Annotated in this window: 110 protein-coding genes, 17 tRNA genes, 1 pseudogene, 1 riboswitch and 1 other annotated feature; of the genes and pseudogenes, 95 read left to right on the top strand and 33 right to left on the bottom strand. The window is 46.3% G+C overall.

Annotated features, from left to right (window positions below):
- Positions 1-84: 84 nt before the first annotated feature.
- The 17 genes from TCA2_RS20560 (at position 85) to TCA2_RS20640 (ending at position 1,597) form a co-directional block, all read left to right on the top strand.
- Positions 85-160 (top strand) — tRNA-Asn (locus tag TCA2_RS20560).
- 1 nt (position 161) lies between these two features.
- Positions 162-253 (top strand) — tRNA-Ser (locus tag TCA2_RS20565).
- Between the two features lie 17 nt (positions 254-270).
- Positions 271-342: transfer RNA gene (locus tag TCA2_RS20570), tRNA-Glu, on the top strand.
- A gap of 23 nt (positions 343-365) precedes the next feature.
- Positions 366-438: transfer RNA gene (locus TCA2_RS20575), tRNA-Val, on the top strand.
- A 10-nt stretch (positions 439-448) separates the two neighbouring features.
- Positions 449-522: transfer RNA gene (locus TCA2_RS20580), tRNA-Met, on the top strand.
- Positions 523-533: 11 nt separating this feature from the next.
- A tRNA-Asp gene (locus TCA2_RS20585) sits at positions 534-610 on the top strand.
- A 23-nt stretch (positions 611-633) separates the two neighbouring features.
- A tRNA-Phe gene (locus TCA2_RS20590) sits at positions 634-709 on the top strand.
- A gap of 13 nt (positions 710-722) precedes the next feature.
- Positions 723-798 (top strand) — tRNA-Thr (locus TCA2_RS20595).
- 11 nt (positions 799-809) lie between these two features.
- A tRNA-Tyr gene (locus TCA2_RS20600) sits at positions 810-895 on the top strand.
- Positions 896-902: 7 nt separating this feature from the next.
- A tRNA-Trp gene (locus tag TCA2_RS20605) sits at positions 903-976 on the top strand.
- Between the two features lie 20 nt (positions 977-996).
- Positions 997-1,072, top strand: a tRNA-His gene (locus TCA2_RS20610).
- Positions 1,073-1,084: 12 nt separating this feature from the next.
- A tRNA-Gln gene (locus TCA2_RS20615) sits at positions 1,085-1,159 on the top strand.
- Positions 1,160-1,166: 7 nt separating this feature from the next.
- Positions 1,167-1,241: transfer RNA gene (locus tag TCA2_RS20620), tRNA-Gly, on the top strand.
- 6 nt (positions 1,242-1,247) lie between these two features.
- Positions 1,248-1,321: transfer RNA gene (locus TCA2_RS20625), tRNA-Cys, on the top strand.
- An 8-nt stretch (positions 1,322-1,329) separates the two neighbouring features.
- Positions 1,330-1,415, top strand: a tRNA-Leu gene (locus TCA2_RS20630).
- Positions 1,416-1,429: 14 nt separating this feature from the next.
- Positions 1,430-1,503 (top strand) — tRNA-Arg (locus TCA2_RS20635).
- A 14-nt stretch (positions 1,504-1,517) separates the two neighbouring features.
- Positions 1,518-1,597: transfer RNA gene (locus TCA2_RS20640), tRNA-Leu, on the top strand.
- A 187-nt stretch (positions 1,598-1,784) separates the two neighbouring features.
- Here TCA2_RS20640 and TCA2_RS20645 read toward each other — a convergent pair.
- Positions 1,785-4,079, bottom strand: a complete 2,295-nt coding sequence (locus TCA2_RS20645) for a helix-turn-helix domain-containing protein (RefSeq protein ID WP_047913500.1) — start codon at positions 4,077-4,079, stop codon at positions 1,785-1,787.
- An 85-nt stretch (positions 4,080-4,164) separates the two neighbouring features.
- On the opposite strand from TCA2_RS20645, the gene TCA2_RS20650 reads away from it, so the two are divergent.
- From TCA2_RS20650 to TCA2_RS20700, 11 genes are all read left to right on the top strand, one after another.
- Positions 4,165-5,685, top strand: coding sequence for an extracellular solute-binding protein (locus tag TCA2_RS20650; RefSeq protein WP_238546467.1), 1,521 nt, complete (start codon positions 4,165-4,167; stop codon positions 5,683-5,685).
- 223 nt (positions 5,686-5,908) lie between these two features.
- Entirely contained in the window at positions 5,909-7,447 is a 1,539-nt protein-coding gene (locus TCA2_RS20655; RefSeq protein ID WP_047913501.1) for an extracellular solute-binding protein, read from the top strand.
- Positions 7,448-7,559: 112 nt separating this feature from the next.
- Complete coding sequence (locus TCA2_RS20660; RefSeq protein ID WP_047913502.1) at positions 7,560-8,507, top strand: sugar ABC transporter permease; 948 nt, start codon at positions 7,560-7,562, stop codon at positions 8,505-8,507.
- 22 nt (positions 8,508-8,529) lie between these two features.
- Complete coding sequence (locus tag TCA2_RS20665; RefSeq protein WP_047913503.1) at positions 8,530-9,405, top strand: carbohydrate ABC transporter permease; 876 nt, start codon at positions 8,530-8,532, stop codon at positions 9,403-9,405.
- A 284-nt stretch (positions 9,406-9,689) separates the two neighbouring features.
- Positions 9,690-10,013: a hypothetical protein gene (locus TCA2_RS20670; RefSeq protein WP_047913504.1), complete on the top strand. Its 324-nt coding sequence runs from the start codon at positions 9,690-9,692 to the stop codon at positions 10,011-10,013.
- A 37-nt stretch (positions 10,014-10,050) separates the two neighbouring features.
- The gene (locus TCA2_RS20675) at positions 10,051-10,722 is read left to right on the top strand and encodes a PspA/IM30 family protein (protein WP_047913505.1); all 672 of its coding nucleotides are present in this window, start codon (positions 10,051-10,053) and stop codon (positions 10,720-10,722) included.
- A gap of 4 nt (positions 10,723-10,726) precedes the next feature.
- Positions 10,727-11,185, top strand: a complete 459-nt coding sequence (locus TCA2_RS20680; RefSeq protein WP_047913506.1) for a PspC domain-containing protein — start codon at positions 10,727-10,729, stop codon at positions 11,183-11,185.
- A 1-nt stretch (position 11,186) separates the two neighbouring features.
- Positions 11,187-11,882: a PspA/IM30 family protein gene (locus tag TCA2_RS20685; RefSeq protein WP_047913507.1), complete on the top strand. Its 696-nt coding sequence runs from the start codon at positions 11,187-11,189 to the stop codon at positions 11,880-11,882.
- A gap of 201 nt (positions 11,883-12,083) precedes the next feature.
- Complete coding sequence (gene liaF / locus TCA2_RS20690; protein WP_047913508.1) at positions 12,084-12,731, top strand: cell wall-active antibiotics response protein LiaF; 648 nt, start codon at positions 12,084-12,086, stop codon at positions 12,729-12,731.
- A gap of 26 nt (positions 12,732-12,757) precedes the next feature.
- Positions 12,758-13,810, top strand: a complete 1,053-nt coding sequence (locus tag TCA2_RS20695; RefSeq protein ID WP_047913509.1) for a sensor histidine kinase — start codon at positions 12,758-12,760, stop codon at positions 13,808-13,810.
- A gap of 19 nt (positions 13,811-13,829) precedes the next feature.
- Positions 13,830-14,474, top strand: coding sequence for a response regulator transcription factor (locus TCA2_RS20700; RefSeq protein ID WP_047913634.1), 645 nt, complete (start codon positions 13,830-13,832; stop codon positions 14,472-14,474).
- Between the two features lie 106 nt (positions 14,475-14,580).
- Here TCA2_RS20700 and TCA2_RS20705 read toward each other — a convergent pair whose 3' ends face one another.
- Entirely contained in the window at positions 14,581-14,913 is a 333-nt protein-coding gene (locus TCA2_RS20705; RefSeq protein ID WP_047913510.1) for a hypothetical protein, read from the bottom strand.
- A 307-nt stretch (positions 14,914-15,220) separates the two neighbouring features.
- Between TCA2_RS20705 and zwf (TCA2_RS20710) the strand changes: the two genes are divergently transcribed.
- Complete coding sequence (gene zwf, locus TCA2_RS20710; RefSeq protein ID WP_047913511.1) at positions 15,221-16,783, top strand: glucose-6-phosphate dehydrogenase; 1,563 nt, start codon at positions 15,221-15,223, stop codon at positions 16,781-16,783.
- Positions 16,784-17,039: 256 nt separating this feature from the next.
- Positions 17,040-18,620 (top strand): peptide chain release factor 3, encoded by a 1,581-nt coding sequence (locus TCA2_RS20715; protein ID WP_047913512.1) that lies wholly within the window; start codon positions 17,040-17,042, stop codon positions 18,618-18,620.
- A 105-nt stretch (positions 18,621-18,725) separates the two neighbouring features.
- On the opposite strand, the gene sspI is transcribed toward TCA2_RS20715, so the two are convergent.
- Positions 18,726-18,959 (bottom strand): small acid-soluble spore protein SspI, encoded by a 234-nt coding sequence (gene sspI / locus TCA2_RS20720; protein ID WP_047913513.1) that lies wholly within the window; start codon positions 18,957-18,959, stop codon positions 18,726-18,728.
- 231 nt (positions 18,960-19,190) lie between these two features.
- Between sspI and TCA2_RS20725 the strand changes: the two genes are divergently transcribed.
- From TCA2_RS20725 to TCA2_RS20745, 5 genes are all read left to right on the top strand, one after another.
- Positions 19,191-19,853, top strand: coding sequence for a TrkA family potassium uptake protein (locus TCA2_RS20725; protein ID WP_047913514.1), 663 nt, complete (start codon positions 19,191-19,193; stop codon positions 19,851-19,853).
- Positions 19,854-19,870: 17 nt separating this feature from the next.
- A complete protein-coding gene (locus tag TCA2_RS20730) occupies positions 19,871-20,665 on the top strand; it encodes an RNA methyltransferase (protein WP_047913515.1) in 795 nt (264 codons plus the stop codon).
- 97 nt (positions 20,666-20,762) lie between these two features.
- Positions 20,763-21,278 carry an NUDIX hydrolase gene (locus TCA2_RS20735; RefSeq protein WP_047913516.1) on the top strand — a complete coding sequence of 172 codons (516 nt, stop codon included), beginning with the start codon at positions 20,763-20,765 and terminating at the stop codon, positions 21,276-21,278.
- A gap of 250 nt (positions 21,279-21,528) precedes the next feature.
- Entirely contained in the window at positions 21,529-22,413 is an 885-nt protein-coding gene (locus TCA2_RS20740) for a DUF1002 domain-containing protein (protein ID WP_338000035.1), read from the top strand.
- A gap of 195 nt (positions 22,414-22,608) precedes the next feature.
- Positions 22,609-23,535: a hypothetical protein gene (locus TCA2_RS20745; protein ID WP_047913517.1), complete on the top strand. Its 927-nt coding sequence runs from the start codon at positions 22,609-22,611 to the stop codon at positions 23,533-23,535.
- A 172-nt stretch (positions 23,536-23,707) separates the two neighbouring features.
- Here TCA2_RS20745 and TCA2_RS20750 read toward each other — a convergent pair whose 3' ends face one another.
- Entirely contained in the window at positions 23,708-24,034 is a 327-nt protein-coding gene (locus TCA2_RS20750; protein ID WP_047913518.1) for a helix-turn-helix domain-containing protein, read from the bottom strand.
- A gap of 366 nt (positions 24,035-24,400) precedes the next feature.
- On the opposite strand from TCA2_RS20750, the gene zwf (TCA2_RS20755) reads away from it, so the two are divergent.
- The 3 genes from zwf (TCA2_RS20755) to yunB all read left to right on the top strand — a co-directional run bounded on the left by zwf (TCA2_RS20755) (position 24,401) and on the right by yunB (position 27,901).
- Positions 24,401-25,855 carry a glucose-6-phosphate dehydrogenase gene (gene zwf / locus TCA2_RS20755; protein WP_047913519.1) on the top strand — a complete coding sequence of 485 codons (1,455 nt, stop codon included), beginning with the start codon at positions 24,401-24,403 and terminating at the stop codon, positions 25,853-25,855.
- 92 nt (positions 25,856-25,947) lie between these two features.
- Positions 25,948-26,841 (top strand): phosphogluconate dehydrogenase (NAD(+)-dependent, decarboxylating), encoded by an 894-nt coding sequence (gene gnd / locus TCA2_RS20760; protein WP_047913520.1) that lies wholly within the window; start codon positions 25,948-25,950, stop codon positions 26,839-26,841.
- 214 nt (positions 26,842-27,055) lie between these two features.
- On the top strand, positions 27,056-27,901 hold the full coding sequence (gene yunB / locus TCA2_RS20765) for a sporulation protein YunB (protein WP_047913521.1): 846 nt from the start codon (positions 27,056-27,058) through the stop codon (positions 27,899-27,901).
- A 101-nt stretch (positions 27,902-28,002) separates the two neighbouring features.
- Here the strand turns inward: yunB and TCA2_RS20770 are convergent, their stop codons facing one another.
- The gene (locus TCA2_RS20770) at positions 28,003-29,058 is read right to left on the bottom strand and encodes a M23 family metallopeptidase (RefSeq protein WP_238546468.1); all 1,056 of its coding nucleotides are present in this window, start codon (positions 29,056-29,058) and stop codon (positions 28,003-28,005) included.
- Positions 29,059-29,255: 197 nt separating this feature from the next.
- Here TCA2_RS20770 and lipA point away from each other — a divergent pair, with 197 nt between their 5' ends.
- Both lipA and TCA2_RS20780 read left to right on the top strand, forming a co-directional pair.
- Positions 29,256-30,143 carry a lipoyl synthase gene (gene lipA / locus TCA2_RS20775; protein ID WP_047913522.1) on the top strand — a complete coding sequence of 296 codons (888 nt, stop codon included), beginning with the start codon at positions 29,256-29,258 and terminating at the stop codon, positions 30,141-30,143.
- Positions 30,144-30,197: 54 nt separating this feature from the next.
- Positions 30,198-30,659 (top strand): YutD family protein, encoded by a 462-nt coding sequence (locus tag TCA2_RS20780; RefSeq protein WP_047913523.1) that lies wholly within the window; start codon positions 30,198-30,200, stop codon positions 30,657-30,659.
- A 16-nt stretch (positions 30,660-30,675) separates the two neighbouring features.
- Here the strand turns inward: TCA2_RS20780 and TCA2_RS20785 are convergent, their stop codons facing one another.
- The gene (locus TCA2_RS20785; RefSeq protein WP_047913524.1) at positions 30,676-31,479 is read right to left on the bottom strand and encodes an NAD kinase; all 804 of its coding nucleotides are present in this window, start codon (positions 31,477-31,479) and stop codon (positions 30,676-30,678) included.
- Positions 31,480-31,564: 85 nt separating this feature from the next.
- Complete coding sequence (ylbJ, locus tag TCA2_RS20790) at positions 31,565-32,803, bottom strand: sporulation integral membrane protein YlbJ (RefSeq protein ID WP_047913525.1); 1,239 nt, start codon at positions 32,801-32,803, stop codon at positions 31,565-31,567.
- A gap of 504 nt (positions 32,804-33,307) precedes the next feature.
- Between ylbJ and TCA2_RS20795 the strand changes: the two genes are divergently transcribed.
- On the top strand, positions 33,308-33,691 hold the full coding sequence (locus TCA2_RS20795) for a globin (protein WP_047913526.1): 384 nt from the start codon (positions 33,308-33,310) through the stop codon (positions 33,689-33,691).
- Positions 33,692-33,785: 94 nt separating this feature from the next.
- Here the strand turns inward: TCA2_RS20795 and TCA2_RS20800 are convergent, their stop codons facing one another.
- Positions 33,786-34,019, bottom strand: coding sequence for a hypothetical protein (locus tag TCA2_RS20800; protein WP_047913527.1), 234 nt, complete (start codon positions 34,017-34,019; stop codon positions 33,786-33,788).
- Positions 34,016-34,213, bottom strand: a complete 198-nt coding sequence (locus TCA2_RS20805) for a YycC family protein (protein WP_047913528.1) — start codon at positions 34,211-34,213, stop codon at positions 34,016-34,018. The genes TCA2_RS20800 and TCA2_RS20805 overlap by 4 nt, the downstream gene beginning before the upstream one ends.
- A 144-nt stretch (positions 34,214-34,357) precedes the next feature.
- On the opposite strand from TCA2_RS20805, the gene TCA2_RS20810 reads away from it, so the two are divergent.
- Positions 34,358-36,157: a M3 family oligoendopeptidase gene (locus tag TCA2_RS20810; protein WP_047913529.1), complete on the top strand. Its 1,800-nt coding sequence runs from the start codon at positions 34,358-34,360 to the stop codon at positions 36,155-36,157.
- 274 nt (positions 36,158-36,431) lie between these two features.
- A complete protein-coding gene (locus tag TCA2_RS20815) occupies positions 36,432-36,827 on the top strand; it encodes a hypothetical protein (RefSeq protein WP_047913530.1) in 396 nt (131 codons plus the stop codon).
- A 189-nt stretch (positions 36,828-37,016) separates the two neighbouring features.
- Here TCA2_RS20815 and TCA2_RS20820 read toward each other — a convergent pair whose 3' ends face one another.
- Positions 37,017-37,232, bottom strand: coding sequence for an alpha/beta-type small acid-soluble spore protein (locus TCA2_RS20820; protein ID WP_047913531.1), 216 nt, complete (start codon positions 37,230-37,232; stop codon positions 37,017-37,019).
- 203 nt (positions 37,233-37,435) lie between these two features.
- Complete coding sequence (locus tag TCA2_RS20825) at positions 37,436-38,413, bottom strand: aldose 1-epimerase (protein WP_047913532.1); 978 nt, start codon at positions 38,411-38,413, stop codon at positions 37,436-37,438.
- 236 nt (positions 38,414-38,649) lie between these two features.
- Positions 38,650-38,879, top strand: a binding site (T-box leader).
- A gap of 69 nt (positions 38,880-38,948) precedes the next feature.
- Here TCA2_RS20825 and trpS point away from each other — a divergent pair.
- Complete coding sequence (gene trpS, locus TCA2_RS20830) at positions 38,949-39,929, top strand: tryptophan--tRNA ligase (RefSeq protein ID WP_047913533.1); 981 nt, start codon at positions 38,949-38,951, stop codon at positions 39,927-39,929.
- Between the two features lie 36 nt (positions 39,930-39,965).
- On the opposite strand, the gene TCA2_RS27340 is transcribed toward trpS, so the two are convergent.
- Positions 39,966-40,136: a hypothetical protein gene (locus TCA2_RS27340; RefSeq protein WP_193746103.1), complete on the bottom strand. Its 171-nt coding sequence runs from the start codon at positions 40,134-40,136 to the stop codon at positions 39,966-39,968.
- Positions 40,137-40,267: 131 nt separating this feature from the next.
- Between TCA2_RS27340 and TCA2_RS20835 the strand changes: the two genes are divergently transcribed.
- Positions 40,268-40,483, top strand: a complete 216-nt coding sequence (locus TCA2_RS20835; protein WP_047913534.1) for an alpha/beta-type small acid-soluble spore protein — start codon at positions 40,268-40,270, stop codon at positions 40,481-40,483.
- Positions 40,484-40,639: 156 nt separating this feature from the next.
- On the opposite strand, the gene TCA2_RS20840 is transcribed toward TCA2_RS20835, so the two are convergent.
- Positions 40,640-41,626, bottom strand: a complete 987-nt coding sequence (locus tag TCA2_RS20840) for a metal-dependent hydrolase (protein ID WP_047913535.1) — start codon at positions 41,624-41,626, stop codon at positions 40,640-40,642.
- 266 nt (positions 41,627-41,892) lie between these two features.
- Between TCA2_RS20840 and cyoE the strand changes: the two genes are divergently transcribed.
- Positions 41,893-42,825, top strand: coding sequence for a heme o synthase (gene cyoE, locus TCA2_RS20845; protein WP_047913536.1), 933 nt, complete (start codon positions 41,893-41,895; stop codon positions 42,823-42,825).
- Between the two features lie 177 nt (positions 42,826-43,002).
- Positions 43,003-43,620, top strand: a complete 618-nt coding sequence (locus TCA2_RS20850; protein WP_047913537.1) for an SCO family protein — start codon at positions 43,003-43,005, stop codon at positions 43,618-43,620.
- A 12-nt stretch (positions 43,621-43,632) separates the two neighbouring features.
- Here TCA2_RS20850 and TCA2_RS20855 read toward each other — a convergent pair whose 3' ends face one another.
- Together TCA2_RS20855 and TCA2_RS20860 are read right to left on the bottom strand one after the other, a co-directional pair.
- Positions 43,633-43,974: a toprim domain-containing protein gene (locus tag TCA2_RS20855; RefSeq protein ID WP_047913538.1), complete on the bottom strand. Its 342-nt coding sequence runs from the start codon at positions 43,972-43,974 to the stop codon at positions 43,633-43,635.
- A gap of 141 nt (positions 43,975-44,115) precedes the next feature.
- Positions 44,116-45,282, bottom strand: coding sequence for an MFS transporter (locus TCA2_RS20860; protein WP_047913539.1), 1,167 nt, complete (start codon positions 45,280-45,282; stop codon positions 44,116-44,118).
- A 251-nt stretch (positions 45,283-45,533) separates the two neighbouring features.
- Between TCA2_RS20860 and TCA2_RS20865 the strand changes: the two genes are divergently transcribed.
- The 11 genes from TCA2_RS20865 (at position 45,534) to TCA2_RS20915 (ending at position 60,238) form a co-directional block, all read left to right on the top strand.
- Complete coding sequence (locus tag TCA2_RS20865) at positions 45,534-45,968, top strand: hypothetical protein (RefSeq protein ID WP_047913540.1); 435 nt, start codon at positions 45,534-45,536, stop codon at positions 45,966-45,968.
- Between the two features lie 42 nt (positions 45,969-46,010).
- Positions 46,011-47,150: a transglutaminase domain-containing protein gene (locus TCA2_RS20870; RefSeq protein WP_047913541.1), complete on the top strand. Its 1,140-nt coding sequence runs from the start codon at positions 46,011-46,013 to the stop codon at positions 47,148-47,150.
- 48 nt (positions 47,151-47,198) lie between these two features.
- Positions 47,199-49,256: a penicillin-binding protein 2 gene (locus TCA2_RS20875; protein ID WP_047913542.1), complete on the top strand. Its 2,058-nt coding sequence runs from the start codon at positions 47,199-47,201 to the stop codon at positions 49,254-49,256.
- Between the two features lie 157 nt (positions 49,257-49,413).
- A complete protein-coding gene (locus TCA2_RS20880) occupies positions 49,414-51,450 on the top strand; it encodes a penicillin-binding protein 2 (RefSeq protein WP_047913543.1) in 2,037 nt (678 codons plus the stop codon).
- A 139-nt stretch (positions 51,451-51,589) separates the two neighbouring features.
- Positions 51,590-53,635, top strand: coding sequence for a penicillin-binding protein 2 (locus TCA2_RS20885; RefSeq protein ID WP_047913544.1), 2,046 nt, complete (start codon positions 51,590-51,592; stop codon positions 53,633-53,635).
- A 246-nt stretch (positions 53,636-53,881) separates the two neighbouring features.
- The gene (locus TCA2_RS20890) at positions 53,882-54,853 is read left to right on the top strand and encodes a metal ABC transporter solute-binding protein, Zn/Mn family (protein ID WP_081872709.1); all 972 of its coding nucleotides are present in this window, start codon (positions 53,882-53,884) and stop codon (positions 54,851-54,853) included.
- 54 nt (positions 54,854-54,907) lie between these two features.
- The gene (locus tag TCA2_RS20895) at positions 54,908-55,708 is read left to right on the top strand and encodes a metal ABC transporter ATP-binding protein (protein WP_047913546.1); all 801 of its coding nucleotides are present in this window, start codon (positions 54,908-54,910) and stop codon (positions 55,706-55,708) included.
- Positions 55,709-55,713: 5 nt separating this feature from the next.
- Positions 55,714-56,646 (top strand): metal ABC transporter permease, encoded by a 933-nt coding sequence (locus TCA2_RS20900; protein WP_047913547.1) that lies wholly within the window; start codon positions 55,714-55,716, stop codon positions 56,644-56,646.
- 17 nt (positions 56,647-56,663) lie between these two features.
- Positions 56,664-57,554, top strand: a complete 891-nt coding sequence (locus TCA2_RS20905) for a metal ABC transporter permease (RefSeq protein ID WP_047913548.1) — start codon at positions 56,664-56,666, stop codon at positions 57,552-57,554.
- A gap of 245 nt (positions 57,555-57,799) precedes the next feature.
- Positions 57,800-58,570: a Cof-type HAD-IIB family hydrolase gene (locus tag TCA2_RS20910; protein ID WP_274520945.1), complete on the top strand. Its 771-nt coding sequence runs from the start codon at positions 57,800-57,802 to the stop codon at positions 58,568-58,570.
- A 36-nt stretch (positions 58,571-58,606) separates the two neighbouring features.
- Complete coding sequence (locus tag TCA2_RS20915; RefSeq protein ID WP_047913549.1) at positions 58,607-60,238, top strand: polysaccharide biosynthesis protein; 1,632 nt, start codon at positions 58,607-58,609, stop codon at positions 60,236-60,238.
- A 78-nt stretch (positions 60,239-60,316) separates the two neighbouring features.
- Here TCA2_RS20915 and TCA2_RS20920 read toward each other — a convergent pair whose 3' ends face one another.
- Positions 60,317-61,666, bottom strand: a complete 1,350-nt coding sequence (locus tag TCA2_RS20920) for a DUF2515 family protein (RefSeq protein ID WP_238546469.1) — start codon at positions 61,664-61,666, stop codon at positions 60,317-60,319.
- Between the two features lie 73 nt (positions 61,667-61,739).
- On the opposite strand from TCA2_RS20920, the gene TCA2_RS20925 reads away from it, so the two are divergent.
- From TCA2_RS20925 to TCA2_RS20955, 7 genes are all read left to right on the top strand, one after another.
- Positions 61,740-62,084 (top strand): thioredoxin family protein, encoded by a 345-nt coding sequence (locus tag TCA2_RS20925; protein ID WP_047913551.1) that lies wholly within the window; start codon positions 61,740-61,742, stop codon positions 62,082-62,084.
- Positions 62,085-62,379: 295 nt separating this feature from the next.
- Positions 62,380-63,273: a heme A synthase gene (locus TCA2_RS20930; RefSeq protein WP_370510378.1), complete on the top strand. Its 894-nt coding sequence runs from the start codon at positions 62,380-62,382 to the stop codon at positions 63,271-63,273.
- Between the two features lie 363 nt (positions 63,274-63,636).
- On the top strand, positions 63,637-64,380 hold the full coding sequence (locus TCA2_RS20935) for a Cthe_2314 family HEPN domain-containing protein (protein WP_047913553.1): 744 nt from the start codon (positions 63,637-63,639) through the stop codon (positions 64,378-64,380).
- Between the two features lie 126 nt (positions 64,381-64,506).
- A riboswitch (SAM riboswitch) is annotated at positions 64,507-64,651 on the top strand.
- A gap of 182 nt (positions 64,652-64,833) precedes the next feature.
- Positions 64,834-65,850, top strand: coding sequence for a methionine ABC transporter ATP-binding protein (locus TCA2_RS20940; RefSeq protein ID WP_047913554.1), 1,017 nt, complete (start codon positions 64,834-64,836; stop codon positions 65,848-65,850).
- Positions 65,847-66,515, top strand: a complete 669-nt coding sequence (locus tag TCA2_RS20945; RefSeq protein ID WP_047913555.1) for a methionine ABC transporter permease — start codon at positions 65,847-65,849, stop codon at positions 66,513-66,515. Before TCA2_RS20940 ends, TCA2_RS20945 begins: the two co-directional genes overlap by 4 nt.
- A 108-nt stretch (positions 66,516-66,623) precedes the next feature.
- A complete protein-coding gene (locus TCA2_RS20950) occupies positions 66,624-67,460 on the top strand; it encodes a MetQ/NlpA family ABC transporter substrate-binding protein (RefSeq protein ID WP_047913556.1) in 837 nt (278 codons plus the stop codon).
- Between the two features lie 150 nt (positions 67,461-67,610).
- Positions 67,611-68,387, top strand: a complete 777-nt coding sequence (locus tag TCA2_RS20955) for an SDR family oxidoreductase (protein WP_047913557.1) — start codon at positions 67,611-67,613, stop codon at positions 68,385-68,387.
- Positions 68,388-68,480: 93 nt separating this feature from the next.
- Here TCA2_RS20955 and TCA2_RS20960 read toward each other — a convergent pair whose 3' ends face one another.
- Positions 68,481-68,729 carry a NifU family protein gene (locus TCA2_RS20960; protein WP_047913558.1) on the bottom strand — a complete coding sequence of 83 codons (249 nt, stop codon included), beginning with the start codon at positions 68,727-68,729 and terminating at the stop codon, positions 68,481-68,483.
- Between the two features lie 81 nt (positions 68,730-68,810).
- On the opposite strand from TCA2_RS20960, the gene TCA2_RS20965 reads away from it, so the two are divergent.
- Positions 68,811-69,062, top strand: a complete 252-nt coding sequence (locus tag TCA2_RS20965; protein WP_081872711.1) for a YuzB family protein — start codon at positions 68,811-68,813, stop codon at positions 69,060-69,062.
- A gap of 20 nt (positions 69,063-69,082) precedes the next feature.
- Here the strand turns inward: TCA2_RS20965 and TCA2_RS20970 are convergent, their stop codons facing one another.
- Positions 69,083-70,144 carry an NAD(P)/FAD-dependent oxidoreductase gene (locus tag TCA2_RS20970; RefSeq protein WP_047913559.1) on the bottom strand — a complete coding sequence of 354 codons (1,062 nt, stop codon included), beginning with the start codon at positions 70,142-70,144 and terminating at the stop codon, positions 69,083-69,085.
- Positions 70,145-70,362: 218 nt separating this feature from the next.
- On the bottom strand, positions 70,363-71,469 hold the full coding sequence (gene mqnE, locus TCA2_RS20975; protein ID WP_047913560.1) for an aminofutalosine synthase MqnE: 1,107 nt from the start codon (positions 71,467-71,469) through the stop codon (positions 70,363-70,365).
- A gap of 350 nt (positions 71,470-71,819) precedes the next feature.
- Between mqnE and TCA2_RS20980 the strand changes: the two genes are divergently transcribed.
- Complete coding sequence (locus TCA2_RS20980) at positions 71,820-72,179, top strand: iron-sulfur cluster assembly accessory protein (protein WP_047913561.1); 360 nt, start codon at positions 71,820-71,822, stop codon at positions 72,177-72,179.
- A gap of 437 nt (positions 72,180-72,616) precedes the next feature.
- On the opposite strand, the pseudogene TCA2_RS20990 reads toward TCA2_RS20980, so the two are convergent.
- Positions 72,617-72,805: pseudogene (locus TCA2_RS20990) on the bottom strand (SAM-dependent methyltransferase); the annotation flags it as partial.
- Positions 72,806-72,898: 93 nt separating this feature from the next.
- Between TCA2_RS20990 and TCA2_RS20995 the strand changes: the two are divergent.
- On the top strand, positions 72,899-73,744 hold the full coding sequence (locus TCA2_RS20995; protein WP_047913563.1) for a hypothetical protein: 846 nt from the start codon (positions 72,899-72,901) through the stop codon (positions 73,742-73,744).
- A gap of 160 nt (positions 73,745-73,904) precedes the next feature.
- On the top strand, positions 73,905-74,291 hold the full coding sequence (locus TCA2_RS21000) for a VOC family protein (protein WP_047913564.1): 387 nt from the start codon (positions 73,905-73,907) through the stop codon (positions 74,289-74,291).
- Positions 74,292-74,409: 118 nt separating this feature from the next.
- On the opposite strand, the gene TCA2_RS21005 is transcribed toward TCA2_RS21000, so the two are convergent.
- Positions 74,410-74,637 (bottom strand): hypothetical protein, encoded by a 228-nt coding sequence (locus tag TCA2_RS21005; protein WP_047913565.1) that lies wholly within the window; start codon positions 74,635-74,637, stop codon positions 74,410-74,412.
- 287 nt (positions 74,638-74,924) lie between these two features.
- Here TCA2_RS21005 and ppk1 point away from each other — a divergent pair, with 287 nt between their 5' ends.
- Entirely contained in the window at positions 74,925-77,021 is a 2,097-nt protein-coding gene (ppk1, locus tag TCA2_RS21010) for a polyphosphate kinase 1 (protein WP_152557823.1), read from the top strand.
- On the opposite strand, the gene TCA2_RS21015 is transcribed toward ppk1, so the two are convergent.
- Positions 76,981-78,504 carry a Ppx/GppA phosphatase family protein gene (locus tag TCA2_RS21015; protein ID WP_047913567.1) on the bottom strand — a complete coding sequence of 508 codons (1,524 nt, stop codon included), beginning with the start codon at positions 78,502-78,504 and terminating at the stop codon, positions 76,981-76,983. The genes ppk1 and TCA2_RS21015 overlap by 41 nt on opposite strands.
- A 241-nt stretch (positions 78,505-78,745) precedes the next feature.
- Entirely contained in the window at positions 78,746-78,949 is a 204-nt protein-coding gene (locus tag TCA2_RS21020) for a hypothetical protein (RefSeq protein WP_047913568.1), read from the bottom strand.
- A gap of 180 nt (positions 78,950-79,129) precedes the next feature.
- Between TCA2_RS21020 and TCA2_RS21025 the strand changes: the two genes are divergently transcribed.
- Entirely contained in the window at positions 79,130-79,789 is a 660-nt protein-coding gene (locus tag TCA2_RS21025) for a YheC/YheD family protein (RefSeq protein WP_047913569.1), read from the top strand.
- A gap of 391 nt (positions 79,790-80,180) precedes the next feature.
- A complete protein-coding gene (locus TCA2_RS21030) occupies positions 80,181-80,324 on the top strand; it encodes a sporulation histidine kinase inhibitor Sda (RefSeq protein ID WP_152557820.1) in 144 nt (47 codons plus the stop codon).
- A gap of 348 nt (positions 80,325-80,672) precedes the next feature.
- Here TCA2_RS21030 and TCA2_RS21035 read toward each other — a convergent pair whose 3' ends face one another.
- A complete protein-coding gene (locus tag TCA2_RS21035; protein ID WP_047913570.1) occupies positions 80,673-81,674 on the bottom strand; it encodes an NAD(P)/FAD-dependent oxidoreductase in 1,002 nt (333 codons plus the stop codon).
- A 578-nt stretch (positions 81,675-82,252) separates the two neighbouring features.
- Here TCA2_RS21035 and TCA2_RS21040 point away from each other — a divergent pair.
- Both TCA2_RS21040 and TCA2_RS21045 read left to right on the top strand, forming a co-directional pair.
- Complete coding sequence (locus TCA2_RS21040; protein ID WP_047913571.1) at positions 82,253-83,443, top strand: NAD(P)/FAD-dependent oxidoreductase; 1,191 nt, start codon at positions 82,253-82,255, stop codon at positions 83,441-83,443.
- Positions 83,444-83,446: 3 nt separating this feature from the next.
- Complete coding sequence (locus TCA2_RS21045; RefSeq protein ID WP_047913572.1) at positions 83,447-83,701, top strand: hypothetical protein; 255 nt, start codon at positions 83,447-83,449, stop codon at positions 83,699-83,701.
- Between the two features lie 66 nt (positions 83,702-83,767).
- On the opposite strand, the gene hemQ is transcribed toward TCA2_RS21045, so the two are convergent.
- Positions 83,768-84,511, bottom strand: a complete 744-nt coding sequence (gene hemQ / locus TCA2_RS21050) for a hydrogen peroxide-dependent heme synthase (protein ID WP_047913573.1) — start codon at positions 84,509-84,511, stop codon at positions 83,768-83,770.
- 314 nt (positions 84,512-84,825) lie between these two features.
- Between hemQ and TCA2_RS21055 the strand changes: the two genes are divergently transcribed.
- The 3 genes from TCA2_RS21055 to dnaI all read left to right on the top strand — a co-directional run bounded on the left by TCA2_RS21055 (position 84,826) and on the right by dnaI (position 87,966).
- Positions 84,826-85,155: a YuiB family protein gene (locus TCA2_RS21055; protein ID WP_370510377.1), complete on the top strand. Its 330-nt coding sequence runs from the start codon at positions 84,826-84,828 to the stop codon at positions 85,153-85,155.
- 266 nt (positions 85,156-85,421) lie between these two features.
- Positions 85,422-86,951, top strand: a complete 1,530-nt coding sequence (locus TCA2_RS21060) for a DnaD domain protein (RefSeq protein WP_047913574.1) — start codon at positions 85,422-85,424, stop codon at positions 86,949-86,951.
- A 61-nt stretch (positions 86,952-87,012) separates the two neighbouring features.
- Positions 87,013-87,966 (top strand): primosomal protein DnaI, encoded by a 954-nt coding sequence (dnaI, locus tag TCA2_RS21065; RefSeq protein WP_047913575.1) that lies wholly within the window; start codon positions 87,013-87,015, stop codon positions 87,964-87,966.
- Between the two features lie 115 nt (positions 87,967-88,081).
- Here dnaI and TCA2_RS27020 read toward each other — a convergent pair whose 3' ends face one another.
- The gene (locus TCA2_RS27020; protein ID WP_090726846.1) at positions 88,082-88,240 is read right to left on the bottom strand and encodes a YqzM family protein; all 159 of its coding nucleotides are present in this window, start codon (positions 88,238-88,240) and stop codon (positions 88,082-88,084) included.
- Between the two features lie 229 nt (positions 88,241-88,469).
- Between TCA2_RS27020 and trxA the strand changes: the two genes are divergently transcribed.
- Entirely contained in the window at positions 88,470-88,784 is a 315-nt protein-coding gene (gene trxA, locus TCA2_RS21070; protein WP_047913576.1) for a thioredoxin, read from the top strand.
- Positions 88,785-89,036: 252 nt separating this feature from the next.
- The gene (uvrC, locus tag TCA2_RS21075) at positions 89,037-91,019 is read left to right on the top strand and encodes an excinuclease ABC subunit UvrC (protein ID WP_047913577.1); all 1,983 of its coding nucleotides are present in this window, start codon (positions 89,037-89,039) and stop codon (positions 91,017-91,019) included.
- Here uvrC and TCA2_RS21080 read toward each other — a convergent pair.
- The gene (locus TCA2_RS21080; protein WP_047913578.1) at positions 90,988-92,688 is read right to left on the bottom strand and encodes a CPBP family intramembrane glutamic endopeptidase; all 1,701 of its coding nucleotides are present in this window, start codon (positions 92,686-92,688) and stop codon (positions 90,988-90,990) included. The two genes, uvrC and TCA2_RS21080, sit on opposite strands and share 32 nt — an antisense overlap.
- Positions 92,689-93,057: 369 nt before the next feature.
- On the opposite strand from TCA2_RS21080, the gene TCA2_RS21085 reads away from it, so the two are divergent.
- A complete protein-coding gene (locus TCA2_RS21085) occupies positions 93,058-94,404 on the top strand; it encodes a TrkH family potassium uptake protein (protein ID WP_047913642.1) in 1,347 nt (448 codons plus the stop codon).
- Between the two features lie 23 nt (positions 94,405-94,427).
- Complete coding sequence (locus TCA2_RS21090) at positions 94,428-95,093, top strand: TrkA family potassium uptake protein (RefSeq protein WP_047913579.1); 666 nt, start codon at positions 94,428-94,430, stop codon at positions 95,091-95,093.
- A gap of 14 nt (positions 95,094-95,107) precedes the next feature.
- Here the strand turns inward: TCA2_RS21090 and TCA2_RS21095 are convergent, their stop codons facing one another.
- Entirely contained in the window at positions 95,108-96,004 is an 897-nt protein-coding gene (locus TCA2_RS21095) for a LysR family transcriptional regulator (protein ID WP_047913580.1), read from the bottom strand.
- A 346-nt stretch (positions 96,005-96,350) separates the two neighbouring features.
- Here TCA2_RS21095 and TCA2_RS21100 point away from each other — a divergent pair, with 346 nt between their 5' ends.
- The 8 genes from TCA2_RS21100 (at position 96,351) to TCA2_RS21135 (ending at position 103,940) form a co-directional block, all read left to right on the top strand.
- Positions 96,351-97,013 carry a succinate dehydrogenase cytochrome b558 subunit gene (locus tag TCA2_RS21100; RefSeq protein ID WP_047913581.1) on the top strand — a complete coding sequence of 221 codons (663 nt, stop codon included), beginning with the start codon at positions 96,351-96,353 and terminating at the stop codon, positions 97,011-97,013.
- Between the two features lie 25 nt (positions 97,014-97,038).
- Positions 97,039-98,784, top strand: a complete 1,746-nt coding sequence (gene sdhA / locus TCA2_RS21105) for a succinate dehydrogenase flavoprotein subunit (protein ID WP_047913582.1) — start codon at positions 97,039-97,041, stop codon at positions 98,782-98,784.
- 42 nt (positions 98,785-98,826) lie between these two features.
- The gene (sdhB, locus tag TCA2_RS21110) at positions 98,827-99,600 is read left to right on the top strand and encodes a succinate dehydrogenase iron-sulfur subunit (RefSeq protein WP_047913583.1); all 774 of its coding nucleotides are present in this window, start codon (positions 98,827-98,829) and stop codon (positions 99,598-99,600) included.
- 153 nt (positions 99,601-99,753) lie between these two features.
- Positions 99,754-100,566 (top strand): aminoglycoside N(3)-acetyltransferase, encoded by an 813-nt coding sequence (locus tag TCA2_RS21115; RefSeq protein ID WP_047913584.1) that lies wholly within the window; start codon positions 99,754-99,756, stop codon positions 100,564-100,566.
- A gap of 27 nt (positions 100,567-100,593) precedes the next feature.
- A complete protein-coding gene (locus TCA2_RS21120; RefSeq protein WP_081872717.1) occupies positions 100,594-101,544 on the top strand; it encodes a metallophosphoesterase in 951 nt (316 codons plus the stop codon).
- A gap of 54 nt (positions 101,545-101,598) precedes the next feature.
- Entirely contained in the window at positions 101,599-102,366 is a 768-nt protein-coding gene (locus tag TCA2_RS21125) for a metallophosphoesterase (protein ID WP_047913585.1), read from the top strand.
- Positions 102,367-102,394: 28 nt separating this feature from the next.
- On the top strand, positions 102,395-102,952 hold the full coding sequence (locus tag TCA2_RS21130; RefSeq protein WP_047913586.1) for a GNAT family N-acetyltransferase: 558 nt from the start codon (positions 102,395-102,397) through the stop codon (positions 102,950-102,952).
- 16 nt (positions 102,953-102,968) lie between these two features.
- Entirely contained in the window at positions 102,969-103,940 is a 972-nt protein-coding gene (locus TCA2_RS21135; RefSeq protein WP_047913587.1) for a DMT family transporter, read from the top strand.
- Positions 103,941-104,148: 208 nt separating this feature from the next.
- Here the strand turns inward: TCA2_RS21135 and TCA2_RS21140 are convergent, their stop codons facing one another.
- Entirely contained in the window at positions 104,149-104,958 is an 810-nt protein-coding gene (locus TCA2_RS21140) for a histidinol-phosphatase (RefSeq protein WP_047913588.1), read from the bottom strand.
- Positions 104,959-104,977: 19 nt separating this feature from the next.
- Positions 104,978-105,880: a LysR family transcriptional regulator gene (locus TCA2_RS21145; protein WP_047913589.1), complete on the bottom strand. Its 903-nt coding sequence runs from the start codon at positions 105,878-105,880 to the stop codon at positions 104,978-104,980.
- A 259-nt stretch (positions 105,881-106,139) separates the two neighbouring features.
- Between TCA2_RS21145 and TCA2_RS21150 the strand changes: the two genes are divergently transcribed.
- From TCA2_RS21150 to TCA2_RS21180, 6 genes are all read left to right on the top strand, one after another.
- Positions 106,140-107,465 (top strand): MFS transporter, encoded by a 1,326-nt coding sequence (locus TCA2_RS21150; protein WP_047913590.1) that lies wholly within the window; start codon positions 106,140-106,142, stop codon positions 107,463-107,465.
- Positions 107,466-107,669: 204 nt separating this feature from the next.
- Positions 107,670-108,128: a chemotaxis protein CheX gene (locus tag TCA2_RS21155; protein ID WP_047913591.1), complete on the top strand. Its 459-nt coding sequence runs from the start codon at positions 107,670-107,672 to the stop codon at positions 108,126-108,128.
- Positions 108,129-108,256: 128 nt separating this feature from the next.
- Complete coding sequence (locus TCA2_RS21160) at positions 108,257-109,033, top strand: SDR family oxidoreductase (RefSeq protein WP_047913592.1); 777 nt, start codon at positions 108,257-108,259, stop codon at positions 109,031-109,033.
- A gap of 195 nt (positions 109,034-109,228) precedes the next feature.
- On the top strand, positions 109,229-110,593 hold the full coding sequence (locus tag TCA2_RS21170; protein ID WP_047913594.1) for a DEAD/DEAH box helicase: 1,365 nt from the start codon (positions 109,229-109,231) through the stop codon (positions 110,591-110,593).
- Positions 110,594-110,610: 17 nt separating this feature from the next.
- Positions 110,611-111,357: an ABC transporter ATP-binding protein gene (locus TCA2_RS21175; RefSeq protein ID WP_047913595.1), complete on the top strand. Its 747-nt coding sequence runs from the start codon at positions 110,611-110,613 to the stop codon at positions 111,355-111,357.
- A 3-nt stretch (positions 111,358-111,360) separates the two neighbouring features.
- A complete protein-coding gene (locus TCA2_RS21180; RefSeq protein WP_047913596.1) occupies positions 111,361-112,578 on the top strand; it encodes an ABC transporter permease in 1,218 nt (405 codons plus the stop codon).
- A 132-nt stretch (positions 112,579-112,710) separates the two neighbouring features.
- Here TCA2_RS21180 and TCA2_RS26770 read toward each other — a convergent pair whose 3' ends face one another.
- The 3 genes from TCA2_RS26770 to TCA2_RS21190 form a co-directional block, all read right to left on the bottom strand.
- Positions 112,711-112,836: a sporulation protein YjcZ gene (locus tag TCA2_RS26770; RefSeq protein ID WP_081872719.1), complete on the bottom strand. Its 126-nt coding sequence runs from the start codon at positions 112,834-112,836 to the stop codon at positions 112,711-112,713.
- A gap of 244 nt (positions 112,837-113,080) precedes the next feature.
- Entirely contained in the window at positions 113,081-114,379 is a 1,299-nt protein-coding gene (locus tag TCA2_RS21185; RefSeq protein WP_047913597.1) for an aminotransferase class I/II-fold pyridoxal phosphate-dependent enzyme, read from the bottom strand.
- Between the two features lie 218 nt (positions 114,380-114,597).
- On the bottom strand, positions 114,598-115,212 hold the full coding sequence (locus TCA2_RS21190) for a pyridoxamine 5'-phosphate oxidase family protein (protein ID WP_047913598.1): 615 nt from the start codon (positions 115,210-115,212) through the stop codon (positions 114,598-114,600).
- Positions 115,213-115,343: the final 131 nt, after the last annotated feature.

A 115,343-nucleotide genomic window follows, 5' to 3' on the forward strand; every position in this document is an offset into this window, starting at 1 on the left:
AAAAAATACCCCAACAATGGGGAAAGCAATAAATCGCACATTGTTTCGTATCTAGTTTTGAAAGAACAATCATATGTTCTTTATTCCCTGATAGCTCAGTTGGTAGAGCACTCGACTGTTAATCGAGTTGTCACAGGTTCGAGTCCTGTTCGGGGAGCCATGGAGAGGTGTCCGAGTTGGCCGAAGGAGCACGATTGGAAATCGTGTAGGCGCCAAAAGCGTCTCGAGGGTTCGAATCCCTCTCTCTCCGCCACTATTTTTAATAAGTAAGGCCCGTTGGTCAAGGGGTTAAGACACCTCCCTTTCACGGAGGTAACAGGGGTTCGAATCCCCTACGGGTCACTTTAATTTATTCTTTATATAATGGAGACTTAGCTCAGCTGGGAGAGCATCTGCCTTACAAGCAGAGGGTCGGGGGTTCGATCCCCTCAGTCTCCATTCTTAATATCGCGGGGTGGAGCAGCTCGGTAGCTCGTCGGGCTCATAACCCGAAGGTCGCAGGTTCAAATCCTGCCCCCGCAATTGAATTATATGGAACTGTGGTGTAGAGGCCTAACATGCCTGCCTGTCACGCAGGAGATCGCGGGTTCGAATCCCGTCAGTTCCGCCACTTAACTTATTATGATATAATATGGCTCGGTAGCTCAGTCGGTAGAGCAGAGGACTGAAAATCCTCGTGTCGGCGGTTCGATTCCGTCCCGAGCCACCATTTAACACCTTGTGCCGGTGTAGCTCAACTGGTAGAGCAACTGACTTGTAATCAGTAGGTTGGGGGTTCAAGTCCTCTCGCCGGCACCACAGTTTCATATGGAGGATTAGCGAAGTGGCCAAACGCATCAGACTGTAAATCTGCTCCCGTAAGGGTTCGGTGGTTCGAATCCATCATCCTCCACCAGTTTCATAGGGGCATAGTTTAAAGGTAGAACAGCGGTCTCCAAAACCGTTAGTGTGGGTTCAATTCCTGCTGCCCCTGCCAATTACCTTATAATTTATATGGCGGTCGTGGCGAAGGGGTTAACGCACCGGATTGTGGCTCCGGCATTCGTGGGTTCAAGTCCCATCGATCGCCCCATTTATATTTTATTGGGGATTAGCCAAGCGGTAAGGCAACGGACTTTGACTCCGTCACGCATAGGTTCGAATCCTATATCCCCAGCCATTTTTGCGCGGACGTGGCTCAGCGGTAGAGCATCGCCTTGCCAAGGCGAGGGTCGCGGGTTCGATTCCCGTCGTCCGCTCCATAATAAGGCGCCATAGCCAAGTGGTAAGGCACAGCTCTGCAAAAGCTTTATCCCCAGTTCGAATCTGGGTGGCGCCTCCATTTCTTAAGCGGGAGTGGCGGAATCGGCAGACGCACAGGACTTAAAATCCTGCGGTAGGTGACTATCGTACCAGTTCAAGTCTGGTCTTCCGCATGTTAGATCAATATGTGCCCTTAGCTCAGCTGGATAGAGCGTTTGACTACGAATCAAAAGGTCAGGAGTTCGAATCTCTTAGGGCACGCTTTAATTAAATAAGCCGGTGTGGCGGAATTGGCAGACGCGCGCGACTCAAAATCGTGAGGGAAACCGTGGGGGTTCGAGTCCCTTCACCGGCATAACTCAGCAAGGAGCATTACTAACATAGTAATGCTCCTTGCTTTTTTTGCGTTGAAATTTCATTCTATAAGCGTGTTTTCGTCTACATATCCGTGACTTTAAATCGAGTCAAATCGTTGGGTATTATACGGATAAGTTGGTAAGAAAAAAAGAGACGAGAATAGGAGGCTATATTGCCTCCTATGATTAGATTGCTTTTCTATCTTCCCGATATTGTCCAGGTGTGACGCCCTCTATTTTCCGGAAAGAGCGAATGAAGTTTTGGGAATTGTTGTACCTTAGTTTGGTAGCGATGTCCTTGATGGACATATCGGACGTTGTCAGCCATTTTTTTGCCATACTAAAACGATAGTTGGTCAAATATTCGCTAAACGAGCAGCCGGTCTCTTTACGAAACACACTGCTAAGATAATTGGCATTGTAATGAAGACGATGGGCACATTCCTCTAACGTAAGATCTGTATCATAATAATTCTGCACGAGGTCAATGATCTTCTCAGAAATATGATGATACTGAGTATTCTGGCGATTACGGAATACACCAAGAGTAGGAAGAATAAGCTTGGACCAGAACCAATTACGGATCTCATCAACAGTGTCCAGCTTCAGAATATCTTCAAAGACAGAGCGTTTCTCATGATAGATTTGATGCACACTAATTCCTGACTCTTGCATGATCAGCAGAAGATTATTAAGCAGCCGAGTAATCGGTATTTGGTATTCATGGGGAAGCAGCTCAAGATCGAAGATACCGTCAAGCAGCTGATCAAAAGTATCACGGGCCTTGCGCTCATCTGCCAGCTTGATCGCCTCTATCAGCTCATTCTCCAGCTGTGCTGGATAAGACAGGTTAACATAGTGCTTACCGTCATTTAGATCCTGATACTGGATGACGATGCCTTTACCGAGCTTGATCCGATGTCTGAGTGCCTCGAGCCCCTCACGATATGCCATAGAAATACCGTGGAACGATTCCACAGGTAAGCTAATCCCGATACTCACTGATAGATCAAGCACTTGATCAATATGGTTTTGAACATCCTCTGTTAAAGAGTAGAGATAAGCATTAAATACGGTATCATCCGTTTCTTCACCGCCAACCAGCAGAACGATGGTATGGTCGATAATGACCGGACTAAGACGCTCTTTCTGTGAGACAAGCTCTTCCAGCATATTTTGTACGGCAAACAATAACAGCTCAAGATCCTTTTTCTCATATCGGGTTTGCTCCGTAAAATCAATCTGAATGGTCAAGACAGCCATCGTGCGCCATTCGTTGATTTGTTTGCCATAACCATATTGCTCGAGCTTGTGAAGAAGCTCATTTGATTTAAACTGACCTGTGAATACTCTCGTTAGATAGAAGGTTCTAACCTGCTGAATGTGCTGATGCAGCTCCTTTTCAAGCCTAGTCTTCGACTGGAATAAGTCAGAAACTTCAGCTCCAATATGCTCAAATTCGTTACGTTCTGGTCTAAGCCCCAGCTCATTCAGTAATCTCCGGATAGGTGAATAAATGCGTCTTGATCCAAGAAAGGCCATTCCAACGGAAATAAGCAGCAAAGCCAGACACATCAGCAGTGTGTAGGTTCCAATTTGTGATGATTTTTGAGTAAGACTCTGGATGGAGGTTGCCGATAAGTAGGTCCAATCATTAAGCTCAGAACGATAATAAGATACCGCGTAATCTTGGCCCGAGAGTTCCGTTGTAAACTGCCCGGACGGCTGCTCGAGTCTGCCTTCGGCACGAAGTCCACTCTCAGCTAAGGACTTGCCAATCAGTTCCTGATTATAGTGAAACAGAATACGTTCATTGGCATCTAAGATAATAATGTCTTCCGTCGAGTCACCATCCTTTTGGATAAAGTCCTTTAGCTCACAGGAGGGGATATTGGCGATCGCAAGACCAGATTTCTCGATCCCGGTGGCCGGCAGTTTTTTGACCAGGCTGATATTGTACTGGCAGTTGGCACCGTTCGCATTCTCCTCACTATAAAACCATTTCGATGGAGTGAGAGTCCAGCCTGAATTTTCCTTCATATTCTGAAGACTCTGGATCTCATCGGCGAGGGGATAATCATCGAAACGGTAGAGACCTGAGTTTTTGATCATCCAATTTTGGTTGAAATTGATGAGTACAACATCATCGAGCTTGGTTTCAAATGACTGCATGTTTCGGACTTCAGTGCGGAGATCATTATAGGTTTTGAAATCGGTTACAAAAAGTGGGCTATAAAGAGCGTTTTTAAGCACACTGGAGCTGACTACCTGATTAAGTGTGTGGTTGACAGTCACGAGCTTTTGCTCTAAATTGGAATTAATTTGCAAAATAAGCTGCATCTTACTGCTGTTGACGTTCCGCTGTATCTCCTGAGTAGAGGTAACATAAGCGAATACACCGATGAAAATGACAGGAATCGTGCTCAGCAGGAGGACGAAGATCGTTATTTTGCTTAAAAAGCTCAAAGCGTTCCAGCGCATGGACATCACCTGTCTCGATTAGTAATTGAGGCTTCTTATTGATTATGCCTATAAATGGAAAATTCGGCAAGGGGGATGGGCTGTTATGATGATTCTTTTTAAGCGAAAAGCATGGGGGAGACGCTTAATTGCGGCCGGAGCAGGCTTATTGTCCATCATGCTCATTAGTGGCTGCAATAGTGGAGCCCTTAAGGCGGAACTGCAAGTACCAGCAGAGGAGAAGCTTCCAATATCAATGATGGTCCCGCTCCATTTTCCCCATCCGCCGAGCGATGAAATCATGGATCGAATTGAGCAGCTTACTCATACGGAGCTGGAGATCAATTGGATCACAGACGGTATATACACAGATAAGCTGAACACGGCACTCACGACCAATTCCATGAAGAAAGTTACCTTCGTGAAGCATATTGATTATCCGTTTATCAAAAATGCGATACGAACGGATGCATTCTGGGAAATCGGCTCCTATATCGAAGAATTTCCGAATCTCAGATATTTGGATTCCGGTATACTTGAGCAGACGGCGGTGGATGGACGTATTTACGGATTATACACAGAGAGACCCTCTTCAAGACAAGGCGTCATCATTCGAGAAGATTGGCTTGATCGGCTGGGGCTTGAAACACCGAAAACATTAGACCAGCTGTACGAGGTTATGAGAGCGTTTACTTTTTCTGATCCGGACGGAAATGGCATGGATGATACGATTGGATTAGCAGATCGGAACGACCTCACCTATGGGGCTTTTAAGACACTATCTTCGTATTTTGGAACACCGAATAACTGGCTGGTCAAAGGAAACACATTGATTCCTGAGTTTGAGACCCAGGCCTACCTGGACACGATGAACTTCATGAAGAAGCTCGTTAAGGAAAAGCTGATCAATCAGGATTTTGCTGTCACTAGCAAGGATGTACAGAGAGATATGATCATTACAGGCAAAGCTGGTGTATATATTGGCAGCATGACAGATGTGCAGCGTTTGTATGATGAGACTAAGGTACTGAATCCAGACGCAAGATTCACGCTTTCGAATCGAATACAGGGGCCGGCAGGATATAAAGTGTGGTCTATACCGAATTATAACGGTGTTTTTTTATTTTCGAAGAAGGCCATAGAAACAGAAGCGGAGCTGAAAAAGATCCTAGGCTTTTTTGACAGAACGATGGATGAGGATGTAGCCAATTTAATGCGCTATGGTATTGAAGGTATACACTACACGGTTCAGGATGGCAAGGTGCTGCTCGATGAAGGAACATCAATTCTGCGGGTTAACGAAGTAAATCCGTTGTACACATTAATGATTGCGGATCTCAGCAACCCTAATGTAATGCCAATTGCGAAGCAGGAAGCATTAACTGCATTAGCAGAGGAATTGAGCATGGATAATGAGAAGTTCCTGGTTCAGGACCCGACGCTCCATCTGGAGTCTGATACGTATGCCGAAAAAAATGTGGAATTGGAAACATTGATATCCGATGCAACCTATCATTACATTTTGGGAAATCTTGATCAAGAAGGCTTCGCCCGTGAAATTGATCGATGGAAGCAACTGGGCGGAGAAGATATTATACAAGAATATACTTCTGCTTATTTCAAGTGAATAGGTATAAGGAACCGTCCAATGGTGATTCGCAGGAATCAGATTGGGCGTTTTTTTATTCTTTGTGAGCGGAAATAACGCTAATAACCATGATAATCATTTGATTAGGTGTCATAAGAAATCGGGCGATATGGGCAAATGATTGTATTCGTACTCTGTTTTTCAAATGTAATGTGAAGAGGCAAGCAAGTTATCCATCAACTTAATGGAGGTCATGACAAAAATGAAAAAAAGAACATTCGCCATGCTTAGTCTTTTAACGTCATTCAGTATGGTTCTATCTGCCTGTGGAGGCGGAGGTGACAGCAGCTCAGGAACTCCCAGCGAACCAGTTGCAGCTCAAGGGGGAGAAGAAGCATCCAATCAACCGGCAGAGATTACGATTATGCTTCCTCTAAACACTGCAGAAACTCCACCGGATACGATTAAAAATGAAGTGGAGAAGCTGACAAATACGAAGCTGACGTATCAATTTTTTCCGGCCGACACTTATGAAGAGAAATTAACGACCTCCTTTGCTACAGGTTCATTACCCGATGTCACTTACCTGAAGAATCAGGCCACATTCATTCAAATGAAGGAAGCCATTCGTGACGGACAGTTTTGGGAGATTGGTCCTTACTTAAGCGAATTTGAAAATTTAAATAAACTGAAACCACTCATTCTTGAGAATACAAAGGTGGATGGAAAGCTCTATTCATTATATATCGGCCGGCCATTAGCAAGGCAGGGGCTCATCTATCGTAAAGATTGGGCAGATAAGCTGGGCATTGAAGCACCAACCAATGTGGATGAATTCTACAATATGTTGAAAGCGTTTAAAGAGCAGGATCCAGACGGAGATGGACAGGACAATACTATTGGACTGACCGACCGAAATGACCTGGTATATGGTGCATTCAAGACGGTTGCTTCCTGGTTCAAAGTTCCGAATAACTGGGGAGAGAAGGATGGACAGCTCCAGCCGGATTTCACATTCCCTGAGTATATGGAAACACTCGATTTCTTCAAGAAGCTTCATCAGGAAGGGCTGATCAATCAGGATTTTGCGGCTACGAGTAAGACGGATCAGGTTAACTTGTTCACGAGCGCCAAGGCAGGCGCTTATGTCGGTGCGATGTCGGATATTAATTCCCTTCACAAGGATCTGATCAAGAATGCGCCGGATGCGGTATTGGATGTAGAGAGCATGATTGCTGGACCTACAGGAGAAGCGTCAACCTGGGCAATTCCGGGATATAACAACGTCATTCTGTTCCCAACTTCCGCGATCAAGGATGAAGCAGAGCTGAAGCAGGTGCTGGCCTTCTTTGACAAGATGATGACTCCTGAAGTGGCCAATCTGATGTACTGGGGACAGGAGGGTGTACATTATACCGTTGAGGACGGTAAGGCCAAAGCGTCGGAGGATCAGGAAAAAACGGAACGTGAAGTCAAGGGCTACAAAGACAGTGTTATCGGGGAACCCGAAACCAATGGAATGTATGAAGGTTATCATGATCTGCCGGGCCGAATCCATGCAGAAGAGCTGACCGTGGCGAATGAGGAGATTGCCGTTCACGATCCTACGGCTGCGCTTGATTCTGAGACCTATACAACCAAAGGTGTTGAGCTGCAGACGATCATTACGGATGCAACTTACAAATATATATATGGAACCTTAGACCAAGCAGGATTTGAAGCTGCTATAGAGCAATGGAAGAAGCAAGGCGGGGAGCAGATTATTCAAGAATTTAATGAAGCGTACGCAGCCAAGAAGTAACAATAGGGACCCTGTAGTTATAAAAGTTTAAGTAATGCCAAAAACATCCGATGATGTTTCATCCAGACGTTACTAGTGCCGCCGGGCATACCGGATAGAAAGGGAGAGAGCCATGCAGGAAATCGCCGTTCCATCTGCAACAACCCGTAAAAAGGAGAGCAGGCTGCGTAAAAGAATTTGGAAAAATAAATGGATTTACGTCATGCTGCTCCCAGGTATTCTCTATTTTCTTATCTTTAAATATTTACCGATGTATGGACTTGTCATCTCATTTCAGGACTATAAGCCGTTCAAGGGGATACTCGGCAGCGAATGGGTAGGATTCGAGCACTTTGCCCGATTGTTCAATGAGCCAGATTTTCTAAACATACTCACGAATACACTCATCCTGTTCGGGTTAAATCTGCTCTTCTACTTTCCAGTGCCGATCATTCTTGCCCTTATGCTGAACGAGGTGAGGAACTCCTTCTTCAAGAAGACATTCCAAACCCTCGTGTATCTGCCGCATTTCATGTCCTGGGTTATTATCGTATCGATTGGCTATGTCATGCTGACGATGGACGGCGGGATTGTGAATGAGCTGCTCGTATTTTTTGGCTTCGAGAAAATAAATTTCTTGCTCAGCACAGAGTGGTTCAGGCCAACGTATATCATTCAGGTGATCTGGCGTGAGGCAGGCTGGGGAACAATTGTTTACCTTGCTGCCATTGCCTCTGTTGATCCTCAGCTGTACGAAGCGGCAAGAATGGACGGAGCGAATCGGCTGCGTCAAATATGGCATATCACACTTCCTGCCATTCGCAGTGTCATCATTATACTGCTCATTCTGAAGATCGGCGATGTGCTGGAGCTTGGCTTCGAGCATGTATATCTCCTGCTGAACTCCATGAACCGTGAGGTTGCCGAGATCATTGATACTTATGTCTATACAGCTGCAATGAAGCAGGGACAATTCAGCTATAGTACTGCGATCGGCTTCTTTAAATCCTTTGTTGGATTAATCCTTGTCATGGTCGCCAATAAACTAGCCAAAAAAATGGGCGAAGAGGGCGTTTACTAATCTCGTCGGGAGGAGAGAGAAAATGGTTGAAGACAGAACGCTGGGCGGTAAAATGTTCTCTATTGTGAATTTTATTCTGCTTGCCGTCATTGCACTGGTTACTGTATTGCCATTTGTGCATGTGGTCGCTGGTTCATTTACGACAAGTGCTGAAATGGCAGCCAAGAAATTTGTACTCATCCCGACAGATTGGAGTCTGGATGCCTACAAGTTTATATTTTCAACAAATACGATCTTTCGAGCGATGCTGGTATCCATTGGAGTTACCGTCATTGGCACATTGTTCAGTATGCTGATTACATCACTGATGGCATATGGACTCTCGAGACGGGATCTGGATGGACGCAAGGTTATCATGTTTATGGTCGTCTTCACGATGCTGTTCAGCGGAGGGATGATCCCTACGTTTCTCGTTGTGAAGGAGCTCGGATTAATTGATACGTATGCTGCCCTGATCTTGCCAAGCGCCATAAGTGCCTTTAATATGATCATTCTTAAAAATTTCTTTCAGAACATTCCGGAGGGCTTGGAAGAATCCGCGAAGATCGACGGATCGAATGATTTTGGAATTCTGTTCCGTATCGTGCTTCCGCTGTCCATGCCGGCCATTGCAACCATCTCACTGTTCTATGCGGTTACGTATTGGAATACCTATATGAGCGCGATCCTTTATTTAAATGAGAGTAAAATGTGGCCAATCCAAGTGTTGCTGCGTCAAATCGTTGTACTCGCAAGCGGTATGGACTACAGCTCAGAGCTGGATTCCTCCGTTCCACCGCCCGATCAGGCAGTGAAGATGGCAGTAATCGTGGTAGCGACACTGCCGATCCTGATGGTCTATCCATTCTTGCAGAAGCATTTCGCGAAAGGTGCGATGCTGGGCTCGATTAAAGGCTGAGCCAGCTGTTTGAAATTTTGGTTATCAAATGTGAGTCACTCCGCTCCTCTTCACCAGAGGAGCGGTTTTTGTATTGTAATTATGGTCACGATAATGTCTGTACTTATAAGGTCTTGGCTCATCCCCGACCAGAGTCTAGGTTAAAAAACCGTCCCCGGTCCGTTTTGAAAAGAAGTAAATTCTCCTAAAATAAAGTCATAAGGAACACGAAGTAAAAACAAGAAACAAAACACGAAGCAGATCGTAAAGAAGGAAGACAAACAAGAAGGCGGTGATAACAACATATGAGATACAGTAAAGGTAAAAGCTTAGCGATCATCCTGATCGTCGTGGGAGCCTTGATGCTATTCGGAGGGTTTCTTCCCTTCCTGGGAGCAGTAACTAGAGAAATTATGGGTTATCTGGTTCCAATCGCGATGATCGCTCTTGGATACTACGGTGTCAAGAGAGGAAACACCTTAATCGGTTATATCATTCTTGTCATTGGTGTGCTGGTTCTGATCAGCAAGCTGGCATGGTTAATCGGACCCCTCATTGCAATCGGGTTGATCGTATTTGGAATTTACATGCTGAAGGACAAGAGCAATTACAGCAGCAGACGTTACTAATTAAATTTAACAGTTGGAAAGGGAGGTCAGATCAAGAATGGGCGTATTTCGTCGAATGCGGGATATCACCGCAGCCACCATTAATGAACATCTGGAACAAAGTCAAGATCCTGTCAAGCTGATCGATCAATTTCTGATGGATACACGAAATGAGATTGGAGAGGTTGAGAAGCTTCACCAGCAATATTCAAGACATACCAGACAATTAAAGCAGCAGGTAGATGAGGCTTCAGCCATGATTGCGAAGAGAGAAGAGCAGGCTCTGCTGGCACTCAAAGCAGAGGAAGATCATCTGGCCAAGCTGGCATTGCAGGAAAAAATGCTCTACGAAGAAAAGTACAAACAGTATATCGAACTGTACGATCAAAGTAGAGATGCATTAACAGAGCTTGAGGAGCAGTTAGACCATCTCAAGACCGAATATCAAGCAGTGTACAGTAAACGCCAATATTACTATGCAAGAATGCAGACGATACAGCTGCAGCAAAGAATGAATGAACGCTCTGGCCAATATGGCGGAAGACATGTTCCGGGAATGTTCAATCGTCTCGAGGACCGGGTGTCGGATCTGGAGTATGAGGCAAGAAGTCTTCGGGATCTGCGCCGCGGCGAGCAGACAAGAGAAACCAGCCAGTATTCCGTTTCAGATCTCTTGGAAAGAGAGATGGCGAAGCTCAAGAAGAAGCTGGAGAACGGAGGAAAGGAGTAATTAGATGAGTAAATTATATCGATCAAGACGCGATAAGATGGTAACCGGGCTACTCGGCGGACTATCCGAAACACTCGGCATAGACTCCACACTAGCAAGACTGATATTCGTAGTCAGCATCTTTTTTACAGGCGGCGTAATGATCTTCCTTTATTTCATTGCTGCGCTTGTCGTACCGAAGGAATATATTCCACCTTATGACCCTTATGGTCCAGGACCTGGTCCAGGTGCAGGCGGATATTATGGAAAAGGCAATGAATATGCGAACCAAGGCCGGTTTGCTTCCTATAGAGAACCGCAGAGAGACCGATTCAGCGGTAATCGTTATCAGAGTTCTAACGCTTATGAGCCCAAAACGGATGATCTCGACTCCATGATGGGTGACATTGAGAAGAAAGCATTAAAGAAAGAAGTAGAAGAACTGCGCCAAAAACTATCGAAGTATGAGAAGGGAGATTTATAAAATGGGAGTATTTAAAAGAATTAAAGATATGACAAAAGCATCGGTGAATGAAGTTCTGGACAAAGTAGAAGATCCGATTGTAATGCTGAACCAATATATTCGTGATATGGAAGCAGAAATTCGTGAGGCAGAAGTTACTGTCGCGAAGCAAATGGCGAATGAGCGCCGGATGAAGCATCGTTTGGAAGAAGCGGAACGTCTTGGTGTACAGCGTGAATCGCAGGCTGAGGCAGCACTTGTTAACGGGCAGGAGGAAGTCGCACGCAAGCTTCTTGAAGAGAAGATCTACTATGATCAAAAGGCAGAAGAGTACAAGAACTTCCATGTGGAAGCAGAGACTCAAGCTAAAGAGCTTGTGCAGCAGCTTCATGACATGAAGGATGAGTTCTACAAAATGCGTAACAAGCGCAATGAGCTTGTATCCCGTGCACAAATGGCTAAAGCCAAAAAGCAAATGAACCAAATCAACAGCGTTCACACGATCGAAAGCGGCAATGCATCTCTTGGATTCCATCGTATGGAAGAGAAAATTATGCAGCTTGAAGCAGAAGCAGATGTCATGCGTGCTCCATACCGAAGCAGCTACACGAATAATCCGGTAGAAACGGAGAAACAATTCAAAGTAAATGAGCAGCTGGAAGCACTAAAGAGCAAGCTGAACGGCAAAGCCTCTTCTGAAGAAGCGCCTAAAGAATAAGCTATTCAAGTCAGCATGAACTTATGATAGAATCAAGCAGTGGTTTGAACTAGGTTGAATAGAGCCATACGGGAGCGATATTGTTCCGTATGGCCTTTTTTAAGACAATAGACCGGATTTAATGGCAGTAGTGCGATTCAAATTTAGCCAAATACATAATCGGCCAGTGCGGTCGAAAATTGACATGAGGGGGTGCGACAGATGAGTAACAAAAAGCAGTTTTTTGCAATACTGGCGATAGGGATCGGTCTGCTGATGCTGCTTGGGGATTTTATCAGCTTCTTTACGATTGTCGCACTTCTCTTATTGATCTATGGTTACTTCAAATTCCAATCGGGCAATGCCAAAAAAGGGCGCACATATCTGGGCGTCGGCGCAGCCATTCTCATTCTTGATAATTTGATCTTTGTTGTAGGTGTAACCCTGATTTCACTTGGGGTGTTCTATTGGAAGGGGCGTAAAGTCCAGCCGAGAGAGGGCTACATTATCAATCAAAATTTCATGTCCAATTTTGCCTGGGATGAGGAGCCTTGGATGCTTCGGAACACATCGATCTGGCATGTCATCGGTGAAGTGGATGCTGACTTATCGCTGGCCATTCCAGAGTCAAAGGAAACGGTTGTTTATTTGCAGGGAGTGATGGGAGATATTGATTTATCCATCCCAGAGGATTATGGTGTAGAAATCGAGGCCTTTATATTACTAGGCAAGCAGCAGTTCGGGAATGATCAAAAAGGTGGAGCGATGAATCGGCTTGTCTATCGGACTCCGGGCTATGAGAACAGTGAATATAAAGTGAAGTTTGTTATTTCCTATTTAATTGGCGACCTAAACGTGCGATTAACGTAATACTCAACAGGAGGGAGGACTCCCTTATGCAATCCACTAAAACAAAAAATATGGTTACGCGTAGTATGGGACAGAGCATATTGCTTGCACTGGTGCTGGGTCTGGTTACCTTTTATATATTTTACTCCTATGGATACTTGATGCCGTTTGATGAGTGGGATCATTGGTTTCAGGCTGGAGCCACCCTTGTATTACTGTTGATTGGATTTGGTGCAATTTATGGCTTCTTCCAAATGTATAGAACCAAAGTACAGCTAGAGAGACTGAGGGAAACTTTACTGCAGTGGGAGAAGGGGAGTGTGACGAGGGCCGTTCCGGAGCTTGGATATGATGAAGTCGGGCGAATTGGAGAACAGCTGGGCCGAATCAGTAAGAAGTGGGAGGAGCAGGTCACCTCGCTTCAGCGCCTCTCCACGCATAATGCTCAGCTTGCTGAACAAGCAAGAGTATCTGCCATTGTAGAGGAAAGACAGCGTCTAGCCAGAGAGCTGCATGATGCGGTGTCCCAGCAGCTGTTCGCGATATCCATGACAGCTACAGCAGTAGGACGTACACTGGAGAAGGATTTTGACAGAGCACAGCGTCAGGTGGCGTTAATCGAGGAAATGGCCTCTGTTGCCCAATCCGAGATGAGGGCATTGCTGCTGCATTTACGGCCTGTATATCTGGAGGGCAAGCATCTTGAACAAGGACTCAAGGAGCTTGTGAGAGAGCTTCAGTCCAAGGTGCCGATGGAAATTTCGCTTGAGATGGATGAAGGCATTCAGCTGGTAAAAGGGATAGAGAATCATCTATTCCGTATTATTCAGGAAGCCATGTCCAATGCCCTTCGGCATTCTAAGGCGGAAAGAATCGAGATTCGAATTCAGCGAAAGGATAAAGCCATTCGGGTCATTATCCGGGATGATGGTGAGGGCTTTGAATTGGATGACAAGAAGCAGGCTTCATACGGGTTGTCCAATATGCAGGAGCGTGTAAATGAGATTGGCGGATCGATCGTATGGATAACGGCTCCGGGCAAAGGAACCCGAATCGAAATAACAGTGCCGGTCATGGAGGAAGAAAGCGAGGGAGCATAGGATTATGGAAGATGAAAGTATGGAAGTTGCCATTAAGGTGCTGCTGGTCGATGACCATGAGATGGTGCGGATTGGGCTGGCGGCTGTGCTGGATACCGAGGATGGGATCGAGGTTGTTGGTGAAGCAGGGAGCGGAGAGGAAGGCATTCGTCTTGCTCAGGAGTACCATCCCGATGTCGTTCTGATGGATCTGGTGATGGAAGGAATGGATGGGATTGAAACGACCAAGCAGCTGTTAAAGATGCAGCCAGAATGCAAGGTTATCGTACTTACCAGCTATCTGGATGATGAGAAGATGTATCCCGTCATTGAAGCTGGAGCATTTAGCTACTTACTTAAAACTTCACGTGCTTCTGAGATTGCGGATGCGATCCGTGCTGCTGCGCGCGGTCAGTCTGTTCTGGAGTCTCAGGTAGCTTCCAAGATGATGAACCGCTTCCGTCAGCCGCAAGAGCAGGCCAAGGCGCATGAAGGCCTCACTGAACGTGAGATGGATGTTCTAAGACTGCTCGCACAAGGCAAATCGAATCAGGATATTGCGGACACACTGATTATCGGTATTAAAACGGTCAAGTTTCATGTGACGAATATTCTCGCGAAGCTGGGGGTAGATGATCGTACGCAAGCTGCGATTTATGCTTATAAGAATGGCCTGGCCGAGTGATAAGGAACAACTCTCAAATTCAAATTCATATAAACTGCGCATCACAATGTAAGGCCCCGAGACTCTGAATAGATGAGCCGGGGCCTTCTCTTACTTTATAGAAATATTAGATGAGGAAGAGCAAAGCGAGGAACGAGAGACCTAGTGCCCAATCATAGCCATAGCCGCCGTAAGGATAGAAGCCTTTAACTACGGCCTGCTTCTTTAGCTTTTTCTGTTTTTTCTTCGGCTGCTCTGCTTGTTTGCTCTCGAGTACACTCGATTTGTAAGCTCGGCAGGATCTGTATTTACTTTTGCGTTCATCAGTCAGAAAAATATGGGTTCCATTACAGCTGTGCAGTCTGCCTACGAACCGTCTGCCGTCTTTCATGACAGCACATACCATTTTACCGCAATGCTGGCCTATATTTTCCGGGGATAACGGACGTACAGGATACATAACATTCACCTCAATCGTAGATATTGTACTAGAGAGAATGAAGTTAAAGGTAGGGTTCTCCATTCTGTCTAACTTATATGTATTCTCTTAAAGTCGAACAGGTATAGACCTCTAACCAAGCCTTGTATGATAGATGAGCAATTATTTGAAATCTGGTTATAAGAATAAGAGAATACCTATACTAGTAGGAATTAAGGTCTTCTTAAGCATAGCTTCGGAAGTTCAGTTGTGCTAAAATGTCAGCAACATCCAGGAAGCTCTATAAGCAGTTCAAAAATAAAACTATCCGATAGGGAAAGAAGGAGCTATGGCGAACATTCAAAAGGTTGAAACAATGCAGGCATCGAGTGCGGTATTTTTCATTTTTGGAGCTACGGGCGATCTTGCCCGGCGCAAGCTTTTTCCTGCGATCTATAGTCTTTACCGGGAAGGTAAGCTGTCAGATCACTTCGCCGTGATCGGTCTGGCAAGACGTCAGCGTACACGTGAGGAGTTCAGAGAAGATGTGCTGTCCTCGATAAAAGAGTTTTGTCGTTATAAGCCAGGCGATGGAAAGCAAGAGGAATGGGACGAGTTTGCGCGGCATTTTGAATATAAGTCTTTAGATATTCATCAGGTCGATGGGTTTCGAGAGCTTAATGCCTTTACGGAGGAAGTGGAACATGAATTTTCCATTCCCGGCAATCGTCTCTTCTATCTGGCGCTGGCTCCCGAGCTGTTTGGAAACGTGTCTTCCCATCTTAAGGAAGGCGGGCTGCTTGAAAGTGCAGGCTGGCACAGGCTGATCATTGAGAAGCCCTTTGGCTATGACTTGGGCTCGGCAGAGCAGCTGAATGAGCAAATTCGTGAAGTGTTCCGTGAAGAAGAAATTTACCGGATCGATCATTATTTGGGCAAAGAAATGGTACAGAACATAGAGGTGATCCGTTTCGGCAATGCCTTTTTCGAGCCGTTATGGAATAACAAGCATATTTCCAATATTCAGATAACGCTGGGTGAGACCGTTGGAGTTGAAGAGCGCGGAGGATACTATGACCAGGCCGGCGCTCTTCGTGATATGGGACAAAACCATATGCTGCAAATGCTCACGATGATTGCCATGGAGCCGCCAAGCCGGCTTGTGCCCGAGGATATCCGGGATGAGAAGGTGAAGGTGCTTCGCTCTTTACGGCCATTTGTTTCAAGTGAGGATGTGAGCGCGAATGTCGTTCGTGGTCAATATACGGAAGGTGATGTGAAGGGTGTACATCTGCCCGGTTATCGCCAGGAGGATAAAGTAGATCCCGGTTCCAATACGGAAACGTATTTTGCGGCGAGGGTATTCGTCGATAACTTCCGGTGGGCCGGAGTGCCCTTCTATATCCGTACTGGTAAGCGACTGCCTGTGAAAACGACAGAGGTGGTTGTGGAGTTCAAATCCATGCCGAACAATGTGTACCTTGGCCAAAAATATAAGCTCGAGCCAAACCTCCTTGTCATCCGTGTAAATCCGATGGAGGGTATTTATATCAAGATCAATGCCAAGAAGCCAGGTACAGATTCGGAGATTGAGCCGCTTGCCATGGATTTTTGCCAGAGCTGTATGATTGGAATTAACTCCCCGGAGGCTTATGAACGGCTCATTCATGATGCCGCAGAAGGAGACTCCACCTATTTCACAAGATGGGATGAAGTTGCAACAGCCTGGTCCTTCGTAGACCGTATTGCAGCGGTATGGCAGGAACAGCCGGAGAGTCTGTCCTATTATCCTGCTGGCAGCTGGGGGCCGTCTGCAGCGGATAACCTGCTGGAGCAGGATGGACATCATTGGTGGCCGGTTAATGGACAGGATGAAGACAACGTCATCTGGATAAAGAACAATGAAGGATGAATAAACCGAGCTGGATAATTGAATTAGATTGTGATTCTTAATGATGCAAAGCAGGGACCCTTCTATAATCAGGAGGACTCTGCTTTTTTAGTGTGAGATAAAATATACAGGTAAAAATAAATAACAAATGTGGTATAATAGGAGAGTTGAGCCATTTAGATGGATAGGTTCCTTTTGCAAGATGACGACAGGAATGATTTTATATTTTGAAAAATAAAGTTTGATGAATATATGAGTATGAGAGGGATAAATGAACATGAGCAAAACCACGAATATTTTGCAGGAGGAGGTCGACAAACGCCGGACGTTTGCGATCATCTCTCACCCGGATGCCGGGAAGACGACGCTGACTGAGAAGCTGCTGTTATTTGGGGGCGCTATTCGCCTGGCAGGTACAGTAAAGGCTCGGAAGGCAAGCAAGCATGCGACAAGTGACTGGATGGAGATTGAGAAGCAGCGGGGGATCTCTGTAACGTCCTCTGTAATGCAGTTTGATTATTTGGGTCATCGTATCAATATTTTGGATACACCGGGTCACCAGGACTTCAGTGAGGATACTTATCGCACACTGACTGCCGCAGATAGTGCGGTCATGTTGATTGACGTGGCGAAGGGTGTCGAGGCACAAACGATTAAATTGTTCCAGGTATGTGCGAAGCGTGGAATACCGATCTTTACATTTATTAACAAGCTGGACCGTGAGGGACAAAGCCCGTTTGATCTAATGGAGGAGCTGGAGCGTGTTCTTGGTATTCGCTCGGTACCGATGAACTGGCCGATTGGTATGGGCCGGGAGCTCTGCGGTGTATATGACCGGATGAAAAATCAGGTGGAGCTGTTCCAAGGTGATGACCATTCCAAGATTAATGTGCAAAAAGTAGACAGCTATGAGGATCCGGTAATTCGTGAGATGGCTGGTGAATTCTTGCATGATCAATTAAAGCAGGAGCTTGAGCTTCTCGATGTAGCGGGTGATCCGTTTGATCTGGAGAAGGTGCTGAAGGGCGAGCTTACCCCTGTATTTTTCGGTAGTGCCGTCAATAATTTTGGTGTTCAGACCTTCCTGGAGAACTTCCTGGAGCTGGCGCCGAAGCCGGAACCGCGTAAGAGTACGGAAGGTGTAGTGGAGCCGACAAACGAGAAATTCAGCGGCTATGTCTTCAAGATTCAGGCGAATATGAACCCGGCACACCGCGACCGTGTCGCATTCCTGAGAATTGTATCGGGTAAATTTGAACGAGGCATGAGTGTGAAGCATGTTCGGGTAGGCAAGGAGATCAAGCTCTCTCAGCCTCAGCAGTTTCTGGCTCAGGACCGGGACATTGTACAAGAGGCCTATCCAGGCGACATTATCGGTCTGTTCGATCCGGGGATTTTCAGAATTGGAGATTCCTTAAGCCAAGGCAGTGAAGTGGTCTTTGACGAGCTTCCGACATTCTCACCGGAAATTTTCTCGAAGGTAACAGCCAAGAATGCCCTGAAGCACAAGCAGTATCAGAAGGGCATTGATCAGCTGACAGAGGAAGGTACAATTCAAGTATTCCGTACAGTGAGCTTCGATGAGACTATTCTTGGAGTTGTCGGGCAGCTTCAATTTGAAGTATTCGAGCATCGGATGAAAGCAGAATACGGTGTTGAAGTTCAGCTGCAGCGCATGTCGTATCAATTTGCACGCTGGATTATTGACGATAAGATCGATCCAAGCAAATTCCGGATTAACTCTACCCTTGTTAAAGATAAGAAGGACAATTATGTGGTCCTCTTTGAGAATGAATATGCGATGAGAACGGCAATTGAGAAGAATCCGACAGCTAAATTCCTGGAAACTGCACCGTAAGGCTTGTGCGAAATGTAGGGGCTTAGCATCACATACAAAAGAAATCCCTCCGTCCGAAAATGGGCGGGGGATTTTTTGCAGTTCAAGGCTATGGATGGATCGATTCTAGGTTAAAGGAACAGGCTTAACCTTCTTCAGATGCTCTTGCAGTACCTGAATCAGCTCATCCTGCTTTCCTTTCGGCAAATCCTTCCAGATCATTTCAAACAGGGTTCCGAGTCCCGGCAGAGCTGCTTCGGGTCCATCAACAGACCCCTCAATCATCTCTCTGATATCCTTATCCGGCTTACCATGTACCTTATGAACGATCGCTTGGCGCAAATCCAGTACGATAGACATGTGTTTGTCCCTCCAAAAGTAGTCTTTTCCTGCCTATATACTGTTCCCTGAGCAGAGCGTATAAATTCAAGTTTTCCATTCATTGTGCTATACTACTTAGGATGAATTGGTTGACAGTACTTATAATAATGAAGGGCTTGAATTCATCTCACATCTTTTATTGAGTAATGAAATGGATTCACCTATAGAATAATTTTTCTTATACCTAAGATGATATGGAGGTACCATATTATGGCCAAAAAACAATATGCCGTGATCGGTATGGGCCGCTTTGGATCGAGTGTTGCTTATGCACTTAGTGAAATGGGTTTTGACGTTCTGGCAATAGATCGGGACGAGCATAGAATACAGGACATATCCAATGTAGTGACACATGCCGTGTCCGCAGATTCAACGGATGAGGAAGCGCTTAGAGCGCTCGGGATTCGGAATTTTGATGTGGTGGTCGTTGCCATAGGTGAAGATATTCAGGCGAGCATATTAACGACACTGATCCTGAAGGATATGGGTATCCACTCTTTAATTGTGAAGGCCAAATCGGAGCTTCATGGCAAGGTATTGTCCAAGATTGGTGCAGATAAAGTCGTCTATCCGGAACGAGATATGGGAATGCGGGTTGCTCATCATCTGGCGTCGCCTAATATTTTGGATTATATTGAGCTGTCAGAGGAGTACAGTATTCTGGAAATGAAAGCTTCGTCGAACATTATTGGACAGAATTTGTTACAGCTCAACATCCGCGCTCGTTATGGCTGTAACGTCATTGCCATCCGCAAAGGAACAGAAATGAATATTTCACCAGATGCAAGTGATGAAATACAGCCTGAGGATGTGCTTATTATTGTGGGTCACAAAGATGATCTAACCAAGCTAGAGCTTGCCTATTCAAGATAAAGAAGGATTGAAGACATATGGAAATCGTTTCGGTACATAATCCGAGAGTGAAGGAATGGGCTCAGCTGCTCGATAAGAAGTATCGAACCCGGCAGAACAAATACATTATTGAAGGCATTCATTTGGTTCAAGAGGCGTTAAGCTATGATGCTGATATCGAATGTATTGCTTATGATATGGATAAAGGAATACCGGGAGAGCTGTCAGGTTATGCGGATTCGGAAGATCGTGCGGAGTGGATACCGGTGTCTGCTGCTGTCATTGAGAAGTGTACCGATATGGTGACGCCGCAGCCGGTGTTTGCCATCGTTAGAAAAGATGCGGCAGGGTTAAGTGAATTCTTAGACAAGAAGGACAGCTTGATTATTGTGCTGGATCGGCTTCAGGATCCGGGCAATGTCGGTACAATTATCCGCAGCGCAGATGCAGCTGGGGCAGACGGTGTGATCGTTGGTCGGGGGAGTGCAGATGTGTATAATCCCAAAACGATACGCTCCACGATGGGTTCATTTTTTCATCTGCCTGTCGTTGAAGCGGATCTGTCTGAAGTGCTTCCAAGAGCTAAAACAGAAGGGGTTACACTTGTCAGTACATCGCTGGCTGCCGACAGCTCCTGCTATGATTATGATTTTAGGGGAGCAAAATGGCTTGTCATTGGTAATGAAGGCAGCGGTGTCTCTGAGGAGGTAAGCCGTCTTGTGGATGATGCCATTATTATTCCAAGTCCCGGACAGGCAGAATCACTGAATGCGGCAATGGCTGCTACCATACTTATGTTCGAAGCGATGAGGCAGCGGCATTACTCCGCCTGATCGCGGACTGGTGAATTAAATAGACAAGAGACATCGAGATGGCAGCGAGACCTTTGGATCACAAAGGGGCGTTGCCATTTAATTTAGGAGAATACATATGAACTTAATAAGCCGGATTACAGATTATGACATTTTGGGTGAACGTTCAGCACTTCTGCATTCCGTGTCCCGGTATGGGGCTAGAGGGGTGCTCGTCGATGAGAATTCCAATATTGCGATGATGCATATGACCAAACGGAGGCTATACAAGCTGCCTGGCGGGGGAATCGAAGGGTCAGAGACGCCGGAAGAAGCCTTTTTGCGTGAAGTAGAGGAAGAGACAGGCTATCGGGCAAAAATTACGCATCCGCTCGGCCGCATTGAGGAACATAAGACTAGAAATCAGTTCCTGCAACTATCCTACTGCTTTATTGCCAAATCAGTTGAGGAGAACACCGTGAAGCTCACAGCCAAAGAGAAGCAGCTTGGGTTGACGGTGAACTGGATGACAATGGATGAAGCTCTTACAGCAATGGACAGATCGCTTAGGATTTGTCGGGAGTATTCGAGTAAATTTATGATCCTAAGAGATAAAACCATATTGGAGCGGGCCATTTCCGTTCTAAATATATAGTTTCAATTCTACCTTTTTAATGATTTATGAAATTGATTTGGTTAAGAAAATATTAATATTTTGTTAAAAATTGAGGTTTGAAACCATGGTATAATGCTCGCAAATCCAGTTAAAGGGGGTTAATTCAATTTCATAGCTTAAGGGAGTTATGGGATTGATACGGTTAAGAGTTTTAGTTATAGGATAATGGTTAATCCATAATATGGAACTCGTTAAATATTGGAAACGGCTATGGATGAGGAGAGACAAGATGATGAAATTGCGCAAACTGACGGCAATTCTATTAATACCTGCACTTATTTTGCTAAGTATGTATATAGCCCCCGCTGCTTCTGCGGATGCGGTAGAGGGAGATATTATTGTTATACTCGGTGAGGATTTGACTGCTGCACAGAAAGAACAGGTGCTAGCCGATCTGGATGCTCCTACAGATGCGATGACGATCCAGGTGACAAATGAAGAAGAACATAAATATCTGGGGAGTCATATGTCCAAGGCACAAATCGGAAGCAAGGCGCTCAGCTCGGCTAAAATCGTAATCGGCAAGCCTGGAAGCGGCGTGTCAGCGACCTCCAATCACATCAACTGGGTGACCAACGATATGTACCTTAATGCGATGATTACAGCAGGGGTTAAGGATGCCCATGTTAGCATTACCGCACCATTTGATGTATCCGGTACAGCTGCACTGACAGGGATTATTAAAGCATATGAAACAACGACAAATACGGAAATCCCGGAGGAGCAGAAGCAGGTTGCTAACGAGGAGATCGTAAAGACGGCACAATTATCCGATTCCATCGGTGCGGAAGAAACAACGACGCTGATGACGAACATCAAAGAAGAACTCGCCCAAAATCAGCCTGAGACGAGAGAAGAAATGCAGACGCTCATTATTAATATTGCAAACAATCTAAATATTACAATTCCCGAAGCTCAGCTGAACGGATTAGTGGATCTGTTTATGAACATGAAGGATGCGAATATTAACTGGAATGCAGTAGGGGATCAGCTGGAGCAAGCCAAACAGCAGTTCACTGATTTTATTGAGTCGGAGCAGGGACAAGGTATTCTGGCAGCGATTAAAGATTTTTTTGTAGGACTGATTGAAATTATTAAAGGCTGGTTCTCCTAATTGAATGGAATATTGTAAGAGAGCACTTCTTTCAGCGGATGGCTGCGAATCATATGCAGGCATCCGAGGAAGGGTGCGTTTTTTTATTTTGATCAAATATTATAAAACAAAGCAGCAGTTGAGCGTGTTGAATTAAATATGGGAAAGGGAAATCGACTTCTTAATAAATTTGCGCTCGAAAGGAAGATATAGGCTATGCGTAAAATGATCACCGGATGTGTTATCGCTGCTGTTCTTCTTCTCCTCACCTCTTGTTCAGATCATGCCGATAAGGAGAAGGAGTCAGAGGGAGTACATTATACGCAGCAGAACCACATTCCTGATAAGCAGCAGCAGGAGCAGCTGGAGGACTACGTCGCAACGCCTAATCAGGATACCGCTACTCAGCAGGAACTTACAGGCCAATCAAAGCCAGAGCTGCCTCATGCTCAGTTGACCAATAAGGTTGAACTGGAATATATCGAGTACGACAGAGATGTAGTGTCATATGAAGACTTAAACAAAAGACCTGAGCTTGAAGAATGGCAAACCGCTGAGGTCCTGGAATGGTATAACCGTATAGTACCCGATACACTGGAGCAGGCAGGTCAGATAGAGCTGGTGCCAACTGTCCAAATGGCCATTCAATTACCACGGAATAAGGAAGTCAAGATATTATACGCGATTACCTCTCCTGATAAGGTGTATCTGCAGCTGCGATCATCTGAAATAATAACGTACAGAACTGACGCAGAGGATATCAAGCTGCTTCTGGAGACGCTACTATTGGATGGACCTTATAAGCCCATTGAAGGTATAGAATATCGGATTCTAACTGAGGAGTATCTTGTAAATGATGATCCTGATAATCCTGAGATCAGTTTATTTTACCGGGAGTATAAAGTGTATAAGGACTATATGACAGGATCTACTCATGGGGTTAGTTTAGAACAAGTCGAAAATATGAGTGAGGCAAAAAAAGCGTTAGAAGGATTTGGCAGTCTAAAGCTTCCTCCAAATACAATCGTTAGCCCTAAAGTGCTGAAACAGTGGCAGGCAGAAGGATATTATCCTGTACAGGAATATTCAGAGGAGTCTGTGCGAGGACTGACTTATGATGATCTTCTTGAACGAGGCAAATAGCCGTTGAGTTATAGTAATGTGGATTATCGAAAGCTTGACTAGACAGCTTCAAAAGTTCGACTACAGAGCTTCAATTCAGATAAAGATAAAATGTAGATGGCATATAAAGATAACCCCCGTAACAGCTTACGGGGGTTATTGCTGCATAGATTCATCTTTATCTGAGTTAAGACTAGAGCCATTTCTTAGCCCATTGTCCGATTGAGCTCAAAGCACGTGCAAGCTCTGTCCCTTTGCGGGTAAGTGAATATTCAGTACGGACAGGTCGGTCAGCAATGACATTCCGAATGACAATGCCTTCTTCCTCGAGTTCTTTCATTCGTTCGTTCAGGACGCGCTTGCTTAAGTCCGGGATAACAGCATGTATTTCACTGAATCGCTTGGGCTCCTTCATTAAGGTGTGAACAATAGGCGCAACCCATTTCCGACCAATAATTTGATACGAACGCGAGACTTTCTCACACATCTGCATATGATTTGACGTCGATTGTTCATCCATTTTCAAGGCCCCCTTATGCACTTGATTATTAAAAGTAACTTCTATTGTACATGGAGTTATTCCAGAATGTGAAAAAACAGTTATTAGAATTATTTATAGAATACCATGGAAAGCGCTATCATAACAGAAAATTTTTATTGTTCACAGATTCGACATTTTTTGTTGACGAAAGGTGTCAGCTGGGTGTATGATAGTCACGTTAATTTAATTGGTTACAAATAATAACCAACATCGAACGGGAATTGTATTTTTTTGTAGGTAATACATGTGGTGTTGATTATGGAAATAAGTGCGAATTATCGTTGCGTAATTTTCACATGATAACTAGCGCACAATATAGAGTAGAGACACGGGAGGCATATCAGAATGGATTCAATGACTTTTGTCCTGTTCGGGGCTACTGGCGACTTAGCCAAGCGAAAAATTTACCCAGCACTATACAACCTGTATGTTGATCAAAAGATGCCATCATCATTTTCTGTTATTGGTCTAGGAAGAAGAGAAGTGTCCGATGCTGATTTCCAGGCAAGAGTTGAAGCTTCACTTCATACATTCTCTCGCCGTTCTCCTGAGGACGCGGCTAAGGTACGTGATTTTCTAGGCGCATTTCGTTATACATCGCTTAACAATACCAAGCTTGAAGATTATAAGAAACTGCTTGAAGTGGTTGAACAACGTGAGCAGGAGCTTGGCATTCCACAAAATCGGATGTTTTATTTGTCGGTTGCTCCAGAATTTTTCGAGCCTATTGCCGAGAATATCAAAGAAAGCGGGCTCGGTTCAGGCAGCGGCTGGAAACGGCTTATCATTGAGAAGCCATTCGGTCATGACTTGGTATCCGCAATACAGCTGAATGAGAAGCTAAACAGTACTTTTGCTGAGGAAGAGATTTATCGGATTGACCATTTCCTCGGTAAACCTATGGTTCAAAATCTCGAGGTACTAAGTGCAACAAACCCTGTCATGCATGCATTGTGGGGAAATCATTATATTTCGAATGTACAAATCACCGCAAGTGAAACCGTTGGAGTCGAAGAGCGGGCTGAATACTATGACCATACCGGAGCAGTAAGAGATATGTTCCAGAATCATATGCTGCAGCTGCTCATGATGATCTCACTTCACCTGCCGAAGAAATCTTCTCCTGATGAGGTTCGTGCGAAGAAGAGAAATACGGCACAGTCCTTGATTCCTCTGGAGGAAGAAGCACTCGATCAGCATATTGTAAGAGCACAATACCAAGCAGGTGATCTTCAAGGCAAACCTGTAGTTGGTTACCTGGACGAGCCTGGGATCGAGGCAACTTCCAAGAACGATACTTATTTCGCAGCAAGATTGTTCCTGGACGATCCATTCTGGACAGGGGTTCCTTTCTATGTTCGTACAGGTAAACGTCTGAGTGAAAAATCGACACGAATCGTGGTGGAGTTCAAGCAGCCGTTAAGTACAGGAACGTCGGAAGGCGAATCGGTATCTGCTAACTTGCTTACTATCGATATTGGACCGAAGGAAGGCATGCGCCTGACGCTTAATTCCAAGAGCCCGATGCATCATGATACGATTGAACCGATGGAGCTTAGCTTCAATTCCTCATATGACAACGTACCGGAAGCTTATGAGAACCTCATTTTTGATGCGCTTCGTAGTGATGCCACATTCTTCGCGCATTGGGATGAAGTAGAGCTGTCATGGAGATGGGTTGAACCGATTCTTAAAGCCTTTGCTGCAGATGAGGTACCACTTAACTATTATGCGGCGGGAACAGAAGGTCCAGCAGCAGCGGATGAACTGCTTGCACAGGACGGAAATCGCTGGCATTAATCATTGTTCTAAAACGTTATCCGGCTGAGCACAGCCGATGACATAGATTGGTTGTTGGACAAAAAACAGAGAAGATCTAGGAGGCAACATACATGAAGGTAGGACTTATTGGATTAGGAAAAATGGGATTAAACCTGGGGAAAAACTTGATTGATCATAAGCATGAAGTCGTGGCTTACGACTTAAACGCAGGTGCTGTCGGAGAAATGAAGGGATACGGTGCAGCAGGTGCTTCTTCTTACAAGGAAGTTATTGATCAGCTGGACTCTCCTCGCATTCTGTGGATCATGGTTCCACATGCTGTCGTTGATAGTGTTATCGCTGATCTTACCCCTCTGCTGGATAAAGGCGACATCGTAATCGAAGCAGGTAACTCGCACTACAAAGAATCGATTGCCCGCTATGACCAGCTTAAAGCGCACGGTGTTCATTTCATGGACGTAGGTACTTCTGGCGGTATGGAAGGCGCAAGAAACGGCGCTTGTTACATGATCGGCGGAGACGAAGAAGCATGGAGCATCGTTGAGCCTCTGTTCAAAGATACCTCTGTAGAGAACGGCTATCTGTATGCAGGTAAAGCAGGAAGTGGTCACTTCCTGAAAATGGTCCACAATGGTATCGAGTACGGTATGATGGCTTCCATCGGGGAAGGCTTCGAAGTGCTTGAGAAGAGCGACTATGATTTTGACTATGAAAAAGTAGCACGTGTATGGAACAACGGATCGGTTATCCGTTCCTGGCTGATGGAGCTTACAGAGCGTGCATTCTCCAAAGATTCGAACCTTGATGAAATTCGCGGAGTTATGCATTCTTCCGGTGAAGGTAAATGGACGGTTGAAACGGCATTTGATCTGCAAGCAGCTACACCGGTTATTGCTCTATCCCTTCTGATGCGTTACCGTTCCCTTGAGAACGACACGTTTACAGGTAAAGTCGTTGCTGCACTTCGTAATGAATTTGGCGGACATGCGGTAGAGAAGAAGTAAGACCGTAATTCCCTTCGGATAGGGATTTCCCAGAAAGGATCTCTGTTGATCCTTCATATACACGATGCACTTATTCTGAGAAGGAATTTCGCTTTTGAGCGAGGTTCCTTCTTTTTTGTTTTTTATGACCAGGCTTACAGCTTGATCTTCTTTTTTGGAGTCTGTCTGCATAAGGATAAATGGACACACCTCTCTTAAGGGAGGAATGCGAAGCATGGCATTCAAACGAGGAAGATGGCGTACACAGCGTCAAAAAACCGGGGGTCAGCGTAAAAAGTGGATTTTGATTGTACTGTTGGTGATTGTCATCGTGACCATCCAGTCTATTAGTTATGTGGAACGGAATTTGAAGCCGCCTATTATGCATCTGGCAAAAATCAGAGTGAAGCAGCTCGGGACAGAGGCCATTAACAAAGCGATTACGAGCCAAATCTCTGCCGCGGGTCCTTCGAACGAGCTGATTGATTGGAAGACGGATGCAGAGGGGAAAATCAGCGGATTCATGCTGAACTATAACGAGCATATGCGGATTACCTCAAATGCGTTGTCTGTCGTTCAGACCACTTTACAGGAGATGGAGACGATCGAGGATCACGTTCCTGTAGGGCAAGCGCTGGGCAGCCCGCTGCTATCCTCCTTCGGGCCTAAAGTGCCAATTCGGATCGAGCCGCAAGGTGCAGTTAAGGTTGACCTCAATACAAGGCAGCAAAATGCTGGTATTAATATGATACTGGTCGAGGTGTACATCCATATTGTGGCTGAGGTTGCTGTTGTCGTTCCGCTGGATATGGAACCGGAAGTGGTCGACACGGAAATTCCGATTTCTTATTTGTTAGTCGTAGGGGATGTACCGATGTATTATTACGACGGCAAGGGAAATCCAGTTGGAGAGAATGGAGCTAACGCACCAAGTATTGCAATCCCATCCCTCCCAGGCGGAACAGTGCCTAATACAGGAGTGACCACTCCAGACGCGGGCACGACTGTTCCTAGTGGAGAGGAAGAGAGTGAGCTGTACATGGAGGAGCCAGACTTTTCGCTTCCGACAGGTAATGAGTGAGTTGATCCAGTGAAAGAACTTGCAGTCATGCGAGTGATTTCTCATCCAATGAAAGAACTCGCAGAACAGAGTGGTCATCTACTCTTGATCTGCGAGTCGCTTTATTTTTTGCTGTTCTTCTTGGCTTTACGCGCCCGATACTCGTCATTTTCCCATTGTCTCAATAGCGGATAAGGGTCAAATGACCATTCAGTTAAGCCACTGTCACGATAAATACCATAGTGCAAATGAGGGGGGAATTTTCCCTGCGTACCCGGCTTGCCATATCCTGAGCTGCCCACCCATCCGATGGTTTGTCCTGGAGTGACAAGGCTGCCAACGTGAACCGATTTATCAAAGCCGGAGAGGTGTGCGTAATAGTGGTAATGATTATCCAGGTCTCTTATTCCGACACGCCAGCCTCCAAATGGGTTCCAGCCTTTGATCTCAATGACCCCATAGCATGTGCTTCGAACAGGGTATCCATGAGGCGCAAACAGGTCTGTTCCTTCATGGATTCTCCGGCCGCCCCAGCTCCGGCTCGTTCCCCAGGTGCTGCGATAGGAGTAACCATTGCCTAGCGGCAAAGGAAAAGCATGCTGAGCAAGATCCAATGTATCAAAATGCTTATAAATCTTTGCAAATTGCTGGATGCGCTGCACAGATCTCGAATTTTGATAATATTGCCACAAGGCAATACCTAGATCGTCTGAGGATAAACCATATTTGGATGTAATTCTTGCCATGCTGTAGAGGACATCATAATCATTGTTGGGATCGGCGATATTGTCACCAGTACCATCTAAGCCATATCCGCCGAATACCTCGATGGATAATGGATTTCGATCTAAAGAATCTGGATTTAAGATACCGGACCAGAGCTGAGGTTCAAAAAACACCCCGGTCAGCCGCTCTTCATGGGCGCGGTCCTTCGGATGTGCCTTCGTCATCGTACGCTCGTACTGATCAATGGCCGCCAAGTAATACCATGGAACACCGCTGACTGCACTGATTTGGTCGTACAGAATTTTGCGTTCCTTATAGATCTCTTCTTTAGCTAGAGGTTTCGTCTCTTCACTTTTTGCATACACATCGGTTACTGACGAAGCAAAGAGGGAAGCGGATATTATCAGTGTGACGCCGAGGTTCAACCATTTTTTCTTCTGAATCCGTATCAAAAAAGCCAATCCTCCTTTCTTCATATTTTTCATTGTATTTAGGTTCACACATCAGCATCGTTTTTATCCGTCTTTACAGAAAAAAGCTGGAGTTTAAGTCCTACAAATTATTTCGATTTGGAGCTTATTTCCACAAATCCATGTTATAATGTGTTCCATGCGAAAATTCCAACTTGATATAGAAAGAAGGGTCTCTTTTGGCGAATAAAGTAAAAGAACCAAAACCCGATTGGATCAAAATCAAGCTGACGACGGGAGATAATTATCAAGAGATTAAAGATATGATGCGTTCAAAGACGCTGCATACGGTATGTGAAGAAGCACGTTGTCCGAACATTTACGAATGCTGGGCTAATCGAACAGCAACTTTTATGATACTAGGAGACATTTGTACAAGAGCCTGCCGATTCTGTGCGGTTAATACAGGGCTGCCTACAGAGCTGGATTTGAAAGAGCCGGAGCGAGTAGCCGAAGCAGCAGAACAAATGAACCTGAAGCATTGTGTTGTCACCAGTGTGGCCAGAGATGATCTTGCTGACGGAGGAGCTTCCATCTTTGCAGAGACGATTCATGCCATTCGCCGAAAACTGCCTTTTTGCAGTGTAGAGGTATTAATTCCGGATTTTCTCGGAAACGAAGAGGCCTTAAAGATCGTGATGGACGCTAAGCCGGACATCCTTAATCACAACATGGAAACGGTCGAGCGCTTGTCTGACAAAGTTCGGGCAAAGGCCAAGTACAAGCGATCCCTTCAACTGCTTGAACGTGCCAAAAAAATGCAGCCTCATATTCCAACGAAGTCCAGCATTATGCTCGGCTTGGGGGAGACTTGGGAAGAAATACTGCAAACAATGGATGATTTGAGAAGCGTAGACTGTGATATTATGACGATCGGTCAGTATTTGCAGCCTTCGGACAAGCATTTGTATGTTGAAAGATACGTAACACCAGAAGAATTCTCCAGGCTCAAGGACGAAGGCCTCGCTCGTGGCTTCAGCCATGTTGAATCAGGGCCAATGGTCAGAAGTTCTTATCATGCGCATGAACAAGTTAAGTCTGCCGCGAATGCTAATAATGTAGTATGATAAGAGCAGGCCTGAACCTATGGGCGGTTTGGATAGAAAGGAAGGAAGACGGTTTTGATTCAGATTAGCGGGAAAACTTACGAAGTATTACAGGACTATCGAAATGGTTGGAATCCGGAAGCCTTTCGTGACCGGTATAGTGAAGTCCTGGAACGCTATGATTACATCATTGGGGATTGGGGCTACAATCAACTCCGGCTCAAAGGCTTCTACCGAGATAACCATCCAAAAGCGAACAAGGATACATCGATAGCGGGAATAGTTGATTATATTAACGAGTACTGCAACTTTGGGTGTGCTTATTTTGTGCTACAGAAACTTAAGGAACCTAAAGAATACAAAGAACACAAAGATAACAGCAGCAAGGAGCATAAAGAATCCAAGGCTGTGAAGGAAGCAAGAGAGTCCAAGGAAGCTGCAGAGCCTAAGGAAGCCACCGAAATTAAGGAATCCAAGAATTCTAAAGAAACCAAGGACAAAGAGAATATGGAAAAAATAAAAAGCAGCTCCTCATAAGGAGTTGCTTTTTATTTTAGTCCAAAAATGCAGTTCGAACCCGATCCCAGAACGGATATGGACGATATCGGGCAAAGCTGACCTTCTGGGTAGAAACCTGGCATTTTACAGAGATCAGATCGTCTACTGTTAAGTTCACATGGTCAATGGTCAGTAGCAGACGTTGAGATTTGCGAGAGAAGATGTCGCAATGATGATGCTTCGGTAGAACGATTGGCGAGCCTAATGTACGGTAGACCCGATTATTAATGGATGCAATCTCTGCAATCTGCATCGCTTCAATGGTCGGATGAACCATGGCGCCGCCGAGTGCTTTGTTGTACGCCGTACTTCCCGATGGGGTGGATACACAAATCCCGTCACCACGGAACATTTCAAATGTGACATCGTTAATATCGACCTGGGCAACCACGGTGCCGTCTACACCTTTTAACGTGAATTCATTAAGGGCGATCATAGAACTCACACCGGACTTGCGCCGAATCTCCAGATCAATGAGCGGATACTCGACGATACGAGGGGAACGGGCAGCATCCTTATTTCCTTCAGCCATAAGCTGTATGAGATCCTCAAGCTCGTCTGCTTTCCAATCTGCATAGAAGCCCAAATGGCCGGTATGAACGCCGACGAATGCGATATCAGGAATCCGGTCTGTGAAGGTGTGAAATGCTTGCAGCATGGTTCCATCTCCACCGATCGATATCACAATTTCCGGTGATTTGGCATCAAGAGTAAACCCATGCTCCTTGGCCAGTTTATGAAACTGCTGGGCTAAATCAATGGATAAAGAGTCTCCTCTGTCCTGAACATAATATCTCAAGATGAAAGCTCCTTTGTCATCAGTATAACTCGATGATATCCAATTTCAGGAGAGAAAACAATCAATATGCGTAAAGTTCTAGACATTACCTGAATCTTGAAGCGAGCCGCTGAAGGAGGATGCAGATCAAGGTCAGGACAAACAAGAAGAATATTATTACTAAGGTGAGTGCAATTTGATAAGGGACAGCCTGAAAGATGGCCGATGGGTATGGAAGGGAATGAAAGTGATCAGGCAACAGCATGAAGGATGATGTACTCTGATCAGGCATAACCAAGTCCCAGCAGACAAAGACAATCATCCCGGATAGCAATGCATGGACAAGTCGTGCCATCAAGAAAGGTGCATATCGTAACGGAGTTGGGTTAAGGATACTGACAACCTGCGCATGAACGGAGAGTCCTCCCCAAGATAATACACAGGCAGCAGCAGCCACTTTATACATTAAGGGTATGTCTGCAAGCGTTCCTGCATAACGAGCGCCGAGTGTAACTTCAAATAACCCGCCTACTAGGGCTTGGGAGATCTCTGGCGGCAGCCCGAGAGTCTTAAGCATCAGCTCCACTGTATGATACATGCCGGCCATCAGCCCTGCTTGAGTGAAGACCTCTAGTATAACGCAAAAAAAGACAACCAGGCCACCGACGACGGTAATTAGCTGCAAAGATGATTGTATCGCCTGCCTAAGCAATTCCCCCATCGTTCTACCGTCCTCGATACGTGCCTCATGCATTGCCTCAAAGGCAGCACGGAGTCGATGGGACTTAACATCGGATGAATCTGACTCAGCAGTCAAGTGCGAAGCTTTTTTTCCGTGAAACCGCATTAGCAAGCCTACGATCAGTCCAGCTCCATAATGTGCAATAGCCAGCATCACTGCCACGGCGGGAAGCTGAAAAAAACCGACGGATACGGCTCCGATCAGGAAGATGGGATCAGATGTTGTCGTAAAGGCAACCAGACGTTCGCCCTCATCCCGGGTAATCTGCTTCTTCTCCCACAGCTTGGCCGTCAATTTGGCTCCAATTGGATATCCTGAAGCATAGCTGATCGCAGCAACAAATCCTCCGGTACCGGGGATACGAAATACAGGTCTCATGAGTGGATGCAGGAGTGCGCCTGTAAAATGAACGATGCCAAGCCCAAGCAGCAGCTCAGAGATGACAAAGAACGGAAATAAGGAAGGAAAGAGAACGTCCCACCAGATGGAGAGACCGCGAACCCCTGCATTCCACACCGCTGTCGGATAAATCATCATGAATATGCATATAATGAGAAGGCCAAATACGATGCTTAGCGGAATAACTAGACGTTTCATGAGCATTAGTTCCTCCCGTAACTTCCGTTTCTCATCAATTGAGTCTAGTTAATATATGATCGTTATTGGACAAACAGGACAAAAAAATAAAGTAAGCGTTTCCAAATTAGCTGTAATTTAAAGTATTCTATGATAATATATATTTAATATAAGAAATAAGACTAAAGTCCTTTTTCAAATGTCGGATTTTCAACTTTTTTGAGGATGGAGTGATGTCATGATGGGAATTATAGCCGGTGTACTCGTCTGCGCTATCGTGTATGTGATGCGTGAAGCTCACACCCATCCGGGTGAAGAAGATTGGCGCAGCTATTAACTGAGGGGATGCGTCAAACAACGCTGCTAAGAGTTACTCGAGGTGTAATCTTTATAAGACAAGAGACCTATGAATGAAGAGGCTCTTGTCTTTTTTTGTCTCTAAGGCTAGGTAAATGAGGTATTGTATTTAGTTATGCGGAGTGAAATGCTAAAATAGCATCAAGCTGATTATAGAAAGAAGGCGCAATCGTTATGGATCCTAACAAAACGCTATATGAAAATCTAGGCGGAGAAAAGGGAGTTCGGGCTTTGGTCGAAGCATTTTATCCCAAGGTGCAGCAGAATGAATTGTTATCCCCTTTATTCCCTGAAGATATCCAGCCTGTTATGGAAAAGCAATATATGTTCCTAAGTCAATTCTTTGGAGGTCCGTCTCTGTATTCTGACGCTTTTGGTCATCCGATGATGAGGGCAAGGCATCTTCCTTTTCCTGTTACGGAAGAACGAGCTCAGGCCTGGCTCTCTTGTATGGCAGCAGCTCTGCAGGAGCAGGACTTGCCCGATTCTGTAAGGGAGTTTACTCTGAAACGTCTCTCAGGTCCGGCTTATCATTTCATTAATACCCCCTCACCATAAACAGGAATCAAAAAAAACGCCATCTCGGCGTTTTTTTGATGATACCAGCAGGCTTTGTGAGTACTTAGCCATATAATTGCAATGAACCCGAGCATTATTTACGAAGCGGCTGATCTGCCAGAAAATAATCCTGGTCATTATCGAGCAGTGTGACCCGATTATTGCAGCATGGGAAGACGAGAAGTTTCTTTTTGCCTTCGCGAATGTGAATCAGTTCTTTAGGTTTAAGCGGGAGCAGCACATTCTCTTGATCACAGAATGGACAGTACTGGACATAAATATCCCCCATCACGATATCATAAGGCCAGGTGTTCTCAAATGGAATCATGAAGTCGGCGAATCCTTCTCGTTGTTGGAAGAAGCCCCTGCTTGATTCTGCTCCTGCTTGGCTTCCTCTTTGGACAGCTCAGCCAGCTTCTGCATAAGAATGTGCTGAGGCATATGCATCAGCTGCTCGATGGGAATTCCTAGCTTCTTGGACAATGTGACTGCGGTATCGGCTGATATTTGTAAAGGTCTCATCAAGTTCCCTCCGGTAATAAACAATTTAATCAAAGTAGGTTGATCTAAATTCTGATATAGTATTAGTTATACACCTTGAATTAACGTACTTCAAACATGTTTTGTGTATTTTATTTTAATTTTTGAGAATGAGGTGGAGAAATAGTGAGTAACACACTTGCGCAAACCTGGAATTTGGAATCCGTTTTTAGCGGCGGCTCATCCTCAGCATCTTTTGCTGCTTATTTGAAGCAGCTGGATCAGGATATCACTGTTTTGGACAAGGCAATTAAAGAATATCAAGTGCCGAAGGCTATAGAGGATACATATGCTTTGGATTCTTTGCTTGACCAGCTTCAAGATGCAGCGGCGAGATTATATGAAGGCTCTTCATTTACCGCTTGTCTTGGAGCTCAGAATCAGGATGACAAGAAGGCCGTACAGCTAAGCGGTAAGATTGCTGCCTTATCCGCAAGACTGGCCGGAGTTCAGACGATGTTTGACAGCCTTTTTGAAAGAACGCCTGATGCCGTGTGGTCGGTATGGATGGAACGCCCTGAAATTCAGCCAATTTCGTTTGTGTTAAACGAGAGCAGATTAAAGGCCAAGGAAAAGATGTCTCCCGAATTAGAGAATCTTGCACTGGATCTTGCCGTTGATGGTTACCACGGCTGGGGAGAATTCTATGATACGATTGTAAGCAAAGTTCGGGTTCCATTTGAAGAGAATGGAGAAACCGTATATCTATCTGCTGGCCAAGCAGCTAACAAATTGCATGACCCAGACCCGAATGTGCGGGAGAAGCTGCTGCAGGACTGGGAGAAGGCGTGGAGCGATGCGGCAGATTACTGTGCGGATACGCTGAATCACCTGGCTGGATTCCGTCTCAAATTGTATGAAAGACGCGGCTGGGATTCAGTACTGAAGGAGCCTTTGAGCATCAACCGCATGTCACAGGACACACTCGATGCGATGTGGAACGTGATTACACGGGCTAAACCGACACTAGTGAAGTTTCTGGAACGCAAGGCTCAGCTCCTGGGGGTCGAGAAGCTGTCTTGGGCAGATGTGGATGCTCCGATAAGCTCCGCTACTGAGAAGATATCGTATGATGCTGCTGCTGCGAATATTGTGAATCAGTTCCGCAAATTCAGTCCAAGGATGGCAGAGTTTGCTCAGCATGCCTTTGATCATCAGTGGATAGAGGCAGAGGACAGACCAGGCAAGCGGCCAGGCGGCTTCTGTACAGGACTTCCTGTGAGCAAGGAAACCCGCATTTTTATGACTTATGCAGGAACAGCCTCCAATGTTTCCACTTTGGCTCATGAGCTGGGGCATGGGTATCATCAGCATGTGATGGACGATATGGAGATCTTGAATCAAAATTATGCCATGAACGTTGCAGAGACAGCGTCAACCTTTGCAGAACTCATCGTGTCCGATGCACTGATCAAAGAGGCGAAGGATGAAGAGGCTCAAATAGCATTGCTTGAAGAGAAGATACAGAATTCAATTGCTTTCTTCATGAATATCCATGCCCGCTTCTTGTTCGAAACGCGCTTCTACGAGAAACGGAAAGAAGGACTTCTTAGCAGCAGTGATTTGTCCGAACTCATGGAGGAAGCTCAGCGCGAAGCGTATTGTGACGCACTGGGGACGTATCACCCAACTTTTTGGGCATCCAAATTACATTTCTATATTACCGATGTGCCATTTTATAATTTTCCATATACTTTTGGATACATGTTCAGTATGGGGATTTACGCACAAGCGCAAAAAGAGGGCAGTGATTTTGCTGAGAAGTATGACGCGTTGCTGCGGGATACGGGCCGCATGACGGTAGAGGAGCTTGCTGAAAAGCATCTGGGTACAGATGTAACTAAACCTGCTTTCTGGCAAGGTGCTGCTGATCTCTGTATAGCTGATATTGAGCAATTTTTGCGTATGACACAGCATCGAGTTTAATGGAAGTTTGAAGAAGTTCAAGTTATTACTTATGAGTAGGACCTCGACAATTTATGTTGAGGTCTTTTTTTTATATTTGGATGAAAAAATTCTGAATTATATGTCGAATATTGAAGAGGGTCGACTGGATATTACCCGATTCGATAGGTATAAACGCAAAAATTAGTATATTATTCCTAATTTACTATTCATTTGTTGTATTAAGGAAAATATTGTAATATACTGAGTCACAAGCCCTATATAAAATAGGTCTAATATGCTAAGGAGGTAACATATGGTCTCACTAGATCAACTATCACTGCCTAGACAGCTGGATATGGTATTTAAGGAGCTTGATGAAGAGCTGAAAGGAATGGATTCTGGAATTGTATTTGTGCAAATACGGAATAATGTGATTGGTAAATTCGGTATTAAGCATTATCCGGTTCAGTTGCGCAGCGAGATCCATCCTGCGACCGGATTGACGGAGATGCAGCGCGTTTCTTTTCGACAGATGGCCCTGGAAACCTTGAAGCTGAAGAGACACTGGACACATGGAGAAATTACCTATGATTTTGGAGTTCGACAAGGAATGATTGTAGTAGACGCCACGCTTGAGTCCAATTACAATTTAGCAAGCTTGATGATTCGCTATCCACGAAATACATATCAAGAGAAGACTTCTGGTTAATGCAGGAAGTGTAAGAAGAATGAATAGATTAGAACCAGAAGAAACTTGAATTACAACGAAACAAAGCGGCCCTCTGGTTAGAAGACCGCTTTGTCTATCTGCCATAGATCTCTTCTTACACGAACAACACTTTTCAGTGCATAATCATGCAGAACAGCTTAGGCTAGATTTATGAGGAAAATTGCATCATTATTGACGACCAGCCAATTGCTGTTCAGCCAATTGAACAAGACGTTTTGTGATGTAACCTCCAAGAGAACCAGTCTCACGGGAAGTGTAGTTACCGTAGTAACCATCTTGTGGAATAGTTACACCAAGCTCTTGTGCAGCTTCCATCTTCAATTGTTGAAGAGCTGCAGTTGCTTGAGGAACGACAAGGTTGTTAGAAGATCTTCCATTTGCCATGTGTTGTCACCTCCTTTGTGCTTTGTGAGTTTAGTATGGTTTCAAAGAGATAAAATATACTCAAAATAGGATAAGGTAACAAGTGGAAAATTCGAGCACTCTCAACAGCAGTCACAAGAGTGATGAGGAACTAGGATTTAGATCGTTCAACAACAAAAAAGCAGCTGAAGCATATGTCAGCTGCTAGTGCGTATTCAGATCATCTATTTTGCGTGTTCAGGCTGTATTATTTCAATTGCGGTATGAAGTGAGACCGACTCTCCAGGCTCTATATGAATCAAGCCGGTAAATTCCGTATCCTTGTTCAGATTAGGGGCGTCTGGAAGCCAGGTGTAGGGCTCAATACATAAATAATCACTGGCTTCGCCTTTGGTAAACAATACCCAATGCTTAAAGGAATCCTTGCTGGCTGTATATTTAATCGTATATCCATCATTACGCTGCAGAACAGCAGTATCCTGCTCCATATTTGATCTGTAGATGGTGTCAAGATTTTGACCTGCAAGACTGATGCCTTCAGGAAGCTCTGCCTGAGCATCTAAACTGGCTAATTCACCTGTGGGTAGCTGTTCTTCATTCAGCGTATATATGCCTGTAACAGGTAAAGATATATTCCATCGTTCCGGTTCACCATCAAGCAGGAACCAGGTATGGTAGCCCATTCCAAAAGGAACAGCATGGCTGCCAAGATGAGTAATACGAAGCTGCTGTGTCAGAATGGACCCCTGTAAACGAAATGTCATCTCCAGCTTGAGCGGTACAGGAAAATGCTTCATCCACTGCTCATCTTCTTGAGTCTTGAATTCAGTTGTGACGGTGCATCCTTCTTCGTCTTCTTCAATATCACTGACGCACCACGGCTGTGTGCGGTGTAATCCATGAATATGATTGGAATGGTTGGAGTTTTGAGCGAATTGGTATTCGTGGCCCGCATACTCAAAGTGACCTCGGCAGATACGCCCTGGAGGAATCAGCATCGGAACGCCAAAATGGTAAGGTTTCTGAAGATAGAAAGCGAGATCCTGTTCATCTGGTCTTCGAACAACTTCTCGATTCTGAGCTCGATCATAGATGGATATAATATTGTTACCGAGGCGGGGCAGCAGGGTGACTTCAAGATCACGGCTGTTTAAGGTATAAGTATCATAGCCGTTCCAAAGTCCTTTGGTCACTTGTTTCATTTTATTAACTCCTTTTCCCACAAAAAATCAAAATACAACTTAAGTACAATTCGTAAGAACAAACTTAAGACTATCATATCAGATAATCAAGCCGGGCTGTGAAGAAGGATCTGTCATTTCCGAATGAAAATAATGTAATCTTTGGGAAATGGAAAGTGACGTTTGACAATCAGAGCAATAGATGCTTATGATATAGCAAAGCTCAATTGTAAGATGAAGAGCGCCAGATCATACGAATTAAAGCGATGATGAGGATAAGTAAGCTTAGCATTAGCAAGTACAGAAAGCCGGTGGTGGATGCGAACCGGTATTGCATGCTTTGTCTGAATGGCCCTCAGAGCTCCCAGGCACAACGAGAAGTATTATTCTTCTTTAGTATGCCGGACGATGGTTTCCGCGTTAAGGAACATAAAAGGCTGATGAATATCAGTGAATTAGGGTGGCACCACGGTCTCACGTCCCTTCTACGGGGATGTGGGGCCTTTTTGTATTTCTCGTGAATCATATTAGGATCTGTTTAGGAGGAAAAAAGAAAATGAAAACTGTTTTTTCTGGTATTCAACCCAGCGGTAAATTAACACTGGGTAACTACATCGGCGCCATGAAAAATTTTGTGAAACTGCAGGACGAATATCATTGTCATTTCGTTGTCGTTGACCTGCATGCGATCACGGTTGCCCAAGACCCGGCGGCATTGAGAGAGCAATCGAAGGATGTTGCAGCCCTCTATCTTGCAGCAGGTATTGATCCGAAGAAAGCAAATGTGTTCCTTCAATCTCATGTACCCCAGCATGCAGAGCTCGGATGGATGTTAACGACGCTGACTGCAATGGGTGAGCTTGAGCGGATGACGCAGTTTAAGGATAAGTCCCAAGGTAAAGAGTCAGTAGGTGCAGGGCTGTTTGTATATCCGTCACTGATGGCTGCAGATATCTTGCTGTACAATGCGGATCTGGTTCCTGTCGGTGAGGATCAGAAGCAGCATCTTGAACTGACAAGAGATCTGGCACATCGTTTTAACCACCGTTACGGTGAATTCTTCACAATTCCTGAGGTCTATACACCGAAGGTTGGCGCACGCGTCATGTCACTGGATGATGCTTCCAAGAAGATGAGCAAAAGTAATCCGAACCCAGGCAGTTACATCTCCCTCTTGGATACACCGGCAGAGATTCGTAAAAAGATCAGCCGTGCGACAACAGACTCAGATAGCGCCGTCCGGTTTGATCCGGAGAACAAACCGGAAGTCAGCAACTTAATGAGCATTTACAGCGAATGCTCAGGCCTCTCTTTACAAGATGTAGAGAAAAGATTTGAAGGACAGATGTATGGCGGCTTCAAGAAAGAATTGGCCGAAGTCGTCCTGTCTGTTATCGAACCGATGCAAGAGAGATTCCGTGAAATACGCGAATCCGATGAGCTGATGAACATTCTGAACGCTTCCGCGGAACGAGCTCGTGAGGAAGCATCCAAAACCCTTGATGAAGTCAAAAAAAGAATGGGATTCGTACTTTAACAAAAAGAGCAAAGAAGGGCTTGTGATCTCGAAAGATCAAGCTCTTCTTTTTTTAGCCTTTATAACAAAGCCCCACCCGATATTGGCAACGGACAAGACAGCGAATAGCAGCGCATACCACAAGGAATAGCTAAGAGACACGGCAGTTGCCATAAGCAGAAGCATCGAAGAGGTCGCGAACCAAGCGGACAAACCTTTACTCATCATTTTGTAAAATACCTCCAGGTTAATGTTTTTTGTGAATAAGAGAATAGCGTCAGATAGTAAGAGACATAATAATCTTGCAAGCTTGCATAGCACATAATAACAGCATGAGAAGCGAAAGGAGATTACACATTATGGCATCTCGTTCTAACAATCTGGTAGTTCCACAAGCAACAGCAGCTCTTCAACAGCTTAAAATGGAGGCAGCTCAAGAACTGGGTGTAACCATTCCAGCTGACGGCTACTATGGTAACTACACTTCCCGTGAAACGGGTTCACTCGGTGGATACATTACCAAACGTCTTGTGCAACTAGCTGAACAACAACTGTCTGGCCGCAGCGGCCAGTAACTTAGACAGTATATAATTTGAGTCATAAGCCTAGAACGGCGTAAGCCGTTTTAGGCTTTTTGTGCGTTAATCCCTTTGTGCTGATTTTGCCTGAATAAACCGCTTTCCGTCAAGAACAAAAAAACGGCCTGTTCAGGCCGTTTCATGTAGATCGTACTAAATATTTGAGCTAATGGAGAGCTTCTTCTCCATCTTATCTTCACTTAGCCAGCCGACATAAGTGCTGATCGGCTCATAATTCTTATCCATGACGACGCAGGCGACAAAAGGATATTGCTTGCGATGCCGGTATCTGACATCTCCCCAACGGACAAAGTAGCCGAAGCTCAGCTCTTCTACCTCTGCGACTGCGAAGGATGTGAAGTAGAGGAAAGCTTGGATATCAGGATGTTCTTTGGATTTAGCCACCGCCGGATGGTCTGAGGAAACGGCATGTTTTTTCCAAGTAAGCTCATCTCCGTCCAGCTTTCCGATTTCGTAGCTTCCATCCTCATGGGCTTTAACGACATGCCAGCGGTTCAAATGGATCGTTGGAATGACATAATATTTGTCGTTAGATTTGGAAGCAGGGTCCATCCGTCTGACATGAGCCTTTCTGGCGAAGTGAACCCAAGTGCGCCAAATATAATAAAATGCTAAAAATATATACAGCACAGTGAAAATTTCAGCAGGGTGGAATACCCCGAAGGCCCACAGCAGGATGGCTGCGATATGGGTACCGAATAAAACCGGATCGAAGATGTGAATGATATTCCATGAGATCCACTTCTCCGTAATCGGCCGCAGCGCTTGTGTGCCGTAGGTGTTGAAGACATCTGTGAATACATGGACGCATACGGCGATTCCGGTCCAGAGAGCGACATGCCCGATTGGAACATCCCTGAATAGAAGTGCAATGGCGGCGGTAATCAGCACAGTCCATATAGCAAGAAAAGGAAGCGAATGAGTAATGCCGCGATGGTTACGTATATAAACGGCATTGTTTTTCATACGAAGCGCCGTGTCGATATCAGGTGCTTGTGAACCAACGACGGTTCCGATCATAACGGCAAAGGCAAGCTCAGGATTAGCCGCAACTACCGGATCGACGTAGCTGAGTCCGGCAAGTCCTATGCCCATAACAAAATGTGTAGCGGTATCCATCTAAGGTATTCTCCTTTGTTATTGGTATAAACGATAGCTGTAATCCTTGTTTTTTCTAAAAATGATCTGTTCAATTAGTAGATGCCCTATTCGCACATCCTGTATTCGATGAAGTAAGATAAGCCATAAATTTAGATAAATTTGTCATATCCTATTCATATTTGCAAGATGAATGTCAAAGACTTTCTTTTTTTGTTGTGATAAAATTTAGTGCGGAGGCCATAATTCCCCTCCATATGACGCAAAGCAAGGAGGATTATAGAAGCGTGAGTAATCGATATCGAGCCTCTTCCGATACGGCAGCGCTCTCAACCCGGCAAACACCGCCGCAAGAGTCTGTCACTTGGAGAGACTTCGTTACATTGGCTAAACCCGGCATCCTCCGGAGCAATCTGATTGCCGCTTTTGGCGGATATTGGCTTGCTTCTCAATGGGACATTGACTACCTCAAAATGATAATAACCATGCTCGGAACGGTTCTCGTTATGGCTTCAGCCTGTGTGTTTAATAACTACTTTGATCGTGAGCTGGATAGAAAAATGGAACGCACACGGGATCGCGCACTTCCTACCGGGAAGCTTACTCCGCAGCTCGTGCTCGCTTATGCATTTATCCTGGGGATTGCCGGACTAGCCCTATTGTTTTCTTTTTCCGGCTGGCTGGCAGGTGTACTCGGCATATTTGGGATGTTCATATACGTTATTGTGTATACGCTGTGGCTTAAGCGCTCCTCAACATGGAGTACTTCCATGGGAGGCTTCTCCGGCGCGGTGCCGCCTGTCATCGGATATGTTGCTGTAACCGGGACAGTAGATATGGGTGCGATTCTGCTCGGTGCCCTGCTGTTTTTGTGGCAGCCGCCACATTTCTGGTCGCTTGCCATTCGCCGTTTGGATGATTACAAGAATGCCGGCTATCCGCTGCTTCCGGTAGTGAAAGGAATCCATCGTACCAAAATTCAGATGATTCCTTATTTGATTCTCCTGGTTCCTGTGCCGATATTAATGTATGTCTATGGATACACGGGTATCATCTTTATGAGCGTATCTTTACTGCTGTCACTAATATGGCTGTTCCTTGGATTTCAAGGCTTCAGGGCTAGAGACACCGATGCTTGGGCCAAGAAGATGTTTTTCTTCTCCATAAATTATTTAACCATTAGCTTTATTCTAATGATTGTCGATACCGTGCGCCAATAGGTGTACTACTAAGAAGCCCGGTATGAACAGTAATTACACTTTCAGTGAAGAATTTAATCAATGAGCATATAGGAGTCCCTGTTAGACGTACAGCTGAAAGGACTCCTTCTTTTGTAGACTCAGCTTCAATTTTATTACATCCTTTGGGGATAATGTAAGAAGGGGAGTGGGGATAAGATGTCACTGTTTAGAAAATACATATGGACTTGGATATTGCTGCTGATTGCTGCAGCGATGGCTGGTTATCTAATCTATAATGCGCTTGATCTGGGGGAAGAAGCATTTCCGGTGGCAGGGGAAGTAACGGACTTTAGTATGGAAAATGTAGATGGAAGTACTGTTTCACTTGCGGATACGGAGGGAAAGGTAAGGCTGTTTTATTTCTATTTTACAAGCTGTCCGGATGTATGTCCGGTAACGACGTTCTCTATGTCGCAAGTACAGGATTTATTGAAGGAAGACGGCACTTTTGGCAGGGACGCTTCCTTTGTCTCCATCTCATTTGATCCAGAGGTAGACACGAGAGAGAAGATCAAGGAATTCGCCGATCGCTTCAAGGCAGATTACTCAGGCTGGTATTTCTTGAGAGGAGATGCGGAACAGACGAAGCAGCTGGCGAGAGACTCTTTCAAAATTATTATTGAAGGAGACAAGGCGGATAACTTCGTCCATGCCAATTATATCGGTCTTGTGGATAAGGACAACAATCTTCGTAAGGTATATAACGCGTCAGATATGGAGGCGGCAGCTCCGGATGTCATCGCAAGAGATGTCAGAACACTGGTAAACGAATAGGATATCGTTCTGCTAGAATATCTCAGGATAAATAATAAAAGCTTCAAGGCCGGCCTTCTCGAGCTGTGCAACCAGATACTCATCAGGTGTACCTTCAACACCCGCATAACCTTTTCTTGTATATATCTGTTCTGCATCGGGAAAGGTGTCGCGCAGCATAGCCCTTATTCGTTTACCTGAACTATCATTGTCCATGAACAGATACACTTCATCATCCTGAACGCGCTTGCGAAGCGTCTCCAGCTTCTCACTGTTGAGCGTACCGAACGTGCATAGGATGGATATTTCGGGATCGAGCAGCCTGCGGAGCTTGCTGCGGTCGTTCTTACCTTCAACAATGACATGAATCGGCATCGTATGCTTCACCTCTAGTATGTTAAGTATCGAAATTCCCCGGGAAATGTTTGTTTATATTTTAGCGCAATTTTGGAATTTGATGCAAAAAAGGTCTGCCGTAAAGGCAGGCCTCTTTATGTATGGGTCACACTCGGATCGTTAAACATGCTTGGCTTCCGGATGAGACAGAGTAGATGCTTTGAACTTGTTAGGGAATGGAAGGAGAAGCAGTCCAAGCATTAATACAATAAATGCAAGGAAATATGGTGACACGTCCATACGGATTTGTCCAGCGGCGATTGGTCCGACGAAGGAGCCGAGTGAAGTGGCAATGGACTGGATCGAGAACACTCTTCCTAGCCGTACACCTTGACTGAGCTGAACAAGCATGGAAGCCAGTGCAGGAAAGATAATTCCTTTGGAAGTACCCAGAATAAACAGAATCAGCCACAACGGAATTTGGGGTGCAGCGGCCATAAGAAAGAAGCTGAACGCCATGAGCAAAACACCGCCTGCGAGCCTCATGGTTGGTGAATACCGATTGAGAAATAGCATGCTCAGTGTTGCGAGAGCACCCAGACTGATGATCGAAAATAACAGACCCGTAGATAGGATGGAGGCCGACCCGCTGCCTCTAAGCGGCAGTTCAAAGAAAAGAATGCCCTGTGCACATGCAACGACCAGCGGAAGTACGAAAAAACGCCATGAAATTGGAAAAAAGCTGCGATTTGGGCTGTCTTCTGTCTGTGCTGCTGTTGATGGGGCGTTCGCTGCACTCGTTTTTACGGCTGGCAGTGTGAAGTAAGCCATAATTCCGGTAATGATCAGCAGGATGCCGAGACTCTGGAAAGTTCCCGAGAACCCGATGCCTGCGACGATAAATGCTCCTGCAGCCGGAGAGACAACAGAAGCTAAGGTGTGAACGACACCATGCCCTGACATATATTTGCCTTGGGTGATGGGATCCGATGATAGCTGGGCAAGAAGAGTCATACAGGCTGGAGACAGAAAAGCAAGCACAAAGCCGCTGATAGCCCGGAGGGCAAGCAGCTGCCAAGGAGCATCGACTTGGGATTGCAGGAGCAGTACAATTCCGGCAGCAGTCAAGCTGAAGACGATATACCTTCGGCTTCCATGCTTATCAATCTGAGTGCCTGCAATGAGATTGCCAGGCAGGTGGGTAAGTGAGTAGATCCCCATCATCCAGCCTATAAATGTAGGAACGGCTCCAAGTGAGAGCGCAAAGGGCGTGAGTATCGGATATTGAGCATGCAAATCAAAAAAGGCGAGAAATAGAAAAAGATAGAGCCATACGGCCGTTTTCAAGCGAACTGCACCTCCTTATTTCGAGTCGAACAAGCATAAGCACACCTGATATACTTGTACGCTGGACAAACGGGTCTTATACCGTTTTTTTCCACGAGCTCTTGCTTATATGACAGGGACATCGGTAATCATGTATAATATTCGGGAGAAATGAACCAAGAGCAAGGCAAGAGTAACCTCGATGAATACACAATCTTGAATTGACCGATAAAGTGGTACAGAACTCGAGTGTTGAAAAGGTGGTCAAGTAGATGGATATTGAAATATGGAAAGAGTTTATTTCGCAAAATTGGCTTGTTATCGTGATTGCGCTGATCCTGTTGTTCGTCGTCATTAATGTGCTGAGAACTGTGCTCAAATGGGCCATCGTTGTCGTCATTGTTGCGGCACTTATCATCTATAGCGGTGTTTCATTTGATCAGATTAAAACGGTCGTCACTGATGTAGGCACCAGCACGATGGATACGCTTCGAACAGAGGCTGCGGAGCTCATGCAGAAGGAAGCGGCAAAGGCGGAGTATGTAGTGAATCCGGACGGTACTTTTACCATAACCAGTCCGAATGTCGAAGTAAACGGCAAGCAGGGTGAGGACAAGGTCAAAGTCTCTGTCCGCGGCATATCGCTCGGGGAGTGGAGTATTAACGATACGGTTCGATTGTTTATGGAAACAGCTCAGAATAGATAGCTGCATTTTAGAGTTTTATATAGGCAAGAAAGCAGGTGAATTATGATTGATGCTTGGATAGGGAGTGTGAAGGAGGGGAACCTCATTACGCTCATTCTAATGTTGATCATCCTTATATCGCTGTTGCAGGGCTTTATCCGGGGAGCCTCACGTTCGGCAGGAACCCTGGTGAACCTGATTACCGAAGGGGTGTTCACGATCGTCGGGATCGCAGGTGCTTTTCTGCTATCCTTGAAGCTGTCTCCTGCGGTACAGTCATGGCTATCGGGTTACAGCGAAGCGATGCCGAGTCGCGATTTGAACATGTGGGAGCAAATTTACTACACAGTCATTACAGCACTGGCTGATTTTCCGCTGCTGCGGTTTGCTGTGCTGTTCGTTATTAGTTACAGCATCATTCGTTTCATTCTAGGTCTGATTGGCGGATTCATTAGAGGAATCCCATCCGGTGAAGCTCGCCGCAATCCTGGCTTTCTCAGCCGTTTAATGGGGGCGTGCTTTGGTGCTGTTGTTGGAGCGGCTAGATGCGTGTTGGTTATTGCACTGCTATTCATCGTAGTGAGCCTGTATCCAAGCAGTTCCTTCAGCAATTATGTAGAGTCATCACCGATGTATCAGCAAGGAGCCAAATCCGTAATAGAACCGATATCCGGGAATCTGATTAAGGACAAGCTTCCGGTTATCAGCCAGGCGGCACAGAAGGAATTTAACGGCATGATGCAGCGCAGATATGAGGTCATTGATCGTAATATTCCTGAGGATATCGAGGGAGCTGCAGCTAAGATTGTGGAGGGGGCCGTTACAGATGAGCAGAAGGCAAGAGCGCTCTATCAATGGGTAGGAACCCGAGTTGAGTACGATTATGGTAAAGTCGAGGATTACGAGCAGCGCGGCATATGGAATGAGCAGACGCCTCAAGATACCTTCGATACGATGATGGGGGTATGCATAGACTATGCGAGGCTCTATGCGGTGATGGCTCGTTCACAGGATCTCGAGGTGAGAGTCGTTACAGGCCTTGGTTACAACGGTCAAGGGGGCTATGGGGCTCATGCCTGGAATGAAGTATACCTGAGTGAGCAGGATACTTGGGTCCCGCTTGATCCGACATGGGCAAATAGCGGCGATTGGTTCAATCCGCCTCATTTTTATGACACCCATATCAAGGATCAGACTGTCTAAATAGGCTCTCTGGTATATTTCGGAGCAGCAGGAAAGGGTAGTAGCATAATGAACAAAGAGGAGATGGCTTCGTATCTTGGTCAGCAAACAAACCATGAGAAAAGTTTTAACTTTCGCTTAAATGTGTTTTTTCTTGCGACATTTCTTATTTTTACCGTATTAATTGTAAGATTGGCCTACTTGCAGCTGGTGCAGGGACCGACAATGCAGAAGGAAGAAGCCAATATTGCAACAAAAAGCGTGTCGATCGCGCCCATTCGCGGAACTATCTTTGATTCGACAGGCGAGAACAAAATTGCGTATTCTTCATCCACTCAATCCTTATATATGAGCTTGGACAAGAACTACAGTCTTGAAGAGAACAAGGCTGAGCTGAGCAGCATCATTTCGGAGCTTAAAGCGGTTTTTGACGAATATGGCGATTCAGAAATGACTATGTCCGAGCAGGAAATTGAAGATGCGCTTGATATTACGTATCGACAAAATTACGGATATACGCCTAGGCGAATCAAAACCGGTTTGACGAACGAGGAAATTGCCTATTTCTTATCTCATAAAGAGGATTTCCCTGGTGTTGAAGTGGTAGAAGAGAACATTCGTCATTATGACAAAGACACGGTTGCCGTACAGACCGTTGGGTACATGAAGCCCTTCCGCTCCGTGATTGATCCGGAATATGGTATCGATTTTTATATTCAAGCCAAGGAAGAGGAGGACCCGGCACTCCAATATCTTGATAATGAAGAGGTCGGATATGATGGAGTGGAGCTGATGTTCCAGGAGGAGCTTCGCGGCACGAAGGGGCTTAAGACCTTCCCGGTGGACTCGCAGAATCGGATCTCGGGTGAATCGACATTGACTCCGCCTGACAAGGGCAACAATGTGTGGCTGTCGATTAACAAAGATGTGCAGATGGCAACCGAACAGGCCATAATGGATCAGCTGGAATATTTGCAGACAACTAGCAATCCTGCCGTCTATGCACCCAACGCCAAAACCGGCTTTGCCGTTGCCATGGAAGTAGATACGGGCCAGATTGTTGCGATGGCAAGCATGCCTGACTACGACTCTAATGTGTGGTCAGAGGGCAGTAAAACCCAGGAAGAAATTAATAAGATATCACCGTTCTCCTCCAATGGAGCCATTCGTGAAGTGTATCAATCGTATGGAAGCCAGGAGGAGAGCTATAAGCATCCTTCTTCTACCGTGCTGCTCGGTTCTGTTATTAAGCCGTTGTCGGTATTGATCGGATTGAATGAAGGGCTGTTTACAACCTCGACGATCTATAACGATACCGGAGCAGGCAAGTTCGGGAAGAAGGGATACGAATCAACGGTACGTAATTCGAGTGGTCACGTATATGGTCAGATCGACCCGGCCTCTGCCATTGAACATTCCTCCAATGCCTTTATGATTGAGATGGTAGCCAATAAGCTGTTTGATGAATACAATACCGGTGGTGTTGAAGTGTGGGACAGCTATATGAAGCAGTTTGGGCTTGGTGTCAGTACGGAAAGCGGTCTGCCTGGTGAGCAGGAAGGGCTACGTGAGTATATCCATGAGCAGGAGACCAACAGTACACAATCTGCCTTGGCTTTTGCTTCATTTGGTCAGCAGGGTAAGTATACAACACTGCAGCTGGCACAATACACCGCCATGCTTGCGAATGAAGGGAAACGGTTAAAGCCCCAAATTGCCAGCAAAATTACGGATGAAGATGGGAATGTCGTCAAGGAATTCGGAGCAGAAATTCTGAATACGGTCGACATGGATGATGCTTACTGGGAAGAGATCAAAAAAGGGATGAACAGTAATGTTCAAGGCTTTGATCATTTTCCTTATGATTACGCCCGCAAGACAGGGACTTCTCAGCAGAATGTAGGCGGAGTAGATGTTGAGAACGGTGTGTTCATTACCTTCGCCCCCCGTAACAATCCGAAGCTGGCGATTGCTGTCGTTATACCGGAAGGCAAATACGGCTCCAACAGTGCGGCGCCGGTAGCAAGGAAGATCTATGATGCTTATGACAAATATATCGGACTGGACGGTACGCCTAAGGGAGATAATGAGGCAGCCGAACAGGAAGAAGAGCAGAGCTCTAATTAATATTTAATGGTATGAAGCAGTATGTCTTGAAAGGTTCATATAAGGCATACTGCTTCTTTGTCGTTTAATGACGAAACTGTAACCGGCAAAGAGGAAATTTATTGTCCGAATATGGTAGAATGGAATACAGCAAAAGAATCACAAAGCGAGGTATCGTATGGCACAGCAGCAAAATCATGAAAAGGAAGAACTTTCGAACAAACGCCGGTTCAGTTTTCGATTGAATTTTTTCTTTTTTAGCTCTTTTATTATCTTTTCTATTATTATTATAAGATTGGCCGTGCTTCAGTTTGTGGAGGGGCCCGTGCTTGCTCAGCAGGAGAGCAGCAGTGTAACGAAGAGTATTCCATTGCTTCCTGTCCGCGGAACAATCTATGATGCAACCGGAGAAACCAAGCTAGCCTATTCGGAGCCGATTCAATCTTTGTACATAACCCTGTACAAAAATTACAGCCAGCAGGAAGGCGGCCCAGAGAATCCGAATCGTCCAGAAGCCGAGGCCATGGCGGAGAAGCTGGCAGAAGTGTTTGCTGAGTATGGGGAAGCAGACCGTGAGCCAATGTCTAAAGATGATATCATTAACGCCATGGATCTGGAGTATCGTCAGACACACGGCTATACGCCGAGGCTGATCAAGAGCGACCTGTCGAAAGAAGAGATTGCTTACTTCATGCAGCATAAGAAGGATTTTCCAGGCGTGAGTGTAATAGAGGAAACGGTCCGCAAATATGATGAGGATTCTGTCGCTGTACAAGCGATTGGCTATCTGAAGACGTTCAAGACGTCCAAGACATTGGCAGAATACGCTGCGATTGATCAGGAAAATAGCAGCCAAACGGACCCGGGGCTCGTCTATTCTGAGCTGGAGTATGTGGGTGTAGATGGCTTGGAACGACAGTATCAGGATGAGCTGCGCGGCAAAGCAGGATACAGTCAGATTCCGATCAACCCGCTTAACCTGCCGGAGGAGGGAACGGTGATTCAGCCTCCGGAGAAGGGTCATGACCTGATCTCATCGATTAATAAGGACATTCAGGTTGCAACAGAACAAGCGATCTTGGATCAGCTGGACTGGCTTCACACCAATCTGGTGTCAGGTAAGTATCATACAAATGCCAAGACAGGCTTTGCTGTCGCCATGGAAGTCGATACGGGCAATGTAGTTGCGATGGCCAGCATGCCGGATTATGATCCGAATGAGCCTTGGGACTATGACAAGGTCAAATACATTTACCGGAATGGTACCGTAGAGTCCTTCCCGCCGGATGATACGGGAAGACATCCTGAATCAACGGTGCTATTAGGTTCAACGGTTAAACCGCTCAGCGTTCTTATTGGATTGAAGGAGGGTTTCTTCTCTCCGAACGGAACGGTTTATCAGGATCGAGGAATTGCCTACTTTGGACGGGATGATTCTAGTGTAAGGAACTCCCAGGGCCATGTATATGGACCTTTATCGGCAGCAACTGCAATCCAGCATTCCTCCAATGCCTTTATGGTTGATTTGATCGGAGAGAAGCTATGGAACAAGTATGGTAGTGAAGGGGTTAACGTCTGGGATCAATACATGAAGGAGTTTGGTCTTGGGGTAGAAACGGGTGTGGATCTGCCAAAAGAATACGAAGGCTTCCTTGAGTACACTAATGAAGGGGAAACGGCACTAGCAAGACTTGCCTTTGCTTCATTTGGTCAGCAGGGTAAATATACGACGATGCAGCTGGCTCAGTATGCAACGATGCTGGCTAACAAAGGGAAACGATTAGAACCACATCTGGTGAAGGAAATTCGTGATGCGGAAGGCAATATTGTGGAGAAAATCGAACCTGAAATTCTCAATGAAGTTGATTTTAATGACGCTTATTGGGAAACGATTCATCGCGGGATGAATACCGATGTAAGCATGGCATTCTCAGGATTCCCTTATGATTTTGCTCGTAAGACAGGTACATCAGAGCAGGATATTTATTTTAATGGAACGCGTAATCGGGTGGAGAACGGAGTATTTATCGCCTTTGCTCCGCGTGATAATCCTAAACTGGCAGTGGCTGTTGTAGTACCGGAAGGTGGATATGGCTCAAGCAGTGCTGCTCCGATCGCCCGTAAAATCTTTGATGCATACGATCAGGTATACGGTCTCGATGGTGTTCCGAAAGGAAAACCGGAGAATAGCGAAGAGGATACAACAGAACAATAAGAACAACAGGCTGTCGGGAAAATTTCTCGGCAGCTTTTTTTTGCCTGCGAATGGAATAAATTAGTATAATTAGAGTTGTTAATCCATATAACTGACCGATTCAATACCGACTGTGGGACGATGGGAGAGGATTCATCGAATGAACCGTTATGAACAGGAGCAGGAAAGGCTGCTTAAGGCAAATAAAAGAAGCTTTCGTCTTAATCTCACTTTTTTCGCTGCCTTTCTGCTGTTTTGTGTACTGATCGTACGCCTGGCCTTTCTACAGTTTGTCGAAGGTGCTGAACTGACTGCGCTTGAGCATGGGGAGAATCGGAAGGCGGTGCCGATGATGCCTGTGCGAGGAACAATTTTTGATGCAACCCATACGCCGCTTGCTTATTCAGAGCCTTCGCATTCGTTATACCTCACTCTCTATAAAAATTACGGGAACGCAGAAGGCATCCCCTCAGCAAGCCGGATTGAAATGAATTTGCTGGCCGAGGAAATTGCAGCTGTGTTTAGACAGTATGGTCATGCGGATGCGGAGGAGATCACCGCTGGGGATATTGTCAATAAGCTCGATTTGAATTATTCCAAAGCCGGAGGATATGTCCCCCGTTTGATCAAGAGCAATTTATCCTCCGAAGAAGTGGCTTATTTTCTACAGCATAAAGAACGGTTTAAGGGAATCGACATCGTTGAAGAAACGGTGCGCAGATATCATAAGGATTCACTGGCAGTACAGACGGTGGGTTACTTGTATAAGTTCAAGGGAGCTAAGGTAGAGTCACTGTACGAGCAGATGGATCAGCGAAATGCTGAGATGGCTGTTCAGCAGCCAGGGCTGTTTTATCAGGAGAATGAGCTGGTCGGGTTCGGTGGTCTGGAGCTTCAGTATCAGGAAGAGCTTCGGGGTGAATCCGGATATTGGCTCATTCCAGTGGATCCTCGTAACATGCCGATCGGACCAGCAGAGCTCGTACCGCCGAAGAAGGGCCATCATTTGTACACTACACTGCATAAGGATGTGCAAAAGGCAGCAGAGCAGGCGATTCTGGATCAGATTGAGGCCCTTCGTTCCAGCGGCAAGAGCGAGTCGAAGAACGCATCAACCGGCTATGCAGTAGCGATGGAGGTGGATACAGGGCATGTAATCGCCATGGCCAGTATGCCGGACTACGATACCAATGTATGGGAACAGGGCGGTGTGTCTCCGGAGATCTATGACCAGATTCGCCATATTTATCAGAATGGTACGATCCGGTCCTTTTTCCCTTCGGACAAAACAAACACGCCGGAGTCGGTCGTGCTTCTCGGTTCTACTGTAAAGCCGCTCAGCGTTCTAATCGGTCTGAAGGAAGGGCTGATCAGTCCTTCTACAACGTATAATGACCTCGGTTCGGCCGAATTTGGCCGGGACGGATCAAGAGTCTCGAACTCAGGCGGTGCTGTCATGGGAAGACTAACGGTACAAGATGCAATACGCCGTTCCTCGAATGCCTTTATGGTCGATTTGATTGGTGAAGAGCTGTACCGAAGATATGGGAGCAAGGGAGTCGACATTTGGGATGAATACATGAAGGAATTCGGTCTCGGAGTGGCAACAGGTGTGGACCTGCCGAATGAATTTCGCGGCCGGATTGAGTATAGGCAGGAGGGACAGACAGCACTTGCATCACTGGCGTTTGCTTCCTTCGGACAGCAGGGCAAGTACACGACAATGCAGCTTGCACAATATGCGGCGATGCTAGCTAATAAGGGGAAGCGGATGGAGCCTCATCTCGTGAAGGAGATACGGGATTCAGCAGGCAATGTCGTGAACAAAATCGAACCCAAGGTGCTGAATGAAGCTAAATTTGATGACGGCTATTGGAGCATTATTCATCGCGGTATGGATACGAATGTGGGTGCTGCCTTTAACGGCTTTCCATACGATTTTGCTAGAAAAACGGGGACTTCACAGCAGATGATCTACCCAGGTAACGGCCAAGGGCCCATCAACGTGGATAATGGAGTGTTTATCGCTTTTGCTCCTCGTGAGAATCCCAAGCTCGCAGTTGCTGTAGTCATACCGCAAGGAGGATTTGGAGCAAGCAGTGCTGCCCCTGTTGCCCGTAAAATATTTGATGCGTATGACAAATACTATGGACTGGACGGTACTCCAGCAGCAAGTCAACAAGACCGCAAGCGTAATTCGAATTGAACATTTCTGTGTTTATAATTACATGACATAAAGAAAACGGGTCCAAGCAGGAGAAAATTTTCTCTTGCTTTTTTTTGTGGAGTCTAATAAAATTTGCACTAAGGAAACATTATTGTGCTTGTATAATAAAAGAGTGCATGTACAAAATTATTATACTTAATTAAATAACTTGGCCTAATGCTAAGTTGCTTGTCTGACGAATGTCTAACACAAAAACAAAAAATGGGTAAAGGGGAAATGAGAGAAATGAGGAGATTTACAGGTAGAACAGGAAGTAAGCTGCACAAAATGATGATCAGCGTGGCTGTTGTGAGCTCGATGCTCGTACTGGCCGCATGCGGAAATGCTTCGGATGAGGGAAGCTCGGCATCAGCTGATGATAAGCTCCAAATTACGACCACGACAGGGATGATTGCGGATGCAGCCCGCGAGGTTGGCGGTGATCTCGTAGAAGTGACAGGACTTATGGGTCCAGGGGTTGACCCGCATTTATACAAAGCTTCACAGGGAGATATTCAGAAGCTGGAATCCGCCGACGTCATTCTGTATAACGGTCTGCATCTGGAAGGGAAAATGTCAGATATCTTGATTAATATTGGCAAGTCGAAGCCTGTGGTTCAGGTAACCAAGGACATTCCAGAAAGTGAGCTGTTGATGGTGCCTTATGGGGACAGCGAGGAAGCAGATCCGCACATCTGGTTTGATGTTGAGAAATGGATTCAGGTTACAGATACGATCCGCAATGCAATGATTGAAGAAGATCCGGACAACACAGACACTTACAACCAACAGGCGGATGCTTATATTGAAGAGCTGAAAGCACTGCATGAAGAGGTAAAGACACAAATTGCTTCCATTCCAGAACAATCCCGAGTACTTGTTACCGCTCATGATGCATTTGGATATTTTGGCGAAGCATATGACATTGAAGTTGCGGGACTTCAGGGGATCAGTACATCAGCTGAAGCGGGTGCGAGCGATGTCAGCGAGCTGAGAGATTTTCTAGTGGAGAACAAGATCAAGGCCGTATTTGTAGAGTCCAGTATTTCGCCTAAAGCAATGGAAGCGATCGTAGCCGGAGCAGAAGAGAAGGGACATACCGTCTCGATCGGCGGGGAGCTGTTCTCAGATGCAATGGGCCCTGAAGGGACAGAAGAAGGAACATATATCGGTATGGTGAAGCACAATACGAAGACGATTGTAGATGCACTAAAATAAACGGGTAAGCATAGTAATAATGGGCTTAAGGCTATTGGAAGGAGTTGAATGGGGATGAGCTCAATATCGTATGAACAATCAGGAAGAGATCAATCTCAAGGCAGCGAGCAAATTCCGTTCTCGGTACGGAACCTGGCCGTTGCTTATCATAAAAAACCGGTGCTGAGGGATGTAACCTTCAGCGTGCCGGATGGCAAGCTGATCGGTATTCTGGGTCCCAATGGAGCCGGTAAATCTACGCTGATCAAGGCTGCACTCGGTCTTGTTCCTACAATCAGCGGCGATGTCCGCATCTACGGCAAGCCGTATAAGGAGCAGCGCAAACGAATCGGATATGTTCCTCAGCGAGAGTCCGTGGATTGGGATTTTCCAACGAATGCACTGGATGTCGTCTTAATGGGGCAGTATGGACAGCTTGGCTGGTTTAAGAGACCGGGCAAGAAAGAAAAAGAGCTTGCATTTGAGTGCTTGAGCAAGGTAGGCATGGCTGACTACAGCAATCGTCAGATCAGCCAGCTCTCGGGAGGTCAGCAGCAACGGGTCTTCTTGGCGAGAGCACTTGCGCAGAATGCAGATATATATTTTATGGATGAGCCGTTTGCAGGCGTTGATGCCACAACAGAGAAGGCGATTATTGTACTGCTCGAGGCACTCAAGAATCAGGGTAAGACCGTTCTTGTTGTACACCACGATCTGGCTACCGTGGAAGAATACTTTGATCATGTACTGCTCTTGAACGGCAGGCTGGTTGCTGCCGGACCGACAGCAGAAACCTTCACCCCTGATCTTCTGCAACAGACCTATGGGGGCCGTATTGCCATGATCGGGCATTCCGCACCGAAGGATGGAAGGTGAGTCTGATGTTTGAATGGATAGCTTCTGTAGTAACTGATCCTAACGTCAGATGGATTCTGTTTGGTTCTATGCTGCTTGGCTTTAGCAGCGGATTAATCGGTTCCTTTACCTATCTTCGCAAACAAAGTCTGATCGGTGATACCCTTGCTCATGCGGCACTCCCGGGCATATGCATCGCGTTTATGCTTAGCGGGGTTAAATCCACCTTCTTGTTCATGATTGGGGCCCTTGTTGCAGGTTGGATGGCGACCATCGGGATATCGCTCATAACCCGCTATTCCCGCATCAAGCAGGATACTGCTCTCGGTATCGTATTGTCCGTATTTTTCGGTATTGGTATTGTGCTGCTGACGAAAATTCAGCATGGGGATTACGGAAGTGCCAGCGGGCTGGATAAGTATATGTTCGGCCAGGCAGCTTCCATGGTCAGAAGCGACGTATACATGATGCTGGGAGTATCGGTTCTTCTGCTCATCGTGTGCTGGCTGCTATTCAAGGAGTTCAAGCTGATCAGCTTTGACGCCGGCTTTGCAAGGGGAATGGGTTATCCATCAGCCTTTCTTGAACAGCTGTTATTATTTCTAACCGTGATTGCCGTTGTTGCCGGCGTTCAGGTTGTAGGTGTCGTGCTGGTCGCAGCCTTATTGATTACGCCAGCTGCCGCTGCAAGGTACTGGACGAATGCGCTCGGTCTGATGGTCTGTCTGGCAGGACTGTTTGGAGCAATTAGCGGAGCACTGGGCACGCTGATCAGTGCAACAACGCCGGATCTTCCTACTGGACCCGTTACCGTGCTGGTGATCACACTGATCTTCGGTGTATCTGTGTTGATCGCACCGGGCCGGGGGCTGCTCGCCAAAGAAATTAGGAAGTATAGAACCAAAACGGATTACAACAATCAGCAGCAATCGGTAAATCGTGCTGAGGTAAGTAAATAGGAAGGGGGAAATCAATCATGTCAACATTTTGGATCTTGCTAACTGCCATACTGGTTTCCTCGGCCTGTGCACTGCTCGGTACGTTTCTGGTGCTTAGAAAGATGGCGATGGTTGGGGATGCAATCAGCCACGCGGTCCTTCCTGGTATCGCCATTGCCTTTTTGATCAGCGGCCGTGAATCTCTCTGGATTCTTGTCGGCGCTACGGCGGTGGGACTGCTTGCTGTCTTTCTGATTCAGCATCTGGAGTCCAGCGGGCTACAGTCTGATGCTTCCATCGGGATTGTTTTCACAGCTCTGTTCGCCTTTGGTGTCATTCTGATTAGTTTAAATGCACAGAATGTCGACCTTGATCTGGACCACGTACTGTATGGTGAAATTACGTATGTTCAATGGGACCGGCTAATCATCGGAGAGATGGATCTCGGGCCAAGGGCGGTATGGATGCTCGGAATTACCCTGGCGATTATTCTAACGCTGCTAACTTTGTTCTACAAGCAGTTTAAGCTGGTATCCTTTGACCCTGCACTAGCGGCGGCTACTGGCATTCCGGTAATGCTGTTTCACTATCTGCTGATGGGCATGGTGTCTATGACCTCTGTCGCTTCATTTGACAGTGTCGGCGCCATTCTCGTTGTCGGCATGCTGATTGTACCTGCGGCGACGGCATATCTGCTCACAGATCGGCTGTCCCATATGCTGGTGATCAGTGTTATTATCGGTGTAATCAGCTCATTTGCCGGCTATTATTCCGCTTTGATCATGGACTCGTCCATTGCCGGATGCATGGTAGCTTCTGCGGGTATTTTGTTTGTGCTGGCCTTCCTGTTCTCTCCACTTCATGGAGTTGTCGTTCGGAAATGGAAACAGAAGCGGGGCACCATGACAAAAGATCCGCTGGAAGTATAGTTGAATTAGGTGTACGAGAATGTAACATAATGAAATGATGAAGTGACAGGCTGAGATGGGAATCTCGCCCTGTCCTTTTTGCATTGTAATTTTTGTTGAACAATCCTGTTTTATGTTAAAATGTCGCTATGCCTCTTGATAGAGCGGCTAAAGGTATGATGAAATTGAATCTAGTTGATTCTGCCTTATAGAGAAATACGAAATTGGATAAGAGATGCAACATACACAAAGGAGGTCGAACCTGCTTGAGTAATCATTATCAATATAAATTACTTGCGCTGGATATGGATGGTACACTGCTGACGGATAATCATGAGATATCCCATGAGACTTCCACCTGGATTCATAAAGCGATGGAGGCTGGCATTCATGTCTGTCTGTCCACCGGACGTGCCGCGCATCATGCCCTGCCTTACGGTCAGAAGCTGGGCCTTGCGACACCGATGGTTACAGTGAATGGAAGCGAAGTATGGAAATCGCCGAATGAGCTGCATATCCGCACATTGCTTGACCCTGAATTAATTAAGAAGATGCACGATATTGCTGTGAAGCATGACTGCTGGTTCTGGGCTTATTCCGTAGATCAGCTGTTTAATCGTGAGCGCTGGGTGGATGCCATTATGGAACATGAGTGGTTGAAATTTGGCTATACCACAGAGGATGATCAGGTGCGTCATGAGATTCTCATGGAGCTTCAGGATCTCGGCGGGCTGCAGATCACTAATTCTTCACCGACCAACCTGGAAGTGAATCCTGCGGGGATATCGAAGGCAAGTGGGATCGCTGAGGTGTGCAAGCTGCTGGGTATAACCATGGAAGAGGTTGTTGCCGTTGGCGACAGCTTGAACGATCTTGCGGTTATTCAGGCTGTGGGTCTTGGTGTGGCCATGGGTAATGCACAGGAGACGGTGAAGGAAGCAGCAGATCTCATTGTCGCTTCCAATAATGAGGATGGCATTGTGGAGGTCATTCGTGACCATATGTTGAAGGTAGGAACGACTAAAATACAGCCTTAACGTTTCGCACGGGGAAGGAAGAAGGGAAAGAACGTTTTGTCTAAGAAAGAATCATTTATTAAGGGGACGCTGATTCTGGCTGCAGCGGCATTAGTTGCGCGCGTGCTGGGCCTGGTTCAGCGGGTTCCGCTTGAGCATTTGCTCGGCCCGGTCGGGGACGCTTCATTCGGTGTCGCAAACAGCGTCTATCTTATGCTCCTTACTGTAGCGACAGCAGGCATTCCGAGCACGCTCAGCAAGATGGTATCTGAACGGTATGCGCTCGATAAGCCGCAGGATGCCAAAAGAGTTTATCAGGCTGCGCTTATCTTCGCTGGTTTTGCCGGAATCGTCATGACTATTCTCTTATGGTCACTCGCTCCATTCTATGCAACCTATATTGCTCAGGTCCCGGAGGCATCGACAGCGATTCGGGCGCTAGCTCCTGCACTGCTGCTGTTTCCGACCATTGCCATGATGCGAGGATACTTCCAAGGCCGCAATAATATGACGGCTGGGGGGATCTCTCAAATCGTGGAGCAATTCGCCCGAGTGGGAACGGCGATTCTGCTTGCGTTCATTCTCTTGCGGCTCGGATATGCAGATGAAGAGGTAGCAGCAGGTGCTTCTTTCGGAGGAGTGCTGGGCAGCATCGGAGCTTTTGCTGTTATGATGTATTTTGCATTCAAGCAGTCCCGCAAAGACCAGTCGATGGGGCTTGCACTGAATGCAAACACGCAGGTTCCATTATCACGCATCTACCGTGATATCTTTACGCTATCGATTCCTATCGTCCTGTCATCCCTTGCTGTGCCTGTAGTGAATTTTATTGATTCCTCCATCATTAAGCCGCTGATCAGCGGTGATGTCGGATCAGATGCAGCGACCAATCTGCTCGGGATCTTAACGAATCGTGCACAGCCGGTTGCGGGGATTCCACCGATTCTCGCTATTGCGCTTAGTCAGTCGCTTATTCCTATTATCGCCGCAGCTTATGCCAGAAAAGATGAAAGCCATCTGCGCGGACAGGTTACCCTGGCGATGCGAATTGCCATCATGACAGGTATGCCGATGGTCATTGCACTTACCGTTGCTGCATATTCCATCAACGGACTCTTGTTCAGTACGTTGGAAGGTGCCGGCGTAGTGGCGATGCTGACGTTCGGAACGATCTTCCAGATTACAATGATGACGTCGAATTCCATCTTGCTGGGAATCGGTAAACCCAAAATAACGATGGTTACCGTCTTCATAGGAATCGTAGTGAAGCTTGCCGCGAGCTTTGCGCTTGCACCGTTCTTCGGCATCTATGGCATCATTGCTTCAACAGGTCTCGCATTCCTCATCATTACAGCATTAAATGTACGTGTTCTGAAGAAAACAGTCAGCTTCTCCATCCTTGGCTCAAGGTGGGCAGGATTTGCTGCAACGGTCGTGCTCTCGGCAGGAATAGGGTACGGGCTCCATCAGCTGGGTCTGCGAATGACTGATCTGATGCCGTCTAGACTGGCTTACCTGATTAACTGTGGGATCGTTGGATTAGCTGTTCTTATCAGCTACTTTGCTCTACTCATCCTTCTCGGTGTACTGCGAGAAGACGAGCTGAAGAGTTATCCGCGTATCGTTCAGAAGGTGCTCCGCCCGCTTATGCGATTGAAGCGTTCTGGTAATCAGGGAGCAAGAGGATAACAGGTGAGGATTAGAATACTACGTATATAGAAAAAAAGGCATCGTTTCATCACCAGATGAAACGATGCCTTTTGATGTCTAAATTAATCGATCCAGGTCATGCATCATGGCCAGCTTGGATAGACTGCTCCTATGCTCATGGCTGATCTCGAACAGTTTGGGCCGTCTTGGAACGGTCAGATGACCGAGACTATCGGTTTGAGTCAGCCAGTCTTCCCGAGATATTTTCTCATACGGCAAGTCCTGCCAAACGTCTAGCAGTTTTGGGCTGTACAGCTTACTTCCTGACGGGAGCGCTTCATTTCGGCTCAGCATAGGCGATACGAGGGCCTCATGTGTAGAGAGCTCTTTTTGAGCTGTGAAAAATTTAGGCCAGTATTCGCTTCTTGAGCCTTCATGAGGGACGGCATATGCATAAGCAGCAGCCCGGTCCAGCACCTGCTCATGTCCAAATAGCAGCGCATACAGATTCTTGCCAAAGGCAATCCGCTCATGCACCTTGTTGAAATTCGACAAGGTCAAGCCAACGAGCTCCTCATTAATACCGAGCGGGATGACAATATGATTCAGCCCCGCGATTTCATGTGAGCGAAAGGACAGAGTAGAGGTGACATGGTGCTGGTAGAACGAATTGCGGATGACGCGGTACTCAATATAGTTCTGTTCATTAATGATCAGTCCAACCGCCAGCAGCGCACTGTCCCTGTTCAGCCAGAATTGCTCCCAGAAGGGAACCATGAAGGAGGAAATGTGAAATTCCGATAGTAAATGAAAGTAGCTCCGGCCTTTTTCCTTACTTTTCATATATAGCATCAGCTGAGGGTAAGCGTCTTGAAAAATAAGTGCGTTGCACCGTTCAAGCAGCAGGTATACCCTTTCTTTTTCTTGGTCATTCAGGATGTTCTTCAGCAATCCGCTGCGCAGATCTGTCATATTATATCCACCGTTCCGGGATACGAAGTGAGCGAGCAGTGCCCAGTGCAGCTCTGGATAAGACTTGTAGCAGGCGAGATAAGCTGCTGTTCGGGAGACATTGCTCTGGTTGTGAACTCTTGTCAGCTGCTTAATCTCCTGAACGAGCTCCAGCTCCTCCACACTATAAGGGTCAAGCTGGCTGCTCCGGAGGGAGGCTGTCTGAACACCAGACGTTCTTACACTTGCCATCATATGCTCAAGCTGATGCTGTACCTGTACGGCAGAAGACGTCTGCCACGTCAGGGAGAGAAGTGGGTGACGCAGTTTTTTGGAGGCTTCCCAGGCTGATCTCTTCCCAGTGATCATTTCCTTGATCGTGACCGGAATCGTTGTAATCAGCTGCCAAATAGAAGGCTTGGGCTGCGCTTGATAATCTGGTTTGTCCATCATCATATCTCCCTTTCGTTGAATCGTCTCACGATGCTTACTCACGATGTTTACTAGTATGCACACAAAATTTGACTTCCACTCTATTCTTTGCTTCACTAAGGTAAGATAAAGGTAAATAGCAGAAAGGATGGTACACATGAAATTAATGAATTCCAAGGCTGAATTTGACGTATCTATACAATCCTCCAACCTGGTCGTTGCTGTATTTAAGGCGGATTGGTGCGGTGACTGCACCTATATCAATCCATTTATGCCAGAGGTAGAGGAGAAATATGCCGATTCCTTATCGCTTATTCAGGTGGATGTGGATAAAGTGGAGGAGGTCAGTCAGGAGCAGAACATTCTGGGCATTCCGAGCTTTGTTGCTTACACGGATGGCCGGGAATTGATTCGTTTCGTTAATAAAAACCGCAAATCACGCGAGGAGATTGAGACCTTCCTGGATCGTGCGGTTGAAGTGTACAAGTCCATTCATAAATAAGAAACTCAAAAATACACCGTTCTCCTTCTTCCGAAGGGAGCGGTGTTTTGCTGTGTAATGATGGATATACTGAGATGAGTGCAATGAATTGGGATTGATGTGGCAGCTCAGCGTGTTATGAAATAGATTTTATGCGTTAACATTTTGTCACAATCGGTTTATGCTGTGGATTCTTTTATCCGTTATAATTGAAAAAGAGCTGATGGATAGCTTCACCATATTTCATAACAGCAGGTGAATGAAGTTGAAACATATCAAATTGTTAAAATGGGTCAGTTTCGTGACGACCATATTCATGTTTTTTGCCACCTTTGGCGGTGGAGTCGTTACCCGGACAGAGTCCGGACTCGGCTGCGGCAATGAGTGGCCGCTGTGTCATGGTGAATTTGTACCAGCACATACGCTTGCTTCACTTATTGAGTATTCCCATCGCATCGTGAGTTCAACAGCGGGGCTGCTTGCGGTTGCGACCTTTGTGCTCTTCTGGCTGTACAGCAAGAAACGCCGTGATTTACAGATCTTTGCGCTATTGACGTTAATATTTGTCATTATCCAAGGAGGAATGGGTGCACTGGCTGTTGTCTTCTCCCAATCTCCACCCGTGATGGCACTGCACCTTGGGTTTGCGTTTATCTCGCTTGCAAGTGCACTTATGACAACGCTTGGGGCCAGACAGGAAGAGAAGTTTGGAGGTCTTGAACGGTTTGACAGTTTGCCGCGCGTCAGCAAGGGCTTCCGTAATCTGGTATGGATTACCGCAATCTATTCCTACGTGGTTGTTTATACGGGTGCTTTTGTAAGTCATACGAGCTCTGCAGGCGGCTGCTCTGGCTTCCCTCTATGTAATGGAGAGGTTGTGCCTCAGTTGTCTGGTGGAGTCGGCATAGCCTTTATGCACCGAGCAGCTGCATTTCTGCTGGTTGCTGTCGTTGCAGTGCTCAGTCACTATGCTTATCGTCACCACAAGAATAACCGGGAAATGCAGGTGCTTGGGCTGTCAGCGATCGGTCTAATTATTCTTCAAGTGCTCTCTGGTGTTGGACTGATGCTGACAATGAATCGTCCTGAAGTCTACATGTTCGTCGTACTTGCACATATGACAATCATTGCCGTCTTGTTCGGCATGCTGTGCTATATGAGCTATGTCGTGTGGAGACTTGCCAAGCCAGTGGGCAGTAATAAGCTGTAACAGAGCTAGCTGGTAAAAGGGAAAGCTAATCGTTTCACTCGGGCAGTGATCGCTGCCCGGGATACATAACTCAGGCGTGTGTCACGCACTTGTTAAGCCTTCGGAGATACTCCGCAGGCTTTTGTTTTCAAAATGCCTGATAACGGAATCAATTTCATAATACCTTTAGCTGCTTCAATCAAGGGTATATATAGATCAAAATGATTTTTTAATGAGTTATGGAATTGATTCAACGGGGTACATATCTTGCATGGACTCACCTCTTATCCATCATTCCATCCGTCAGGATTATCAAGTAATTATGGTTGTGAGGTGCAGAATTCGGGAACTATAAGCTGTACAGATGCACAGGAGGACACGCATATGCTTCGAACCTTATTGGGAGAGCCCGCCCGGGTTAACACCGGAGAGTTAAAAGAAGCCATGGATACCATGGCGAAGACACTGCAGCTGCTTGGAGCGGCTATAGATCGAGGAAACGACCCTTCACATGATTATCGCAAGCTCGATATTTGGACCCGAGGTCTGATGACCTCACTTGATGAACTGGAGCAGAGCACTTTTGCTGCCTCTTTCTTTGCCGCCAAAGTTCATTCTTCCTCAACAGAAGATATGGAACCGGATGAGAAGGCGGATTACGCTCGTTATGTTTATTTTTACAAGGATGGCTTTATTCGCATGTTTGCTATTCTCGACAAGCTTGGTAACCTGCTGGATGACTGGTATGATCTTCATACTTCTAAGGTGAAGGTGCATTTCTCTTACTTCACGGTTCTTCGTCAATTTGAATATTTGAAGCAGCATATGCCGCTTGTTCAGGAGCTGAACGATCTTAAAGATCGATATTCAGACTCGATGAATCGTCTGCGAAAACGAAGAAATACAGAAATTCATCATATGAATATTGAGATGGTGGATGATCTGTGGCAGAAGCATCAGACTCTTCATGGCAAAATTGAGCTGGAGGATCTGAAGTCTTTTACACAGGATCTTGAGCTTGGCCTAGAGCTTGTATCCAAGAGCGTGACAGCGGCATTTCATTACATTAATAACAACTGGCAGAAGAGCACATCTATGGCCAAAAATGCTGTCAAAACCTCAACATAAGAAATCCGATAAAAATAATGTAATATTTTCCTTTGACAAGTGGTGTGAAGTATTTTATACTTTCACTTAGTTTCTGAAATTGCTGAAATAAGTAATAAGTGAGTTAAACACACAATCGCATATATGTTCTTATCGAGAGTGGCGGAGGGACAGGCCCTATGAAGCCCGGCAACCGATTCAGTATTGCAGTCAGTAAGACTGCTGTACCCGAATGACATGGTGCTAAATCCTTCAAGACCGTGAGGTTTCTTACGATCTTGGCAGATGAGAAGGAATCGCTTAATGATAACAAGCCCCTTTTTGTCTAGCAAAAAGGCGGCTTTTTCTTTTTATCAGATATTCTTCCACGAGGGGTTCGGGTAGAAAGCAAGGCATACGGGTAAAACAAGTGTAAAGAAATAGAAGCTCTGACATAGAGAAGAACGGATTGCAGTAAGTAAGGAGGTACCTCATTTGATCGAACTAAAAAATATTAAAAAGGACTACGGCAAAGGAAAACAGGTCACGACGGCCTTATCCGGGCTTAATCTGTCCATTCAAAAGGGTGAAATCTTCGGCGTCATCGGTCATTCCGGCGCAGGGAAGAGCACGCTGATCCGCTTAATTAATTTGCTTGAGCGTCCGACAGCCGGTGAGGTATGGGTCGGAGGCATTAACATGACCAGGCTTGGCAAACAGCAGCTGCAGGCGAAGCGCCGCAAGATCGGTATGATTTTTCAGCATTTTAATCTGCTCAGTTCAGCTACTGTGTATGATAATGTTGCGTTTCCTCTACGGCTCGTGAAGACCAATCAGGCGGAAGTGGATCGTAAAGTGAAGGAGCTGCTAGAGCTGGTTGGTCTGACTGAGCATAGTAAAAAGTATCCTTCTCAGCTCTCAGGCGGTCAGAAGCAGCGCGTTGGTATCGCACGTGCGCTGGCAAGCGACCCGGAAGTGCTGCTATGTGATGAGGCCACCTCAGCACTGGACCCGCAGACGACGAATTCCATACTTAAGCTGCTGCTGGATATCAATAAACGCTTTAATTTGACCATTGTACTGATCACACATGAGATGCATGTGATTCAGTCGATCTGTGATCGTGTCGCCGTCATTCATCAGGGCGGTATTGTGGAGGAGGGGCCGGTGACGGAAGTGTTCCTCAAGCCGCAGCATCCTGTAACCCAGGACTTTATTCTACGTGAAACGGATTCGGGCGACCTGCTCGGTGAAGCCATTATGGCGACGCATTTGGAGCATTCCCAAACGGTTAAGATTACGTTTCTCGGAAGCAAAACATATGATTCGATTCTGTCGCAGACGGCTAGAAGGCTTGGTATTGATTTTGCCATCCTGCAAGGAACCATCTCAACTATTAAGCAAGTGCCTTATGGACAGCTTACGGTAAGACTTGAAGGTCCTCCTGAGCTGATTCGCAGTACGATAGATGAGCTTGTGTCACAAGGGCTAGAAGTGGAGGTGATGGCATGATGGGGCTTGATTTTTCCGTCATCAACTGGGATGAATTCCAGAAGGCCACTTTAGATACATTAAAGATGCTGGGCGCATCCGGACTATTTTCAATTCTTATCGGTCTTCCGCTGGGCATTATTTTGTTCATGACTTCCCGTTCCACATCAGGAATCAACAAGGCTGTTTACAATGTGCTGTCTGTGATTGTCAACATCTTGCGGTCCGTGCCATTCATCATTCTGATTGTGGCGATGATTCCGATTACGAAAGAAATCGTAGGGACGGCGATCGGTGTTCTCGGTACCATTCCTCCGCTTGTTGTGGGGGCAGCGCCGTTCTTTGCCAGACTTGTTGAGACTGCGCTTCGTGAAGTCGACCGGGGTGTCATTGAGGCTTCACAGGCAATGGGCGCATCGACGGGTCAGATTATCTGGAAGGTGCTGATGCCGGAATCTCTACCGGGTCTGCTTGCGGGGATGACCATGACCATTGTTACGCTCGTATCCTACACAGCCATGTCGGGAATGGTCGGTGGTGGAGGGCTGGGAGCTCTGGCCGTCAATTACGGTTACTACCGCTATGAGAATGAAGTAATGATCATTGCTGTTATTATCATGATCGTGCTCGTACAAGCACTACAGATGATTGGGGATCGCTTGGTGAAGCATTTTACTCGGAGATAATAGAGCAACTGTAAGTTCGTATTCATTTTACTTTGGATTTAGGGCATGGACGTTGTATGGTTCATCCTTTATCACATATATCGAGATTATATAGGAGGGTCATCTGTAATGAAAAAATGGTTCTTATCTGCATTAACTCTAACTCTGGTTCTGGTACTGGCAGCTTGCGGCAACGATTCCGCTCCCGATACAACAGGAAGTGAAGGCACGGGAAGCACAGAAGAAACAGTAACCTTGAAGGTCGGTGCAACTCCGGTTCCACATGCTGAAATTCTGGAGCAGGTTAAACCAATCCTTGAAGAGCAAGGTGTTAACTTGGAAATTGTTACTTTTAACGACTATGTACAGCCAAACGTACAGCTTGATGAAGGTCAGCTCGATGCGAACTTCTTCCAGCACAAGCCTTACCTGGATAACGAAATCGAGACACGTGGTCTTAAGCTGACTGCTCTCAATCCGGTACATGTGGAGCCGCTTGGTGCTTACTCGAATACAATTACCTCTGCAGATGAGCTGCAGGACGGTGCGAAGATTGCCATTCCAAACGATGCAACCAACGGCGGCCGTGCCCTTATTCTTCTGGACAAGAACGGTATCATCAAATTGACTGATAACACGAACATTGAATCCAAGATCAGCGATATTGCAGAGAATCCAAAAAACCTGGAAATTATCGAAATGGATGCGGCGATGCTTCCTCGTCAGCTGGGTGAAGTAGAGCTTGCTGTAATCAACGTTAACTATGCGCTTGAAGCAGATCTTAACCCATTGGAAGACGCTCTCTTCCTTGAAGATGCAGATTCTCCATATGCGAACCTGCTCGTATCCCGCGAGGATAACAAGGACAATGAGGCTATTCAGAAGCTGAATGATGCTCTGCAATCCGATGAGATTAAACAGTTCATTGAAGATAATTATGCTGGAGCGATCGTACCTGCATTTTAATTGATTCAAGAAGATGATAAACAGTCCCGTTCGGTACTTTGTTGTTAAAAAAGTGCCGGACGGGACTGTTTCGTATGCCGTTCCTTTCATTCTGTCCTTCCCTATATTATACTGAATTAGTAACCGCTCTTGTTAGAAGGAGGAAGGGATTTGGACAATAAAGTCGCCCTTATTACGGGAAGTGCGAAGGGCCTTGGCAAGATGACAGCTCTTCGGCTGGCTGCTGAAGGCTTCGATATTGCATTAAATTATGTGCATAGCAGGAAAGAAGCGGAAGCTCTTCAAGCAGAGATCATGAAGCTTGGTGTGCGTTGTATTGCGGTACAAGCGGATGTCTGTATAGCCGATGATACAGAGCGACTCGTCACCACGGTTGAGAAGGAACTTGGAGAAGTGGACATACTGATTAACAATGCAGGACCGTTCATTCGTGAGCGGAGGCTGTTTGCTGAATATAAGCAAGAAGAGATTATGATGCTGATGCAGGGCAATCTGGTCGGTACGATGCTCCTTGATCATCGGGTGCTGCCTTCCATGCGGCGCAAGAAATGGGGCCGCATCATTCACTTTGGATTCAGCCATGCAGGAGAGGCAAGATCCTGGCCGCAGCGTGCGGTGTATGCGGCTGCCAAGGTAGGACTGGTTTCGTTCACGAAGACATTGGCCGTCGAGGAAGCACCTTATGGAATTACAGTGAATATGATCTGTCCGGGGGATATTAGAGGAGATCATAAAGAAATGACGATTGAAGCGGTCAGCGGGCTCGTTGATAAGGAGACCCCTCGGGGCAGACCTGGCAGCGGGGAAGACGTTGCAAGAGTCATACATTTCTTATGTTTGGAGCAATCGGACTTTATTACCGGTAATATTATGGATATTTCCGGCGGATTGGATCCGATAAGACCGACCATCAAGGATGGGGATTGAGCGCGAGAAGTCCGAAGTGTCTCCAAAAAAAAGAGTCCCGGCTTCTGCACATGACAGAAGCTTCGGGACTCTCTTATATGATGATATGGGATATTAGAATACTTGAACGACTTCTTCTACGCCTTCGACTTCTTCGACTAGCGCGCGTTCGATCCCTGCTTTTAGTGTGATGGTGGAGCTTGGGCAACTACCGCAAGCACCCATCAATTTCAGTTTCACAATACCGTCTTCGACATCGACCAATTCCACGTCACCGCCATCGCGCTGCAGGAACGGACGAAGTTTATCGAGCACGTCAGAGACTTCATCATACATGGTGCTGCTTTGTACGTTTTCGCTCATATTATCAACTCCTTTCCTTCCCTTTATTATAGTATAAATTACGCCAAAATAAAATGGTCAAACCAAAAGCAGGTGAATAAATTGAGACCGATTATTGAATTTTGTACCAATAACATGCACTTTGGTACGGATGAGCTCTTTGAAGAGCTTGAAGAGAATATGGACTATGACGTCATCGAATACGGCTGCCTCAGCAATTGCGGACAATGCAGCATTACCCCTTTTGCACTGGTCAATGGTGAGGTTATCACCGCGGCCAGCCCTAAAGAACTGCATGAAGCCATTTTGTCCAAAATGGCTGAAGCTGACGCATGGGATGACTTGGATATATGAGTTAATTCGCTTGGCGCAAGCTAGCCAAGATGACGCTTAGACATCCAGAGAACACCGCTCTTCAGAATACGCGGAACACGCCCCATCATGGAGGTCTTACCCATGAGCCCAAATCCGGCCTTTTTGCCTAAAGCACCTAGTGTGCCTCTTAGGCGAAGGACCTCGATTTTGGGCTCTTCGTTTCTTAGAAGAGCAGAAATGACATGCGCAATTTGCTCACCTTGCACTTCAGCTGCTTGGGCGCTTGGGGCAAAAGGAAGGCTCGCACAGTCTCCGACAACATAGACTTCTTTGTATTCAGGAATCTGGTAGTACTCGTTCAATTTCACACGACCGCTTGGATCTTTCTCAACAGGCAGATCCTGTACCAATTGTACAGGTTGAATTCCTGCCGTCCACACGATGGCATCAGTCATAATTTCCTCATCTCGATTATAGATTGAGCCAGGCTCAACACGGGAGACAGAAATATGATTCTTGATCTCTACCTGGTGCTCACTGAACCACTCACCCACGTAAGCAGATAGTCGCTGTGGAAATGCAGAGAGAACACGCTCACCGCGATCCAGGATGGTTACGTTCAGGTCTGCACGGCTTTCTCTTATTTCCGCTGCCATTTCAACTCCGCTGAGTCCACCGCCCACAATATGAACATTGGCGTAAGGCTTGAGCTCGCTTAGACGCATATACGTTTCACGAGTGCTCTTGAAGCTTTGTATTGTGCAGCTATGTTCCTCGGCACCTGGAGTGCCATGGAACCGATCGGTGCAGCCAAGGCCGATGACGAGCTGATCATATTCAATCATTTCTTCATTTTGAAGGGAGATGGATTTTGCATCCAGATCAATGCTCGTCACTTCGCCATATCGATATTCTAATTGATGGTGAACCGGGTACTGTACCCGAAGATCATAATCAGACACGGTTCCGGCTGCCAGTGCATAGTATTCTGTCTTCAGACCCTGAAAAGGCATGCGGTCGACCAGCGTGATATGGACATCCTTCGGCAATGCACCTTCAATTAAGTGTTTAACAATGGTGAGGCCGCCGTAGCCGCCTCCAAGTACAACAATATTCTTCATAGCGAAATAACTTCCTTTCCTGATGTGCACCCACATAAAAAGAAGCTGTCTGTTGTCTGGTTATACAAAATATAGAATCGACAGTCCAATATTATGGGTAACGTCGTCTTTGTTGTTATTGTATGGGCTGGCATTCGTGCATAAGTAAGGATCAGCCCCTGCTCGGGAACTGATCCGTTAATAATTAAGAAGTGCAGTAATGGGAGAGTCAACTGATCTTATTCAAATACTTCAATCTCGTTATAGAATGTATCCCGTTCAACTGGAACACGTCCTGCTCCTTTTACGAGCCAGATCAGCTCCTTGCGGGTGAGTCCCGCTGGAGTCAGAGCACCTGCTGCGTGACTGATCTGTTCACGGACAATTGTGCCATGAACGTCAGAGGCTCCAAAGCTTAAGGAGACCTGAGTCAGCTGAGCTCCAATATTAATAAAGTAGGCTTTGATGTGGTCGAAATTATCAAGCATGAGTCTTGAGATCGCAATGGTCTTCAGATCCTCATAGGCGGAATTGCGGCGCATGATGCCGGCGTTCTTGCTCTTCGGCTGCATGGATAGCGGGATAAATACGAGGAATCCCTTCGTCTCATCCTGCAGCTCGCGAATTTGCAGCATATGGTTAATTCGGTCTTCATAGGATTCCACAGATCCGTACAGCATTGTGGTATGTGTCTTCATGCCAAGCTGATGGGCCGTGCGGTGAACCTCCAAGTAACGATCTACATTTGCCTTGGTAACCTTCATTTTTCTACGATATTCATCGGAGAGGATTTCTGCCCCGCCCCCGGTAAGGGATTGGAGTCCAGCCTTCATCAGCTCCTGCAGTACTTCCTTGATGCTGAGGCCGCTGATGCGGGTGAAGAAATCAATCTCAGCAGCGGTGTAGGCTTTCAGTGTGACATTCGGATATTTCTCGTTTAAAGCAGCGAGGGAATCGACATAATATTGAAAAGGCACATGCTGATTATGCCCGCCGACGATATGGAATTCCCGTACTCCCGGATGAATGTGCTGCTCCACATAATCAATCATTTCTTGTCCTGACAGCGTGTAGGAGCCTTCCTCGCCCTGATCTTTGCGGAAGTTGCAGAAGGCGCAGCGCGCTTCACACACATTGGTGAAATAGAGGCTCATGTTCTCAATAAAATAAACTTTCTTTCCGTTCTTACGAAGATTTACTTCGTTAGCAAGCTGTCCGATCGTTAGCAGATCGTCGCTCTCATACAAGTAAACACCATCCTCAAGCGTTAGACGCTGACCATTCTGTACCTTCTCAATGATGGCAGCCATCTTCGAGTCCGTATGGGGTGTAATAAGGGTGGACATGCGTATTCCTCCTAGTCCGTACTTTTTTGGTTTGTGCCGTGACCATTAATTCATGCTCTCATATAGGTTTACCCGTAGGAGTCCCAAGATCAAACTTCAATAATGAATGGTTGTGAAAAAAGTTACAACTACATTTATGACAGCAACTGGATACACTGTGACGAAATATCGACAGTTTGGCTTCAAATACCCTACCTATTATAAACCTCACATTTCGTAGGTTCAATATCTGGAAATAAAAAGAGTACATTCTTAATAAAAAGCATACCGAAAATGCGGATAGGTAACTCTTGAGGTACGAAAGTCACTGGAGTATAATTTAGTTATCAGGAAAGAAGGAGGTAAGACTTATGATTAATATTAGCGAGACAGCGGCAGAGCATCTGAAAGATATGCTCGAACAGCAGGAAACTCCGAACATGTTTCTCCGTCTTGGTGTGACACCGGGAGGCTGCACAGGGTTCTCCTATGCGATGGGGTTTGATGATAACGAAACAGACGATGATGTATATATGACAATTCAAGATATGAAAGTAGTCGTGGAGAAGGACAGCCTTCGCTTCCTCGACGGACTTGAGATCGACTTTGAAGAATCCGGTATGACGGGTGGTTTCACCATTCATAATCCCAACGCCATTGCGACTTGTGGCTGTGGTTCTTCCTTCCGTACAGCTACGGACGCGGGTAAACCGAACGAAGAGCCTTGCTAATCGTTGGAAGTTATAGTTTCTTAAGTATTAAGACGCTGTGAATTTGACCTTCTGAGCTATGTAAGCAGTATGCTTATTTAGTCCAGAAGGTTTTTCGTTTATCATGAAGCTTAGACAGACTTAGTTAAGTCAGCATAGAGGGGAGCTTGTCAGTGTGAGTTGGTTCTTTGCAGGTGTTTTTTGGCTGGTTTCTTTATCGGCCTTCATTTTTGGGTTGAATTTAACAAGAGAATTACATAAGAGCACAGACTATAACTCAAACGATTCCTCAGCAGGGTGGTTTTTTGATATCTTTTCCTCAATTACAAGGCTGATCATGGCCTTCTTTAGCATCCTTCCTTGGTGGCTTGCAAGGACTGTTCTTTTTGGAATTAGTATTATAATGTTTCTATTAGGAATTAATGTAATGAAAATAATGTAACTACGTATATCAGTTTCTACGTTTTCTTGGCATCCACGATAAGTGACACGAACCCGAGCTGCTCTCCTGTATTCCTATGGTCAAATTGTTTGGAGCGGTAGATGAATCCGTCCTGCGGATTCCACTCCTTTTCATGAAACTTGCCTTGCTCATCGCAATATTCCAGTAAAGAAACTATAAAGCCAGCCTCTTCAAACATGGACGTATGACTTCATATTTCATGCCGAACTTCCGATACAAACTTTATATCATTGTTCTTTGGGAACGGTATAAAGGGGAAATCATACTGATACATAAAATGATAAGGAACACGTTATTTTTACTTGTCGTGATAGCACTACTTGTTATTGTCGTGAGGAAGGTATCCGAGCCTGTCTTCTCTGAATTGATTACTCAGCCGATTACCGATAAAATAGCGCGAGATGCACTGGAGGATCTGCCACTTCCTCCGTCGCAGAAGGAACTGATTGCATATGCTCAGCAGCTTGCCGAGGAGGGGACAGTGCAATATTCTACAGACCTGACCCTGCAGTACGAACAGGCATCGGGTGATCGTAAGGGCATTATGACGGCTGCTTACAAGGAAACGCTGCTTGGCTTTATTGATATGGAATCTTCATCGCTGGCCGAGATTTCTAATCGTCCGATCTATGAAGAGAAGGTGATGATATCGAGCTCTCTGGCGGCGGATATAGAGGGAGAGCAATATGCACAGACCCGTGCAGATCAAGATCAGCAGGCTGGCATGGATGACATGCAGCAAGAGCAGGAGCCAGGTATGAAGCAGCAGGATAATGAACAGAAGCAAGAAGCGCATAAGGAAGATAGTGAGGTACAAGATAAGCTTATAACGACAGACACTTTGGCTTCTGATGTTAAAGTAGGGGATGTGACGGATAGGGATGAAGGTTCCAGTTCAGGAAGCACCAATACGAGCTCCGAATCCACTGACGTCGCAGCTGACAGCGAGGTCCCGACCGCAGGCAATGAAGGAGTAGCTTTATATGTAAATGAGGTATACTTTGACCGTTATCCTAATCTTGAGGAGGCGCTTCGGCTGGCAGCACTGGTTGAAAATGCCGCATTGATTGATCTGCGTACAGAGCAAGTCGTCTGGGACAATTATAAGCGCAGCACAGATTAGCCGGTGCAATAACACTATACCCCTATAAAAATTTCACTTCATAATCGCGTAAGTATTCAATAGCATCTATGACAATTTCCCTGAACATATGTTAGCATATAGACATGGAAATTCTAAGTTGATACTACATCACGAGATCATGAAAAGTGAGGTATACAATATGCTTGAAATGGAACGGATTCATCATGTCAGTCTTGCGGTTCGGGATATCGAGCGCGCCCATGCTTTTTATTCGGAAAAGCTGAAGTTTAAGCGGCTGGAGCGTCCGCCCTTTAACTCCACGGGAGTATGGTATGCGATCGGGGAGCATCAACAGCTGCATTTATTGGAGCATCCTGCAGGAGATACGCTGAGAGAGCGTGGAATTGACACGACGGATGGACATTTTGCAATATGGGTGAAGAGTCATAAGGCGACAATTGAATGGCTGGAGTCTCAGAACATCCCGTATGAAGCAAGACCCGACAGTGTTGCTGGATTTGCCCAAATTTTCATTCTGGACCCCGACCACAATATTATTGAATTTGGTGCCCCGTATTCTTCCTAATATGCCGGCACTACGCCAGCTTCGATCTATATAAAAAAACGACTACCTTTTATTCGTTAGGATTCGGCCCATCTAAAAATGGACTGAATTCTAAAGAATACGTAGTCGTCCTCGTATATTAAACTTCCGTTTGGAAAATGACCGTGTCACGGGAATAATGATGCTCTCTGCCGTCTTCACTTCTTAACCGCACTTTATCATTGGAGAACATTTCTACATGACCCCGGGCAATTTCGCAATAGACGCCAGCAGAATCCTCCTGCCAAACGGAAACGACGGTTTGAGATAAGGCCGCAGTAAAAAACTCGATGTTTTTTTGCAGCGTTCTGGATTTATTGGAATTCATCGTATCCTCCTTCTTTCGTAAGGTGACAACTACGTTCACGTATAATAGCACTGACGTAAACACTTTACCCTACTCTATTCTCTATTGTAAAGCATCCCGTCAAATTTGGTAGAAACATTCTCATATTTTTAGTAACTTGATATTCAAGAATCGCAATATGGGTCAACCTTGGGTGATTTTACATTGCGTTTACACAAAGAGTTTACAATAAAAATGAATAACTATTATAGAAAAAGAGAGTAAGCTCAATCAAGCTTCGAACAATACGCTTCATGAGTGAGGGAAGTATGAAAAAGGAGAATTATAATCACGACATGAACCCATATCTGAATCGGGATTTAAGCTGGCTGGAATTCAACAGAAGAGTGCTTGAAGAAGCACAGAGCCCGGATACACCCCTGCTGGAACGCGTCCGCTTCCTATCCATTGTCACGACCAACCTGGATGAGTTTATGAGCGTACGTGTAGCAGAGACCAGAGAGAAGATCAAGGCTGGCTTCACGAAAAAGGACTTTACCGGATATACAGCAACAGGTCTATATCGAAGACTGATGAAACGAACGATGAAAATGGTCAGTGAGCAGTATCGTTCATACCGTGATTTGCTGAGACAACTGAGCAAAAAGGGGATCGTATTTATGGAATATACGGACCTGAATGCAACCCAGCAAAAAGCGATGGAGCAATATTTTCACGATATTGTATTTCCCGTGCTGACACCTATGGCTGTAGACTCCAGCAGGCCTTTTCCACTCGTACACCATAAATATGTGTATTTGGCCGTAGTTTTGCGCAAGGAAGATAGCAAGGAAGCGAATGATCATTATTTTGCGATTGTACAGGTTCCTTCTAATATTCCGCGTGTCATCTCAGTTCCGCTGCGTTCTAATAGCAAGAAGAAATCATTCATACGAATTGAAGAACTGATAAAACATCATATTCATTCATTGTTCAGCGGGTACATTCCAGAAGCCGTTCATGGCTTTAGACTAACGCGAAATTCGGACTTGTACATCAATGAGGAAGAAGCAGAGGATTTGCTCGAAGAGATTGAAAAAGAGCTGAGAAGACGCAGAAGAGGTGCGCCTGTACGTCTTGAAGTGGAGCAGGGAATTCATCCGTATGCACTTGAATATTTACAGGAAGAATTCTCGATAGGCTCTGATGAAATATTCGAAATTCAAGGGCCGATGGATCTTGGATTTCTAAGTGGATTTGTGGATCAGCTCGAAGGATATACCCATTTGAAATATCCCTCCATCAAGCCTGTTTATCCAGATATCTTCAATACTGAGGAGAGCATGTTCCGCATACTGCGAAGACAGGACGTATTGCTGTACCATCCATATGAGTCTTTTGATGCGGTTACGGATTTTGTAGAAGAGGCATCCGAGGATTCGCAGGTCATGGCAATCAAGATGACCTTGTATCGGGTCAATGGAGACTCCAGACTGATTGCAGCACTTGCTCATGCGGCAGAGATGGGCAAGCAGGTGACCGTTGTTGTCGAGCTGAAGGCGAGATTTGATGAAGAGCGAAACATCGCTTGGGCGAGGAAGCTGGAGAAGGCAGGCTGCCATGTCGTATACGGCCTTGTCGGTCTGAAGACACATGCCAAGATCATTCTCGTCGTTCGAAAAGAACAAAATATGCTCAAGAGATACGTCCATGTAGGCACAGGCAATTATAATGCGAGCACAGCACGGGTGTATACAGATATCGGACTTCTTACTTCAGATCCGCAGATCGGCGAGGATGCTTCTGAAGTATTTAACGAAATAACGGGATATTCCGCAGCCCAAGGCTTGCAGCAGCTTCATATCGCACCGGATGGACTGAAATCAAGGCTGTTCGAGTTGATACGCAGAGAAGCAGAAAATGCAGCACAGGGTAAACCGGCTCAAATCATCGCCAAGATTAATTCCCTGTCCAACCAGGAGTTGATTGACGAGCTCTACGCTGCTTCACAGGCAGGAGTCAAGATTCAGCTGATCGTTAGAGGTGTATGCTGCCTTCGTCCCGGAATAGAAGGGCTTAGCGAGAATATCCGGGTCATCAGTATCGTTGACCGGTTCCTTGAGCATTCACGTATATTTTATTTTCAGAACCATAAAGATCCAGAGGTCTACCTATCCAGTGCGGACTGGATGACTCGTAATCTAAATCGCCGGATTGAGCTGATGTGTCCAGTGCATGATCCACAGCTTAAGCAAACGATTGTCAATATATTGGAATTATCGTTACAAGACAATGTGAAGGCCCGGCTCCTTCTATCGAACGGGAATTATGTTCCTGTTACGAATGATGAGCCGAGCCTGAGAAGTCAATTCGAAGCACTTAAGATCAAAACGTGGAAGAAAGAGAAAGCGACCATTTCAAGCTAAGCTTCCAGGCCCTCTCAACATCTTTCTTAGCCTCCGTTAGTTCAACCAGTTCCACAGACGGCTCCCTGCTGCAGCTTAACTGCAGGTGCAGGGCGTCGTCTGTTTTTTGCATTTCCACCCTTTGGATCGCTTTTCCTCCACTGTACAAAGCACGGGCGAGCTTAAGCAGGGAGCCGATTTGGTGTATTTTCTCCACATCTGCAGGTGTCAAAATATCCAAATGATCTTGGATTTGCTTGGGCGTACGGTTCTTATGGTAATCACAGACGATAGCAGAGATGACCGTTTCTCGATGACTGAGTCCCCACATGCCTTTGTTCATGAGCCAATACATGGAATGGGAGCTTGCCCGGTGGTGATGTACCCGCTCTCCTAATCTGTGAAGCATAGACACAGCATAAATGATGCGCTCATCCTGTGTCTGTCCTTGGCCTATAAGTGTAGTGTGAAGTCGCTTCATTAGGCTGTAGACTTGATCAAGCTCCTCCTGCGGTGCAAGTGAATCATAGGCAAGAGCATTGTGGACACTCTTGTACAAGACATCCTGATCCATAAACTGAGGGAATTGCCGATGAAGGGGCTCATAGAACAACCCGTCACGAAGTCCTGCTCCGCTCACCACATAATGGGTAGACCGTAATAGCTCGAAGATCGTCTGCAGCAGAATAATACCAGGAATGATCAGATCGGTTCGATCCTTGGATAAGCCAGGGGTCTTCTTGCGCTGGTCATATGGAATATATGGAAGCGTGTCATAGAAGGACTGAATATCAGCCTTGCTCATCATGTACCCGTGCATAAGCGGAAGGGAATAGGCTTGTCTCTTCTGAACCATTTTTGCCAAGGCACGAACGGTGCCGCCAAGACCGACGAGTGGAAGATTCGGATGTGTCAGCAGCCAGTCCTCCTCCTTCAAGGCCGTAAGGATCGACTGTTTGAATCCTTGCACGGTTTCTGAACGCCAGTAATCGGCTGTGCCGTAACGTGCATGAGAATTAACCGCACCATATGGGATCGATAAGCTTGCTCGATACTCGCGGTTAAGGAACAGTGTGATCTCTGTACTTCCTCCTCCGATATCAATGATATATCCGTCCTGGAGGGGGATGGATTCTCGCACGCCGAGAAACCCAAGTCGTCCTTCGTCCTCTCCGGAAATAAGCTCAATGGTAAGTCCGGTCGCCGCTCTGATCCAGCCTGTAATCTCCTCGCTGTTTGCAGCGTTTCGAATGGCTGCGGTTGCCGCTGCCCGGATATGTAAGACACGGTATGCTGAACAGATATCCTGATAGCTCAGCAGAACGGGAATGATCGTATCTATATTTTCTTTGGTGATGGTGCCGTCAGGACTCACTTTTTGACTGAGCCTGGCGGCATACTTTTTCTCATGGAGAACCCTATGCTCTCCGGAATGTAGTACTTCGTATATTACGAGTCGGATCGAGTTCGATCCAATATCAATGATGCCAGTTCGATGATTCATGTCAGCAAGCCACTCCTTTTTGTGAGACTCCCAGGTGATTCCTGATTGAATATTGCATTATTACCATCCTATCGCTTGTTAGATGCAGATATACTCGAATGAAATCAGTACCAGGTTATGTATAAAGCCCATGTCTAAATATATGTACTATATTGTAACAGCTTAAACAGACAGCATAAACAAAAAAACCGCCTCTCCAGATAGGAGCAAGCGGATATTTTGCACATCACGGTTTATTGCTTTACGAAGTAATGAACTCAATGACACTGATAAAAATACCTGTAAAGATGAGAGAGAAGACGATACAGCCAATTCCAAAACCGATATGCTTCTTGTCACGGATAAATTTAATGCCTGTCACGAAAGTAAGAATCGTTACAGCAACAAGTACGAGAACGATAGCAAAATAAGCGACCCCGTATAGACTTTCAATAAATTGCGCCACTTTAGTTAGTGCTCCCTTCCAGGGTTATAATCTGCTTGCAATGTTTCTATAAGTTTAACCAAAACAGGCTCTCTACAAAGGCATACATACAAGAGAAGCAAGTCTTCCGCCAATATATATGTAGTATATACCACGCTTAAGTTCATCCTTAAATCTTATATAGAGGGGAGAAGGAAGAAAATGAGCTTGACGATCGGAAGTAAGTGGTTAAAAACACAAGTGCTCCTGAGCAATGCCTCTGTTGCTAATCATATCCCAGAAACCTGCTTGTTTACCAAGCAGCATCTGAAAAATATGTTACAAAAATACGGAATGGTATTTGTTAAGCCCGTCCATGGAGGCGGAGGAGCCGGTGTCATTCGTGTTAAGCAAGAGCAGACAGGTTATTCATACACCAAACTGTCACGCCGACTGACGTTTTCGAATTTTGATCTTATGTATGCCTCGCTTCTGAGAGCAAAGAAGAGAAGAAGCTATCTAATACAGCGTGGAATAGAGCTGGCTCAGATCGGAGGCAGACCGATCGATTATCGTGTCAAATTCGTCAAGCAGGAGGCAGGCTGGAAGATCACGGCTATGCTGGGAAGACTGGCTCGACCCGGCCTTGTGATAACCAATGTATGCAAGGGCGGAACCTTAATTAAAGGACGGCTGGCATTACAGCAGTCACTTCCCCACATCAGCGCTCGGTCGAAGCAGCAGGAGATGCGGAATTTAACACGTGTCTGTACGGCTATCTTAGAAGAAAGGTTCCCGGGACTCGGACAATTGGGCTTTGATTATGGACTTGACCATTCGGGAAAGATCTGGATTCTGGAAGTCAATACAAGACCTCAATAATGGTTCTTCATGTAATGATGCAGTCTCCTCATTCTATCAAATTTTAATATAACTGAATCAATTTCATAAATCATTAAAAAGGTAGAATTGAAACTATATATAGACAAACGAAATCATTTTGATCTATATATACTCTTGATTAAAGCAGCTAAAGGTATTATGAAATTGATTCAACTAGAAAAAAATTTTGAGAAGGTTTTCAGAGAAAATGACCTGTGTATAAATATTATCCACATAATCCACTTGCCAAAAATATAGATTTATCATAATTATTAACATTTTATACACAGGATTTCCACAAGTGGATGTGGATATCAAGAACGCTTGTTCTACTTTTTATTCTCTGATATGATAGCTTTGAGGAATAAATAGGAAAGGTTGTGTCGGACACATGGCTATGCTCTCAGATGAGACGCTGCTCGATTCTTACCATATGGCAATCGAGCTTCAGCTTGATGTCGATTTCATAGCATTATTATTAGAAGAAATCCACAAGCGCAGATTGCATACCGACGTATCTTCCGTTCTGCACTAGAAATCCTCGATTTGTGGACGGTCAGATCCTTCCAGGCACATACCAGGTATCAGCTGCATAAGAGAATTCCGTCAGACAATGGGGACAATGCATTAAGTGTATGCATTGATTGGCTGCTGCTGGTATCGTTTGAGCGTGGGAAGATGCGACATAGGGACTGTAAGGTCCTGCGTAATCTTCCTGCAGTCCGCAATCTACGGTTTCTTGATGGCAGTTAGGACAAAGTAACACGGGTGCGGAATCTAGACCGTTACATATTGGGCATACATATGACAAAGGGTATCCACTCCTGAGATTAGTTTCAGGAGTAAGATACCCTTTTTTGTTGCAATATTATGCATTTATCCCTTACATCTTCATGTTGCTGCTATGGCCTGGAGACAGCTTCGCGCTTGGGTCCACATAGACCTTGGCGTTATTAACTGCGGTCGGTGCTTCGCCGAATCCAACAGCAATCAGCTTCAGCTTACCTTCATAGGTTGTAATATCACCGGCGGCAAAGATTCCCGGAATACTTGTCTCCATACGTGTATCAACCACAATGGAGTTGCTGTTAATCTCGATGCCCCACTCGGCAATCGGACCTAGAGAGGAAATGAATCCAAAGTTTACAATGACATCATCAACTTCAATCTCTTGTGTTTCTTTTATCTTGACATGAGAGAGCGTTACCTTCGTGATGCGGTCTTCACCATGAAGCTCCGTAATCTCTACTGGCGTAACTACATTCACTTTGGATGCCATAAGGTTCTCTACACTGTGCTCATGCGCACGGAATTTATCGCGGCGGTGAATCAGGGTGACTTGCTCTGCGATTGGCTCAAGCATAAGCGCCCAGTCAACTGCAGAATCTCCTCCTCCGCTGATGAGCACCTTCTTGCCGGCAAAGCGCTGCAGGTCACTTACAAAATAGTGCAGGTTCGTTTGTTCGAACTTGCCCGCTCCTTCAAGATCCAGTCTGCGAGGCTCGAATGCGCCTACACCTGCTGTAATAATAACGGCTTTGGCATGATGAACGTCTTTATCTGTCGTTACGACAAAATGCCGCTCTTCTTTCTTTTCAACAGAAAGTACCTTCTCCTCCAGACGGATATCGGTATCGAAGCGTTTCATTTGCTCCAGCAGATTGCCGACGAGATCGCCAGCCGTAATCTTTGGAAATCCAGCAACATCATAGATGTATTTCTCCGGATACAAGGCGGCAAGCTGCCCGCCGAGCTGAGGCATGCTCTCTACGATTTTGACAGAAGCCTGACGCATCCCTCCGTAAAATGCCGCGAACATCCCAGCGGGACCGCCGCCGATGATGAGCAAATCAGTTATATCTTGTGTGGAATCTGGGGTCGTCACCTGTAAAACACACCTTTCATGTTTTATTCCGAATCAATATCGTCACGGATCAAATCCCACGAATTTCGATTCATAGACCAATGGGTAAACGGATGAAAATGGCCATTAGTCCTTCTATTTGATAGTCATTATCAATTATAGACACTACTCTTGCTCGTTGCAAAGAACAATATACAACTTTTCCTATAATTTTCACCCAGAAAACGATTATATTTTCTCTTGCTATTTTCGATACGTATCGCTATCATTTTTGTTGCATGAAAAAATAACTTGATTTTTAAAGGTTTTAGGCTTATTTTATATAGTTTTGCAACCGAATGACATAAGTTGTCGTTTTAATGAATAGGAATGGAATTACACCCTCTTTTTAGCATGAGATGCGAAGGTGGATGTATACAGCTGGATTGATAAGAGCCCATGGTGAACTTGTACGTTCAGGGGAGGATGGGCCATAAATATAGAGCGGACTAATAGGATGAAATCGATTCAGTTGTTATGAAGATTTACTTATTATAACCTGATAATATTGACTTTGGTTCCTTCTATAGAAGTTGAAACAATATCGGAGGGGTAAGCGCATGAGCAGCATTCCTAAGATTGTCATCCTTGGCGCAGGCTACGGGGGTATATTAACCGCGCAGCGACTTCAAAAGGAACTGAATTATAACGAAGCAGACGTTACACTCGTAAATCGGCATGACTACCATTATATTACGACACATCTTCATATGCCGGCCGCAGGGACGGACTCGATTGAGCATGCAAGAGTGCCTATTTCCAAATTGATTGATGAATTCAAGATCGATCTTGTGAAATCTGCAGTGAAAGATATTAGGCCGCATGAGAAGAAAGTGATATTGGAAGATGGTACCTTGTCGTACGATGTCTTAGTTGTTGGTCTCGGAGGTGAACCGGAAACGTTCGGAATCCCTGGGATGAGAGAGCACGCTTTGACGATTCGCAGCATTAATTCAGTAAGGCTGATCCGGGAGCACATCGAGTATCAATTTGCATGCTACAAGAATGACAGCAAGGCCAGCAGAATGAATTTTGTAGTGGGTGGTGCGGGCTTTAGCGGCGTAGAGTTCGTATCTGAGCTTGCTGACCGTCTTCCGCGCCTGTGCAAGGAGTTTGATGTCGATCCAGGGGTTGTACACCTCTACAATGTTGAAGCAGCTCCAACGGCCCTTCCAGGCTTTGATAAAGAACTGGTCGATTATGCGATGAAGGTGCTTAAGGACAAGGGAGTATCACTGCGTATAGGTGTTCCTATTAAAGAATGTCTGCCTGAGGGTGTTATTATCGGAGATGGGGAACACATTGAAGCCTCCACGGTCGTATGGACCGGGGGAATCAGGGGCAACAGGCTGGTGGAGCAGGCTGGCTTTGAGGTCACACGCGGACGTGTAGCCGTTGATGAATATTTGCGGGCGCCCGGCTTCGATAACATATTCATCATTGGAGACAGCTCTCTCATTATGAGTGCAGAGGGTCGTCCTTACCCGCCTACAGCGCAGATGGCGATGCAGCAAGGAGTCAATTGTGCTAAGAATATCTCTTTACTGATCCGGGGCAAATCGCTGGAAAAATTTAGATTCAATCATAAAGGGACAGTAGCGTCACTTGGCAAGGGAGAAGCGATTGCCGTTGTGAACGGGAAGAAATGGAAGGGCTGGAAGGCTGCCCAGCTCAAAAAAGCAGTAGATATCAGATACCTATATAAGATCGGCGGAATCCCGCTCGTCATTCAAAAAGGAAGGTTCTTTTAACTTATGAGACATTGCAGTGTTCAAGTACGCGGGCTGCTCACTAGAGATGAACTTAATCGGTATAATGCACTGATGGAAGTAGGCAGCTATTTAGAAGAACAAGACCGTTATGATCTATCTTATATTGTTCAGAAGGAAGTTGACATTCTTATTCTGCCGGCCATCGAGCGATTGAAGGAGAAGAGCAGGGACCGCGACCGTGCAACGGCAGAGTTCCTGGAATCACTGAAAAAGCTCGAAGAGGAAGATGAGGATTAGAGCATTGTTACCAAAAAAAGAGGATGTGCTGCAGGTTGATCCGCAGTACATCCTTTTTGTATAAGCTTACAGCTTCAGCATAGCTTCAAATGACTCCTGTGTCAGCAGGCTTCCTACATAGAAGGAACCAAATTCACCATAACGTGCGCTGACTTCATCAAAACGCATTTCATAGATCAGCTTCTTGAATTGAAGAGCATCGTCTGAGAACAGCGTCACTCCCCACTCCCAGTCATCGAATCCGACAGAACCTGTAATAATTTGCTTTACTTTGCCCGCATAACTGCGGCCGATCATACCGTGACTTCTCATCATGGTTTTGCGCTCGTCCATCGACAGCATGTACCAGTTGTCACTGAGATCGCGTTTTTTGTTCATTGGATAGAAGCAAATGTATTGATTCTTCGGAAGTACAGGCTTCAGACGTGCAACAATCTGTGGATTCTGCATCGGATCTTCATCTTTACCGAGATAGTTGCTAAGCTCAACAACGCTGACATATGAATAGGATTTCGTCGTAAATTGGGCAAACGTGGTTTTGTTAAATGCATTCTCGATCGCATTCAGATCCTCCAGCGTTTCACGCAGATGCATCATGACAAAATCAGCTTTTTGACCTACTACAGTATATACCGTAGAGCTTCCTTTGCCGGATTCTTCATCCGCTGCCCAGGCATTCAGAAATTCCTGCAATTCATCTGTGGCAACCGCACGGGTCTCATCGTCAGCAGCACGCCATGCCGCCCAGTTGATCGATCTGAAATCATGAAGGGCATACCAGCCCTCGAGAGTTAAAGCCGCTTCGCTCATCTGTTTATCACTCCTGATTGGAATATTTATTGTAAAAGAATTTTTCATTGGTTGTGAATCCATTTCATAATACCTTTTATGAATTGGATTCTGGTGCATGCAGCTTTATTGTATCAAAGCGTGAAGCGGCTGGGCAAATGAAGATCTCATTAAGTGAGCGGTTTTAACATAATGCTCATAATTTGAGCTTTTGGGCGGAAGCCTGCTCATTTTTTGTTTTTGCAACGGCAAGACCTGTATTTTTGAAGGTGATCTCATTGCCTGTCCCTCTTATTTGAGTTAAACTAATGATTATCTATTATGGGTTTGCATACATGAATTGGCAGAAAGAGGGGGAAGGTGAACGGATGCAGATTTTACCTGTGCTTGTTCTCATGGTTTTATTTTTTGTCATGATGTTTGGGATCGGTTTCATTTTGAATATGCTGATGAAGACAACGTGGTTTCCTTCTTATTTGTTTGTCATCGTGCTGATTCCTGTCGTAATCTTCACCATGTGGAATCAGGAAAGTATGAGCCTTGGTGCGCATCTCGGTACATATCGGCTAGTGGATTACTTAACAGGTATTGCTGGACTTGTAGGAGCCGTGATGAGCGGATGGACGATTAAGAAGCTGAGGCTTGGAGGATACCGAATGTTTTAGTAATTAACTTGATACTTATTGCAGGACGCCTCTTTCTGGATGAAGAAGGGGGTTCTTTTGTCATATCAGGGGTTCACTTTTCATAGAGTGATAGAGTACAATAGTAAACCGTGGCTTTCAAAATAGAAGAATGGTCGATTAATGTCGTATAAGATGAAATAGCGGAAAGATTAAGCAGGGAAATTGGCTATTTTTGAAGATTTAAGCGGACGTCTTTTATGATAGAATAGAGAAACATTATTATTCGGAAGAAGGAGAAATGAGCGATGCGCATGAAGAACATGCTGCACTTTACCGAGAATCATCGATACTGCGTTTTCCGTGAGTTTGGACTTAGCAGCCTGGACGAACGGATGCTCAGCTCCGCATATCAGCCCATGGCGGGGGCCTTTGCGATCAGCTTGTACAGGCTGTTATTCCAGCATGTCAGAGCAGATCAAATCGGCTACTCCACGATGGAGCAGCAGCGCAAGCTGTTCCTGGCGCTGGGACTCGAGCCCAGTGATAAAGGACGCAAGTATTTGATGGAGCAAACCTCCAAGCTTGAAGCCGTAGGGCTGCTTCAGACTTCCCGAGTTTATATACCTGAGACAGATGAATATACCTATGAGTATGAGCTGTATCCTCCCTTGTCTCCCGGTGAATTTTTCCGGACCCAGCATCTGACGCTGCTGCTGAGAGATAAGATCGGCAAGTTCGCAGTCCTTGCATTGAGATCGCAGATTTGGACTGAAGATGCCGAGGAGTCAGGCTCACCCTTAGCGAACAAGGAGAATATCTCTGTCCCGTTTTACGATATATTTGAGCTGAATACTCATGTCATTGACTATGAGCTTGAGCAGGCGTTATCCGAGATGTCGAGTGCTAGGTCTGAAGCAAGTACGCCGGCAGTGCCTGAGAATGATCAGCTGAACTACGCGGATATTATTTTGCGCTTCCCTCGTGAATCTGCCAATCGGCGTTATGTCGAGCAGCTCCGATTTGAACCGGATCAGCTTGGCCTCGTGAACTATGTTGTACACAAATATGACCTGGGGATTCAGGATGTATGCCGATTGCTCGATGAGGACGACGTATTTAACACCCGTGGGGAGATTATACTGGATCGTCTGCAAGAGCTGGCCAGCAGCATGTTCAGGCAAGGGAAGAAGCGGAAGGAAGAGCGGTCCATCCACGCAGCGAAGGTGGTCAGCATGCGGCAGGCGATTGACAGTAAGCAGGCAGATGAGCCTCCAGTCGAGCATGGGGTAGAGATGGAATATTATTTGGAAGTGCCGCCTCAATTCTCTTCCAAGTGCGATATACACCAGTACAATATGATGCTTCGTAATGAACCTTATTTGCGTTTGCTGCAAACCTTTTTCCCAGGCTCTGTACCCGACAATCTCATTGACATATTTGAAAAAGTAGACCTCAGCTATAAGCTTCCGGGTGAAGTCATTAATGTATTGATTCATTATCTGATGACTCTGCTGGTGTCTGGAAGTGAACAGCGTATTAATCGTAATTTTGTGGAAGCCATTGCTTCCAATATGCTGCTCAAGCAGGTCAATACTTATGAAAAAGCGGTACAGTATATCCGTGACCAGTCGAAGGTCAAAGGCAGCAAAGATAAAACGAATGAGAAGGCTCAAAGACCAGGCCGCGCGAGAGGTTATGCTTCACAGCAGGCCAAACTGAAGCCGGACATTCCTATTGTTCAAGATACAGGGGACGGAGCCTCGGTTACCGAAGAGGAGCTTGAAGAGATGATTCGTTTTGCCGAGGAAATGCAGGCGAAGAAGTCACTCCGTTAAAACAACAATAAACTTCAACAATCATATATTTCAGTACAAGAAAGGAGGGCATTAACCAAAGATGGGACCGCTAGGACAAATATTACAGCAGATGAATCCGTCGTTTCGTCAACAGTCTCATGCCATTGCGGACAAGCTGAAGGCGGATCCTTCGGTTCGCCGGTTCTTGGAAGAGAACCCTGAGGTCGATGACACCCGGTTTATGCTCTCATTATCCAAGTTTTTTCAGTATGCCAAAGACAGCAGCAATTGTGCGAACTGCCCAGGTCTTGCGAAGTGCCCGAATGACTTCGAAGGACATTATTCGAAATTGTCAGTGGAGCATTTTAACGGTGAGCCTGAAATTATAGATAAAAAAACTCCCTGCAACCTGCAGCTTGCAGCGATGCACAAGAAAAAGGTCAAGGAGCGGATCCAGAGCTTCTATGTGGATGAACGTGCTCTGAGTGAGGGGTATAATGTTGCCGAGATTCTAAGAAAAGATCTGCAGCGTGCGCCTGCCGTGAATCAGGTGTTTCGTTACGTTAATGAAGCGAAGCAGAACGGACTTTCACCACATGGACTATATCTCGAAGGCTCTTTTGGAACAGGGAAGACGTTCCTTATGGGATATTTGCTGCATGAGCTGGCGCTTGAAGGGTTCACCGGCGTCATCGTTTATATGCCTGACTTTGTAGAGGATCTGAAATCCATGATCCAGGACGGGCAGAAGCTGAAGGAAACAACAGAGATGCTTAAGAACTGCGACCTGCTCATATTTGATGACATCGGTGCTGAGAACTTAAGCCCTTGGGTACGAGATCATGTACTGGGCTCAATTCTGAACTATCGTATGAACCGCAAGCCGACGTTCTATACTTCAAATTATAATCTGGACAGCCTGGAGCAGCATCTGAGCTTTACGAGCAAGGACGGGGAAGAACGGCATAAGGGACAACGCTTAATGGACCGGATTCGTCCTTTTGTAGACGTGGTTCCTGTACGTGGAGACAATCAGCGTGGAAAACATCGGTAACCGTATGGAGCTGATGAAATCATAAATATCGGGCACAATAAACAAAGCCTGATCATCCCGTCACAGCGGGTGAATCAGACTTTGGCTTGGGTCATGGGGCTTTCTACTTGAAAGCCTACGCCATCAGGAACTTAATGATAACCATTCCAAAAAAGATAACGGTCATCAGCACGAACATGCCGACGAATCCGCCAATGAGATCGAAGAGATCGTTACGCGGTTCTTCGTTCACATGGGACCTTGGATCGTACGGTCTGACAATGTTTGGTTCCATGATGCTGCCCTCCTCTGTTTACGTACTAAAACAATATAAGTATACCCACTATAGGAATCACTTGTAAAGATTTCTTGAATAGGGAAACTTTTGTAAAGAATACGCTAAATATATGCATATGCATGTATTTCATTACGGAAGGCGTTGTGCTATAATGAACTCAATCGTTTACCAGAACGATATGAAGTTTAATAATAACTACGCAGTATATATAAGGAGGACATAATTCATGGCTATTGTTAATGTATCCGATCAATCCTTCAACACTGAGGTTGAAGGCACAGGTACGGTTCTTGTAGATTTCTGGGCGCCTTGGTGCGGTCCTTGTAAAATGCTTGCTCCTATTCTGGAAGAGCTTGCTGGTGAAGTAGGCGATGACGTGAAGATCGCTAAAGTAAACGTGGATGAGAACCCTGAATCGGCTTCCCGTTTTGGTGTAATGAGCATTCCTACACTGATTCTGTTCAAAGACGGTCAGCCTGTGGATAAAGTGGTTGGCTTGAACTCTAAGGAAAACCTGAAAAATCTGATTTCCAAGCACTAATCGGCTTAAGAAATGAAGATGGTAACGCCTCCGGCATTGCAGCCTGGGGCGTTTTTTCATGGTTTTTGCGGTTTGGATGAAGAATACAGGATAGCACTTGATCGAACGAGGAAAGAAGCTATACTATAATATAGGGAACATGCATTCGTTATTTGTTTCCTTTTACAGATTTTTTTACTTTTTAAGACTTCCATTTATCGTTTATATATAGATTTAATTGTACAGTTTAACAGGGAGGGGGAACGAAGGAAGATGGAATCACATCTTGGACATATTCAAGAACAGGAGAAGGCGCTGGAGCAGATCAGACACAAGCTGGCGCTCCTGCCCGATCTGCCTGGCTGTTATCTGATGAAGAATGATCAAGGGACGATCATCTATGTCGGGAAAGCGAAGGTGCTGAAGAATCGGGTGCGCTCCTATTTTACAGGAAGCCATAACGGGAAGACGCAGCGGCTTGTTGCGGATATTCGGGATTTTGAATACATCGTCACGGGCAGTAACAAAGAGGCGCTTCTGCTGGAGCTCAATCTGATCAAGAAGCATCAGCCGCGTTACAATGTACTGCTTAAGGATGACAAGACCTTTCCGTATTTGAAAATAACGAATGAGCGGCATCCGAAGCTGGAAGTCACACGCCGGGTACTGAAGGACAAGGCAAAGTATTTCGGTCCATATCCGAACTCCTATGCAGCACATCAGACGAAGAAGCTGCTTGACCGAATGTATCCGCTGCGTAAATGCGGAGTTATGCCGAAGGAAGTGTGCTTGTACTACCATATGGGACAATGTCTCGCGCCTTGTGTCAAAGAGATTGGCAAGGAGACCTATGAAGGGATCAGCACTGAGATTGCTTCCTTCCTGAGTGGAGGTCACGAAGAGATTAAGAAGGATCTTCAGAAGAAAATGGAGGAGGCCGCAGAGGATCTGTACTTTGAACGGGCTAAGGAGCTGCGTGATCAGATCATTGCGATCGATGCCCTGATGGAGAAGCAGAAGATCACGACCGCCGATACCAAGGACCGGGATGTCTTCGGCTTTGCTATAGATAAAGGCTGGATGAGTGTACAGATTCTATATATACGCCAGGGCAAAATGATTGAGCGTCATTCCACCTCGTTTCCTTTTTACGGAGATGCGTATGCGGACTTTATATCTTTTGTAACCCAGTATTACAGCGATAATCCGGCCTTGCCGAAGGAAATACTTCTTCCCTTGCTGCCAGAGGAAGAGAACAAGCTGCAGGAGACTCAGGGAGCAGACGAAGCGCATGAGCAGGCACAAGTGTATAAATTAGAGGAGAACGAGCAGGAGGAGGAGTCGGTTCCAATTCCTGAGGAGGCTGCCTCTGAGGATCAAGAGACGAGCGGAATTGATGATCCCGTCAGTGCGGCAGGGCTGCTTCAAGAATGGCTGGATATCAAGGTTCTTATTCCAAAGCGGGGATTGAAGCGCCAAATGGTCTCAATGGCTACAGAGAATGCGAAGGTATCTCTCGATGAGAAATTCCGTTTGATTGAGCGGACAGAGGAACGCACTTCAAAAGCCGCGCAGCGTTTGGGTGAGGCGCTTGGACTCTCCTCGCTCAGTCGTATCGAAGCCTTCGATAACTCCAATATTCAAGGAGCGAATCCGGTATCTGCAATGGTCGTGTTTATTGACGGCAAGGCGGAGAAAAAAGAGTATCGCAAATACAAGATTCGATCCGTTAAAGGCCCGGATGATTATGAAACGATGCGTGAAGTCATCCGCCGCAGGTATGAGCGTGTACTGAAGGAGAATTTGACCCAGCCCGATCTGATTATCGTCGATGGCGGTCGTGGTCAGATATCCTCAGCGCTGGATGTCCTTCACAATGAACTCGGGTTATATATTCCGGTATGCGGTCTTGTTAAGGATGCGAAGCATAAAACATCGCAGCTGATGATCGGTGATACGTTTGAAGTCATTCAGCTGCCGCGGGACAGTCAGGAGTTCTACCTGCTTCAGCGAATCCAGGAGGAGGTTCACCGCTTCGCTATCACATTCCACCGTGAGCAGCGCGGCAAATCGATGGTTGTATCCCGTCTGGATGCGATACCGGGTATTGGCGAGAAACGGCGCAAGCTGCTGCTTAAGCATTTTGGATCTCTGCGCAAAATTAAAGAGGCCAGCGTCGAAGACTTCCGGCCTCTATCGATTGGCGATAAGCTCGCCCAAACTATTATTGACTCTCTTCAGGACGAGGAGCCGTAAATATCGGCTTCTCTTTTTTTGTTCCCGAATGAAAACGGTAGATGACATAACCCACGATGGCAGGAAGGATCATCCAGAACACTCCGGCAGCTACATTTATGGCATCCTGCATGGCGAGCAGGCTGATGCCCATCAGAATGCTGTTAAAGATAACATGGCTGAATACAGAAGTGATGAAGCCATATTTGATCATAATGAAGCTGAATACAAGCCCGATAATCGTGAGTTCAATCGGTCTTGTGATGACAGGGTAGATCGGATACAGCGTATGACCGAACGCCCAGATGAGAGACGTAATCATTGCAGCCAGCACGGTGCTTCGTACCATCTTCTTGAAGATTCGAATACCGAACAAACGGTAAACGGCTTCTTCCCCAATGCCAGCCATCCAGGCAAGGATGGGCATAAGCCACGGATAGACCATGTTATAAGGGGACTGGCTGGTATCTGTTGTAGACCATACGCCGAGCCCTTTCTCAAGCACGAAGAAGATGACGGACTGCAATCCAAGCAGTATAAATGCCCATAGGTAACCCGAATACATGCTGTGAAGCACATAGCGGCCATATCCAGGCTCCTTGGCCCGTCCCCATAGATTGTAGCCGTCCTTTCGCCAGAGTCCGTTTCCAGCGACGAGAGAGAAGTATACAAGCGCGGTCATGGCCAGCGTAAACAACGCTTGGATCCCAAACAAGATGACAAGCATAAGGGTAGAATAACCTTCCGCCTGGAAAGTCGGCAGCAAGTTGATCGTACCGATCATGGAGAACAGGAAATACAGAATGGATAACCAGATTCCTCTTTTAAATGAGGTATAGGCTCTTGTCAGTACACTGTACACGATAGCGAGGACACCAAGCAGCAAGGTGAATAGACCATAGCCTGCAAGCGTCATGAGGTTGGCTCTGGACGTTTCCTTCTCTACATATGCTGTGTGATCGGCAGGTACAGAGAACTCGGGTTCAAATGAACGAATATCGCCATTCTCAAAAGTGAAATTAAGCTTCAGTGTGCTATCTCCGAGCTCCTTGCTGTGATCTGCATAGACAAGCCCGGGTTCGGATGCGGTTGTTTCCAGCTCCAGCGCATTTACGTCATAGCCTAATTCGGATAGAACAGGGACAGCAAGACTTACCTTATCCTCCAGTGAGATTCCGCCTTCGGATAACCGAAGTAGTGCGGCTCTCCCTTCTGATTCAGGCACCAGTTCATTGGTTGAATAGTCGGAATCCGGTGATTGCCGGATATAGGATACAGGCTTCGCACTATTCATATGGACATCTACATTCAGATATCCTCCTGAAGCTTGGTCAGGAAGTCTTACCCGGTATACGTCATACGGATATTGTTCCTCATACTCTTTGTCATACTGCTCAAGCAGCTTCTGATTCGCCAGATAGCCGTATAATTCGGAGCTTGTCTGATATGTAACTAATACGTCCTCAAATAAAATCTTATCGTTTAGTCCGAGTTCACTCTCGGCATATTGAACGGCAGCTTGGTAGGCTTCTTCTTTGCTGATTACCTTCGCTGTCTGTTGCTCCGTTGACTGCATTGACGTTCCCGGCAATATCTGAAAAATAAAAAACAAGATCAGGCCGATGGCCGCGAGCACCCCGAGCAAGCTGTAGTTCGGTTTGAGCACTAAAGGCTGCCCTGGTCGATTCAATGTCATTCCTCCATTCTTAATTGAGATAGTTCAGCTTACAGTAAAGATAGCATATGCCGCTGTCTCAAAGCCAATGAATAGAGAAAATGCTCGAGAAAGCGGTTTACTGGCTTGAAAATGTCCAATAATGTTTCATAATATGTTGACTTTAAAGAAGTATATTCATTTTTGCACTTTTTTAGTGAAATTAAGGTGTTTTTGATTTTGTCTCTCTTTCCTGAAAGTCTTATAATCGTGGTTGAACTTCATACGAGAAGCAATAAGCCGAATTCTAAAGTGAAAACAGGGGAACCAATACAATATAGCCTGGACTTTAAAGGGCTGTTTGGTTCTTTTTTTGATGAATGGAATATAAAACGAGGTGAACCTGTGCTTAACGAGCAGCACCGTATTTTCAAATTGAATCCACCACAGATTTTGGTGCTTGGCTTTGCCGGCATTATCCTAATCGGCACCCTGCTCTTGATGTTGCCCGTTTCAAGTGCGAACGGACAAAGTGTAGGATTCGTTGATGCGCTGTTCACAGCGACATCTGCTACATGTGTGACCGGACTTGTCATTCTGGACACCGGATATGACTTTTCTATATTTGGCCAGGTCGTCATTATGTTTCTTATCCAAATCGGCGGTCTGGGATTTATGACCATGTCCACCTTGATTGCCATCGTATTCAGACGGCGGATTTCGCTGCGGGAAAGACTGATTCTGCAGGAAGCGTTCAACCAGAGTTCGATTGAGGGCATTGTTAAGCTGGTCCGTAAAGTATTATTCTACTCCCTGACGATTGAAGCAATAGGAGCTGTCTTGTTTGCGCTTAGATGGTCTTTTGATATGAGCATAGGCAAGGCAGTATATTTTGGCGTATTCCACGCAATATCGTTGTTTAACAACGCCGGCTTTGATATCTTTGGTGACTATCGGAGTCTGACGCTGTATGTGGATGACCCGTTCATCAACATCATCGCGATGGCATTGATTGTTTCAGGGGGTCTTGGCTTCGTCGTTCTCTCCGATGTGCTGGAGCTTCGAAAAAGAAAAAAACGGACCCTGTCACTGCATTCAAAAGTAGTATTGTCGATCACAGGCTTCCTGATTGTCTTCGGTGCTATGGTTGTATTTGTCTTAGAATTCAGTAACACGAAGACCTTAGGCGGACTGGATACAGGCGGGAAGATCATCGCTTCCTTCTTCCAATCGGTTACGGCGAGGACTGCAGGCGCGAATGCTCTTGATATTGCGGGCTTACGCCAGGCAACCCAGTTCTTTATTATCCTGCTGATGTTTATCGGGGCTTCTCCGGGGTCGACTGGGGGCGGGATCAAGACTACGACATTTGCCATACTTGTCGGTGCCGTGCTATCGATGGTGCGAGGCCGGGATGATGTCGTCATGTTCCGATATCGTTTGGCTCAGGAACGAATTATTAAGGCACTGACGATTACAATGATTTCGCTGCTCATGGTGGTTGGTGTAACGATGATTCTATCCACTACAGAAGATGCACGCTTTCTTATGATCTTGTTTGAGACCACATCGGCATTCGCAACGGTAGGGCTGTCCATGGGGCTTACACCTGAGCTGACGACCATTGGCAAGCTGCTGATCTGCCTGACGATGTTTGCAGGTCGTCTTGGGCCGATAACACTCGCTTATGCGCTCAATCGAAAGAGCAAGGAACTGTATAGACATCCAGAAGGCAAGATTATTATTGGTTAAAGAGGAGATTTGAGACTAACGTTATGAAAAATCAGCAATTTGTTGTTGTTGGGCTCGGCCGCTTCGGTTCCAGTCTGGCAATGGAACTCGTAGAGAATGGTTATGAAGTCCTGGGTATAGACCGCAATGAGGAGATCGTTAATGATATGAGCGAGTTCCTGACTCATGCGGTCGTCGCGGATGCTTCGGATGAGGATACGCTTCGTTCACTGGGCATCCGTAATTTTGACTGCGGTATCGTGGCGATTGGCGACGATATTCAGATGAGTATTCTGTCCGCCATCCTGCTCAAGGAGCTTGGTGTGAAGAAGGTCATTGCTAAAGCGATCTCGCTCCTGCACGGCAGGGCGCTGGAGAAGCTGGGCGTAGACCGGATTGTCTATCCGGAGAGAGACATGGGCAAACGGGTTGCGCACCAGCTTGTTACGCCGAATCTGCTCGATTACATTGACCTGTCCGACAACTACAGTATTGTAGAAATGACGGTTCCGAGATGTCTGAATGGCAAAACGCTCTCCGAGCTGAATTCAAGAGCCAGATACAATTGCAGCATTGTCGCCCTGCAGAAGAATGAGGGCATCATTATTGCACCAACCGCACTCGATCATGTGCATACTGGAGATATCATGATTATTATAGGGACCAATGACAACATTGAGCGTTTTGACGAAGAAGTCATTAGCCAATAACAATATTTCCTGAGCTAACCGCGCTTCGCAGCGAAAAATTCACGTATTTCGTGAATCCACTGCTTGGCTGTCGCGCTTAGCTCTTCTTTTTGTCCATAGATCATGCAGGTCGTCCGTCTTGTTTGTCGAAGCTCAGGAATATGAACCGTGACCAAGTCATTGTCCGCGAGCAGCTGCGGCCTCAAATAGGATTTGGGGAGCAGAGCGGCAAGCTTGCAGGTTGGAAGCAGACGTACAATGGCTTCGAAGGAATCGATCTCCATCCGGATATCCGGCATAACTCCTGATCTGTGGAACAGATCATCCGTTAATTTGCGATACCAGGTACCCTTGGAGAAGGTGATCATCGGCATTTTTTGCAGATCATCCATTTTGGATGCTTGTCCGCTCAGAGGATGTGTGCTGGCGACAACGAGCTCCAAATGGTCGTCGAAGAGAGGGAGACAGTTTAGTCCAGGCTCGTTAATAGAAGAAGCGACGATGCCGACATCAGCCTGCTTGTCGCGCACACTGGATACAATCTCATGAGTCTTGCCTGTAACGAGCTTGATCTCCGCATGCGGATGGTTGTCCATAAATGCGGTAATGAGCGGAGGCAGTGTCGTCTGCAGCGTCGTTAAGCTGGCACCCAGCGTAATAGCACTGTCCGTATCGTCCTTGAATTGAGCCAGCGTTTGCAGAAATTTCAGCTGCTGCTGCTGCTGTTCAATCGCAAAATCATAAGCAAGTCTACCGATAGAGGTCAGCTCGAGTCTCTTGCCAACCCGATTGAAAAGGGTAACGCCTAGTTCATCCTCCAATTTGGCGATCTTACGGGACAGAGCAGGCTGTGACAGGTTTAACAGCTTGGAGGCTTGGTTCAGGCTGGATTGCTCAACAACAGCGGCAAATGCTTGCATTTCTTCATACATAGATGCTTCATCCTCCTGGTCAGCGTTTATTAACGTATATACCTTATACCCTATAGTTATAACATTTAATAATTATATTGCAATTCCCTTATAAGAAAAAAAACGAGTAACATAAGAGCGACACAGGTTGTTCACAAGTTAAGCAAAAACTAGAAATTTGTCGAGCCTTAGTGAACTAGAAGGTCACTGTGTGATCCAGATAATTTGAACCGGAGACATCATGAACTTTTCATGAGCCATTCCCATACTGAATACTTTCGTTTGACGGGGAGCAGGATCTTTTGTTCATTTTATCTTCCAAATTCAAATATGAAAACGCTGTACATGGAAAGGGGAAAGTCAGTTTATGAAAGGTTACTATGCCCGAAAGATTCACTCGCTTCTAGGCCTCATCCCTCTGAGTGTGTTTTTTCTTATGCACATGTTCTCGAACTTTGCAGCTGTTGAAGGCGGGCCGGAGAGGTTTCAGTCCGCAGTAAATTTGATCAACAGCCTTCCGCTGCTGCTTTTGATGGAAATCTTCGTGATTTATGTCCCTATGCTGTATCACGGTGTTTACGGATTGTACATTGCGTATCAGGCCCAGCCGAACGTTGGCAGGTTCAACAATGAGCGCAACTGGAGATATACGTTTCAGCGTATATCCGGCGTCATTACTTTCGTATTCGTGATCTGGCACGTCTATCAGACGCGCGTTCAGGTATTCCTGGGCGAGGTGAGCCATGAAGAGCTTGGTGCGCTGATGCACAGTATTGTAACGAATCCAGTCTATTTCATTATTTATCTGATTAGCGTCGTGGCAGCTTCTTATCACTTTGCCAACGGCTTGTGGGCATTCCTTGTTAGCTGGGGAATTACGCGAGGCCCTCGTGCACAGCGAGTATCCTCATACGTATGCATGAGCTTGTTCGCAGTCTGCTCTATTATGTTTGTTGCATCTATCTTTGCCTTCCGCTCTGTGGAATTTGATGCATCTGCTGTAATCGAAATGTTGAAAGTAACAGTCTAAGCTGTAAGAGGAGAGTGAACTAGAAATGGCTACATCCAACATTATTGTCGTGGGCGGCGGTCTTGCAGGACTTATGGCAACAACCAAAGCTGCAGAAGCAGGGGTCCACGTTCATCTATTTTCTATTGTACCTGTCAAAAGATCTCACTCCGTATGTGCCCAAGGCGGTATTAACGGCGCAGTTAACACCAAGGGGGAGGGCGATTCTCCATGGGTTCACTTCGACGATACCGTGTATGGCGGTGACTTCCTGGCGAATCAGCCGCCAGTTAAAGCGATGTGTGAAGCCGCACCAGGCATCATTCATCTAATGGACCGGATGGGCGTTATGTTTAACCGTACGCCGGAAGGACTGCTCGATTTCCGTCGTTTCGGAGGCACTAAGCATCACCGTACCGCGTTTGCAGGTGCGACAACAGGCCAGCAGCTGCTGTACGCTCTGGATGAGCAGGTACGCCGCTGGGAGACAGCGGGTCTCGTTACGAAGCATGAGCACTGGGAGTTTTTGCAGGCGGTTGTGGACGATGAAGGTATATGCCGCGGGATTGTGGCTCAGGATCTGCGCAGTATGGAAGTCGCTACATTCGCAGCGGATGCAACGATTCTGGCAACTGGCGGTCCCGGCATTATCTTCGGTAAGACGACGAACTCGGTTATTAATACAGGTACAGCGGCAAGTGCGGTATATCAGCAAGGTGTGACTTATGCGAACGGAGAATTCATTCAGATTCACCCGACAGCGATTCCGGGTGATGATAAGCTGAGACTGATGTCAGAATCGGCACGGGGTGAAGGCGGGCGTATCTGGACTTATAAGGATGGTAAGCCTTGGTATTTCCTTGAAGAGAAATACCCGGCTTACGGTAACCTTGTACCGCGGGATATTGCCACACGTGAAATTTTTGATGTGTGTGTTAACCAGAACCTCGGTGTGAATGGCGAAAATATGGTATATCTTGATCTGTCTCACAAAGATCCGAAAGAGCTCGATGTTAAGCTCGGCGGTATTATCGAGATCTATGAAAAATTCATGGGTGACGATCCGCGCAAGATTCCGATGAAGATATTCCCTGCGGTTCACTACTCTATGGGCGGCATGTGGGTCGACTATAACCAGATGACTAACATTCCGGGATTGTTCGCTGCAGGAGAGTGTGAATACCAATACCACGGGGCCAATCGACTTGGCGCCAATTCGCTCGTATCGGCGATTTACGGAGGGATGGTTGCAGGTCCTAAGGCGGTTGAATATATCAAAGGCCTTAAGAAATCAGCACAGGATGTATCCTCTTCTGTGTTCGACAGATATCAGAAGCAGCAGACCGATAAGTACGACCGCATTACCAAAATGCAAGGCACAGAGAACGCCTATGTTATTCATAAAGAACTTGGCGATTGGATGAAGGACAATATGACGGTTGTCCGCTACAATGACCGTCTAGAAGCGACCATCGGTAAAATTAAGGAATTAAAAGAGCGTTACAAGAACATTAACGTGAACGATACATCCAGCTGGAACAATACGAGTGCATCCTTCACAAGACAGCTGTGGAACATGCTGGAGCTGGCTGAAGCGATGACGCTGGGCGGACTGCTTCGCAATGAAAGCCGCGGGGCGCACTACAAGCCGGAGTTCCCGGATCGTGATGATGAGAACTTCCTGAAGACGAGTCTTGCAAAATGGACGCCGGATGGACCGGAAATTTCGTATGAGCCTGTTGACGTATCTCTGATTCCGCCGCGTATCCGTGACTATTCCAAGGACAAATAAGAGCAGTAAGGAATGAATTATAAACAGTAAGGAGGAACCATCATGGCAGAAACCGCTGTAAATAAACAAACCGTGAAAAGTGTGAAGTTTGTCATTACCCGCCAGGATAAACCGGACTCTCCTTCCTATATTGAGGAATTTGAGCTTCCGTACCGTCCCGGAATGAACGTTATCAGTGCGCTCATGGAAATTCAGCGCAACCCGGTGAATACTTCGGGCAAGCAGATTGCTCCGGTATGCTGGGACTCCAATTGCCTGGAGGAAGTCTGTGGTGCATGCTCGATGGTTATTAACGGGAAGCCGCGCCAGGCCTGTGCTGCACTCGTGGACCAGCTGGAACAGCCGATCCGGCTTGAGCCAATGAAGACCTTCCCGGTAGTACGAGATCTGGTTATTGATCGTGATCGCATGTTTAAGGCGCTCAAACGGGTCAAAGCATGGATTCCGATCGATGGAACTTATGACCTGGGGCCAGGTCCGCGGATGGCGGAAAAGAAGCGTCAGTGGGCTTACGAGCTGTCCAAGTGTATGACCTGTGGTGTCTGCCTTGAAGCATGCCCTAACGTGAATGACAAGACAGACTTTATCGGTCCAGCAGCGATCTCACAAGTCCGCTTGTTCAATGCTCATCCGACAGGTGAGATGAACAAGGAAGAAAGACTCGAATCGCTTATGGAAGATGGAGGAATTGAAGGCTGCGGTAACTCGCAGAACTGTGTAAGAGCTTGTCCAAAAGGCATTCCGCTTACAACTTCCATTGCAGAGATGAACAAGGATACGACCAAGCATATGTTTAAACGCTGGCTGGGCGCATAATGTCCCGCCTTGCAATATGAATCACAAGAACTCCGTCTTGAAGCTGAAGACGGAGTTCTTTATTATGGGCAGAGCCAGGCCTGCCTTGGCTCCATACAGATACCCGGAGTGTGTTATAATCGGAACTAACTGAAGAAGGGATGTGCAATACATTTGACGGAACCCATTATAGACCGACCCGTGACCCGGACAGAAATTAGTAAAGGGCTCTATCAGCTGGGGCTCAGACCCGGAATGACGCTGATTGTGCATTCTTCCCTGAAGAGCTTCGGCGGGTGGATTCCAGGGGGCGCACCTTCTGTAGTCCTTGCTCTGCAGGATGTGCTGGGCCCGGAAGGCACACTTGTCATGCCGACCCAGTCAATGGATTTAACGGATCCATCCACTTGGATGAACCCTCCTGCAGACCCGAAGTGGTGGGAGCTTATTCGTGCTGAAATGCCGGCATATGATCCGGAGATGACAGAGACTTCTGGAATGGGTGCCATTGTTGATGCATTCAGGCAGAGCGGTGCTTCACTACGCAGTCTGCATCCGCATGTGTCCTTTGCAGCGCGGGGACGACTTGCACCCTATATTATAGAGAAGCATGCCTATGATTATCCGCTGGGAGAGGAATCACCACTTGCCCGGCTGTACGACGCGGATGCGCATGTCTTGTTAATTGGCTGCGGACATGATCGGAATACTTCATTGCATTTGGCAGAGTATCGGACGGAATATAAAGGCAGGAAGGAAATCCAGCAGCAGGCTCCAGTCCTTGTGCAGGGCAGGAAGCAGTGGATTACCTATCGTGATTATAATATCAGCTCCGATGATTTTGATAAGCTGGGACATGATTACGAGCTGGCGGACAGCTCTATATTTGCCAGAGGTCATATCAGGCAGGCCTCCTGCTTCCTGGCACCGCAGCGTGCATTAGTTGATTATGCTGCGGAGTGGCTCAGGACAAAGAGGGAGCTATAGTATTTCATTAGAAGGGGGAAATTAAGCTTGGAATTTACACCACGCCCGAATAGGGATCCGGAAGATAAACCTGTACGTCCCAAGGATGGAAGTGAGACGGTTCCGGCCATTTTCCCTGGCAAACCCAAGCAGCATCATCCTTCCCGCAGAAGCTTCTTGAAGAAGATGATGAAGCTGGGACTTACCGCGGGTGCCGGTCTGTTTACGGGAGGGTATGCGTGGCTGTGGGAGCCGCGGAATCTCGAAGTGGAGCATGTGAACCTTACGCTCCCCCGACTTCCTGAGAGCTTTCAAGGGATGAGAATTGCCCATTTCAGTGATATGCATCTGGGGTTCCACATGGATAAATCGGATATGGAGCGATTGGCGAAGGCGGTCAGAGAGCAGTCTCCGGATATCATTTGTTTTACTGGAGATATGGTAGAAGCGAAGGCGGAACCTATGGCAGAGTGTGTCCCCCTGCTCCGAGCTATGCAGGCCCCACTAGGCAAGTATGCCGTGCTCGGCAATCATGATTATCGTGGACGGGAGTATAAGAAGCTGGCAAAGCTGTATCACGATGCGGGCTTCACATTACTAGTTAATGAGCATGTTACGGTCGAAAAAAACGGGGAAGTCATTGCCGTCGCGGGCCTGGATGATGCCTTGAATGGTGTGCCTGATCCGGCAGCTGCACTTGATGGCCTGGAAGCTGATATATTTACACTCCTACTAATGCATGAGCCGGATTACGCCGACATTGCGTCTGGATACACCTATGATCTGCAATTGTCCGGACATAGTCACGGAGGACAGGTGAGAGCTCCCTTTATCGGCGCTCTGACCACACCGCGCGGCTCTCACAAGTATATTCAAGGGCTGTACTACACCGGAGAAGAAGGGGCATCCATGCCCGTCTACGTAAATCGGGGTGTCGGTATGACTCAGCTGCCGATCCGCTTCCTATGCAAGCCCGAGCTGACGATGATTCATTTGTAATCTGCACATGAATCATCGCAGTGGGACGAACAATAATAGAAAGGAAATGATACGATGGAACGAATCGCTATAGTTTCCGATATTCATGGAAATATGACCGCCTGGACAGCCGTACTGGCCGATATGCGTCATCGCGGGATTACGCGTATCTTCTGTCTTGGTGATCTGGTGGGCAAAGGACCGAATCCGGAAGCCTGCTTAGACAGTGTCCGTGCGAACTGTGAAGTGGTTGTGCGAGGGAACTGGGATGAGCTTGTGGCCAAAAGGCAGGAAGGGCTTCATTTTGAGTGGCATGCGGATCGACTTGGTCAGGAGCGTCTATCTTATTTATCCTCTTTGCCCTTCAGCTGCCATTTCAGACTTAGCGGACGTTCCATTCGCCTAGTACATGCTTCGGCTGTGAGTGTATATCATCGTGTCCAGCCATGGGACAGCATAGAGGAGAGACTCGGTATGTTCGCGCCGATTGCTGCATCCATTGAAGAGCTGGAGCAGGAAGTGCCGGATGTAGTCGGTTATGGTGATGTGCATAATGTTTATCTTCAGCATATCAGCGGCAAAGTGTTATTTAATGTGGGCAGCGTAGGCAACCCATTGGATATTCCGGAAGCTTCATACTGTATTCTCGAAGGAGCTGATCTTACGATGGAGCCATTCGGAGAGAAGACGTCCCCGTCTGATGCGGCTTTTAATATCCAGTTTATTCGTGTGCCTTATCGTATCGAGGAGGAAGTTCAAATTGCACTGAATTCAGGTGCCCCGGATATGGATCTCTATATCAATGAAATCCGCACGGGTGTTTATCGCGGTATAAAAAAATAAAGAAAATGGATGATAGGAGCATACGATCATGTTCACGAAGCATGCGTTAGGACGAGGACTGCCGGTGCTGAGGACAGAGCGCTTGCTCTTCAGAGGCCTTACGCCGAGTGATGATGAGACGATATTTCGCTTTTTGAATGATGTGGAGGTCATAAAGTATTTAAATCGTGTACACTTGCCGACTAAGCTTCGGGCCAGGCGTTTGCTTAAAGAAATATGGATATCCGGCGCGAGACTTGAATCGGTTCACTATGGTATACGTCTCCTTGAACAGGACGAGCTGATCGGGGTTATCTCATTCCAGCAATGGAAGGAAGATAAGAAGGAGGCACAGATCGGGTACATGTTTGACCGCAGGTATTGGGGTCAGGGGTATGGAACGGAGGCTGTCGGACGAATGATCCGTTTCGGCTTTGAGGAGCTGGGGCTTCAGCGAATTGAAGGCAAATGCCATGAACATAATCAGCGCTCCCAGAAGGTTCTCATCAAGAATGGAATGAAGTATATGCGGACACATAAGCATTTTTCCCTGTTTCCCAAAAATGGGCAGGATGTGCTCGTGTATGTGAAGGAACAGACATTATAATTAAAGTAGGTACACTATGAAAATCGAACAATGGTTTAGACACCCCGCAGGGATTGTCGTAAGTGCAGTTGTCGCTACCATGCTGTGGGGAAGTGCGATGCCGATTATAAAGATCGGCTATGAAGATTTGGGAATTGGTGCAGCGGATTACGGTGCCCAGTGGTTGTTTGCGGGTTATCGGTTTACACTGGCAGGTCTGCTGCTTATTATATTTCATTATTTGGTTACCCGAGGAAGAGGAAAAACGGAGCAGCGTAAGAAGCTTGGCAAAGGCAGATTGTCTCGTCTAGCCCTCATTCAAACCTTTCTTCAATATTTACTGCTGTATGTAGGACTCAGCTACAGCACAGGGATACAGGGATCCATCATCGTCGGATCTACCTCCTTGTTTCAGATGCTCTCTGTACGCTTCGTGAATTCGGCAGAACGACTGACGGTAATGAAGATTACCGGATTGCTGCTGGGATTCTTAGGTATTGCTGCTGTCGGCATTGGAAAAGGGGACCTCAGTCTCTCCTTTGGCTGGGGAGAATTGTTGCTGCTGGGCTCAGCCTTTTTTGGCGGTGTAGGCAATGTACTGGCGAAGCAGGAGAGCAGGCATGAGCCTGTGTTATCCTTAACGGGAAGACAGATGGCGCTTGGAGGAATTCTGCTTATCGCCGTCTCTGTACCGATGGTCGGCGCAGCTCCTTTTGCGATTAACGGTACGCTGTTCATGTATCTGTTGTATCTGTCTGTTCTCTCGGCTGTAGGATTCGGAATCTGGAATACCATTATGAAATATAATGATGTCGGACGTGTATCGATGTATCTGTTCCTGATTCCGGTATTTGGCGTCATATTATCTTCCATTCTGCTTGGAGAGCAGATGTCCGGCTGGGTTGGAGTTTCACTGTCGCTCGTTGTCAGCGGAATACTGATTGTAAACAGGTCAGTCACGGTTAGAACGGTGGTTTCAAGAGCCAAAGCGGACGCTCAGCAGTCGTAATGTAAATTAATGTACTTTGTTACACAAATGAAATATTACTGAAACTTTACTCTAACAGTGAGCGGGTAAACTTATTGACATGACCCCCTTTTTGATAATATAAATTCAATGCTGTTGGGACCCGTTTATTAGAGAAGCGGGTCCATTTTTTTTGCCTTTTACACAAAAAAGACCGCATTATGCGGCCTGACAGCTATTATAGCAGGTATTATAGAGGAACAATCTGAATTTGCTTCTGTTTGTAATACACCCATTCCGTAAACCCGATGTCGATCAGCCTTGTGCGGACTTCCTCCCATTCATCTCCAACACGAGAGGGCTTATGCGCATCTGATCCGAACGTAACATATACTCCGTAATAATGGGCTCTCTCCAGAATTTCGTCAGCAGGATACCAGCCTCCGCATAGTTTAGTCTTCCCTGAAGTATTGATCTCAATAGCGATCTTCTCCTCAGCAATGACCTTTAGGGTCTCATCTATAGCCTTGCTCGCAGGAATGTCGGCAAACGCAGGGTAATTCCCCTTCATGGCATCGATATGTCCAAGGATTTGAAACATGCCGCTTCTTGCGGATTGCCGAATCAGGTCATAGTAAGCCTCTTTTACCTGAAGGCTTGCCTGATCGTCTAATCCCTTCCATCTATTTTTGTTAAAAATGCTCACACCGCCGGTGCTATGTACAGAACCGATGATATAATCGAAAGGGTATTTGCTGAGCGTCTCATGATAAATATGTGCAACTTCGGGAAAAAAGTCAGATTCGATGCCGAGCAGGACGTCAATTTTCCCTTCATATTCCTTCTTAATGTCCAGAACTTCCTGTACATAATGACGAAGCTCTGCTTTGGCCATCGCGATCTTCGGGAAGGGTTGTTCCTCTTCGCTGCCGAAATAGGGAGTATGGTCCGATATGCCGATGGCGGCAAGTCCAGCGGAAATACCAGCTTCCACGTAATCGCGTATGTTCCCGTCGGCATGGCCGCAGCGGAAATGATGCGTATGCAGATCAAATTTCATTCCTGTTCCTCCTTCTTCGTTATTCCGAGCTTACAAACTGAGTTTCCGGCATTCCTTTGAGGTCGCTCAAAAATTGCTGCATCGCCGAATTTAAATACCGGCTGGATTTATAAATGACGCCGACAGGATGGCTGACCTCGAGCTCACTGAGCGGGATCATGACCAGCGTCCCGAGACGAAGCTCTGCGGCAATGGCTTGCTTGGAAATAACGGCTGCGCCGAGATCCAGCTCCACCATTCTTTTGACTTCCTCACTGCTGGACAATTCCATTACGATATTGGGCTCAATCCCGTGTTTATCCAAGATATTATCTACAAACCTGCGGCCGACTGTATCCGGTGACAGCATGATGAGCGGCGTTGTACCGAGTGCATCAATCGTAGCGTGTTTTTTCTTTGCCAGCGGATGCTTGGGGGAGACGACCAATTCAAATGTATCATAGTACAGGGTAGAGGTACTTAAATTAGGGTTCCGTTCAATAAGATAACCGATTCCGACATCTATCATCCCGTTCTCTACTTGCTCATAGATTTGTGAGGATGGCATGGATTGTATGCTTGTCTTAATCCGTGGAAACTGATCTTGAAAATAAGACAGAATGCGGGGCAATATCTGAATGGCGATGGATGTAGTTGTGCCCAGTAATATATGTCCCTGTGGATTCTGATCAAGATCCAGGAGCTTGAGCTTCAGTTCATCCACAATCTCAAGAATCCGTTCGGCGTGGTTCAGAAATACCTTGCCGCGGTCGGTTAGGGCGACCGGCTGTGATCTGTCCACAAGCACCGTCCGAAACTCATCCTCAAGGCTTTTGATCTGAGCTGAGACGGCAGGTTGTGTCAAATTAAGAAGTTCTCCGGCTTTACGGAAGCTCATCGTTTTGGAAATCGTTATCAGTGTCTCCAATTGACTGATGTTCATGACTAGCCTCCTGACTTCATAGGTTGCATAATAGTTCGCTGATCGCGTTGTCTTCTCTTCAAAGTACTCTATTAAATTATAGGCGATTGGAACCGGCAGAGCAATGTAGATCGTGGCTCAGGCTTGTTCAATAGTTTATGTAAAAAGCAAATTTAATTAACATATCTCATGTAAAGTTATCATATGAAATCTCAGATTATGCAAAAATCATGCTATATGAATATTAAAAAAACGGAATAAATGATGGAGGGGTTTACGAATGGATCCAAAGCAAGCACGTGCATGGGTCATGTATGACTGGGCGAATTCTGCCTTCGCAACAACCATGATTGCGGCTGTACTTCCGATCTTCTATCAAAATGTCGCGGCTGCGGGACTGGATGATGCAATAGCTACCAGCTATTGGGCTTTCTCTCAGACGATCGCCATGATTCTTGTCGCTGTTCTCTCCCCTATATTAGGCGCGGCGGCGGATGTCGGGGGACGCAAAGGAACCTATCTCATGATTGCAGCCATATTGGGGGCGGTTGCAAGCTCGGCAATGGCACTGACCGGGACAGGTGACTATATTATTGTATCCATCCTTTTTATTATTGCCACACTGGGCTTTTCCGGCGGTAATACCTTCTATGATTCCATGCTGCGAGATATCGCCCCGCCTCAAGATCGGGATATGCTCTCTGCACGCGGCTATATGTTTGGCTACATTGGAGGAGGGCTTCTGCTGCTTGTCCATGTCGTTATGATCCAAGGCTGGGAAAGCATTGGCTTTACGTCTCAAATTCAGGCGATGCAGCTTGTGTTCCTGACCTCAGGCTTATGGTGGCTGCTGTTTGCCATTCCTCTTCTCCGGAGATTTCCTCTGCGTGATAAGGGAGTTTCCCGATCTGCCGGCCGTTCTGTTGGACAAACGGCGCTCCACAGTGTCAAAAGTGTGGCGAGCACACTTCTTCACGTGAAGAAGTATCCCGAATTGTTTAAATATCTCATTGCATTTTGGTTCTTCAATGATGGAATCAGCACGATTATCAGCATGGCTGCTATTTATGGTGCTGAGATCGGAATCGGTACAACCCACCTGATTACAGCTCTTCTCATTACTCAATTTGTGGGTGTGCCCTTTACATTCTTATTCGGGAAGCTGGCGGGTAAGATTGGGGCCAAGCGTTCTTTGTATCTGTCGCTTTGCTTTTATGTGGTCATTGTTATTTTCGGCTTCTTTATGGAATCGGCCCTCCATTTCTATATCCTGGCATTTATGGTGGGAATGGTTCAAGGAGGATCTCAGTCTTTGGCAAGGTCTATTTACAGCCGCCTGGTGCCTGCGCATAAGACATCGGAATTCTTTGGGTTCATGAGTCTGTCAGGTAAAGTATCTGCGGCTCTAGGCCCCGCTGTATTCGGGTTTACGGCAGCCGTCACGGGAACGAGCAGACTGGCAATTCTATCGGTGCTTATCTTCTTTGCTCTGGGAATATGGATGCTGACTCGGGTTAATTTGGCCAAAGGGGAAGCCGAGGCTTCCGATGATTCCGAACCGCCGGTAGCAAGAAATCCAGGAAAACCTCCTGCGGCAACGGTATAGTCCTATAGAACTAATGTTGGGTGCGGATCAAACATGGATTAAATACGATTTGGTATAAATATTCACTTCTTACTTGTCGATAACAATAATTATGGGCCTTTGGCTTGAATTCGTAATGAATTTTGGTGTGGCTTCAAGTATAATATTGTTAAAATAATGGGACTTTTGATTCGTGACCATTAACCTAGTAAGGAGGCACAATCGTTGAAAGCCGAAGTGATTAATCCATTCTTGGAGTCCGCGCGGCTCGTATTTGAGCAATTGATTCAGATCTCACCTTCCGCCGGCAAGCTGGGTATCAAGCAAGTTGAATTTCTCGAGGACCACATCTGGATTCTAATCGGAATGACGGGACAATTGAACGGGAAGGTCGTGTTCGGAATACAGGAGCAGGTGGCACTGCGGATTGTCTCTGCGATGATGGGCGGATATGTCATCTCAGAGATGGATGAGATGGGGCAAAGTGCGATTTCAGAGCTTGGCAATATGATCAGCGGAAACGCAAGCACGATACTATACAATCAGGGCATTGCCGTTGATATTACGCCGCCGCAAGTAACGAAGTCCTCTCATCCAGCGATGGATGCGGTGACCCAGGCGCTAAGCATTCCGCTTGTGATGGACGGTATTGGAGAGCTTGATATTCAGGTGATGATTTCGTAAGAAGCTCAAATAGCTTGGAATCCGCTGTGAGCAGCTTATATCTTATGAGGAAACTGTAATCTTGAAACCCATTTGCAGGTACACTATGATCAGATACATAAGTGGACTGCATTCGGGAGGTAAAAAAGATGAAACTAAAGGATAAGGTAGTACTTATTACAGGTGCTTCCAGCGGTATCGGCGCAATCTGTGCGCAGAAGCTAAGTGAGCAGGGGGCCCTGCCCGTGCTGCTGGCGAGATCGGAGGATAAGCTCCAGAAGATCAGTGCCTCGATCGCCGGAACACCGGACTGGTATCCGCTGGACGTAACTGATAATGAGCAAGTGGAAGCACTGATTACGAGGATCATCGACAGGTACGGTCGAATCGATGTTGTGCTTAATAATGCAGGGTATGGTCAATTCGAGATGACGAAGGACATGACCGTAGCGGACTTTGAACAAATGATGGACGTAAATTATATGGGTACGGTACGAATGACAAAGGCTGTACTGCCCCATATGCTTGCATCCGGACAGGGGCATATCGTCAATGTCGCATCCATGGCAGGCAAGATTGGGACCGCAAAATCCGCCTCTTATACGGCCACCAAGCACGCTGTTCTAGGCTTCAGTAATGCACTGCGTCAGGAGCTGAGAGAAACAGGGATCAAGGTAACGACGATTAATCCGGGTCCGATTGATACCCCCTTCTTTGAGACGGCAGATCCCGGTGGTGGCTACATTAGCAACCTGAAGGGCTTTATTATGCAGCCTGAATATGTAGCGGATAAGATGGTGCAGGCGATCGTCAAACAGAAGGAAGAGGTTAATCTTCCCCATATCGCTGCAGCTGGAATAAGATTATACCAGTTGTTTCCAAGGCTGGCGGACAAGCTTACGTATGGTTTGTTAAATCGTAAATAGCAGTAGAGGGCTCTTGAACATGATTTGTGCTCAAGAGCTTTTTTGTGTGGTTTTGATTCGTTTTGCAATTCATTTCGGCGAGCTAGATGGATACTGCTGTACCGTTCTTTTGTTTTTTGACAACCGTAATTTGGTACGTGAACGTTTTTCGCATATAATGAACAGTAATGAACTTATAACAAAGGATGGACTTGAATGACAACAACATTTGATTCGCTCGGACTAAGCCCGGGTTTGATAGAACGACTTGACGAGCGGGGGATACAGACGCCTTCTCCTGTACAGGAGCAGACCATTCCCGTCATTAAGGAAGGCAAGAATGTGCTTGCGCGTTCTCAGACAGGAACAGGAAAGACACTGGCTTATTTACTGCCGGTGCTGGAGACGGTTAATACCGATATCAAGGGTACGCAGAAGCTGATCCTCGCTCCAACACAGGAGCTGGCGATGCAGATTGTTCGCGAAGCCGAAACGTACGGTACCTACCGCGGCATTAAGACGCTGGGACTCATCGGCGGCGCAGCAATCAAGCGCCAAATTGAGAAGCTGAAGGAACATCCGGAGGTCGTCGTGGGGACACCGGGACGGGTACGTGAGCTTATTGAAATTCGCAAGCTGAAAATGCATCAGATCACGACAATTGTCATTGATGAAGTGGATCAAGTGTTCCAGCTCGGCGGAGCCGGAGATGTGGACCAGATTATGCATCGTTCACTGCGGGATCGTCAGCTTGTATTCTTGTCTGCAACGGTGGATAAGGAGACCGAGCAGCTTGCCAAGCGCGAAATGAAGGATATGGTCACCATAGGCATTGAACCCGAGCAGATGACCGCGAGCGGTCTGACGCATCTCTACTTTGTAGCTGAGGAACGGGAAAAGGTGGACATGCTGCGAAGAATTGTACGCCATTTTGACCCGTCCAGAGCGATCGTGTTCGCGAATACGGCAGAAACCATCGCGGCAGTAGAAGGCAAGATGAACTTTATGGGTCTATCCGCGGCGGCTTTGTATGGAGATGCCGATAAAATGACACGGAGCAGAGTCCTTGCGAATTTCAGAGAAGGCAAAATCAAGCTGCTGATAGCCAGTGACGTTGCGGCACGCGGATTGGATATTCAGGATCTTCCTCTGGTCATCAACTTTGATCCGGCCTTTGATTCTGATCATTATGTTCACCGGGCAGGCAGAACAGGACGGATGGGCAAGACGGGAACGGTGATTTCCATTGTGGGCGAGAAGGAAACGTTCATTATGCGTAAATTCGCAAGAGAGCTCGGAATCGAGCTGATTGAACGGGTGCTGTACGGAGGAGAAGTACAGGAACGGGACGATCAAGCGAAGCGCAGTGTATTCCGTGAAGGCACAAGAGCAGGCGGTCCAAGTAAAGAGGCTGCTCCAAGAACGGCTTCTCCAAAAGCGAGCATCAGCCATACGTCAAGCCGTCCGAAGGACAAGCCGGCTCCAGCGGCAAGACGCAAGAATGAGAAGGCGCAGGACAAGAAAAATAAAGGGGCTCCGAAATGGCTCAAGAATAAACGTAGTGATAACAGCGAGTCCTAGAAGAAAGCGGGGATTACATGGAACAGACACCTATCCTGCAAATTAACGGATTAAGCGGAGGGTACAGTGCAAAGAAGCCGGTGCTGCATGATATTGATATACGTGTTGCTCCTGGTGAAATGGTTGGCCTGATCGGTTTGAATGGTGCCGGGAAGAGTACAACAATGAAGCATATTTTGGGTCTGATGGTGCCTCATCAGGGAGAGGTGCTCATTGGAGGCAAACGCCGGGATGAGAATCCGGAAGCTTACCAGAGCGGCATGGCGTTTGTTCCGGAATCACCAGAGCTGTTCATGGAGATGACCGTGATGGAGCATTTGGAGTTTACCGCTAGGGCCTATAATGTGTCCAAGGCGGAGTTCGAAGAGCGGGCCGATCATCTCCTGGACATGTTCCGTATGCGGGACAAAAAAGACAGCCTGTCTGCCCATTTATCCAAAGGAATGCGTCAAAAGGTCATGATCATGAGCGCTTTTGTGGCCAGACCTCCACTATACATTATTGATGAACCGTTTCTGGGCCTGGATCCACTGGGTATCAGATCACTGCTGGATTTCATGATGCAAATTCGCGCATCGGGTTCTTCGATTCTGCTCAGCTCTCATATCCTGTCCACGATAGAGAACTATTGCGATCGTTTCATCATACTTCATGGGGGAAAGATTATATCGCAAGGGACCTTGGAGGAGCTTCGGGCCGGGTCCGGGATGAGACAGGCTCCGCTGGAGGAAATATTCTATAAGCTCGTACAAGGCGGGGATTAGAAGATGGATTTGCAGCAGCTATGGAAATCAAGACGAGGGGCATTCTGGAACCAAATTACACCCTATCTAGGTTATGTATTGCAGAGCGGGGTAGCCGTCGTACTGGGCTTTTCCCTGATCGCGTTTTCCGCATGGTACACTTCGCTTGTACAAGATGTTCCGAATGGTTTTCCGATCCGATGGGTCATGCTCCTCGTGCTCGTTGCTCCGGTCATCTTCAGCAGCTATCGGACCTACCTCCGTCAAGCCGATATTGTCTTCTTAAGACCTCAGGAATATCGGATGCATCTGTATTTGCAGAACAGCTTTATTCGGGGTATCGTCTACAAAACGGTTGGACTCATCCTGCTATTCATCCTCTTGTGGCCGCTTTATATTCGAAGTGAGGGAGAACCTAAGCCCTTCCTGCTGTTTCTCATTCTGCTCGTGATCTTAAAATGCATTGCCAGCTTCGGAGGCTGGTGCGAGCAGCAAATGCTGTCCAAGTCGTCACGGATGGGCTACCGGCTTCTGCGTTATGCCGTGATCACCTTGTCATTGTATGCGTGGATATGGCATCAAGCTATACCTGGATTAATCTTTATCGCTGTACTGACTGTGCTGTATGTCGTCTCTCTTCGTCTGCCCGTACGATTGCCGGTTCATTGGGAGCATTTGATCGAGACCGAGCAGGTCAGAGGGGCGAGAGTGATCAAGACATTAGGCTTCTTCGTCGAAGTCCCTGCACTCAAGCAGCGTGTCCATTCCCGCCGTTTGCTTGCACCACTGGCTGAACGTATATCATGGGGGCAGGACAAGGCTTTTCAATACTTAATAGCAAAGACCTTCATCCGCAGTGATCTGCTGGGAATATGTATCAGGCTTGCCATTGTAGGCGGTCTGTTCGTGTACTGGACGGGAAGCAGCCTGTGGGGAAGCGGAGTATACTTATTCTTCTTGTTCGTACTGGGAATTCAGCTGTCCGGACTACTCCGATATCACCGTGATTCCTTCTGGATCTACATCTATCCGGTAACAGCAGAGAGCCGTAGACTACAGGTACTGAAGTTCGTATATACCTTGCAGTCGGCGTTAACCATCTTGTTATGGATTCCACTGCTTATCGGAGGGTGGGGCAGATGGGTAGAGCTGCTAATTACATTAGCTCTTGGCCTACTCATCGCCCGCATGTTCCGAAGCTCGCAACTGAAGAAATGGACTAAGGAAGAGGAATTGGAATAAGTGTAAGGTGATTAGCGGAAAGGGGTCTATCCATGGATAGACCCCTTTCCTTTATGGCCTGGTGACTTATTCGCGAGGTTAGATCAGGTATGAAATTTACCGTCCATCCACTGAGCTGTTCTTTACCTGCAATTAGTAAGAGGAGAAGGATTTAGCGATGATAACAAGAAGGATGAACAATACAAGGATTGCTCCGATGCCGTATCCACCAAAACCGCCGCCGCCGTAACCGTAACTTCTTTCTTCTGTTCCAGACATATTTTCATACCCCTTTCAGGTCTTATTCGTAAGCCCCTCTTGAAGAAGCGTACAACGTATCCTATGATGCAAATACCCCTCGTGTTTGGGCTGCTGCCTTTTGATGCATAAAAAAAACTGAAACAGAAATTGGAGCCGTCTATTTTGACATACAAACAAGCCCCTCTGACTGCCTAGGGAGGTCAGAGGGGCTAATACTTTTCTCGTGATTTGGACTTGCTTGGTTCGATACTTGAATCTGAATCTAACCTTGTGTCAGATCCTGTACAGCTTGATAAATCGTATCGAACAGCTCTTCAAGCTGATTTTCCTCCAGTGAGGAGAAGGCAATACGCAAATCATGCTCGCCAAGCGCAATTGTCCCGATCTCGTATTGGTTCAGAAGATGCACACGCAGCTCTTCAGCTTGTACCTTCGTCACCTTCAGACACATGAAGTACCCTGAATTGAAAGGATAGTATTCCCATGCTCCGTCGTATTTGCCGCTGTCGAGCAGGGCTTTGACGGTATTGGCACGAGCCTTCATAATGTGGAACTTCTCTTCCTTTTGAGCTGCAAATTCAGGTGATTTCAGCGCATCAAGCACAAAGGTCTGTGAAGGATGCGGGCCGCTGGAGATGGTTGCGCGGATAATTCCCAGCGTCTTCTGTTCCAGTGCAGACAGGATGTCCTGGTTGTCATGAGCATACGTTATAAATCCGACACGGAATCCCCAGACGAACTCTTCCTTCGTTGCTCCGTCGATCTTGATCGGGAGAACTCGTGGGTGAATGCTGGTCAGGCTTCCAAACAACGATTCGTGAATGGAATCCTCGAAGAACAGACCGAAATAGGCATCATCTGTAACAACAACGACGTTAATTCCTGCCTCTGCTGCTTCTGTGACAGCGGCTACAATCTCCTTGCTTTCTTCAATGCCCGGGGTGTAGCCTGTCGGATTGTTCGGGAAATTCAAGACAACAACGGCCTTGCCCTGATCCTTCTGTGCAAGGAGAGCCTCCTTAAGTCCGTTGCTGTTAAATTTCATCTGATCATTAAACAATGGATAATTGACCAAACGGGCATGTCTTCGAACTCCAAAGGTGAGTTCATAGTTCTCCCAGTTTTTATCTGGATATATAACAGCATCTCCGTCATCGACGAACAGGTCTGCCACAATGCTGAGACCATGGGTCAGAGCGTTCGTTGCAATGGGATTGCCAAATATTTTACCTTGTAAGGATGGCGTCTCTTCAATCATCTTGTTCCGCCATGCTACTCGTAAATCTGGTTTACCAGCCGGGGGTGCATAAGGATACAAATCCTGTGGTTTATAGGCAGATAGTTTCTCCTGGATGACTTGCAGATGCATCGGTTTGCCGCCTTCGGTTGCAATCCCGATCGTTGCATTGTATTTCTTCGCGCGGCTTGAAGCTTCAGCCGATTGACTAAGAATACCTTCCTTCGGATAATAAAGCTCTTTGCCGAGCCTCGAGAGCATGTCGTACACATGATCGCTGCCCGCTTGAATACTTTCGTTCAGCTGTACAGCCAGTGGGTTCATCGATTTTCATCCTTCCAAGTCGTTGAATAGATTAGAGACCATTTACACTGCCTCATATTATAGCATCAAGCACAGCAGTCGTCACGGAAAAACAATACAAATGACCTTTACAATGCATTACCGCGTTACACTGCTGAGTTATGACTGATGTGCAGCAAGCATGAACAAGCTGCAGCTATAGTATGAGCGACTAGTGGAAAGAGAAAACATGGAATCATTCAGGAGTGAAAAGGACAATATTTTCGCATCATTTCTACGGTTGCGGCATCCTTAGCCTCGCCTCGCTGTTCCAGCTGCTCTTGGAGCTGTTCATGCTTGTCCTGCTGCAGGTTCTGCCCGAATTTAAACTTCGCACTCAGCGTTTCGGGAATGATACGGACAACGGCAACCGCCTTTAATTGACCTGTATATCTGGGATCGTCGGCATCGATGGTCAGATAGCCTCCCTGCGGCTGGAGCTTTTCCATAAATCGGTTCAGAGCCCGGGCCTTTTCCTTCAGATCGATTACTTTTTCTGCATGACCACTGGCGGATACACTCTTGAAGAAGGATGTAGCGGGGCAGGCCAGCAAGGGGTCCTTGAAGTAGGAAGGGATTAAAGAAAACTCTTCTGCAACGGTAAAGCTGACGGTGCTGTTCGCCTTGATATGCTTCATTTTCTCTCCGGCCAGACTGCCGTGAAAATAAAAACAACCTTCATCATAAACAAAATTGAGCGGTGTTACCCTTGGTTTGTTGTCTGGACTGACGGTACCAAGATACCCGAAGGTTTGTGTCGATAGAAATTCAGTAATCTCCTCTTCCTGCTCAATGGTGAATTCTTTTCTTCTCATAAGCGTGTGCCTCCTCGCAGCGGGCTGATTGATGTTTTTCTACATCTTAGTCCGTCTATTGTCATGAAAAAAGATCCAATATCATTAATTTTTAATAGTCCAATTTATAAGAACCATGTATACTCAATCGG

The organism is Paenibacillus sp. TCA20 (assembly GCF_000732325.1).
GTDB classification, from domain to species: Bacteria; Bacillota; Bacilli; order Paenibacillales; family Paenibacillaceae; genus Paenibacillus; species Paenibacillus urinalis.

What these genes read in the sequence shown, in the direction of transcription:
- TCA2_RS20825 (WP_047913532.1), bottom strand. Translation starts at nt 38,413, where the DNA reads ATGAAACAAGTGACCAAAGGACTTTGGAACGGCTATGATACTTATACC.
- TCA2_RS20800 (WP_047913527.1), bottom strand. Translation starts at nt 34,019, where the DNA reads ATGATTCCATTTGAGAACACCTGGCCTTATGATATCGTGATGGGGGAT.
- TCA2_RS20885 (WP_047913544.1), top strand. Translation starts at nt 51,590, where the DNA reads ATGAACCGTTATGAACAGGAGCAGGAAAGGCTGCTTAAGGCAAATAAA.
- TCA2_RS20840 (WP_047913535.1), bottom strand. Translation starts at nt 41,626, where the DNA reads ATGGATACCGCTACACATTTTGTTATGGGCATAGGACTTGCCGGACTC.
- TCA2_RS21030 (WP_152557820.1), top strand. Translation starts at nt 80,181, where the DNA reads ATGGCTATGCTCTCAGATGAGACGCTGCTCGATTCTTACCATATGGCA.
- TCA2_RS20900 (WP_047913547.1), top strand. Translation starts at nt 55,714, where the DNA reads ATGTTTGAATGGATAGCTTCTGTAGTAACTGATCCTAACGTCAGATGG.
- TCA2_RS20740 (WP_338000035.1), top strand. Translation starts at nt 21,529, where the DNA reads ATGATGAAATTGCGCAAACTGACGGCAATTCTATTAATACCTGCACTT.
- trxA (WP_047913576.1), top strand. Translation starts at nt 88,470, where the DNA reads ATGGCTATTGTTAATGTATCCGATCAATCCTTCAACACTGAGGTTGAA.
- TCA2_RS20695 (WP_047913509.1), top strand. Translation starts at nt 12,758, where the DNA reads ATGCAATCCACTAAAACAAAAAATATGGTTACGCGTAGTATGGGACAG.
- liaF (WP_047913508.1), top strand. Translation starts at nt 12,084, where the DNA reads ATGAGTAACAAAAAGCAGTTTTTTGCAATACTGGCGATAGGGATCGGT.
- TCA2_RS20715 (WP_047913512.1), top strand. Translation starts at nt 17,040, where the DNA reads ATGAGCAAAACCACGAATATTTTGCAGGAGGAGGTCGACAAACGCCGG.
- TCA2_RS21130 (WP_047913586.1), top strand. Translation starts at nt 102,395, where the DNA reads ATGTTCACGAAGCATGCGTTAGGACGAGGACTGCCGGTGCTGAGGACA.
- TCA2_RS21015 (WP_047913567.1), bottom strand. Translation starts at nt 78,504, where the DNA reads ATGAATCATCGAACTGGCATCATTGATATTGGATCGAACTCGATCCGA.
- TCA2_RS20795 (WP_047913526.1), top strand. Translation starts at nt 33,308, where the DNA reads ATGGATCCTAACAAAACGCTATATGAAAATCTAGGCGGAGAAAAGGGA.
- ppk1 (WP_152557823.1), top strand. Translation starts at nt 74,925, where the DNA reads ATGAAAAAGGAGAATTATAATCACGACATGAACCCATATCTGAATCGG.
- TCA2_RS21005 (WP_047913565.1), bottom strand. Translation starts at nt 74,637, where the DNA reads ATGAATTCCAATAAATCCAGAACGCTGCAAAAAAACATCGAGTTTTTT.
- TCA2_RS26770 (WP_081872719.1), bottom strand. Translation starts at nt 112,836, where the DNA reads ATGTCTGGAACAGAAGAAAGAAGTTACGGTTACGGCGGCGGCGGTTTT.
- TCA2_RS20705 (WP_047913510.1), bottom strand. Translation starts at nt 14,913, where the DNA reads ATGTATCCTGTACGTCCGTTATCCCCGGAAAATATAGGCCAGCATTGC.
- TCA2_RS20835 (WP_047913534.1), top strand. Translation starts at nt 40,268, where the DNA reads ATGGCATCTCGTTCTAACAATCTGGTAGTTCCACAAGCAACAGCAGCT.
- TCA2_RS20970 (WP_047913559.1), bottom strand. Translation starts at nt 70,144, where the DNA reads ATGAAGAATATTGTTGTACTTGGAGGCGGCTACGGCGGCCTCACCATT.
- TCA2_RS21160 (WP_047913592.1), top strand. Translation starts at nt 108,257, where the DNA reads ATGAAACTAAAGGATAAGGTAGTACTTATTACAGGTGCTTCCAGCGGT.
- dnaI (WP_047913575.1), top strand. Translation starts at nt 87,013, where the DNA reads ATGGGACCGCTAGGACAAATATTACAGCAGATGAATCCGTCGTTTCGT.
- TCA2_RS20945 (WP_047913555.1), top strand. Translation starts at nt 65,847, where the DNA reads ATGATGGGGCTTGATTTTTCCGTCATCAACTGGGATGAATTCCAGAAG.
- trpS (WP_047913533.1), top strand. Translation starts at nt 38,949, where the DNA reads ATGAAAACTGTTTTTTCTGGTATTCAACCCAGCGGTAAATTAACACTG.
- TCA2_RS20655 (WP_047913501.1), top strand. Translation starts at nt 5,909, where the DNA reads ATGAAAAAAAGAACATTCGCCATGCTTAGTCTTTTAACGTCATTCAGT.
- TCA2_RS20805 (WP_047913528.1), bottom strand. Translation starts at nt 34,213, where the DNA reads ATGAGACCTTTACAAATATCAGCCGATACCGCAGTCACATTGTCCAAG.
- TCA2_RS21150 (WP_047913590.1), top strand. Translation starts at nt 106,140, where the DNA reads ATGGATCCAAAGCAAGCACGTGCATGGGTCATGTATGACTGGGCGAAT.
- TCA2_RS27020 (WP_090726846.1), bottom strand. Translation starts at nt 88,240, where the DNA reads ATGGAACCAAACATTGTCAGACCGTACGATCCAAGGTCCCATGTGAAC.
- TCA2_RS20700 (WP_047913634.1), top strand. Translation starts at nt 13,830, where the DNA reads ATGGAAGTTGCCATTAAGGTGCTGCTGGTCGATGACCATGAGATGGTG.
- TCA2_RS20980 (WP_047913561.1), top strand. Translation starts at nt 71,820, where the DNA reads ATGATTAATATTAGCGAGACAGCGGCAGAGCATCTGAAAGATATGCTC.
- TCA2_RS20645 (WP_047913500.1), bottom strand. Translation starts at nt 4,079, where the DNA reads ATGCGCTGGAACGCTTTGAGCTTTTTAAGCAAAATAACGATCTTCGTC.
- TCA2_RS21145 (WP_047913589.1), bottom strand. Translation starts at nt 105,880, where the DNA reads ATGAACATCAGTCAATTGGAGACACTGATAACGATTTCCAAAACGATG.
- TCA2_RS20670 (WP_047913504.1), top strand. Translation starts at nt 9,690, where the DNA reads ATGAGATACAGTAAAGGTAAAAGCTTAGCGATCATCCTGATCGTCGTG.
- TCA2_RS20725 (WP_047913514.1), top strand. Translation starts at nt 19,191, where the DNA reads ATGGCCAAAAAACAATATGCCGTGATCGGTATGGGCCGCTTTGGATCG.
- TCA2_RS20815 (WP_047913530.1), top strand. Translation starts at nt 36,432, where the DNA reads ATGGTCTCACTAGATCAACTATCACTGCCTAGACAGCTGGATATGGTA.
- TCA2_RS20925 (WP_047913551.1), top strand. Translation starts at nt 61,740, where the DNA reads ATGAAATTAATGAATTCCAAGGCTGAATTTGACGTATCTATACAATCC.
- TCA2_RS21190 (WP_047913598.1), bottom strand. Translation starts at nt 115,212, where the DNA reads ATGAGAAGAAAAGAATTCACCATTGAGCAGGAAGAGGAGATTACTGAA.
- TCA2_RS20745 (WP_047913517.1), top strand. Translation starts at nt 22,609, where the DNA reads ATGCGTAAAATGATCACCGGATGTGTTATCGCTGCTGTTCTTCTTCTC.
- zwf (WP_047913519.1), top strand. Translation starts at nt 24,401, where the DNA reads ATGGATTCAATGACTTTTGTCCTGTTCGGGGCTACTGGCGACTTAGCC.
- TCA2_RS21135 (WP_047913587.1), top strand. Translation starts at nt 102,969, where the DNA reads ATGAAAATCGAACAATGGTTTAGACACCCCGCAGGGATTGTCGTAAGT.
- sdhB (WP_047913583.1), top strand. Translation starts at nt 98,827, where the DNA reads ATGGCAGAAACCGCTGTAAATAAACAAACCGTGAAAAGTGTGAAGTTT.
- TCA2_RS20935 (WP_047913553.1), top strand. Translation starts at nt 63,637, where the DNA reads ATGCTTCGAACCTTATTGGGAGAGCCCGCCCGGGTTAACACCGGAGAG.
- TCA2_RS21045 (WP_047913572.1), top strand. Translation starts at nt 83,447, where the DNA reads ATGAGACATTGCAGTGTTCAAGTACGCGGGCTGCTCACTAGAGATGAA.
- TCA2_RS27340 (WP_193746103.1), bottom strand. Translation starts at nt 40,136, where the DNA reads ATGATGAGTAAAGGTTTGTCCGCTTGGTTCGCGACCTCTTCGATGCTT.
- TCA2_RS20875 (WP_047913542.1), top strand. Translation starts at nt 47,199, where the DNA reads ATGAACAAAGAGGAGATGGCTTCGTATCTTGGTCAGCAAACAAACCAT.
- TCA2_RS21055 (WP_370510377.1), top strand. Translation starts at nt 84,826, where the DNA reads ATGAATTGGCAGAAAGAGGGGGAAGGTGAACGGATGCAGATTTTACCT.
- TCA2_RS20950 (WP_047913556.1), top strand. Translation starts at nt 66,624, where the DNA reads ATGAAAAAATGGTTCTTATCTGCATTAACTCTAACTCTGGTTCTGGTA.
- zwf (WP_047913511.1), top strand. Translation starts at nt 15,221, where the DNA reads ATGGCGAACATTCAAAAGGTTGAAACAATGCAGGCATCGAGTGCGGTA.
- ylbJ (WP_047913525.1), bottom strand. Translation starts at nt 32,803, where the DNA reads ATGCTCATGAAACGTCTAGTTATTCCGCTAAGCATCGTATTTGGCCTT.
- TCA2_RS20735 (WP_047913516.1), top strand. Translation starts at nt 20,763, where the DNA reads ATGAACTTAATAAGCCGGATTACAGATTATGACATTTTGGGTGAACGT.
- mqnE (WP_047913560.1), bottom strand. Translation starts at nt 71,469, where the DNA reads ATGTCCACCCTTATTACACCCCATACGGACTCGAAGATGGCTGCCATC.
- TCA2_RS20680 (WP_047913506.1), top strand. Translation starts at nt 10,727, where the DNA reads ATGAGTAAATTATATCGATCAAGACGCGATAAGATGGTAACCGGGCTA.
- sspI (WP_047913513.1), bottom strand. Translation starts at nt 18,959, where the DNA reads ATGTCTATCGTACTGGATTTGCGCCAAGCGATCGTTCATAAGGTACAT.
- TCA2_RS21025 (WP_047913569.1), top strand. Translation starts at nt 79,130, where the DNA reads ATGAGCTTGACGATCGGAAGTAAGTGGTTAAAAACACAAGTGCTCCTG.
- TCA2_RS20890 (WP_081872709.1), top strand. Translation starts at nt 53,882, where the DNA reads ATGAGGAGATTTACAGGTAGAACAGGAAGTAAGCTGCACAAAATGATG.
- TCA2_RS20685 (WP_047913507.1), top strand. Translation starts at nt 11,187, where the DNA reads ATGGGAGTATTTAAAAGAATTAAAGATATGACAAAAGCATCGGTGAAT.
- TCA2_RS20650 (WP_238546467.1), top strand. Translation starts at nt 4,165, where the DNA reads ATGATGATTCTTTTTAAGCGAAAAGCATGGGGGAGACGCTTAATTGCG.
- TCA2_RS21185 (WP_047913597.1), bottom strand. Translation starts at nt 114,379, where the DNA reads ATGAACCCACTGGCTGTACAGCTGAACGAAAGTATTCAAGCGGGCAGC.
- TCA2_RS20895 (WP_047913546.1), top strand. Translation starts at nt 54,908, where the DNA reads ATGAGCTCAATATCGTATGAACAATCAGGAAGAGATCAATCTCAAGGC.
- TCA2_RS20855 (WP_047913538.1), bottom strand. Translation starts at nt 43,974, where the DNA reads ATGCCGATTCATGTCATTGTTGAAGGTAAGAACGACCGCAGCAAGCTC.
- TCA2_RS20930 (WP_370510378.1), top strand. Translation starts at nt 62,380, where the DNA reads ATGTTTTTTGCCACCTTTGGCGGTGGAGTCGTTACCCGGACAGAGTCC.
- TCA2_RS21090 (WP_047913579.1), top strand. Translation starts at nt 94,428, where the DNA reads ATGAAAAATCAGCAATTTGTTGTTGTTGGGCTCGGCCGCTTCGGTTCC.
- gnd (WP_047913520.1), top strand. Translation starts at nt 25,948, where the DNA reads ATGAAGGTAGGACTTATTGGATTAGGAAAAATGGGATTAAACCTGGGG.
- TCA2_RS21180 (WP_047913596.1), top strand. Translation starts at nt 111,361, where the DNA reads ATGGATTTGCAGCAGCTATGGAAATCAAGACGAGGGGCATTCTGGAAC.
- TCA2_RS20870 (WP_047913541.1), top strand. Translation starts at nt 46,011, where the DNA reads ATGATTGATGCTTGGATAGGGAGTGTGAAGGAGGGGAACCTCATTACG.
- uvrC (WP_047913577.1), top strand. Translation starts at nt 89,037, where the DNA reads ATGGAATCACATCTTGGACATATTCAAGAACAGGAGAAGGCGCTGGAG.
- TCA2_RS21060 (WP_047913574.1), top strand. Translation starts at nt 85,422, where the DNA reads ATGCGCATGAAGAACATGCTGCACTTTACCGAGAATCATCGATACTGC.
- TCA2_RS20820 (WP_047913531.1), bottom strand. Translation starts at nt 37,232, where the DNA reads ATGGCAAATGGAAGATCTTCTAACAACCTTGTCGTTCCTCAAGCAACT.
- TCA2_RS20850 (WP_047913537.1), top strand. Translation starts at nt 43,003, where the DNA reads ATGTCACTGTTTAGAAAATACATATGGACTTGGATATTGCTGCTGATT.
- TCA2_RS21040 (WP_047913571.1), top strand. Translation starts at nt 82,253, where the DNA reads ATGAGCAGCATTCCTAAGATTGTCATCCTTGGCGCAGGCTACGGGGGT.
- TCA2_RS21000 (WP_047913564.1), top strand. Translation starts at nt 73,905, where the DNA reads ATGCTTGAAATGGAACGGATTCATCATGTCAGTCTTGCGGTTCGGGAT.
- TCA2_RS21100 (WP_047913581.1), top strand. Translation starts at nt 96,351, where the DNA reads ATGAAAGGTTACTATGCCCGAAAGATTCACTCGCTTCTAGGCCTCATC.
- TCA2_RS21095 (WP_047913580.1), bottom strand. Translation starts at nt 96,004, where the DNA reads ATGTATGAAGAAATGCAAGCATTTGCCGCTGTTGTTGAGCAATCCAGC.
- TCA2_RS21170 (WP_047913594.1), top strand. Translation starts at nt 109,229, where the DNA reads ATGACAACAACATTTGATTCGCTCGGACTAAGCCCGGGTTTGATAGAA.
- TCA2_RS20675 (WP_047913505.1), top strand. Translation starts at nt 10,051, where the DNA reads ATGGGCGTATTTCGTCGAATGCGGGATATCACCGCAGCCACCATTAAT.
- TCA2_RS20730 (WP_047913515.1), top strand. Translation starts at nt 19,871, where the DNA reads ATGGAAATCGTTTCGGTACATAATCCGAGAGTGAAGGAATGGGCTCAG.
- hemQ (WP_047913573.1), bottom strand. Translation starts at nt 84,511, where the DNA reads ATGAGCGAAGCGGCTTTAACTCTCGAGGGCTGGTATGCCCTTCATGAT.
- TCA2_RS21125 (WP_047913585.1), top strand. Translation starts at nt 101,599, where the DNA reads ATGGAACGAATCGCTATAGTTTCCGATATTCATGGAAATATGACCGCC.
- TCA2_RS20665 (WP_047913503.1), top strand. Translation starts at nt 8,530, where the DNA reads ATGGTTGAAGACAGAACGCTGGGCGGTAAAATGTTCTCTATTGTGAAT.
- TCA2_RS20660 (WP_047913502.1), top strand. Translation starts at nt 7,560, where the DNA reads ATGCAGGAAATCGCCGTTCCATCTGCAACAACCCGTAAAAAGGAGAGC.
- TCA2_RS20995 (WP_047913563.1), top strand. Translation starts at nt 72,899, where the DNA reads ATGATAAGGAACACGTTATTTTTACTTGTCGTGATAGCACTACTTGTT.
- TCA2_RS20960 (WP_047913558.1), bottom strand. Translation starts at nt 68,729, where the DNA reads ATGAGCGAAAACGTACAAAGCAGCACCATGTATGATGAAGTCTCTGAC.
- TCA2_RS20905 (WP_047913548.1), top strand. Translation starts at nt 56,664, where the DNA reads ATGTCAACATTTTGGATCTTGCTAACTGCCATACTGGTTTCCTCGGCC.
- TCA2_RS21175 (WP_047913595.1), top strand. Translation starts at nt 110,611, where the DNA reads ATGGAACAGACACCTATCCTGCAAATTAACGGATTAAGCGGAGGGTAC.
- TCA2_RS20865 (WP_047913540.1), top strand. Translation starts at nt 45,534, where the DNA reads ATGGATATTGAAATATGGAAAGAGTTTATTTCGCAAAATTGGCTTGTT.
- sdhA (WP_047913582.1), top strand. Translation starts at nt 97,039, where the DNA reads ATGGCTACATCCAACATTATTGTCGTGGGCGGCGGTCTTGCAGGACTT.
- TCA2_RS20880 (WP_047913543.1), top strand. Translation starts at nt 49,414, where the DNA reads ATGGCACAGCAGCAAAATCATGAAAAGGAAGAACTTTCGAACAAACGC.
- yunB (WP_047913521.1), top strand. Translation starts at nt 27,056, where the DNA reads ATGGCATTCAAACGAGGAAGATGGCGTACACAGCGTCAAAAAACCGGG.
- TCA2_RS21140 (WP_047913588.1), bottom strand. Translation starts at nt 104,958, where the DNA reads ATGAAATTTGATCTGCATACGCATCATTTCCGCTGCGGCCATGCCGAC.
- TCA2_RS20750 (WP_047913518.1), bottom strand. Translation starts at nt 24,034, where the DNA reads ATGGATGAACAATCGACGTCAAATCATATGCAGATGTGTGAGAAAGTC.